The following is a 108,143-nucleotide window of genomic DNA, read 5'->3' on the forward strand; positions in this document are numbered from 1 at the left end:
TGGTTAACCCCCCCCCCCCCCCCCCGGCGCCGCCTTCCTTCACCTCTCCCATAGGGAGAGGGAGGGGCCCGCGGCGCTCGCGAAGCGAGGGGCGTGGGAAGGTGAGGGGTTACGGCCCCCGCCTCAGAACACCTCCGACCGGATCTCGCCGTCGGCGGTGAGGGTCGCGCGCTTCATGCCCTGGGTGTTGTACGGGGTGACGAGGGTCCCGTCGGCCGCGACGGCGATCAGGCCGCCATCGCCGCCCAGCGCCTTGAGGTCGTCGAGCGTCGCCTGCGCCGCGCTCGCCAGGTCCTGGCCGGCCAGCCGCATGCGGAACGACACCTGCGCGGCCGCCGCCGAGCGGATGAAATATTCGCCGACCCCGGTGCAGGACACCGCCACCGTCTCGTCCGCCCAGGTTCCGGCGCCGGGGATCGGGGTGTCGCCCACCCGGCCGTGCAGCTTGTTGAACACCCCGCCGGTGGAGGTGGCCGCGGCCAGCCGGCCCTCGGCGTCGCGCACCACGCAGCCGACGGTGCCGTGGCTGAGCGGCGCGGGGTTTTCCCGCGGCCGGCGGCCGGCGCGGGTGAACCAGGCGTCGGGATCGTCGATGGTCTCCAGCCCGGCCTGCCGCGCCAGATCGGCGGCGCCTTCGCCGGCCAGCATCACGTGCGGGGTTCGCTCCATCACCGCCCGGGCGGCGGCGATCGGCGAGCGGAAGCCCTGCAGCGCGGCCACCGCGCCGGCCCGGCGGCTGGGCCCGTCCATCAGGCTGGCGTCCAGCTCGTAGCGCCCGGCGGAATTGGGCGAGGCGCCGCGGCCGGCGACGTAGAGGCCCGACGCCTCCAGCGCCGCGACGGTCTCGACGGCCACGTCCAGGGCGGCGGCGCCGGCCTTCAGCCGGTCGCGCGCGGCCTCGATCAGGCCGCGCATGTGCGGGATCTCGGCGTCGTAGGTCCGATCCCGCGTGGCGCCGGCGCCGCCGTGCAGAGCCACGGTCAAACATTTGTTCGTCACGCGCCGTCCTCGCCCTTCCGTCCCCCGCCGCCTTCCGATAGCGTCCCGCGCGCTAAAAGGACACGCCTGCGGGAGGACATCATGAAGGCTTTGCTCAGCAAGAGCGTCGGCGGCCCCGAGACCCTGGTGCTGGAAGAGGTCGAGAGCCCCAAGGCCAAGCCCGGTTCCGCGGTGGTCTCGGTCAAGGCGATCGGCGTCAACTATCCGGACGTGCTGATCATCGAGGACAAGTACCAGTTCAAGCCGGCCCGTCCGTTCGCCCCCGGCGGCGAGATCGCCGGCGTGGTCAAGGAGGTCGGCGAGGGCGTCACCCACGTCAAGCCGGGCGACCGGGTGCTGGGCAACACCGGCTGGGGCGGCATGGCCGAGGAGCTGGCCCTGGAGGCCGGCCGGCTGATCCCGATCCCGGACAGCATGCCGTTCGACGAAGCGGCGGCTTTCATCATGACCTACGGCACCAGCTATCACGCGCTGAAGGACCGCGGGCACATCAAGCCGGGCGAGACCCTGCTGGTGCTGGGCGCGGCCGGCGGCGTCGGCCTGGCGGCGGTGGAGCTGGGCAAGGCGATGGGCGCGCGGGTGATCGCGGCGGCCTCGTCGCAGGAGAAGGTCGATCTGGCGATCAGCCGCGGGGCCGAGAGCGGGGTGGTCTATCCCACCGGCCCGTTCGACCGCGACGGCCAGAAGGCGCTGGCGGAGCTGTTCAAGGGCGCCTGCGGGCCGAACGGCGCGGACCTGGTCTATGACGGGGTCGGCGGCGACTACGCCGAGGCGGCGCTGCGCGCGATGGCCTGGGAAGGCCGCTTCCTGGTGGTCGGCTTCCCGGCCGGCATTCCGCGCATCCCGCTGAACCTGGCCCTGCTGAAGGGCTGCGACATCGTCGGCGTGTTCTGGGGCACCGCCGTGGCCCGCGACCCGGTCGGCCACCAGCGCAACGTCAAGGAACTGCTGGACCTCTACGCCGCCGGCAAGATCAAGCCACACGTCTCCGAACACTACCCCCTGGCCCGCGCCGGCGAAGCCATCGCCCACCTGGCCAGCCGCAAGGCGATGGGCAAGGTCGTGGTGACGGTGGACTGAGGACGGAGAGGGCGGAACCCCTCACCTTCCCATTGCTGCGCAATGGGCCCCTTCCTCTCCCTCTGGGAGAGGTGAGGGATCGTCCGGCGACGATCGCGGAGGGCGTCGAACACCGTTCGGGACTTGGCCCCGAAACACCTCTCCCATAGGGAGAGGGAGGGGCCCGCGCGCCTTGCGAACGCAAGGGGCGTGGGAGGGTGAGGGGCTACGGCGCCTCTGTTCCTTCCCAACAACGACAACACGCAGGAGCACATCATGGCGGGACGGCTGGGCGGCAAGGTGGCCGTGATCACGGGCGGGGCCTCGGGGATCGGGCTGGGGACGGTGGAGCTGTTCGTCGCCGAGGGGGCCCAGGTGGTCGCCGCCGACCTGCAGGACGAGAAGGGCGCGATGCTGGAGAAGCGCTTCCCCGGCAAGGTGCGCTACGCCCACTGCGACGTCACCGCGGAGGCCGACATCGTCGCCGCCCTGGCCCTGGCCAAGTCCGAGTTCGGCGGCCTGGACATCCTGTTCAACAACGCCGGCGCCGGCGGCATGCCGGGCTCGGTGGAGGCGATGACCGCCGAGGGCTGGGACAGGACCTTCGCCCTGCTGGTGCGCGGCCCGGCGCTGGGCATGCACCATGCCCTGCCGCTGATGCGCGAGCGCGGCGGCGGCTCGATCATCAACACCGCCTCCATCGCCGGGCTGCAGGCCGGCTGGGGGCCGCTGGCCTATTCCACCGCCAAGTGCGCGGTGATCCACATGAGCCGCTGCGCCGCCGCCGAGCTGTCGCCGCAGAAGATCCGGGTCAACGCCATCTGCCCGGGCCTGATCGCCACCTCGATCTTCGGCGACGCCCTGGGCCTGCCCCGCGCCGTGGCCGACCAGATGGCCGCCCGGGTGGCCGAGAACGCCGCCGCCGCGCAGCCGATCCCCAAGCCCGGCCTGCCCGAGGACATCGCCCGCGCGGCTCTCTACCTGGCCAGCGACGACAGCGCCTTCGTCACCGGCACGCACATCGTCGTCGACGGCGGCATCACCATCGGCGGCCGCCACGCCTGGGACGCCGCCGCCGGCTCGCCGTTCGCGGCGATCATGGGCATCACGCCGGAAGACGTGGCGCGCATGGCCGCCGGCCCGCAGGCGGGATGATGCGTCAGCGGGCGGCCTTTGAAGGGGCGTTCAGGGGGGAGATCGTCACGGCAATGTTGACTCCTCGGGCCGTCTCCCGTATGTCCGCCCGCTCATTCGCCCGGGCCATGGCCTTGGGCGCGAACGTCTTTTGTCTTGGAGCCACCCCGTGAAGCGGACTTTCCAGCCGTCGCGTCTCGTTCGCAAGCGCCGTCACGGCTGGCGCTCCCGCATGGCCACCAAGAACGGCCAGAAGGTCATCGCCCGCCGCCGCGCCCGCGGCCGCAAGCGCCTGACCGCCTAGGAGCCCCTCGGGGTCCCAGCCTGAGGGTTTCGGCTTGACCGGACCCGATCCCAGCCTCGAACACCCGTCACGCGATCGGCCGGCCGTGCAAGGCCCGCCCATCGAGCGACTGAAGGTGCGGCCCGACTTCCTGGCGGCCGCCAAGGGCCTGGCCTGCGGCCGCGGCGCCGTGATGGCCCAGGTCCGCGATCGCCGCGACGGCGACCCGCGCATCCGCATCGGCTTCACCGCCACCAAACGCATCGGCGGGGCGGTGGAGCGCAACCGCGCCAAGCGACGGCTGCGCGAGGCCGCGCGCCTGATCGCGCCCGATCACGCCAGGGCCGGATGCGACTATGTGTTCATCGCCCGCGGCGGCACGGGCGCGCGCGCCTGGGACCGTCTCCTTGACGATATGAAAAGCGCGCTGATAAGGCTCGCGGCCGACCTCGCGGCCAGTTCCACCGAAGCCCAGTCCGGGGCCCGACCGGGCGCACCCCCTCCGACAGACCCCGTCCCGGGCCCGCCCGCCCGCAAGCACAGGCGCCATGCAGAACGAAACCCGTAACCTGATCTCCTTCGTGGCGGTGGCGCTGATCCTGCTGGTCGCCTACCAGACCTTCATCCTGGGTCCCCGCCAGAAGCAGATCCAGGCGCAGCAGGCGGCCGCCTCGGCCGCCGCCGCCACCCAGGCGCCGTCGGCCCTGACGCCGACCCACCTGACCCGCGCCCAGGGCCTGGCGCAGGGGCCGCGGGTGATCATCGACACCCCGACGCTCGAGGGCTCGATCGCCCTGACCGGCGCCCATTTCGACGACCTGTTCCTGAAGCAGTACAAGACCTCGGCCGGCAAGGACGGCATCCCGGTGGAGGTGCTGCGCCCGGCGGGCACGGAGTTCGCCTATTTCGCCAGCCTGGGCTGGATCGGCGCCAACCTGCCGGGCCTGCCCACCGACGCCAGCGTCTGGACGGTGAGCTCGGGCCGGGTGCTGACCCCGACCACGCCGGTCACCCTGACCTATGCCGCCTCGCCCGGCCTGAGCTTCACGCGCACCATCGCCGTGGACGACAAGTACATGTTCACCGTCACCGACCAGGTGACCAACAACGGCGCCGCCCCGGTCTCGCTGACCCCCTACGGCAGCGTGCAGCGCCAGGACGTGCCGCCGTGGCTCGGCAAGAACAACATCGTCCACGAAGGCGCCGTCGGGGTGATCAACGGCGGGCTGAAGGAAGAGAAGTACGGCAAGTGGAAGAAGGACGGGTACAAGGACCTTGATACCGGCACGGGCTGGTTCGGCGTCACCGACAAGTACTGGATGACCGTGCTGATCCCGCCGAACGGCGAGGCGATCAAGCCGAACACCCAGGTCAAGGCGAACGGCGGCGTCGACATCTATTCCGCCTCGTACACCGCCGCCCAGCCGCTGACGGTCGCCCCCGGCAAGAGCGTGTCCCAGGTCACGCACGTGTTCGCCGGCGCCAAGACCGTGCCGATGCTCAACGCCTACAAGAAGAGCCTGGGCGTCAGCCACTTCGACGACGCGGTGGACTGGGGCTTCATGATGCCTGTCACCAAGCCGATGTTCTTCGCCCTGCAGTTCTTCTACCACCAGGTGGGCAACGTCGGCATCGCCATCCTGCTGCTGACCCTGCTGATCCGGGTGATCACCTTCCCGCTGGCCCTGCCGGGCTACGAGATGGGCGTGAAGATGCGCAAGATCCAGCCGGCGCTGAAGGAGGCGCAGGCCAAGTACAAGGACGACCCGCAGGCGCTGCAGAAGGAAACCATGGCGCTGTACGCCCGGGAGAAGATCAACCCGATCACCGGCTGCCTGCCCTCGCTGCTGCCGATCCCGATCTTCTATTCGCTGACCAAGCTGTTCACGGTCACCATCCTGATCTGGCACGCGCCGTTCTTCGGCTGGATCCATGACCTGTCGGCGCGCGATCCGACCAGCGTCGTCAATCTGTTCGGCCTGTTGCCCTTCACCCCGGCGAACGTGCCCGTCATCGGCTCGGTGCTGGACGGTCCGCTGCACATCGGCGCCTGGCCCCTGGCCTATGGCCTCGTCACCTGGATGAGCATGTCGATGACCCCCACCACCGGGATGGACCAGACCCAGGCCCAGGTGATGAAGCTGATGCCGGTGTTCTTCACCTTCATCCTGGCGCAGTACACCGTCGGCCTGCTGATCTACTGGACCTTCAGCGGCATCTTCACGATCGTGCAGCAGTACGTGCTGATGCGCCGCTACAAGTCGCCCAACCCGATCGACAACTTCATCGCCCGGCTGCAGGGCAAGGCTCCGGCGGCGGGCTGATGGCGGACACGACGGAGGTCTTCACCGCGGACGAACTGGAGGCGGCGCGGGTGCTGTTCGCGCACCAGGCCGAGTTCGTCATGGGGGCGACCACCATCCCCGGCCTGCCGCCGCCGGACCTGCCGGAGGTGGCCTTCGCCGGCCGCTCCAACGTCGGCAAGTCGTCGCTGATCAACGGCCTGGTGGGCCGCAAGGGCCTGGCCCGCGCCTCCACCGAGCCCGGCCGCACGCGGGAGGTGAACTTCTTCCTGCTGGACGGCCGGCTGCGGCTGGTCGACCTGCCCGGCTACGGCTGGGCCCGGGTCTCGCGCACCACCGCCAAGAAGTTCCAGAACCTCGGCCGCGACTATCTGCGAGGCCGGCCGAACCTGAAGCGGGTGTACCTGCTGATCGACGCCCGGCACGGCCTGAAGGCCCCGGACGCCGAGGCCCTGGACGCCCTCGACACCGCGGCGGTCTCCTACCAGATCGTCCTGACCAAGGCCGACAAGATCAAGCCGGCGGAGGCCGCCGCGACCGTCGCCCGCACCGCCGCCGCCATCGCCAAGCGCCCCGCCGCCTTCCCCCGCGTGCTGGCCACCTCGGCCGAAAAGGGAACCGGCCTGCCGGAACTGCGCGCCGAGATCGCCGCGGCGGCCTGGGCCTGAGGGTTCTCGGAAGCGCCCGAGCCCCTCACCCTCCCAATCGCTGGCCGCGATTGGGCCCCTCCCTCTCCCTCCGGGAGAGGTGAAGTAAGACGCCGCCAGAACAGTGAAAAATTACCTCTCCCATGGGGAGAGGGAGGGGCCCGCGTCGCTTGCGACGGCAAGCGGCGTGGGAAGGTGAGGGGTTCCGGCGCCGCCCGCGGGATGACAAGCCCACCCCCCTTCGCTAAGGGAGGCGCCCGAAGCGGGAGGCCTCACGTGTCCGACATCAACGAAGAACAGGGCTGGGCCACGGCCAGGACCCTCGCCGAGGCGCTGCCGTTCATCCAGATCTACGACCGCGAGACCGTGGTCATCAAATACGGCGGCCACGCCATGGGCGAAGAGGCCCTGGCCAAGCTGTTCGCCGCTGACGCCGTGCTGCTGAAGCTGCTGGGGCTGCACCCGGTCGTGGTGCACGGCGGCGGGCCACAGATCTCGCGCATGCTGGAAAAGGCCGGGGTCAAGTCGACCTTCATCGACGGGCTGCGGGTCACCGACGCCCCGACCATGGAGGTGGCCGAGATGGTCCTGTCCGGCGCGATCAACAAGGAGATCGCCTCCTGGATCAGCCAGGCGGGCGCGGAGGCGGACGTGCGCGGCATCGGCCTTTCGGGCAAGGACGCGCGCATGATCACCGTGGAGAAGGCCACCCGCACCCGCCGCGACCCGGATTCCAAGATCGAGGAAGTGGTCGACCTGGGCTTCGTCGGCGAGCCCACCCGGGTGGACCCCAAGCTGATCGAAGAGCTGATGAACTCGCCGGAGGACTACATCCCGGTGATCGCCCCGATCGGCGTGTCGGTGGAGGGCGAGACCTACAACATCAACGCCGACACCGTGGCCGGGGCCCTGGCCGGGGCGCTGAAGGCCAAGCGCATGCTGCTGCTGACCGACGTCGCCGGGGTGCTGGACGCCAAGGGCGAGCTGATCCGCCAGCTCAGCGTCGCCGAGGCCCGGGCGGCGATCTCCGAGGGCGTCGCCACCGGCGGCATGATCCCCAAGCTGGAGACCGCCATCGCCGCGGTGGAGTCCGGCGTCGAGGCCGTGGTGATCCTGGACGGCCGCCGCCCGCACGCCATGCTGGTGGAGCTGTTCACCGAACACGGCGCCGGCACCCTGGTGAGCGCCTAGGTGGACCTGGGCCAGCGCTCCGCTGGAGCCCCCATCCCCGGCTTCGCCGGTACTTCCCCCAATGGGGGAAGAGAACCGTTCTCCTCCCCCCCTGGGGGAGGGGGACCCCCGAAGGGGGTGGAGGGGGCTCCCGCTTGATGCAGACGCCGGCCGACCTCACCCACGTCGACACCTGGCTGTTCGACCTGGACAACACCCTCTATCCGCTCGACTCCGGCCTGGCGCTGGAGATCGACCGGCGGATCCGCGACTACGTCATCCAGGTCACGGGCCTGGAGCCGGAGGAGGCCTATCGGCTGCAGAAGCGCTATCTGGCCGAGCACGGCCTGTCGCTGACGGGGCTGATCCGCGACCACAGCGTCGATCCCGCCGAATTCCACGCCATCTTCGAGGACCTGCCGCTGGACCTGCTGGCGCACGACCCCGAGCTGATCGCGGCGCTGCGGCGGCTGCCGGGCCGCCGGCTGATCTTCACCAACGCCGACGGCGGCCATGCGCAGCGGGTGGCCGAGCGCCTGGGGCTGTCGGGGCTGTTCGACGACATCTTCCACATCGGCTCGGCGGACTTCGAGCCGAAGCCGTCGCCGGGGGCGTTCGCCAAGATCATCGCCGCCCACGCCATCGAGCCGAAGACCACCGCCTTCTTCGAGGACGCCGAGCGCAACCTCAAGCCCGCCGCCGCGCTGGGCATGACCACCGTGCTGGTGGGCGCCCATGCGGCCGACAGCACCGCCGACTTCGTCCACCACCGCACCGCGCGCCTGGCCCCGTTCCTGGCCGCCATCCGGGTCAAGGAACACCGATGACCGACGTGACCCTCTCCGACCTGCAGACCGAGATCGAGGCCGCGTGGGCGGCTCGCGACGGGGTGAACACCGAGACCCGCGGGCCCGTTCGCACGGCGGTGGAGGAGACCTTGCGCCTGCTGGACGCCGGCCAGCTGCGCGTGGCCGAGAAGGTCGACGGCGCCTGGACCACCCACCAGTGGGCCAAGCAGGCGATCCTGCTGAGCTTTCGCCTGAACCCCAACAGCATCATGCGCTCCGGCGCCCTGGGCGGCGGGGCGGGGCCGTGGTGGGACAAGGTCCCCAACAAGTTCGACGGCTGGGAAGACAAGGACTTCGAGGCCGGCGGCTTTCGCGCCGTGCCCGGGTCCATCGTCCGCCACGGCGCGTTCGTGGCCAGGAACGTGGTGCTGATGCCTTCGTTCGTGAACATCGGCGCCTATGTGGACGAGAGCACCATGGTCGACACCTGGACCACGGTTGGCTCCTGCGCCCAGATCGGCAAGCGGGTGCACCTGTCGGGCGGCGTCGGCATCGGCGGGGTGCTGGAGCCGCTGCAGGCCAACCCGACGATCATCGAGGACGACTGCTTCATCGGCGCCCGCTCGGAAGTGGCCGAAGGCGTCGTCGTCGGCGAGGGCGCGGTGCTGTCGATGGGCGTCTACCTGAACGGCTCGACCCCGATCATCGACCGCAAGACCGGCGAGACCCACCGGGGCTACGTGCCGCCCTATTCCGTGGTGGTCTCCGGTTCGCGCCCCGATCCGCACGGCGGGCCCAGCCTGTACTGCGCCGTGATCGTCAAAACGGTGGACGCCCAGACCCGCTCGAAGACCTCGATCAACGAGCTGCTGCGGGACTGATCGGCGAGGCCCCTGGCCCCCTCCACCACCCGGCTACGCCGGGCGGTCCCCCTCCCCCGCTCCGCGTGGGAGGAGCAGAAGCGTCGAGGCCGTCTCTCCTCCCATGCGCAGCGAAGCGGAGCGGGGGAGGGGGACCATTCGGCCGAAGGGCGAATGGTGGAGGGGGCCTGCGAACGCGCCGCGCGCCTACGCCGCCAGGCTCTCGCCGCGCAGCAGGCGGGGCAGGTCGCCGACGGCGCCGCCGGCTTCCTGCATGAAGAACCGGCGGGCGGGGCCGATGCGGTTGACCAGGGCCATGCCCGCGGCGCGGCCGAGGCGCAGCACCGGGTTGTCGTTGGAGAAGATGCGCACGAAGGCGTCGAACGCCAGGGCGTTGCTGATCGTGTCGGCGCGCCGCCAGCGGGCGTAGCGCTCCAGCACCGACAGCGCGCCGATGTCCTCGCCCAGCCGCAGCGCCTCGCTCAGCACCTGCGCCAGGGCGGCGGCGTCCTTCAGCCCCAGGTTCAGGCCCTGGCCCGCAATCGGATGCACGCCGTGCGCGGCGTCGCCCGCCAGCGCCAGGCGCGGGGCGCAGAACCGCTCGGCCAGCTGCAGCGACAGCGGATAGACGAACCGCGGTCCCTGCACCTCGACCCGGCCCAGGAAGTCGCCGAACCGTCGCATCAGATGGCCGTGGAACGCCGCGTCCGAGGCGTGGCGCAGGGCCTCGCCGCGGGCGGTGCTTTCGGTCCACACCAGGCTGGCGCGGTCGCCGGTCAGCGGCAGGATGGCGAACGGGCCGGACGGCAGGAAATGTTCGTAGGCGACGCCGCCGTGCGGCCGCTCCAGCCCGACGGTGGCCACCACGCCGCTCTGGCCGTAGCCCCAGCCGATGGCGCCGATGCCGGCGGCGCGGCGCACCACCGAGCCGCGACCCTCGCAGCCCACCACCAGGGGCGCGCTGAGCGTGCGGCCGTCGGACAGGCTGACCATGGCCGAGCCCACCCCGGCCTCGACGCCCGTCACCTTCACCGGCGCCAGCACTTCGATGCCGCGCGCCAGGGCGGTCTGAGCCAGGGCGGCGCGGATGCGGCGGTTCTCGATCAGATAGCCCAGCGGCTCGCCTTCGCAGCGGTCGGCGATCTCGGCGGCGTCGAAGCGCAGGTAGGCGGGCAGGGGCGCGGCGGCGGCGGCGCCCGGGCGGTGGGCGTCGGTGACCAGGATCTGCTCGATGCGCTGGGCGTGCGGCTCCAGCAGCGGCGCGGCGCCCAGGGCCCGCCACTGGCGGAAGGCCGAGAACGAGATCGCCGAGGCGCGGCCGTCGAAGGTGGGGGCCAGCTGGTCGTCGAACGGCAGGGGGTCGACCAGCAGCGGCTTCAGCCCGCCGTCGGCCAGGGCCAGGGCCAGGGTGACGCCGGCCATGCCGGCGCCGGCGATGATCACGTCCGGGGCGTCCGCTGCGCTCATGCCCTTCCTATGAGCCCGGGAGCCTTGCGGGTCCAGCCTTGCAAGGGGCCGGAGGTGCGCGCTTCCGCCACGTCACCGGTTGCAATTTCGCGCGTTACGCTTCCATCCTCCGCCTTGCGGAACCGGCGCGGCGCGCGCCGGATCCTGGGGCCCTCCGGAGACGCCATGCCGCGCATCGCCGGCCAGATCGACCTGGCCAAGACCGAAGCCATTCTCGAGGCGACGTCCGACGCGATCTACGAGCGCGGCCTCTCGGTGTCGATGGACGAGATCGCGCGGCGCGCCGGCGTTTCCAAGCAGACGGTCTACAACCACTACGGCTCGAAGTCGGAACTGGTGCGGGCGCTGATCGCCCGGCGGACGGACTCGATCACCGCCGCGCTGGAGGTGCCCGGCGCCACCGAGCGGCCGCACGACGCCCTGGCCGACTATGCCCGCGCCCTGCTGGAAACCCTGCAGATGCCGCGCGGGGTGATCCTGATCCGGCTGATCATCTCCAGCGTCGCCGGCGAGCCGGATCTGGCCCAGGCGGTGTTCAAGGGCGGCCTGCGCGCGTCGCGGGCCAGGCTGGCGGCATTCCTGGCGCGCGAGACGGCCGCGGGACGGCTGGCCATCGACGACGTCGACGAGGCGGCCGACTTCTTCGCCGGCATGGTGGTCAGCCACCGCCAGCTGAGCCTGCTGATGGGCCTGCCCTCCGACCTCACCCCCGCCCGCATCGAACGCATCGCCACCGAAGCCGCCCGCCGGTTCCTGAAGGCGTACCGGCCCTAGGGGGCCTCGGGCGACACCGCCCACCCCTCGTCACCCCGGACAAGCGCGTAGCGCGCAGATCCGGGGCCGGCCGATCCGCGACCGAAACGAAGTCCAGCCTGGAGCGGCGCCTGCAGCGGCTGGTCGCCGTCTTCTCAGAGACCGCGCCGCTGGCCCCGGGTCTGCGCTGCGCTTCGCCCGGGGTGACGGGTGGAGGAGATCAAGCTTCCTCGTCGTCCGGCAGGCCCATCATGTGGAAGCCGGCGTCGACGTGCACCACCTCACCGGCCACCGAGCGGCCGAGGTCGGAGAGCAGCCACAGGGCGCAGCCGGCGACCCCTTCCATGGTGGTGTCCTCCTTCAGCGCCGACAGGCTGCGGCCCTTGGCCAGCATGCCGCGCCCGCCGGAGATGCCGGCCAGCGACAGGGTGCGCATGGCCCCCGGCGAGACGGCGTTCACGCGAATCCCCTGCGGCCCGAGATCGCGCGCCGCGTAGCGCACGCAGGCCTCCAGCGCCGCCTTGGCCACGCCCATGGTGTTGTAGTTGGGGATCGCCCGTTCGGAGCCGAGGTAGGTCATGGTGATGATCGAGCCGCCGTTCGGCATCAGCGCCGCAGCCCGTCGCGCGGCGTCGACGAAGGAATAGGCCGAGATGCTCATCGCCTGCAGGAAGCCCTCGCGGGTGGCGTTCTCGACGAACGAGCCCTTGATCTGGCTGCGGTCGGCGTAGGCGATGGCGTGCACCAGGAAGTCGATGGTTCCGAAGCCGGCCTCGACCTTGGCGAACATCGCCTCCATCGAGGCGTCGTCGGTGGCGTCGTAGGTGGCGTAGAGCTTGGCGCCGATGCTCTCGCCCAGCGGCTTCACCCGCTTCTCGTTGGACTCCATGTAGCCCAGCGCCAGTTCCGCGCCCTGCGCCGCCAGCTGCCGGCAGACGCCCCAGGCGATGGAGTCGCGGTTGGCGACCCCCATCACCAGCCCCTTCTTGCCCCGCATCAGCTCGCCGGCGGGCATGTTCCAGTCGTCGGCCATGGGGTTCGCTCCAGCTTGGTTGTTCTGGGTGTTTGTGGACGGGCCTGGGTCACCCGGCAAGCCAGCCACCTGACGCTGGCTCCGGTCTTCCTTCTCCCCTTGCGGGAGAAGGTGGCCGCCGCAGGCGGGCGGATGAGGGGTCTGTGGAACCCTCGGGGACTAGTGGGGTCAGGCCGGCGCCGGGCTCGCCGGAAAGGGTTGTCGACCCTCATCCGTCAGCTTCGCTGACACCTTCTCCCGCAAGGGGAGAAGGACGCGATCAAGGGATTCGAGCCCCGGTCAGACCCGGCTCATCACCAGGCAGCCGTTGGTGCCGCCGAAGCCGAAGCTGTTGGACATCACCGTCTCCAGCGGGCCGTCGTGGCGCCGGCGCAGGATCGGCAGGTCGGCGAAGGCGGGGTCGAGGGTGTCGATGTGGGCGCTCTCGGCGGCGAAGCCGTTCTGCAGCATCAGCAGGCAGTAGATCGCCTCCTGCGCCCCGGCCGCGCCCAGGCTGTGGCCGGTGAGCGACTTGGTGGAGGAGATCATCGGAGCCTTGTCGCCGAAGGTCTCGCGCACGGCCTCCATCTCCTTGACGTCGCCGATGGGGGTGCCGGTGCCGTGCGGGTTCAGGTAGTCGATCCGGCGGCCGCCGGCCTCGGCCATGGCCAGGCGCATGGCGCGCACGGCGCCCTCGCCGGAGGGCTGCACCATGTCGTAGCCGTCGGAGGTGGCGGCGTAGCCGACGATCTCGCCGTAGATCTTCGCGCCGCGGGCCTTGGCGTGCTCCAGTTCCTCGAGCACCACCAGCCCGGCGCCGCCGGCGATCACGAAGCCGTCGCGGTCGGCGTCATAGGCGCGGCTGGCGACGGCCGGGCGGTCGTTGTACTTCGAGGACATCGCGCCCATGGCGTCGAACAGGGCCGACAGGGTCCAGTCCAGCTCCTCGCAGCCGCCGGCGAAGATGATGTCCTGCTTGCCCAGCTGGATCTGCTCGGCGCCCGCGCCGATGCAGTGGGCCGAGGTCGCGCAGGCCGACGAGATCGAATAGTTGACGCCGCGGATCTTGAACCAGGTGGAGAGCACGGCCGAGGGGCCCGAGCACATCGCCTTGGGCACCGCGAACGGGCCGATGCGCTTGACGCCCTTGGTCTTCGCCGTCTCGGCCGCCTCGACGATGGTGCGGGTGGAGGGGCCGCCCTCGCCGACGATCAGGCCGGTGCGGTCGTTGGAGATGTCGGCCTCTTCCAGGCCGGAGTCGGCGATCGCCTGTTCCATGGCGATGTGGGCGTAGGCCGTGCCCGGGGCCAGGAACCGCACGGCGCGCCGGTCGATCATCGATTCCCAGTCGATGTGCGGCGCGGCCTCGACCTGGCAGCGAAAGCCGAGCTCGGCGTATTCCGGCGCGGCTGCCACGCCGGAGCGGGCCTCGCGCAGCGACGCCAGCACCTCGTTGGCGTTGTTGCCGATCGACGAGACGATGCCCAGACCGGTGACCACGACGCGGCGCATGCCTGTTTCCTTTCCACACCCGCCTTTGCCGGCGGCTTATAACGCTTGGACCGGTTACTTGGCTTCCGGCCGATAGAGCCCGACCCGCAGGTCGGTGGCTTCATAGATGGGGACGCCGTCGGCTTCCAGAACGCCGTCCGCCACGCCCATCACCAGCCGGCGAAGGATCACGCGCTTCAGGTCGATGCGGTAGACCACCTTCTTGACGGCCGGGGTCACCTCACCGGCGAACTTCACCTCGCCGACGCCCAGGGCGCGACCCTTTCCGGGCCCGCCGGACCACGCCAGGAAGAAGCCCACCAGCTGCCACATGGCGTCCAGGCCGAGGCACCCGGGCATCACCGGGTCGTTGATGAAGTGGCAGTCGAAGAACCACTGCCCGCGGTTGATATCCAGCTCGGCGACGATCTGGCCCTTGCCGTGCGCCCCGCCGCTGGAGCCGATCTGGGTGATGCGATCGAACATCAGCATCGGCGGATAGGGCAGCTGGGCGTTGCCGGGGCCGAACAGCTCGCCGCGGGCGCAGGCGAGGAGGTCTTCGCGTTCGAAGGAAGAGCGGGTGATGGCGTCCATGCGAAGCGGGTTAGCACGGTCGCCGGGGCGCCGCCAAATCGTGCAGCGCCGGCGTCAGGTCGCGGTCAGGGCGTGGTGACCTTGCATTGCACCGGCTCGGCCGCGCCCCAGACGTCGGTCTTGGCCACCCAGCCGCTGACGCCGCCGACGCTGACCTTGCACCAGTCGCCCTTGCAGTGCTCGAGGCTGGCCAGCGCCTTGACGTTGAGGAATCCCGCCGGGGCGGAGTCGGCCTTGGGCGCATGGCGGATCGGCGCGGGCTGGGCGCTGGTGGCGATCACCGTGCGCCGGCCATCCACCATCTGGCGGTGCACCCACACCACCTGACCGTCCGAATCACAGATCCGCCGCCAGTCGGTGGTCTCCTGCACGATCTGCACCGGCAGGCCCTTGGCGTGGTAGACGAACAGGGTGTCGTAGTCCTTGCCCGGCCCCTTGCGGGCATAGACGTCGTCGCGCTTGAGGCTGACATAGCGCGGCACGCAGAAGCCGGACGGCGTCCTGGCCTTCTCCGCCGCGGGACAGTCCTTGCCCTCGCCGCCATGGTCGCCGCACCCGGCAAGGGCCACGCCGACCGCCCCCAGGATGGGCGCCAGACCGCAGATCGCTGTTCGTCGCATCCCGCTCGCTTGGCCCGGACAAACCCGGCTGCTACAGGTCAGATCAAATCACCCGACCGGAAACGCCTTATTCCATCCCGCCCATGGCCGTCCGCAAGCCGAAAGTCATCGTCACCCGTAAACTCCCCGATCCGGTGGAGACGCGGATGCGTGAGCTGTTCGACGCCGAGCTGAACCTCGACGACACCCCCATGGGGCCGCCGGAGCTCACCGCGGCCGTGCAGCGCGCCGAGGTGCTGGCGTGCACGATCACCGACCGGGTCACCGCCGACATCATCAATGCGGCCGGTCCGCAGCTGAAGCTGATCGCCAACTTCGGCGTCGGCTTCGACCACATCGACGTGGCCGCGGCCAACGCCCGCGGCATCACCGTCACCAACACCCCCGGCGTGCTGACCGAGGACACCGCCGACCTGACCATGGGCCTGATCATGGCGGCCTCGCGCCGGATGATCGAGGGCTCCACCGTCACCCACGCCGGCGGCTTCCACGGCTGGACCCCGACCTGGATGCTGGGCCGGCGGCTGTCGGGCAAGCGGCTGGGCATCGTCGGCATGGGCCGCATCGGCCAGGCCCTGGCCAAGCGCGCCGCCGCCTTCGGCCTGTCGATCCACTATCACAACCGCAAGCCGGTCAGCCCGCGCATCGCCGAGGACCTCCAGGCCACCTACTGGGAAAGCCTGGACCAGATGCTGGCGCGGATGGACATCGTCTCGGTGAACTGCCCGCACACGCCGGGCACCTACCACCTGCTGTCCGCCCGCCGCCTGAAGCTGCTGCAGCCGCACGCCATCCTGGTGAACACCGCCCGCGGCGAGATCATCGACGAGGCGGCGCTGTCGGGCATGCTCGAGCGCGGCGAACTGGCCGCCGTCGGCCTGGACGTCTACGAGCACGAGCCGGTGATCAACCCCAAGCTCCTGAAGCTGCCCAATGCGGTGCTGCTGCCGCACATGTCGTCGGCCACCATCGAGAGCCGCATCGACATGGGCGAGAAGGTGATCATCAACATCCGCACCTGGATGGACGGCCACAAGCCGCCCGACCGGGTGATCCCGGGGATGCTCTGACCTCTCTCTGTCATCACCCCTCTCTCTCTGTCATCCCGGAATGGGCGTCAGCCCTATCCGGGACCGCCGGAAACGCAGACCTCAGCTGGCCGTAGCGGGCGACGGCGCCTGCCGCGGTCCCGGATATCCGCGTGCGCGGATTCCGGGATGACAGGGGTGAGGGCGCTCACGCCGCCTGATAGAGCTGCAGCTCCTCCTGCGCCGCGCGCGCCACTGAGGGCCGGGCGTTCAGGCGGGCGAAGTAGCCCGCCACCGACGGCCAGGGCGTCAAATCCACCGCCGTGAAGCGGGTCCAGTTCAGCACCGCCGCCAGGTAGGCGTCGGCCACCGAGAAGCGCTCCAGCAGCCAGTCGCGCCCGGCCAGGTGCGCCTCCAGCCGGTCCAGCCGCTCGTTCAGCAGGCCGCGGGCGTAGGCCTTGGCCTCGGCCGGGGCCTTGGCGCTGAGCAGAGGGTTGAAGACGGCCTTGTGCAGCTCCGTGCCGGTGAAGCTCAGCCACTGCTGCAGGCGATAGCGCTCCGGCGAGCCGGCCGGCGGCGCGAGGTCCGCCTGCGGCCAGGCGTCCGCCAGCACCTGCAGCACCACCGCGTTCTCGGTGACGATCTCGCCGTCGTCGGTCTTCAGCGCCGGCACCTGGCCCAGGGGATTGATCGTCCGGTAGTCGGTCCCGTCCGCGAGGCGGCCGGCCCGGGTGTCGACCCGCACGAAGTCCAGCGCGCCACCGGCCTCGTAGGCGACGATGCGCGAGGCCATCGAACAGGCGAGGGGGGAATAGTAGAGCTGCATGACCGGTCTCCGGTTGAATTGGATGCGAACCGTTACAAAATAGGCCCGCCCCCCGGATTGCGGTCAAGGATTGTTTGCGAAATGGTACAGAAAACGCCCGACACTGCTGACACGTCCGGGCGTCGCGGCCGCGGACGACCGCGCGGCTTCGACACGGGCCAGGCGCTGAATGCGGCCCAGGCCAGCTTCTGGCGGGCGGGCTACGCCGCCACCTCGCTGGACACCCTGGCCGAGGCGACGGGCCTCAACCGCCCCAGCCTGTATGGCGCGTTCGGCGACAAGCGCGCCCTGTACCTGGCGGCGCTGGCGAAGTCGGCCGACGAGTCGGTCGCCTCGCTGGCCGCGGCCCTGGCGGCCCGGCCGACGGTGCGCGAGGCCCTGGCGCTGGTCTACGACAGCGCCATCCGCATCTACCTGGCCGGCGAGCGCGGCCCGCAGGGCTGCTTCATTATCGGCACGGCGGTGGTCGAGGCGCTGGGCGACGCCGCGGTGCGCGAGGCCCTGGCCGGCGCGCTGACCCGCATGGACGGCGCCTTCGAAGCCCGGTTCGCCGCCGCCCGCAGCGCCGGCGAGCTGCCGGCCGAGGCCGACCCCCGGGGACTGGCTCTGATCGCCTCGGCGGTGCTCAACAACCTGGCGATCCGCGCCCGGGCCGGGCTGGACCGCGCCACGCTGCAGGCCGTCGCCCGCGCCGGCGTCGACGCCCTGTGCGGCCCGGCGTGACTCCTCGGCCGAACCTCAGCAGGTATTGGCGTCCACCGGCGCCTGGTTCTTCTCCAGGGTGAACACCCGGCCCTGGTCCTGCGGCAGCAGCCCCGTGCAGTAGCCGCCGCCGGCGCCGTAGCGCATGTCGGGCGAGGCCAGGTTCTCCACCTTGGTGGTCCCGTCCAGCGGCAGCTCGTAGACCGCGTTGGCCAGCAGCGGCATGGCGAAGCGCTGCGGCCCCTCGATGCGCCAGATGGTCTTCGGCCGCGAGGCGCAGACGTAGAACCGGTCGGGGAAGGCCTTGCTGGTCTCGCGCAGCAGGTCCTCGCAGATCGAGGTCTCCACCGGCGCGGCGGCATAGGCGGGCGCCTCCGGCCGGGTCGCCGACCACCAGGCCCAGCCGCCGACGCCGGCCAGCAGCAGCACGGGCACGGCGAACAGCGCCGGATGTATCCAGGGCCTGGGCCGGGTTCCGGTGAGGATGTTGCGCAGGTTGGCGCCCGGATCCGGCCCGGCTTCGTCCGTCGACATCGTTTTCCCCCACGGCGGCCCCTCCGACGCCTTGACGGCGCGCCGCTGACGCTTGAAGTCTAACCACAGGTTGCGGGCGGGGGCTCCATGATTTCCAGGCGTAGCGTGATGGCGGCGGGCGCGGCGGCGCCGCTGGCCGGCGGACTGTGGGCGTTGGGGGGCCGCGCCTGGGCGGCCGACGCACCGCCGCAGCCGCCGAGCATCGAGGAGCTCCTGCGGCGGCCGGTGACCTACGGGGCGACCCTGTCGCCGGACGGTCGTCAGATCGCGGTGCTCCACGAGAAGCTGGAGGACGGCAAGCGCCTGGCCTTCATCACCCTGACCGACGCCGCCAACCCCGACGCCAAGATCGCGCCGATCATCGTCGGACGCTACGCCGTCGAGACGATCCGGTGGGCCAACAACGACCGCCTGCTGATCGGTGTGCGGATCGACGCCGCCCAGGCGGACACCAGCGGCGGCAGCTACATTCATCGGCGATTCGACTACACCGTGCGCAGGCTGGTCTCGGTCGATCGGGCGGGCAACGCCGTGCTGCTGCTGAACGATGCGCCCGAATACGCCGACACCAACACCGACCTCAGCACGGTCGTCGACTACCTGCCGGACGACCCGAGCCACATCATCATGATGCTGTGGGACCCGCGGGTGCAGCTGCCGACGCTGCACACGGTGGATGTGGAAACCGGGGAGTCCAAGCTGCTGGAATCCGGCGTGGACAACACCCTGGGCTTCATGACGGTCAAGGGCGTGCCCGTGTTGCGCTGGGATTTCCTGACCGCCAAGACCGAGGCGATCTATGCCCGCCCCATCGGCGAGACGCACTGGAAGCTGGTGCGCAAGGTCAAGTACGACGACATCGACCGTCCAGACTTCCAGATCATGGGCCCCGCGGGAGGCGATGACCCGAACATCTGGCTCGTCCTCAACAGCGCGCCCGAAGACGCCGGGGTTGCGCTGCACCAGTTCGACCTGAAGACGCTCGCGCTGGGCGCCGTGGTGGCGTCCCGCGACGGCGCCGACATCGAGGACGCCCTGTTCGACGAGCACTCGCGCTATTTCGCGGCGCAGGTGAGCGGCGACCGGACCGAGTACGACTTCGCCGACAAGAGCCTGGTCGGGCACTTCAAGGCGATGAACAAGTTCTTCGACAACCAGTGCAACGTCGAGATCGTCGACTGGAATCCGGAGAAGACCCGGTTCGTGGTCCGCGCAAGCGGTCCCCAGGAAGCCGGGGTCTACTATTTCTACGACCGGGAGGCGCGGCGCTTCGATCCGCTGAGCGAAGCCCGCCCATGGCTGCGCGACCGCCTCGCGCCCACCGAGATGCTCGACATCAAGACCCGGGACGGCGTGGCGATGCGCGCCTACCTGACCGTGCCGCTCGCGGTTGCCGGAACCGGCCCGCGGCCGCTGGTGGTGATGCCGCACGGCGGGCCGGAGGTCCGCGACAAGCTGGACTACGACTTCACCGCCCAGGCCTTCGCGGCCAGGGGCTGGATGGTGTTGCAGCCGAACTTCCGGGGGTCCGCGGGCTATGGCAAGGCCTTCGCCCTGGCGGGCCATCGCCACTGGGGCGACCGCATGCAGGAAGACGTCGAGGACGCCGTCGCCTACGTCCTGGCCACCGGCCGGGCCGACCCCAAGCGCGTGGCGATCTGGGGCGCCAGCTATGGTGGCTACGCCGCCCTGATCGGCGCCGTTCGCAAGCCCGGCCTCTATCGCTGCGCCGTATCCCTGGCGGGGGTCTCCGACCTGCCGGAGATCCTGGCCTGGGAGAAGCGCACCGACCACGAGGATTCCCCGGTCTACCAGACCTGGGTGGACCGGATCGGCGATCCGGTCGCCGACCGGGACGCCCTGATCGCCGCATCGCCGGCGCGAAACGCCGAGGCCATCGCCGCGCCGGTCCTGCTGATGCACGGCAACAAGGACGGAATCGTCGACCCGAGCCAGTCAAAGCTGATGGCCGACGCCCTGAAGAAGGCCGGCAAGGTCTGCGACTACGTGGTGCTGGACGGCGAGGGGCATCCCTACGGCGGCTGGAGGGACAAGAACACCACCCTGGTGATCACCCGCAGCTGCGACTTCATCGCCAAGGCGTTCGCCTGAGGCGGTAGCTCACCCGGTCATCACCATCTTCAGCGCCCCGGCCTGGCGGGCGTCGAACAGGCGGTAGGCCTCGGCGCCCTCGCTGAGCGGCATGACGTGGGTGATGTAGCGCTCCGGCCGCAGGCGGCCGCCCTGGATCAGGGGGATCAGCTCGGGCCAGTGCTCGGGCACGCTGCAGGTGCCGATGCGGAAGGTCAGGCCCTTGATGAAGGCCACCGCCATGTCGAGCTCGAACTTGCGGGTCTGGTTGACCCCGATCACCGAGACGGTCCCGGCGCGGCCCACCGTCTTGAGCGCCAGGTTGATGGTGGCGTCGGCGCCCACCGCCTCCACCGCGCAGTCGGCCATGCGGCCGGCGGTGGCGGCCATGATCTCCTCGACCGCGGTGGCCGGGTCCAGCGCGACGGCGCCCAGGCTGGCGGCGATCGCCCGCCGCTCGGGCACCAGGTCGATGGCGAACACTCGGCTGGCCCCCAGCACGAACGCGCCTTCGACGGCCATCAGGCCGATCGGCCCCAGGCCGACCACCGCCACCGTCTGGCCGGCGCTGACCCCGGCGTTCTTCAGCCCGAACCAGGCCGTGGGCAGGTTGTCGGTCAGCATCAGCGCCTGGTCGGCGGTCAGGCCCTCCGGGATCGGCGCACAGTTGAAGTCGGCCGCCGGCGCGCGGATGTACTCGGCCTGGCAGCCTTCCAGCCGGTGGGACAGGCCGTAGCACTGCATGGCGTTGTTGCGGCAGTGGTTGACGTCGCCCGCCAGGCAGGGGGCGCAGGCGCCGCAGCCGACCGCGGCGGACAGCATCACCTTCTGGCCGACCTTCAGCTGGCGGACGGCCTTGCCGATCTCCACCACCTCGCCCACCGCCTCGTGGCCGACGCAGAAGCCGAGGTCCGGCGAGAACCCCTGGCCATGATAGATGTGCAGGTCGCTGCCGCAGATGCCGCAGCGATCCATCTTCACGATCACGTCGCGGTCGTCGGCGATGGCCGGGTCGGCCATGCCGTCGTACCGGATGTCGCGTGCGCCGTGGTAGCAGAGCGCCTTCATCGTCTGGTCCTCCCGTTTGCGCCGATCAGGCGGCGCTTACCGGGCGGCAGTCAACGATATCGAGCGCCCGCCAGGGCTCAGCAGGACGACCGGTCCACGGGCACGCCGTTCAGCAGCACCGGCTTGCCGTCGGCCTGGTTCAGGCGCTCGCACGAGGTCCCGCCGTAGCCGTAGCGCATGTTCGGGCCGGTCAGGCCCTCGATCCGCGTACGCCCGTCGATCGGCAGGTTGTAGACCGTGTTGGCGGCCAGGCTCATCGGCTGACGCCCGGTGGGCGACTGGCGATAGATCGTCTGGGCGCTGGCCGAGCAGACCAGGAAGTTGCCGGGCGAGGCCGAGCTGGCCACCAGCAGCAGCCGCTCGCACGTGGAGACGTCCGCCAGGACCGGCTGGGGCTTCATCGCCTCCTGCCGCACCCACCAGGCGCCGCCCACGATCGCGATGGCCAGCACCGGCACGATGAACACCGCGGGATGCGGCCCCCGTTTCGGTCTGGTCCCGGTCAGGACATCATGAAGTTCGGTATTAGGGTCATGTACCGTCATCGCCGCCTCCCTGCGGTTCAATGCCGTACCATGGTCACTATCCGCCTTCGGACGGACACAATCAACTGGACTTTGTCAGCAGCGATACATGGCCGCCCAAGTCTTCGGGAATCCCAAGCCCCGTAACGACTTCAGGCGCAGGAAGAACTTCCCGTCCCGGCGTGCTGCGATGCACAATCGCACCCCGGCGCGGCGATGGGGCGGCCGTCAGTGCTCCCCGCCGCAGACCGGGCACTGCGGATCGGCCCCGATCCGCACCGTGCGCGATTCCCCGGCCAGGGCGTCGTAGACCAGCAGGCGACCGCTCAGCGGCTGGCCGGCGCCGACGATCAGCTTCACCGCTTCCAGCGCCATCATCGAGCCGATCACCCCGCCCAGCGCCCCGACCACGCCCACGGCGACGCAGGTCTCCGCGTCGGGCGGGATCTCCGGCACCAGGCACTGGTAGCAGGGGCGCCCGGCGAACACCCCGACCTGGCCGGTCCAGCGGCCGATGGCGCCGGAGACCAGGGTCTTGCCCTCGGCCACGCACGCGGCGTTGACGGCCAGGCGCGTGGCGAAGTCGTCGGTGCCGTCCAGCACCCAGTCGAAGTCGCGCACCAGCGCCTGCGCGTTGTCCGCGGTCACGGCCTCGTCGATCGGCTCGACATGCACATGCGGGTTCAGCTCCGCCAGCCGGTCGGCGGCCCGCTCCACCTTCGGCGCGCCGTCGTCGCCGGTGCGATACAGCACCTGGCGCTGCAGGTTGGAGAGGCTGACGGTGTCGGGGTCGACGATGCCCAGCGCACCGACGCCGGCCGCCGCCAGGTACAGCGCCGCGGGCGCGCCGAGGCCGCCGGCGCCGACGATCAGCACCCGGGCCGCCTTCAGCCGCTGCTGGCCCGGCCCACCCACTTCGCGCAGCACCAGATGGCGGGCGTAGCGCTCGACCTCTTCGTCCGAGAATGTCATCCAGCTTGACCCGGGCCCTTCCCGCCGCCACATGCGCGGCCATGCAGGATAGCAACTTTCCCAACTGGCACGGGACCACCATCCTGGCCGTACGCAAGGCCGGGACCACGGTGATCGCCGGCGACGGCCAGGTCTCCATGGGCCAGACGGTGGTCAAGGGCAACGCCCGCAAGGTGCGCCGCCTGGCCGGCGGGCGCGTGGTGGCCGGCTTCGCCGGGGCCACGGCCGACGCCTTCACCCTGCTGGAGCGGCTGGAAGCCAAGCTGGAACAGTATCCGGAGCAGCTGGCCCGGGCCTGCGTCGACCTGGCCAAGGACTGGCGCACCGACCGCTATCTGCGGCGCCTGGAGGCGATGCTGATCTGCGCCGACAAGAGCACCATCCTGACGGTCACCGGCACCGGCGACGTGCTGGAGCCGGAGTTCGGCGTCACCGCAATCGGCTCGGGCGGGCAATACGCCTTCGCCGCCGCCCGGGCGCTGATCGACATGGACATCGACGCCGAGGCGATCGCCCGCAAGGCAATGGGCATCGCCGCCGACATCTGCGTCTACACCAACCGCGAGCTGACGGTGGAGGTGGTCTGAGCATGACCGAGTTCTCCCCCCGCGAGATCGTCTCCGAGCTGGATCGCTTCGTGGTCGGCCATGCCGAGGCCAAGCGCGCCGTGGCCGTGGCCCTGCGCAACCGCTGGCGCCGCCGGCGCGTGCCGGAGGACCTGCGCGACGAGGTCACGCCGAAGAACATCCTGATGATCGGCCCCACCGGGGTCGGCAAGACCGAGATCGCCCGGCGCCTGGCCAAGCTGGCGCAGGCCCCGTTCCTCAAGGTCGAGGCCACCAAGTTCACCGAGGTCGGCTACGTCGGCCGCGACGTCGACCAGATCGTCCGCGACCTGGTCGAGCAGGCCATCGCCATGGTCCGCGACAAGCGCCGCGCCGGGGTCAAGGCCCGGGCCGAGGCCGCCGCCGAGGACCGGCTGGTGGAGGCCCTGGTCGGCCAGGGCGCCGGTCCGGCCACCCGCGACTCGTTCCGCCGGAAGCTGCGCGCCGGCGAGCTGGACGACAAGGAGGTGGAGCTGAACCTGGCCGACAACGCCTCGCCGTTCCAGGGCTTCGAGATGCCGGGCCAGCCGGGCGCCTCGATGGGGGTGCTGAACCTGTCGGACATCATGGGCAAGGCGTTCGGCGGCCGCACCAAGGCGCACAAGACCACCGTCGCCGCCGCCTGGGGGCCGCTGATCGCCGAGGAGAGCGACAAGCTGCTGGACCAGGACGCCCTGACCAAGGAGGCGCTGGAGCTGGCCGAGAACACCGGCATCGTGTTCATCGACGAGATCGACAAGGTCGCCTCGCGCTCGGACCGCGCCGGGGCCGACGTCTCCCGCGAGGGGGTGCAGCGCGACCTGCTGCCGCTGATCGAGGGCACCACCGTCACCACCAAGCACGGACCGGTGAAGACCGACCACATCCTGTTCATCGCCTCGGGCGCGTTCCACGTGGCCAAGCCCTCGGACCTGCTGCCGGAGCTGCAGGGGCGCCTGCCGATCCGCGTGGAGTTGAAGGCCCTGACCCGCGACGACATGCGCCGCATCCTCACCGAGCCGGAGGCCAACCTGGTGCGCCAGCATCAGGCGCTGCTGGCTACCGAGGGGGTGACCCTGACCTTCACCGACGACGCCATCGACGCCCTGGCCGACGCCGCCGTGGCGGTCAACGGCGCGGTGGAGAACATCGGCGCCCGCCGCCTGCAGACGGTGCTGGAGAAGGTGGTGGAGGAGATCAGCTTCTCGGCCGCCGATCGCTCCGGCGAGAGCCTGACCATCGACGCGGCCTACGTCACCAGCCGCATCGGCGAACTGGCCAGCAACGCCGACCTCAGCCGCTTCATCCTGTAACTTCGCCCTCCCCCTTGTGGGGAGGGACAGATCGCGCAGCGATCAGGGTGGGGGAGTCCGCGGCCTCCACTGAAGCCCGCAGATGATCGTTGTCCCGGCGGGCGTTCCCCACCCTGGCGGCTTCGCCGCCTTTCCCTCCCCATGAAGGGGGAGGGCGGGCCGCCTTTCCCTCCCCATGAAGGGGAGGGTTGAATGAACGGCGTTTTTGACCGTTCATGCGCCCATGAACGTCGAGATCGCCGAAGAACGCATCCTGGTCCTGGCGGACAAGTACACCATGGAGCACGCCGAGGGCCGCGCCTGGAGCCGGCGGGTCGAGGCGTTCGGCACCATGGCCAAGATGGCCGGCTTCCTGGCCAAGCCGAAGGACGATGAGTTCGAATGCGTTTACCGCGAGCGGCGGCTGCAACCGTTCTGGCGCATCGCCACCGCCGCGACCTTCGCCTACGAGCGCCGGCGCGACTACCAGGTGGCGGTGCCGCCGGAGGTGCGCGCGGTGACCATCGCCGGCGAGGAGCGGCCGGTGGTGGACCGCAAGTTCGCCCTCTCCGGCCTGGAAACCTGCCGTGAGGACATCCGGCGGGACCTGTTCATCGACGGCCTGACCGGCCAGCAGGATCCGAAGCTCGCGGTCTACATGGACTACGCCGCCACCGAAGCCGACGCCGGCAGTCTGGCCGCCACCGCCGAGGACAACACGGTGGTGGTGCCGCCCCAGGCCCGCGCCTCGGTGCTGGTGCGCGACGCCGTGGCCGCGGCGATCATCAAGTTCGACGCGGACAAGGTGCTGGAGGAGCACGTGCGGCTGGAGCACGTCGACCTCTACTACCGGCCGGTCTACGCCTTCCGCTACCGCCGCCAGGGCAAGGAGGCGGTGGTGGAGTTCGACGCCCTGACCGGCGAGGTGAAGACCGCCGGGACCACCTTCGAACAGCACCTCGGCAAGATCATGGAGCCCAAGTTCCTGCTCGACCTCGGGGCCGAGGCCGCCAACATCTTCATCCCCGGCGCCACGGTCGCCAAGATCGTGCTGGTCAAGGGCATGGAGATGGCCGAGCGCCGGGCGGCGGCGAAGACGCCATAGCCTCTCTTTCCCCGCTGGCGGGGCTCACGCCGCCCGGGCCGCCTCAACCGCTTCCATCCCCAGCATCGCCGCCTTGCGGCCGAGGCCCCAGTGGTAGCCGTGCAGGCGACCGTCCTTGGCGATCGCGCGGTGGCAGGGGATCAGGAAACCCAGCGGATTGGCGCCGATCGCCGCGCCGGTGGCGCGGAAGGCGCCGGGCTTGCCGGCCCAGGCGGCGACGTCGGCATAGCTGGCGGTCTCGCCCCGGGGGATGCGCAGCAGCGCCTTCCACACCTGCACGTGGAACGGCGGCCCGATCAGCACCAGCGGCGTGGGCGCGCCGGTGAAGGCGCCAAGCGCGGCCTCGGCGGCGACCGTGTCGTCGCGCACCCAGCGGGCCGCCGGGAAGCGGGCGTGCGCCTCGGCGAACGCGGTCTCCTCCTGGCCCTCGTCGGCGAAGGACAGGCCCGCCAGGCCGCGCGGGGCGAGCACGAACAGGCCCTTGCCGAACGGCGTGGGCGCCCAGCCGAAGGTCAGCTCCAGCCCCTCGCCACGGCGGCGGGCGTCGCCCGGGGTGACCCCTTCCTGGGCGATGAACAGGTCGTGCAGCCGCGAGGGGCCGGACAGGCCGGTGTCCAGCGCGGCGTCCAGCACGCTGGCGTCCTCCTCGATCAGCAGCCGGCGCGCCTCGTCGTGCGCCAGGGCGGCCATGAAGGTCTTGGGGCTGACCCCGGCCCAGCGGGTGAACACCCGCTGGAAGTGGAACGGCGACAGCCCCACCGCCTCGGCCGCCTCGTCCAGCGACGGCCGCTCGCGCCAGCGCTCGGCGAGCCAGGCCAGCGCCTTCTCCATGCGCTGGTAGTCGGCCGACTGCGCCTGCAGGCCGGCCAGGGTGGGAACGGGTTTCAGGATCGTGCTCATGGCGAAGAATCTACCGCCGCCCGAAACGCAAATCCGCCCGCTTCTTGCGGCGGGGAGCGCCTGCTTCCCTTCCTTCTGTCATCCCGGAATCGGCGTCAGCCGATATCCGGGACCGCCGGAAACGCGGGCGGTTACCGGCGGTAGCGGGCTTGGGAGCTCGCCGCGGTCCCGGATATCGGCTGACGCCGATTCCGGGATGACAGTGTGGGAGGGGCGGCAGCGAACTTGACGGGCCTCGCCGCCCCTCAGGCGTAGCGTTCCTGGCGGGCGGCGGTGATCGCCTTGCGCAGGGCGGCGGCGAGGTTCAGGCGCTCCACGCGGCCCAGGGCGCGGCCCACCGGCAGTTCGCGGCCCGACAGCGCCAGGCGAAGGTCCGGCAGGTCCTCGGTCTCGCCGACCAGGTTGACCCGGGTGAAGGCGGTGGGCGAGGCCCAGATCAGCTGCTCGCCCTGCGGCGTCTCCAGCACGACCCGCACCTCGGCGGCGCTGACCTGCACCCGTTCCTTGCGGCGGGTGGCGCGGTTGCTGACGGCGAAGGCGATCACCACCGCCACCAGGTCGAGGCCGAGGAAGGCCGGGATCGGCGCCGCGCCGAGGCTGACGAACAGGATCGCCGTGGCGCAGTTGATGGCGGTCATGATGGCGATCAGGATGATGAACCCCCGCTCCGACAGCGAGCGGTGGGGCGTGATCAGCTCGTCCATGTACAGCGGTCCGTCCACAGCCCTTCATACGCCCGCGCGGGCGCCCTTGGCGAGGCCGTCTTGGCTTGGCTGGCGAAGCTGTTCATGGTCGCCCCATGGCTCCCAGGTCCATGAAGCGAAAGCCCCGCCCCCCGGCGCCGAAGGAGCGCGAGCGCATCAAGGCGCTGTTCGACCGCTTCGCCGCCCATCTCGGCGATCCGAAGACCGAGCTGGACTATTCTTCGCCCTTCACCCTGCTGGTGGCGGTGGTGCTGTCGGCCCAGGCCACCGACAAGTCGGTGAACAAGGCCACCGAGAGGCTCTACGCCGTGGCCGACACGCCGCAGCAGATCCTGGACCTGGGCGAGGCCGGGCTGACCCCGTACATCGCCTCGATCGGCCTGTTCCGCACCAAGGCGAAGAACGTCATCGCGCTCAGCCGCATCCTGATCGAGCGGTACGGCGGCGAGGTTCCGCTTCAGCGCGAGGCGCTGATGGCGCTGCCGGGCGTCGGCCGCAAGACCGCCAGCGTGGTGCTCAACGAGCTGGACGTCGAGCCGGCGATCGCCGTCGACACCCACGTCTATCGCGTCGCTCACCGGCTGAAGCTGTCGGCCGGCAAGACCCCCGACCAGGTCGAGGCCGACCTGATGCGCATCGTGCCGCCCGAACGCCTGACCCGCGCCCACCACTGGCTGATCCTGCACGGCCGCTATGTGTGCGTGGCGCGGAAGCCGAAGTGCGGCGAGTGCATCGTCGCCGACCTGTGCCCGTCGCGGGAGCTGTTCCTGGGGGGCTGAGCCGGTTCTTCGCTGGAGCCCCCTCCACCGCCTTCGGCGGTCCCCCTCCCCCAACGGGGGAGGAGAAGGGGGTCCGCGGCACGGATCTCTTCCCCCTCTGGGGGAAGTACCGGCGAAGCCGGGGATGGGGGCTCCAGCGGAGAACCGGCTAACACTTCACCTTTGCACGACTTTCCTATACCTCGCCGCTTCCAGCCGCCGCCGAGACCCACCCCCGCATGACCGCCCAATACGACGTCGCCGCCATCGGCAACGCCATCGTCGACGTGATCGCCCAGGCGCAGGATGCGTTCCTGGACGCCGAGGCCCTGAGCAAGGGCTCGATGATGCTGATCGACGAGGCGCGGGCGCACCAGCTGTACGGCCGCATGGGGCCGGGGCTGGAGACCTCCGGCGGCTCGGCGGGCAACACCGTGGCCGGGGTGGCGAGCCTCGGCGGGCGCGCGGCCTATGTGGGCAAGGTGGCCGGCGACACCCTGGGCGAGGTGTTCGCCCACGACATGCGCGCCATCGGCGTGCACTTCGACACCGCCCCCCTGGCCGGCGGCCCGGCCACGGCCCGCTCGCTGATCAACGTCACCCCGGACGGCCAGCGCACCATGTGCACCTTCCTGGGCGCCTCCACCGAGCTGACCGCGGCCGACGTTGATCCGGCGGTGATCGAGGCCTCGGCGATCCTCTACCTGGAGGGCTACCTGTTCGACCCGGAGGAGGCGCGCAAGGCGTTCGCCAAGGCCTCGGCGATCGCGCGCACCTGCGAGCGGCGGATCTCGCTGACCCTGTCCGACGCCTTCGTCGTCGAGCGCCACCGCGACGCCCTGCTGGGCTTCATGGAAAGCCAGGTGGACATCGTGTTCGGCAACGAGGTCGAGCTGGCCTCGCTGTTCCAGACCGACGACTTCGACGCCGCCGCCAAGGCGATGGGTCAGAAGGTGGCCATCGCCGCCATCACCCGCGGCGAAGCCGGCTCGGTGGTGCTCGCCGGCGGGCAGGCGATCGCGGTTCCCGCCTTCCCGGTGTCGAAAGTGGTGGACACGACCGGCGCGGGCGACCAATACGCGGCGGGATTTCTCTTCGGCCTCGCCCAGGGCCGGCCGCTGGACGTCTGCGCGCGTCTCGGCGCCCTGGCGGCGGCGGAGGTGATCTCGCACTACGGCCCCCGCCCGCAGACTTCCCTGCGCGACCTGGCGGCGGCCCAAGGACTGTAGTTCGATGGCCGAAGGTCAGGGCAAGCTGGCGAGGATCGCCGAGGTCAGCCGCTCCACCAAGGAGACGCAGATCCGCGTCGCCCTGGACCTGGATGGCGTGGGTAATTCCACGGTCTCCACCGGGATCGGCTTCTTCGACCACATGCTGGAGAGCTTCGCCCGGCACGGCGGTTTCGACATGCGGATCGAGACCAAGGGCGACCTGCACATCGACATGCACCACACGGTGGAGGACACCGGCATCGTCATCGGCCAGGCGTTCGCCAAGGCGCTGGACGGCTTCAAGGGGGTGCGCCGCTTCGGCCATGCGTACATCCCGATGGACGAGACCCTGACCCGCTGCGCCATCGACCTGTCCAACCGCCCGTACCTGATCTGGCGGGTGAACTTCCAGCGCCCGAAGGTGGGCGACATGGACACCGAGCTGTTCAAGGAGTTCCACCACGCCTTCGCCATGAATGCGGGCGCGTGCGTGCACCTGGAGACGCTGTACGGCGAGAACAGCCACCACATCGCCGAGAGCGGCTTCAAGGCCCTGGCCCGCGCCCTGCGCACCGCCGTCGAACTCGATCCCAAGACCCACGGCCACGCCCCCTCCACCAAGGGCGTGCTCTAAGGAATCTTTCCCATGCAGAGCGTCGCCCTGATCGACTACGGGTCGGGCAATCTCCGCTCGGCCGAAAAAGCCTTGCAGAAGGCCGCGGCCGAGCACGCGCCCGGCACGACGGTGCTGACCACCAGCGACCCGGCGGCGGTGCTGGCGGCCGACCGCATCGTGCTGCCCGGCGTCGGCGCCTTCGCGGCCTGCATCAACGCCCTGCGCGCCCGGCCGGGGCTGGCCGAGGCGGTCACCGAGGCGGTGCGCGGCAAGGGCGCGCCGTTCCTGGGGGTCTGCGTCGGCATGCAGCTGCTGGCGGGCCACTCGACGGAATTCGGCCAGACCCCGGGCCTCGGCTGGATCGCCGGCGAGGTTCGCCGGCTGGAGCCGGCCGGCCACCAGTTCAAGGTGCCGCACATGGGCTGGAACGGCCTGGACGGCGGCGAGGCCGGCGCCGGCGCGCTGCAGGGCCCGCTGTTCGCCGGCCTGCCCGCCGGCACGCACATGTATTTCACCCACTCCTTCGCCTTCTTCCCGGAGGACGAGGCCGACATCGCCGCCTGGACCGATCACGGCGGGCGGTTCACGGCGGCGGTCGTCCGGGACAACATGGCGGGGGTTCAGTTCCACCCGGAGAAGTCGCAGGCCGCAGGCCAGCGGCTCCTGGCCAACTTCCTGGAATGGCGTCCATGATCCTCTATCCGGCCATCGACCTGAAGGATGGCGAGTGCGTGCGGGTGGTGCACGGCGACTTCGCCACGGCCACGGTGTTCAACAAGGACCCCGCCGACCAGGCCCGCGCCTGGGCCCGGGCGGGCTTCGAGTGGGTGCACGTGGTCGACCTGAACGGCTCCGTCGAGGGCCGGGCGATCAACGACGCCGCGGTCAAGGCGATCCTCGAGGCGGTGTCGATCCCGGTGCAGCTGGGCGGCGGCATCCGCAGCCTGGAGAACGTCGAGGGCTGGATCGAGGCCGGCGTCTCGCGCGTGATCCTGGGCACCGCCGCGGTGCGCGACCCCGAGCTGGTGAAGACCGCGGCGCGCGAATGGCCCGAGCAGATCGCCGTGTCGGTCGACGTGCGGCAGGGCAAGGTGGCGGTGCAGGGCTGGCTGGAGGATTCCGGCCTGGACGCCCTGACCGTGGCCCGCCAGTTCGAGGACGCCGGGGTGTCCGCCCTGATCGTCACCGACATCGACCGCGACGGGGCGCTGATGGGCTTCAACGTCGAGACCTTCGGCGCCATCGCCGACGCGGTGTCGATCCCGGTGATCGCCGCCGGGGGGCTGGCGACGGTCGAGGACATCATCAAGGTGCGGGCCCGCAAGGGCGCGCCGATCGCCGGCGCCGTTCTGGGCCGGGCCCTCTACGCCGGCACCATCCAGCCGGCCGAAGCGCTGCGGGCGGCCGCCTGATGCTGAAGGCCCGCGTGATCCCCTGCCTGGACGTCAAGGACGGCCGCGTGGTCAAGGGCGTGCAGTTCCTGCAGCTGCGCGACGCCGGCGATCCGGTGGAACAGGCCCGGGCCTACGACGCCGCCGGCGCCGACGAGCTGATGTTCCTCGACATCACCGCCAGCCACGAGGGCCGCGGCGCGATCCTCGACGTCGTCGCGCGCACGGCCGACGTCTGTTTCATGCCGGTGGGCGTCGGCGGCGGCATCCGCCAGGTCGAGGACGCCCGGCGCCTGCTGCTGGCCGGCGCCGACAAGGTGTCGATCAACACCGCCGCCGTGGAGAACCGCGACCTGATCAGCGCCTGCGCCGACGCCTTCGGCTCGCAGGCGGTGGTGGTGGCCATCGACGCCAAGCAGAAGGGCGATCGCTGGGGGGTGTTCACCTACGGCGGGCGCAAGGACGTCGAGCTGGATGCTGTGGAGTACGCCATCGAGGCCGTGGCGCGCGGCGCCGGCGAGATCCTGTTGACCTCGATGGACCGCGACGGGGCCAGGACCGGCTACGACCTGCCGCTGCTGGCGGCGGTGACGGCGGCGGTGAGCGTGCCGGTGATCGCCTCCGGCGGCGCCGGAAACACCCGCCACCTGGTCGAGGCGGTGACGCAGGGGGGCGCCGACGCGGTGCTGGCCGCCTCGATCTTCCACTTCGGCGAGGTTTCCATCGCCGAGGCCAAGCGCGACATGGCCGCCGCCGGCATCCCGATCCGGCCCAGCTTCGCCGGCGACCTGAAGGTGGGCGCATGAGCGAGTTCGGCAAGACCCTGGCGCGGCTGACCGCCACCATCGACGCCCGCCGCGGCGCCGATCCCAAGGCCTCCTGGTCGGCGCGGCTGCTGTCCGACCGGCCGCTGGCGGCCAAGAAGCTGGCCGAGGAGGCGCTGGAGGCGGCCCTCGCCTCGATCCAGGACGACCGCGACGCCGTGATCGCCGAGAGCGCCGACCTGGTCTACCACTGGCTGGTGGTGCTGGCCGCCGCCGGCGTCACCCTCGACGAGGTCGCCGCCAAGCTCGACGAACGCGACGGTGTTTCGGGGATCGCCGAGAAGGCGTCGCGGAAGAAATAGCCGCCGGCGCACGGCGGCCCCTCCACCCCCTTCGGGGGTCCCCCTCCCCCAAGGGGGGAGGAGAAGGGAACGTTCGGCATCGGCTCTCTTCCCCCGCTGGGGGAAGTACCGCCGAAGGCCGGGATGGGGGCTCCAGCGGAGCGACGCCCCTACCGCTTCAACGCCACGTACAGCGCCCCGGCGCCGCCATGCCGGCGGTGGGCTTCCGACAAGCCCGCGACCGCCTCGCGCAGCGGCGGCTCGCCCAGCCAGTCGGGCACGCGGCGGCGCAGGACGCCGTCACCCAGGGTCCCCTTGCCGGTGATCACCAGCACGGCGCGCTCACCCTGCGCGCGGGCGTGCAGCAGGAAGCGGGTCAGGGCGGCGCGGGCGACGTCCTGGGTCATGTTGTGCAGGTCGATGGTGGCCACGATCGGATCGCGCTCGCGCACGATGCGGCGCTTGCGGCCGGGCTCGATGGTCTCCGGCGCCTGGATCGGGACCGGGCGGCGCGTGGCTTTGATCGGCGCGGCCAGCGCCGTGGGCGTCGTGGGCGCCGGTGGCGGCGGGGTTGCGGGCGTGGGCGCAGGTTGCGCGGGCGCCGTGGCCGCGGGGCGGCGCGCGCGGGCGGCGGCCGAGGGCGGCTTGGGGTGGCTGCGGCCGGGCAGCGGGCGGACGGTGGAGGCGACCACGGCCCAGAGGCGCAGGTCCTCGTGCGGGCCGGGCTTCTTCATCGTCGTCGGCAGCTCGCCTCGCTCACGACCGTCGCTCAGCCCGCGGGGTCGACGGGGACGAGTCGGTACAGGCGCAAGGTATGGCGCACGCGGCCGGCCGCAAGCCCCGCCTCGGGGCCACGGCCCAGATAGAGGTCGGCGCGGGCGTCGCCCTTGATCGCGCCGCCGGTGTCGAGGGCCACGGTCAGCCGCCGGTAGGTGGGAAACGCCCCCGCCAGGGCTGGGGCCGAGGCGTCGATCCAGACCAGTTCGCCCAGGGCGTGGCGGCTGGTGTCGACCGCCACGGCGCGGCCGGGGATCAGCGGCATGCCCGCGGCGCCCGCGGGATCCTGGCCGTCGTCGGGGCCGATCTTGAAGAACACGTAGCGCGGGTTGAGGTCCATCACCGCGTTGGCCTCGGCGCCCACGTGCGCCGCCAGCCAGCTGCGGATGCTTTCGCCGGAGGTGTCGCTGATCAGCCCCTGGTCGCGCATCGGCGTGGCGATACCGCGGAACCGGGCGCCGTTGACGCCGTCGAACAGCGCCTTGACCCGCACGCCGTTCGGATAGACCAGCACGCCGGAGCCCTGGATCTGCAGGAAGAACAGGTCCTGGGGCCGCATCCAGGCCAGGGCGTCGGGCGCCGGGCGGGCCTCGATCTCGGCGCGTTCGGCATAGGGCGCGCCGGCGCCGGAGGTCCAGTCGGCGACCGGCAGGTCGTCGGGCCGCGGCCGCACCGGGGCGGTGAACTCACCTTCCGGCATATTCCGGGCCTCGTAGACCGGGGCGAAGTACGCGGTCAGCAAGCCTTCCTCCGGCGAAGCCTCGGGACGGAAATGCGTTTCCAGGAAGCGGCGGGCCTGGCGCTCGTCGGCGTGGCCCAGGGCCACGGCGCGGCGGCAGACGTCTCTTAGCGCCGGATCCTGGGCGGCGGCGCAGCTCTGCTGGAAGGCGGCCAGGGCGGCGGCATGGTCATCCTCGGCCCAGCCCTGCAGGCCGGCGAACCCCGGATCGACCGACATATGGCCGGAGTCCGCCGACGGTGCGGCGGCGGACGGCCGAGCGTAGGGCGGCGGTGCGTAGGGTGGCGGCGGGGCGCGCCAGGTCGTGCCGGAGACCGTGCCCGACGCGACGGTCGAAGCGGGGGGCGCCCCGGTCGTCGCGCAGGCGGCAAGCGCCAGGGCGCCACTCAACGCGGCGAGACCCGGCAGGAACTGAAAACGCATTACGCCTCCGCGGCGTCGACGTGGATCAGCGTCCAGTTTGGGTCGCGGCTCTTAAGATTGCGTTCGAAGGTCCAGATCTCGGCGGTGCGCAGGTCGTCGACCGCCTCGCCCTCAGGACCCTTGGAGCGCTTGCGGTATTCCGCCAGGAAGCGGACGGCGGCCTTGGCCACGTCGCCCACCACGTCCACGCCCTCGAAGTCGGCGCGGGGCGGGGTCAGGAAGTCCACGCTCTCGCTGCGGCCCTCGGCCTCGCGCTGGGCGATGGCCGCCTCGAACGGCCCCATCACCTCGCCCGACAGCAGCGGCTTCAAGGCCGCGCGGTCGCCGGCGGCAAAGGCCTTGACGATCATCTGGTAGGCCGAGCGCGCGCCGTTCAGAAACTGGGCGATGTCGAAGCCCGGGTCGCGCGCCTTGAGGGCGGCCAGGCCGGTGAGCGGACCGCTCTCCTCCAGCGACGCCGGGGCGGGCTTGGCCAGGTCCGGCGCGCCGGCCACCGCCTGGGCATGCGGCAGGTCGTCAGGCCCCCGGCCCACGCGCCGGCCGAGCACCGCGTAGAGCTGAAAGAGCACGACCCCCGCCAGGGCCGCCAGGATGATGAGTTCGAGCGCAGTCACGGAAGTGCCAGGATGCTCCGGGAGGGTGAACATATCATATAGTACTTCCTGCCGCCTGACGTCAGCCTGAACAAGCCGACGGCGGGTAATCGCCAAACGCGCGGGCGGGCGGCGGCGTTGCGCGCGCGGCGCCCCCATGTTAGCGAGCCCGCTCCCGGAACGCCGGCCCAGCCCTTCGCGGCCACTTCAGCGTTCGCCTAATCTGACGGACTTCCCCTTCATGAGCGACATCGGCGTCCCGGCCCAGGACGACAGCGGCCCCGGCATCCGCATTCTCGCCCAGTACATCCGCGACCTGTCGTTCGAGAGCCCGCGTGCGCCCGAGAGCCTGCGCGCCGGCGGCGTGCAGCCGCAGATCGACCTGGGCGTGGAGCTGAACGCCCGTGGCCGCGACGACGGCTTCTTCGAGGTCGAGCTGAAGCTCACCGCCCGCGCCCTGCGCGAGGCCGACACCGTGTTTCACGTGGAACTGGTCTACGCCGGCCTGTTCCAGATCCTGGGCGTCACCGAGGGCGACCTGGAGCCGGTGCTGATGGTAGAATGCCCGCGCTACCTGTTCCCGTTCGCGCGGCGGATCATCTCCGACCTGACGGCGGAAGGCGGCTTCCCGCCGTTCATGCTCGAGCCGCTCGACTTCGCCGGCATCTACGCCCAGCGCAAGGCCGCGGCCGACGGCGCCCCGATCGGCAACGCCTGATTTCTATAACGTCTGTCATCCCGGAATGGGCGTAAACCCATATCCGGGACCGCCGGATACGCGATCGGAGGACGCTGCGGGAGGCGCCCGTGCTTGCCGCGGTCCCGGATATCCGCTGCGCGGATTCCGGGATGACAGAGGAAAATGGGCGGGGCCCGGCTCAGGCCTCGGCCGCGATCTCCAGCACCACCTCGTAGCGCAGCCACACCGCCTTTTCCTTCAGCTCGGCGGCGAGGAAGGCCAGGTGCGCCTCGCGTTCGGCGTCGGTGATCCGGCTGAGCAGGGGGCGGGGGCGGGCGCCGTAGGCGACCCGTTCGGCGGTGCGCGCGGGGCCGGTCGACGACGACTGCGACAGATCCAGCGAACGCTCGCGGCCGCCCTGCAGCTCCAGGTACACCGAGGCCAGCAGGGAGGCGTCGATCAGCGCCCCGTGCTTGTCGCGGGCGGCGAGCGAGATCTTGTAGCGCTTACAGAGCGCATCCAGGGAGTTGTACATCCCCGGGAACTTCTTCTGCGCCATGGCCAGGGTGTCGACCCAGCGGCCCTCGTGCAGCGGCGCGCGGCCGCAGCGCTCCAGCTCGGCGTTGATGAAGCCGCGGTCGAAGGCGGCGTTGTGCGCCACCAGGGTGGCGTCGCCGACGAACTCCAGGAACTGGTCGACGATCTCCGGATGCTCGAAGCGCGGCTTGCCGGTCAGGAAGGCGTTGGAGATGCCGTGCACCTTCTCGGCCTCGGGGTCGATCATCCGGTCGGGGTCGATATAGACGTGGAAGTGCCGCCCCGTGGGCATGGCCTCATCCACCTCGACGCAGGCGATCTCGATGATCCGGTGGCCGTCCTTGGCCGAGAGGCCGGTGGTTTCGGTATCGAGGACGATTTCGCGCGACATGCGCCCTTCAATGAGCCTGTTCGGCGCGCTCGCGCAAGCGGGCCAGGATGTCGCGCACCTGCTGGCGGGCGCTCTCCAGGCCCTGGCCGGTATCGACGATGAAATGGGCGCGGGCGCGCTTGTCCACGTCGGCCATCTGCCGCGCCAGGATGCCGTCCAGCTTGGCCTCGTCCATGCCCTCGCGCGCCAGCACCCGGGCCCGCTGCACGTCCGCCGGGGCGCTGACCACCACCACGGCGTCGACGTTCTTCTCGCCGCCGGTCTCGAACAGCAGCGGGATGTCCAGCACCACGACCGGCGCCTTGTCGGCCCTGGCCTTCTCGAAGAAGGCGGCGCGGCCGGCCCCCAGAAGTGGATGCACGATCCGGTTCAGCCGGTTCATCGCCTCGTCCTTGCCGACCACCTGGGCGCTGAGCGCGGCGCGGTCCACCGAGCCGTCCGGGCGCATCACGCCCGGAAACTCGGCCTCCAGCTTAGGGCCGGCCGGGCCGCCGGGACCGTAGATGCGGTGCACCTCGGCGTCGGCGTCGTAGACCGGCACGCCCTCGGCGGCGAACATCGCCACGGTGGTGGACTTGCCCATGCCGATGGACCCGGTCAGGCCGACGACGATCATCCGTTTGCTCCCCTCGCCTTGCCCCAGGCTCGCTTCAGACCTGCCTCAGGCCTGTCCCAGCGTCTTCAGCACCAGGCTGCGCGCATCGATAGCCGGCGTCGGCGCGCCGTAGAAGGCCTCGAAGCTGGGCCGCGCCTGGCCGATCAGCATCTCCAGCCCGTCCACGGTCCTCAGGCCGGCCGCGGCGGCGTGCTGCAGGAACGCGGTCTCCAGGGGCTTGTAGACCATGTCCATCACCACGCAGCCCGCGCCTGCCGCAGCGAAGTCGACCTCAGGTCCCGCGCCGCCGTTCAGCCCCAGGGTGGTGGCGTTGATCACCGCCCCGGCGTCCGGCAGGGCGCCGCGGGTGTCCGGCATCACCCGCACCCGCGGGCCCAGCGCCTGCGCCACCGCTTCGGCCCGTTCGACGGTGCGGTTGACCAGCCGGATCTCCGGCGCGCCGGCCATAAGGAAGGCCGCCGCCGCGCCACGCGCCGCCCCGCCCGCCCCCAGGATCACCACCGGCGCCGCGGCCGGGTCGAACCCGGGCGCCTGGGCGGCGAAGGCGGACAGCAGGCCGACGCCGTCGGTGTTGTCGGCGAGGATGGCGCCGTCCGCCTCGAACAGCAGCAGGTTGGCGGCGCCGGCGGCGGCGGCCCGGTCGCTGACCTGGTCGGCCAGCGCCAGGGCGTCCTCCTTGAACGGCACCGTGACGTTGAGCCCGCGGATCGTCCCGCCGCGCAGGCCGCGGGCGAAGGCGGAAAAGCCGGCGGCCGGCGGGCCGAACGCCACATAGACCCCGTCGATCCCCGCCGCCGCCAGCCAGGCGTTGTGCAGCAGCGGGCTCAGCGAGTGCTTCACCGGCTGGCCGGCGACCCCGGCGACGACGGTGGCGGCAGTGATGCTCATAGCTCCAGGACTCCATACCGCCGCAGCAGGTCCAGCAGGCCCAGCAGCGGCAGGCCGAGGATGGCGAAATAGTCGCCGTCGATGCGCTCGAACAGCTGCGCCCCCTCCCCTTCCAGCCAATAGCCGCCGACGCTGGACAGGGCCGCGTCCGCGTTGCGCGCCAGGTAGCCGTCCAGGAAGGCGTCGGTGAACGGCCGCATGGTCAGGGCCGGGCTCTCCAGCGTGCGCCAGATCGGCGCCCCGTCCAGGGCCACGACCACCGCGGCGTGCAGCCTGTGGCGCCGGCCGCGGAAGGTCTGCAGCCGGGCGCGCGCCTCGGCCAGGCTGTCGGCCTTGTCGTAGAGCGCCCCGTCCAGGTCCAGGGTCTGGTCCGCGCCGATCACCAGCGCGCCTGGCCGGGCCATGGACACCTTCACCGCCTTCAGCTCGGCCAGGGCGTCGGCGATGTCGCGCGGGCTGGCGCCCTCGCCCAGCAGCCCGGCCTTCACCGCCGCCTCGTCGACGCCCGAAGAGGCCTTGTCGAAGGCGACGCCGGCCCCGGCCAGCAGCGCGGCGCGCGACGAACTTTGCGAGGCCAGCACCACCGTGACGTCCGAACTCACCCGAGCAGCTCCACCTGGCCGCGGCCGCCGGAGAGGAAGTTGATCACCGCCGCGGCGGTCTCCTCCACCGAGCGGCGGGTCACGTCGATCACCGGCCAGCCCTGGCGCTCGAACAGCCGCCGGGCGTCGACGATCTCCTGGCGCACCGAATCCACGTCCACATAGGCGCTGTCTCGCTCCTCGCGCAGGGTGCGCAGCCGGTTGCGGCGGATCTGCACCAGCCGGTCGGGCGAAACGATCAGGCCCACCACGGGCACGGTCGAGTTCATCAGCGCCGCCGGCAGCTTCGCGCCCGGCACCAGCGGCACGTTCGCCGCCCGTACGCCGCGATGCGCCAGATAGATCGAGGTCGGGGTCTTGGACGTGCGTGACACGCCCACCAGCACCACGTCGGCCCGCTCCAGGTCCTGGCCGCCCTGGCCGTCGTCGTGGCCCAGGGCGTAGGACAGGGCGTCCATGCGATTGAAATAGTCGGAGTCCAGCTTCAGGTGCGCGCCGGTGCGGGTGGACAGCGGCGCACCGAGATAGCGCGACAGCGACGAGGTCAGCGGGTCCAACGCGGCGATGCACGGCATGTCCAGGTTCTGGCAGCCGGCCTCCAGCGCCGAGCGCAGATTGGCGTCGACGATGGTGTGCAGCACCACGCCGGGCGCGTTGGCGATCTCCTCCAGGGCGCGCTCCAGCTGCCGCTGCGAGCGCACCAGGGCGTAGATGTGTTCGATGGGCAGGACGTTCGTGAACCGGGCGCACACCGCGCGGGCCATGGCGTTCAGCGTCTCGCCGGTGGAATCCGACACCAGGTGGACGTGGAAATAGGTGGCGAGGCGGGGCGCGGGAGTCATCGACGAGGCTGCTTTCGGGGACCGTCCAGGCGGGGGGATTCCTGTGGATGCATCGTTAACCTCTGCTTAACCAATCGGGGCGCCGAACGCCCCCCTCGGTGCATGGAATCCCGCCTGCGACAGGCCGCCGCAGAGACCGGGGGATAGACCCCGGTTTTGGCCCAGTTGGGTCCCCCGATCCAGTCCCCGGTGGACGCGGCGCTCAGCCCATCCCCACCGTGTGACATCCTCCCCCGGCCGGTCACGGGGGTGTGGAGGGTGAGAGGCGATTTTCATCGCCGGCTCAGCGACTTGCCGGCTATCCACAGCATCCACATGTGGGCGTCGGCGCGCCGGGCCTGGGGACAGGCCTGTTGATGGGTGGCGCATGGGCGCTGGATGACGCCGAGTCATCCCCGATATCCACCGCCTTAATACCTTCTTTACCTCTCCTAAGACTTTCTTAATTAAGAAGAGGAGGTAAGGGCCCACACCGGGGCTTGAGACCATGCCGCCGAGGCGGTTTAAGACCCTCATGGCCCTTTCCGATCCGCCCCCCGCCACCACCGACGTTACGCCCCGCTTCCTGCGGGCCCTCGCGCACGAGACGCTGGACCGCCCGCCGATCTGGTTCATGCGCCAGGCCGGCCGCTCGCTGCCGGAATATCGCGAGCTGCGGACCCGGGCGCAGGACTTCATCTCGTTCTGCCACGATCCGGAGATGGCGGCCGAGGCGACGCTGCAGCCCATGCGGCGCTTCCCGTTCGATGCGGCGATCGTGTTCGCTGACATCCTGCTGATCCCGGGGGCCCTGGGCCAGCGTGTCTGGTTCGAGACCGGCGAGGGACCGCGGCTGGGCGAACTGCCGTCGATCGAGAGCATGGCCGACCAGGTGGAGGCATCCACCGAGCGGCTGTCGGCGATCGGCGAGACCCTGAAGCGGGTGCGCGCGGCGCTGGAGCCCGAGCGCGCCCTGATCGGCTTCGCCGGCGCGCCGTGGACGGTGGCGACCTACATGATCGAGGGCCGCGGCTCCGACCGGGTCCGCGCCCGCTCGCTGGCCTTCACCGATCCGGAGATGCTGGACCGGCTGATCGCAGTGCTGGTCGACGCCACCATCCGCTACCTGGTGATGCAGGTGCGCGCCGGCGCCCAGGCGCTGCAGCTGTTTGAGAGTTGGGCGGAGCTGCTGCCGGAGGACGTGTTCGAACGGGTGGTGACCCGCCCGCACGCCGCCATCGTCCAGGGCCTGCGGGACCAGGGGATCGACGTGCCGGTGATCGGTTTTCCGCGCGGCGCCGGCGCCCTGGTGGAGAACTACGCGGCGGCGGCCGGGGTGCAGGGGGTCGGCCTGGACGTGCAGGCCCCGGCCGCGCTCGGCCAAAGGTTGCAGAAGACCGTCACCATCCAGGGCGCGCTGGACCCGTTGCTGCTGCGCGCCGGCGGCGAAGCGCTGGACCGGCGGGTGGACCAGCTGCTGCAGCAGTGGGGCGGCGGGCCATACATCTTCAACCTGGGCCACGGGGTGATGCCCGACACGCCGGTGGACCACATCGGCCGGGTCGTGCATCGCGTGACCGGACTCTAGCCGCGTGGCCGCCCCGCGCCGGATCGCCGTCGTCCTGTTCAACCTCGGCGGGCCGGATGGGCCCGCGGATGTGCGCCCGTTCCTGCAGAACCTGTTCTCGGACCCGGCGATCATCGGCGCGCCGGCGGCGGTGCGCCTGCCGCTGGCCTGGTTCATCGCCAAGCGGCGCGAGACCACGGCCCAGGCCAACTATGCGTACATGGGCGGCGGCTCGCCGCTGCTGAAGCAGACCGAGGCGCAGGCGGAGGCGCTGGCGGGCGCCCTGGCCCGACGGCTGCCCGGCGACGAGGTGAAGAGCTTCATCGCCATGCGCTACTGGAAGCCGGACACGGCGCAGACCGCGCAGGACGTGGCCGCCTTCGCCCCAGACCGTATCGTGCTGGTCCCGCTCTATCCGCAGTATTCCACCGCCACCACCGCGTCGTCGCTGAGGGCTTGGCGAGAGACCTATCGTGGTCCTGGCGAGGCGCTGACCCTGTGCTGCTGGTACGCCAATGAGGGGCTGGTGGAGGCGCATGCGCGGGCGATCCTGGAGACCTGGACCCAGGCCGGCCACCCTCCGGTGCGGCTGCTGTTCTCGGCCCATGGCGTGCCCCAGGCGGTTATCTCACGTGGCGATCCCTACCAGTGGCAGATCGAGGCCACCTGCGCGGCAGTGGCCGAGCGGGTGAAGGAAACCTGGGGTCCGGGCCTGGACTGGGCGCTGTGCTACCAGAGCCGAGTCGGTCCCCTGAAGTGGCTGGGCCCGTCCACGCCGGAGGCGATCACGACCGCCGCCGAGGAAGGCCTGGGCGTGCTGATCGATCCGATCGCCTTTGTCTCCGAGCACGTCGAGACCCTGGTGGAGCTCGACATCGAGTATGCCCACCTGGCGGCCGAGCTGGGCATGCAGACCTACCTGCGGGCCCCGGCGGTGGGGACCGGGGCGGTGTTCATCGAAGGGCTGGCGGCCGCGACGGAGAAGGCCCTGAATGGTCTGTCCATGACCTCGGACAACGCCCGCTGCCCCGCCCCCTTCGGCCTCTGCGGCCAGCGCGCCTTCCTCGGAGCCCCCGCCTGATGCACGCCTCGACCCACGACGTCCTGATGGGGTTCCACATCGTCGCGGTGATGGCCTGGATGGCCGGCCAGCTCTATCTGCCGCGGCTTTATGTCTACCATTCCAAGGCGGCGGTCGGTTCGGAGATGGACCAGACCTTCCAGGTGATGGAGCAGAAGCTGCTGCGCATCATCATGAACCCGGCGATGATCCTGGCCTGGATCCTGGGCCTGAGCCTGATCTGGTACGACGGCCGCTACCTGTTCGGCTGGGGGTTCCTGGCGACGCCGTGGATGCTGACCAAGCTGGCCGGGGTGGTGTTCATGTCCGGCTGGCACGGCTTCCTGTCGGCCGCGCGCCGCCGGTTCGCCGCCGGGCAGCGGCCTTACTCCGAGAAGTTCTGGCGCATGACCAACGAACTGCCGTTCCTGGTGCTGATCGTCATGGTCCTGGCCATCACCACCAAGTTCACGTTCGGCTGAACTAGATCGCAGCGTCAGTCTCTTCCCCCTCTGGGGGAAGTCCCCGCTGGCCAGCGCGCGATAACCCCCTTCCCGGCCTTCGGCCGTACTTCCCCCAGAGGGGGAAGAGAGGTGGTGCGAGCTGCAGAAGAGGACCCTTGCGCCGGTCCGGAGGCTTCACCATCTGCGGCGTGGCGATGCGCTTCCTTGACGAGGCGCCCCGTTCTGTGGTTCCGCTGGTCGCGAGTTGCGGCGAAACCGCCTGCGGCTCCCCCGCCTTCCCTCCGGACCGGCCCGCCCTCGATGGCGGAGCACCCCGTCCGAACCCGAAATCCATCCGCCTCGTCCGCCCTCTTTCAGCGCGGTTCAGGGGCTTAAAGAACACTCAGGGTCTGTCCAGGCCCGGAGTCCATCCTCCGAAGAGTATACCCATGTCCGATACCGACACCCCCGAGACCGAGGCCGCCGGCGCCGCCGAAGAGGCCGCCCTGGAAGCTGCCACCACCGCGTTTCCGCCGCCGGAAGCCGCCGGCGAGGACGCCGTCGAGGGGATCAGCGCCGAGGACGACGGCGAAGACGCCGACGACAGCAACGAACCGTCCGCCGCCAGCAAGGCCATCGCCGCCCTCGGCCTCACCCGCATGACCCTGCAGGAGCTGAAGGAGAAGTCGCCGGCCGACCTGGTCGCCTTCGCCGAGCAGCTCGACATCGAGAACGCCAACTCGATGCGCAAGCAGGACATCATGTTCGCCATCCTCAAGACCCTCGCCGAAGAGGGCATCGAGATCGGCGGCTCCGGCACCCTGGAAGTGGTGCAGGACGGCTTCGGCTTCCTGCGCAGCCCGGAAGCCAACTACCTGCCCGGCCCCGACGACATCTATGTCTCCCCCTCGCAGATCCGGAAGTTCGGCCTGCGCACCGGCGACACCGTCGACGGCGGCGTGCGCGCGCCCCGCGAGGGCGAGCGCTATTTCGCCCTGACCAGCGTGCAGCTGATCAACTTCGAGAACCCCGACAACGTCCGCCACAAGGTGCTGTTCGACAACCTGACCCCGCTCTATCCGGAAGAGCGGCTGAAGATGGAGATCGAGGACCCGACGCTGAAGGACCGCACCGGCCGGCTGATCGACATCACCGCGCCGCTCGGCAAGGGCCAGCGCTGCCTGATCACCGCCCCGCCGCGGGTTGGCAAGACGGTGATGCTGCAGAACATCGCCAAGTCGATCGCCGCCAACCACCCCGAGTGCTACCTGATCGTGCTCCTCATCGACGAACGTCCCGAGGAAGTCACCGACATGCAGCGCACCGTGAAGGGCGAGGTGGTCTCCTCCACCTTCGACGAGCCGGCGACCCGCCACGTGGCGGTGGCCGAAATGGTGATCGAGAAGGCCAAGCGCCTGGTCGAGCACAAGCGCGACGTGGTGATCCTGCTGGACTCCGTGACCCGCCTGGGCCGCGCCTACAACACCGTGGTGCCGTCCTCGGGCAAGGTGCTGACCGGCGGTGTCGACGCCAACGCCCTGCAGCGGCCGAAGCGCTTCTTCGGCGCCGCGCGGAACATCGAGGAAGGCGGCTCGCTGACCATCATCGCCACCGCCCTGATCGACACCGGCAGCCGGATGGACGAGGTGATCTTCGAAGAGTTCAAGGGCACCGGCAACTCGGAAATCATCCTCGACCGCAAGGTCGCCGACAAGCGGATCTACCCGGCCATCGACGTGATCAAGTCCGGCACCCGCAAGGAAGACCTGATCACCCCGAAGGACCAGCTGCAGAAGGTCTACATCCTGCACCGGATCCTCAACCCGATGGGGGCGCAGGACGCCATCGAGTTCCTGCTCGACAAGCTGCGCCAGTCGAAGAACAACGCCGAGTTCTTCCAGTCGATGAACACCTGAGGCGGCGAGGTTCGCTTAACCGAATCGGCCCAGAGCCGGACGCGATCGGGCGGTGTTTCACGTGAAACACCGCCCGTTTTCGTTGGGCGCGGCTTCGCTTGAACTTCCAGGTCTGTCATCCCGGAATGGGCGCCAGCCCATATCCGGGACCGCCGGAAACGCTGACGTTCGCCGGCCCTAGCGGGCGCCGGCGCTTGCCGCGGTCCCGGATATCCGCTGCGCGGATTCCGGGATGACAGATGAAAGTTGGCGCGCGTTGCCGCCGCCGCTACGGCAGCAGCACCGTGGCCCCGACGGTCTCGCGGGCCTGCAGCGCCTCGTGCGCGGCGCGGGTGTCCTTCAGGGCGAAGCGCTGGCCGATCTCGACCTTCACCTGGCCGGAGAGGATCACCTGGAACAGGGCCGCGGCGCTCTCGTCCAGCTCCTCGGTGGTGGCCTGGTAGTCGCCCATGGTCGGCCGGGTCATGAACAGCGAGCCGCCCTGCATCAGCCGCAGCGGGGGGACCGGCGGGACCGGGCCGGAGGCGTTGCCGAAGGTGACGTAGGTTCCGCGCCGGGCGAGACTGGCCAGGCTCATCTCGAAGGTGGCGGCGCCGACGGAATCGTAGACCACCGGCACGCCCTGGCCGCCGGTGATCTCCTTGACCCGCGCCGGCACGTCCTCGGTGCGGTAGAGGATCACGTGATCGGCCCCATGCGCCCGGGCCAGGGCGGCCTTCTCCTCGGACCCGACCGTGCCGATCACCGTGGCGCCCAGCGCCTTGGCCCACTGCACCAGGATGGTGCCGACCCCGCCGGCCGCGGCGTGGGTGAGGATGGTCTGGCCGGACTTCACCGGGTAGCAGCGCCGCAGCAGGAACTCGGCGGTCATGCCCTTCAGCAGGGCGGCGGCGGCGACCTCGGCGGAGATGCCGTCCGGCAGCTTCACGGCGCGGGCGGCGTTCACCGCCTGGGCCTCGGCGTAGGCGCCCGTCGTGCCGGCATAGGCGATGCGGTCGCCCGCCTTGAAGCGGGTCACCCCCTCGCCCACCGCGCTGACCACGCCGGCGGCCTCCTGGCCCAGCACCAGCGGGAACTTCACCGGGTAGAGGCCGGAGCGCTGGTAGGTGTCGATGAAGTTCAGGCCCACCGCCTCATGGCGCACGACGACCTGGCCGGGCTTCGGCTCAGGCTCGGGGATGTCGACGACGTCGAGGACCTCGGGTCCGCCCGCTTCCCGGGCTTGTACGGCCAGCATGCTCAAAGCGCCTTCTTGAAGAATTCCAGGGTGCGGTTGCCCGCCACGGCGGCGTCGGCGGCGTCGTAGTGCTCGCCGCCCTCGCGGGCGAAGGCGTGGTCGCGGCCGGGGTAGGTGTGGATGGTGATGTGCGGATGGTTCTTCAGCGCCGCCAGGATCATCTCCTGCGCCGGCTTGGGCACGAACTGGTCCTCCTCGGCGATGTGCAGCATCAGCGGCGCGGCCAGCTTGTCGGCCTCCGCCAGCCGGTTCTCGATGCCGACTCCGTAATAGGACACGCTGGCGTCGGCGTCGGTGCGGGTGGCGGTGAGGAAGGCGAGCAGACCGCCCAGGCAGAAGCCCACCGCGCCGACCTTGCCGCTGACCCCGGGCATGGCCCTGGCCTGGGCGATCACCGCGGCGATGTCCTTGACCCCGGCGTCGACGTCGAAGGCGTTGAACAGCTCGAACGCCCGCTTCCACTCGGCCTCGCTCTTGTCGGTGATGTCGATGCCCGGCTCGATGCGCCAGAACAGGTCCGGGCAGATGGCGACGAAGCCCTTGGCGGCCAAGTCGTCGGTGATGTCGCGCATCACCTGGTTCACGCCGAAGATCTCCTGGATCACCACGATGGCGGGGGCGCTGTCGGCCTGAGGCCGCGCCAGATAGGCGGTGAAGTCGCCGTCAGGCGTCTTGATGGCGATGGTTTCGCCCATGGTGGTCATCCTCCGTCCCTGGAATTGAAAGGCGTACTAGAGCATGTCAGGCGAAAGTGGTTCCGGTTTCGCCGCCTGGACATGCTCTGACCGTTCGAGTTGGAGCCCTTCAGCGGGTCAGATGAAATCATCTGACCCTGAAGGGCTCTAGCGCGTGGCCCCCGGCTTGGCCCATAACAAACGCGTGGGCTTGAACAAGGCCCCGATCGCCTTCGGAGAGCCGGACATGAAAGTCAGCGTGGAAGTCGACTGCACCCCCGAAGAGGCGCGCACCTTCCTGGGCCTGCCGGACGTGCGGGCGCTCAACGAACACATGGTCGCCGAGATGAAGAAGCGCATGGACGCCAACATCGCCATGGCCGCGCCCGAAGAGCTGATGAAGACCTGGATGGCCTTCGGCGGCCAGGCCCAGGAACAGTTCATGAAGCTGATGACCGCGGCCACCGGCGCCAGCCTGCGGGGTAAGACCGGGGGATGACGGACACCATCTTCGCCCCCGCCACGGCGCCTGGCCGGGCGGCGGTGGCGGTGGTGCGAATCTCCGGCCCGGCGACCGCCGCGGCGCTGGCGGCGCTGGGCCTGCGTCGGCCGCCCGGCCCGCGGCGGGCGGCGCTGCGAACCCTCCGCTCGCCCCAGGGCGCCGTGATCGACAGGGGCCTGGTGCTCTGGTTCCCGGGGCCGTCCAGCTACACCGGCGAGGACAGCGCCGAACTGCATCTGCACGGCGGCCTGGCGGTCGTCGCCGCGGCCACCCAGGCCCTGCTGGACAGCGGCCTGCGGCTGGCCGAGCCGGGCGAGTTCACCCGCCGCGCCTTCGAGAACGGCCGCCTGGACCTCGACCAGGCCGAGGCCGTGGCCGACCTGGTGGACGCGGAAACCGACGCCCAGGCCCGCCAGGCGCTGGGCCAGCTCGAGGGCGCCCTTGGCGAACGCTACGACCACTGGCGCCGCCAGCTGATCGAGGCGCTGGCGCAGCTGGAGGCGGCGGTCGACTTCCCCGACGAGGACGTGCCGGCCGACGTCGCGGCCCGCGCCCGCGAGCCCATCGAGGCGTTGCTGACGGCCCTGGAAGCGGCGCTGGCCGACGAGGCGCGGGGCCGGCGCATCCGCGACGGCTACCGCATCGCCATCATCGGCGCGCCGAACGCCGGCAAGTCCAGCCTGTTCAACGCCCTGCTGGGCCGTGACGCCGCGATCGTCACCCCGATCCCCGGGGCCACCCGCGACGTGATCGAGGCCCCCCTGGTGCTGTCCGGCTACAAGGTGCTGCTGGCCGACATGGCCGGTCTGCGGGACACGGTCGATCCCGTCGAGGTGGAGGGGGTGCGGCGAGCCCGGGCCTGGGCCGCGGAGGCCGACCTGCGCCTGTGGCTGGTCGACGGCTCGGCCAGCGACGGCGCCTGGCGGCTCGCCGCCGACCTGCTGCAGCCGCGGGACATGGTGCTGCTCAACAAGGCGGACCTGGCCGAGGGCGCAGATGCCGCCGCCGTGCGGGCCGCGGCGCCCCAGGCGCAGGCCCTGTCGGTGTCGGCCGGCGGCGTGGCCGGGTTGCTCGCGGGACTGTCGGATCGCGTGACGGCGGACCTCTCGGGGGCGGAGTTCCCGGCGGTCACCCGGGCGCGCCACCGCGGCCTGCTGGAAGCCGCCCGCGATCACCTGCGCCGGGCCCTGGGCAGCCTGGAGGAACCCGAGCTGGCCGCCGAGGACGTGCGCCTGGCCGCCCGCGCCCTGGGCCGCGTGGCCGGCCGGATCGGGGCGGAAGACGTCCTGGACCTGGTGTTCGCGAGCTTCTGCATCGGCAAGTGAGAGCCGTTGTTTCACGTGAAACAGGGGGCTACCCCTCACCCAACCCTCTCCCCGCTCGCGGGGAGAGGGCTCTGAACCAGAGGCCGCGCGTTAGCCCTCTCCCGCTTGCGGGAGAGGGCCGGGTGAGGGTGTTTCACGTGAAACACAGCCCCTGGGGATAACCCCGGCCACCCTGTGAGCGACAACGTGTTTCACGTGAAACACCGGCCGCGCGCCTCGACCCTATAGGGGGCTTCCTATATGTAACGGGGGCGCCGGGACGCCGGCTAACCGAGTCTGGAGATGTCGTGACCCACGCGTGGGATGTGATCGTGATCGGCGGCGGGCATGCCGGATGCGAGGCGGCCGCCGCGGCCGCCCGCTTCGGCGCGCGCACCCTGCTGCTCACGCACAAGCTCGAGACGCTGGGCGAGATGTCCTGCAACCCGGCGATCGGCGGCCTGGGCAAGGGCCATCTGGTGCGCGAGATCGACGCCCTGGACGGGCTGATGGGCCGCATGGCCGACCAGGCCGGCATCCAGTTCCGGCTGCTCAATCGGTCGAAGGGCCCAGCCGTGCGCGGCCCCCGGGCGCAGATCGACCGGCGGCTCTACCGCGAGGCGATGCGGGCGGCGCTCGAGGCGCAGGCCAACCTGAGCCTGAAGGCCGAGGCGGTCGAGGACCTGATCGTCGAGGACGGCCGGGTCACCGGCGTGGTGGGCGCCACCGGCGAGACCTACCGCGCGGCCAGCGTCGTGCTGACCACCGGCACCTTCCTGAAGGGGGTGATCCACCGCGGCGACGAGCGCATTCCGGCCGGCCGTGTCGGCGACGCCCCGGCGATCGGCCTGTCCGACCGGCTGTACGCCAGCGGCCTGAAGATGGGCCGGCTGAAGACCGGCACCCCGGCCCGCCTGGATGGCCGGACGATCGATTGGGCCGGGCTGGAAATGCAGGCCGCCGACGCCGAGCCGGTCCCCTTCTCGTTCCTGACCGAGACCATCACCACGCCCCAGGTGGCGTGCGGGGTGACCTACACCACGGAAGCAACCCACCGGATCATCGCCGAGCGGCTCGGCGAGTCGGCGGTCTATGGCGGCAAGGTCACCGGCGTCGGGCCGCGCTACTGCCCGTCGATCGAGGACAAGGTGGTGCGGTTCGCCGACCGCTCCAGCCACCAGATCTTCCTCGAGCCCGAGGGGCTGGACGATCCGACGGTCTATCCCAACGGCATCTCGACCTCGGTCTCGGAAGAAACCCAGGACCTGTTCCTGCGCACCATCCCGGGCCTGGCCCAGGTGCAGGTGTTCCGCTACGGCTACGCCATCGAGTACGACTACGTCGACCCGCGCGAGCTGGACGTCGGCCTGCAGGTCAAGCGCCTGCCCGGCCTCTACCTGGCGGGCCAGATCAACGGCACCACGGGCTATGAGGAGGCGGGCGCCCAGGGCCTGGTCGCCGGGCTGAACGCGGCCCGCGCCGCCGCCGGCCAGGACGCCGCCAGCTTCGCCCGCGACGAGGCCTACATCGGGGTGATGATCGACGACCTGGTCACCCGCGGCGTGACCGAGCCTTACCGCATGTTCACCAGCCGCGCGGAGTTCCGACTGCAGCTGCGCGCCGACAACGCCGACCAGCGGCTGACAGCCAAGGGCGTCGCGCTCGGGGTCGTTCAATCAGCGCGCGCGAAAGTGTTCGAGGACAAGTCTCGCGTGCTTTTCGAGGTTCGCGAGCGCGCGCGAAAATTGGCTCTGTCGCCCACGGAGGCCGGCAAATTCGGGCTACGGGTCGGTCAGAACGGACAGCGGCGCAACATCTTCGAGCTTCTGGCCTTTCCGACGATCGATTTCCCAAGTCTTTCAAAGGTTTGGCCGGAGCTTGAGGCCTGGCCGCAATTTGCCCGGGAACAGGTCGAAATCGACGCCGCCTACCACGGCTACCTCGACCGGCAGGCCGCCGACGTCGAGCTGTTCCGCCGCGACGAGAATCTGACCCTGCCGGCCGACCTGGACTATGCCGCCCTCGGCGGCCTCTCCAACGAGGTGAAGGAAAAGCTGGCCGCCGTCCGGCCCGCCACCCTCGGCCAGGCCGCCCGCATCGAAGGCGTCACCCCCGGCGCGCTCACCGCCCTGCTCGCCCATGTCCGCCGCACGCGCGCTGCCTGACCCGATTACCGCGGACCCGGGATCCGTCGACCCGGCGGCGCTGGACGCCGCGGGGTTCGCCTCGCTTGCCGGGGCCACGCCAGAACAGCTGGCCGACCTGGCGCGGTTCGAGACCCTGCTCGGCGACTGGAACGGGCGGATGAACCTGGTCGGGCCGGCGACCCTGCCGCAGTTCTGGTCGCGCCATGCCTGGGACAGCGCGCAGCTGCTGCCGCTGGCCCCGGACGCCCGGACCTGGGCCGACCTCGGCGCCGGCGCGGGCTTTCCGGGCCTCGTGCTGGCGATCCTGCTGAACGGCCGGGCGGACCCGGGCGGCCAGGGTCCGCGGGTGCATCTGGTGGAGAGCATGGCCAAGCGCTGCCGCTTCCTGGCCGAGGTGGTGACCGAGCTCGCCCTCCCCGCCCAGGTGATCAATGCCCGGGCCGAGGACGTGAAGCTGAAGGTCGACGTGGTCACCGCCCGGGCCGTCGCCCCCCTCACCCGCCTGCTGTCCTACGCGCAGCCGTTCATGGCCCGCGGCGCCCGCGCCCTGTTCCTCAAGGGCCAGGACGCCGAGGCCGAGATCGCCGAGGCCCGCGCGGCGTGGCGGTTCGACGTCGACATCCTGCCCAGCCAGAGCGACCCCCGCGGCCGCATCCTCTCGATCGAAAGGCTTTCCCGTGCCTGAGGCGAAGACGAAACCCCTGCGCGTGCTCGCCGTCGCCAACCAGAAGGGGGGCGTGGGCAAGACCACCACGGCGATCAACATCTGCGCCGCCCTGGCCGCGGTCGGCGAGAAGGTGCTGCTGATCGACGCCGATCCGCAGGGCAACGCCTCCACCGGCCTGGGCGTGCCGCGGCACATGCGCGCCAAGACCCTGTACGACGTGCTGATGGACGGGGTGTCGATCGCCGACGCCGCGGTGCAGACCGAGCTGCCGGGCCTGAAGCTGCTGCCGTCGGAACCGGACCTCTCCGGCGTGGAGCTGGAGCTGGGGCAGACCCCGCGCCGCTCGTTCAAGCTGAAGGACGCCCTGGCCGCCGTGCGGGCCGAGGAGAGCTACAGCTACGCCCTGATCGACTGCCCGCCGTCGCTGAACCTCCTGACCATCAATGCGATGACGGCGGCCGACGCGGTGCTGGTGCCGCTGCAGTGCGAGTTCTTCGCCCTCGAGGGCCTGACCCAGCTGATGCGCACCGTCGAACTGGTGAAGGGCAGCCTCAACCCGGCCTTGCAGATCCAGGGCGTGGTGCTGACCATGTACGATCGGCGCAACAGCCTGTCGGCGCAGGTGGCGCGCGACGTGCGCGAACACTTCGGCGACAAGGTCTACGAGACCATCATCCCGCGCAACGTGCGGGTGTCGGAGGCGCCGTCGTTCGGCAAGCCGGCGCTGATCTATGACCTGAAGTGCTCGGGCAGCCAGGCCTATCTGAAGCTGGCGCGCGAGCTGGTGACCCGCGAGCGCGTCGAGCGCGCCAGCGCCGTCTGAACACGAATTCCGGAGAGACACGCATGGCCGAGAGCCGACGGGGACTGGGACGCGGATTGTCGGCCCTGCTGGACGAGGTGGGGGCCCAGGAGCTTCCGGCCACGCCCGAGGCGCGCGCCGCGGCGCCCGTCGCCGCGCCTGCGGCCGGCGGCGCGCTGGATGTGCCGATCGAGCTGATCCGGCGCAATCCGGAGCAGCCGCGCCGCAGCTTCGCCCAGGCCGAGCTGGACGAGCTGGCCGCCTCGGTGAAGGAAAAGGGCGTGATCCAGCCGATCCTGGTGCGCCCGGTCGAGGGCGTCGCCGGGGAGTACCAGATCGTCGCCGGCGAGCGCCGCTGGCGCGCCGCGCAGCTGGCCGGGCTGCACACGGTGCCGGTGCTGGTGCGCGAGCTGAGCGACGCCGAGGTGATGGAAATCGCCCTGATCGAGAACGTGCAGCGCGCCGACCTGAACCCGATCGAAGAGGCCCAGGCCTACCAGGCCATGGCGCTGCGCTTCGCCCACACCCAGGAGGCGCTGGCCAGGATCGTCGGCAAGAGCCGCAGCCACGTGGCCAACACCATGCGCCTGCTGCGCCTGCCGGCGCCGGTGATCGAGCACCTGGAGGCCGGCCGCCTCAGCGCCGGCCACGCCCGCGCCCTGCTGGACGTCGCCGGCGCTGAAACCCTGGCCCAGCGCATCGTCGACCAGGGCCTGAACGTGCGCCAGACCGAGATCCTGGCCCGCCAGGCCGGCGAGGCGGCTGCGCCCGGCAAGCCGGCCGCGGCGCGCAAGCCGAAGGCCGGCAAGGACGCCGACACCCGCGCCCTGGAGGCCGACCTCGCCGAGGTGCTGGGCCTGGACGTGGAAATCCGCGACGCCGGCGGCGCCGGCGAGCTGCGCATCCAGTACGCCACCCTCGAACAGCTCGACGACCTCTGCCGCCGCCTGACGCGGGCCGCGCCGCCGGTGGGGCAGGGCTAGGGGGCGAGGGCGTAACCCCTCACCCTCCCACGCCCCTTGCTCGCGCAAGGCGCGCGGGCCCCTCCCTCTCCCTGTGGGAGAGGTGAATTAAGTTGCGCTAATCATTGGGAAAAACACCTCTCCCATAGGGAGAGGGAGGGGCCCATGGCGCAGCCATGGGAAGGTGAGGGGTTACGCCCCTAAAGCCCCAGCCGCCGGGCCCGGCCGGCGATCATCAGCGCCAGGCGTTCCGAGATCAGGCGGTCGGGGCTGCCGGATTGCTTGCAGGCGAGGTCGGCGGCCAGGATGTCGGCCTGAACCCCGTCGAGGTCCTTCAGCGACCAGCTGCGGGCCTGGCGCAGGAACTCCCGTTCGGCCTTCCAGAACACGCCCGAGGCCTTGGCGGCCTCCTGCAGGCCGGCGCCGGCCTGGTGCAAGGTCAGGGTGCGGCGCAGCTTCGCCAGGTGCATGCCCATGGCCCGGACCGCGGCGGGACCCCCCTCCCCTTCCTGGGCCGCGCGGCGCAGCCCGGCGTGCGCCGCGCCGAGACGGCCGCCGAAGGCGTCCTGCGCGGCGTCCAGCAGCGAGGCCTCGGGCTCCACGCCCAGGAAGTCCTCCAGGTCGGCGGCCCGCGCCACCCGGCCCGAACCCGGCCCCAGGAACAGCGCCAGGCGCTCGATCTCGCTGCGCGCCACCCCGCGTTCGCGCGGCAGCCGGCTGACGAACAGGTCCAGGGCATCGGTCTCGATGCCCACCTTGTCGGCGGCCAGGGCCTCGCGGGTCAGCCGCGCCAGGTCGCCCGGCTCGTCCTCGTAGCAGGGGATCACCACCACCCCCTGGATCTTCTCGCCGACCTTGCGCACCTGCGAGTCCCGGCCCAGGGCCCCGCCCTCGATCAGGAAGAAGGCGTCGGGGTTGAAATCGCCCGCGGCGTGGGCCGCCAGGGCTTCGGAGGCCGCCCGGTCGACGGCCGCCTTCTCGCCCAGGCGCAGGCGCACCAGCCGGCGGCCGCCCATCATCGAGATCGCCTGCAGCTCACCCTCCAGCTTGCCCACCTCGCCGTCGATGTCGGCCTCGGTCAGCAGGGCGCAGTCGAACGGATCGTCCGGCCGGTCGGTGACCGCCGCGGCCAGCGCCTGGGCGCGCTCGCGCACCACGCCGACGTCGCGGCCATAGATCACCGCCACGCGGATCGCCGGGTCCGGGGTCTTCAGGAAGCGCTCGATGTCGGGCCGGCGCGAGAGGATCATGCGCGAAGGGCCTCAGCCGCCCCCGGCGTTGCGCTTGGCCAGCCATACCGACAGCGCCAGGCGGATGCGCCGCGCGGCGTCCGAGGCGGCCCGGCGCTGGGTGTCCTCGCGTGCGGCGATGCCGGCGTAAGGCTGGTCGGCGGCGTCATAGCTGACCTGGCTGGTGACCTGGCCGGCGGTCGCCACCTTGCCGGTGGCCGCATCGGTCAGGGTGTACTTCACCGTCACCTGCACCTCGTAGCGCTCGGCGGTGTTGTCCTCGCGCAGGCCGCGCGGGTCGCGGGTCTGGCCGACGTCGAGGTTCAGCCGCCAGGCGGCCGGCGTCGCCTTGTCGCGCGCCAGCTCGTCGTCCAGGTCCTGGCGCAGCAGGTAGCCGACCCGGCCCTCCGGCGCGATCACCTGGATCGACGACAGCCCGGGAGAGACCCCGTTCTCGGCGTAGAGCGGCGTGAACCCGCAGCCGGCCAGGGGCGCGGCGGCGGCGACGAGGCCCAGGGCGACAAGGGCGCCACGCGCCTTCTCCCCTTGCGGGAGAAGGTGTCGGCGAAGCCGACGGATGAGGGGTCGGGCAGCCATCGTGATTGTCCTAACTCCCACCTTTACGTGCGCCGCGAAGACGCCAGACCCGAACCGCCATCGACCCCTCATCCGACCCGCTGTGCGGGCCACCTTCTCCCGCAAGGGGAGAAGGGCGAGGGACAGCCGCTGAAGCTACCCCGCCACCAGATTGACGATGCGGTCCTTGACCACGATCACCTTGCGGATCGTAAGCCCTTCGAGCCGCTGCGCAATCTCCGGATCGGCCAGGACCAGCTTCTCGACCTCAGCCTCGCTGGCGCCGGCGGGGGCGCGGACCTCGCCGCGGCGCTTGCCGTTGATCTGCACCGGCAGCACCTTCTCGTCGTCCTCGGTCAGGGCCGGATCGAACACCGGCCAGTCGGCGGTGGCGACCATCCCTGCCTCGCCCAGCCGCGCCCAGCATTCCTCGGCCAGGTGCGGGGCATAGGGGGCGATCAGCCGGGCCAGGGCCGACAGCGCCTCGCGCCGCGCGGCCAGGCCCTCGGCGGAGGCTCCTGACGTGGGCAAGCCCTTGAAGGCGTTGACGAATTCGTACAGCCGGGCGACCGCGCTGTTGAACCGGAAGCCGTCGATCGCCTCGGTCACCGCCTTCACCGTGCGGTGGGTGGCCTTGCGCAGGGCCAGGGCCGCCGCGGCGTCGTCGACCGCCGGCTCGGCCACGGCCTCCGCCTGGGCGTCGAACTCGTTCCAGATGCGGTTGATCAGCCGCCAGGCGCCCTCGATGCCGCCCGTGGTCCATTGCACGTCGCGGTCGGGCGGCGAGTCGGACAGCACGAACAGGCGCGCGGCGTCCACGCCGTAGGCGTCGGCGATGTCGGCCGGGGCGACGACGTTGCGCTTGGACTTGGACATCTTCTCGATGTCGCCGATCACCAGCGCCTCGCCAGTCTCGGCGATGGTGGCGCGGCGGGTCTGGCCCTCGCTGACCACCTCGACGGCGCCGGCGTCGACCCACTCGCCGTTCTGCCGGCGATAGGTCTCGTGCGTGACCATGCCTTGCGTGAACAGGCCGGCGAACGGCTCGCTGACGCTCAGCAGCCCCTCGTCGCGCAGGGCGCGGGTGATGAAGCGCGCGTACAGCAGGTGCAGCACGGCGTGCTCGATGCCGCCGATGTACTGGTCCACCGGCATCCAGTAGTCGGCCGCCGCCTTGTCCACCGGCGCCTTGGCGTGCGGGTTGGCGTAGCGGGCGAAGTACCAGGACGAGTCCACGAAGGTGTCCAGGGTGTCGGTGTCGCGCTCGGCCGGGCCGCCGCAGTCGGGGCAGGTCGTAGCCTTGAAGGTCGGGTGCCGCGCCAGGGCGTTGCCGGGCTTGGAGAAGTCCATGCCGGTGGGCAGGCGCACGGGCAGCTGGTCCTCCGGCACGGCGACCACGCCGCACCTGGCGCAGTGCACCACCGGGATCGGGCAGCCCCAGCCGCGCTGGCGCGCCACGCCCCAGTCGCGCAGGCGATAGACCGTGGCCCCTTCGCCCTGGCCCTGGGCCTCGATGCGGGCGATGGCGGCGGCCTTGGCTTCCTCGATGCTGAGGCCATCCAGGAAGCCGGAATTGATGATCACATCCGTCGAGCCGCCAATATAGGCTTGGCCAGAAGCAATCTCGGCGGCGATTTGATCCCGCAGGCCCTCCGAGCCGTGTGTTACTACCTGGGTCACTGGCAGCGAATATTTCCGAGCGAAGTCCAGGTCGCGCTGGTCGTGCGCCGGACAGCCGAAGATCGCCCCCGTGCCGTAGTCCATCAGGATGAAGTTGGCGATCCACACCGGCAGTTCCCAGGCCGGATCGAACGGATGGGCGACCTTCAGGCCGGTGTCGTAGCCCAGCTTCTCGGCCGACTCGATCTCGGCCTCCGAGGTGCCGCCCTTGCGGCATTCGGCGATGAAGTCGGCGACCTTGGGGTCGGCCGCCGCCAGCTGCTCGGCCAGCGGGTGGTCCGGCGAGACGGCCACGAAGCTGGCGCCGAACAGGGTGTCGGGCCGGGTGGTGTAGATCGGCAGGCCGTCCGCGTAGCCCTGCGGCGCCGCGCCCGACCACAGGAACCGCATCTTCAGGCCCCTGGACCGTCCGATCCAGTTCTCCTGCATGATGCGGACCTTCTCGGGCCAGCGGTCCAGGGTCTTCAGGCCCTCCAGCAGCTCGTCGGCGTACTGGGTGATGCGCATGAACCACTGGTTCAGCTTCTTGCGCTCCACCGGCGCGCCCGAGCGCCAGCCCTTGCCGTCGATCACCTGTTCGTTGGCCAGCACGGTCATGTCGACCGGGTCCCAGTTGACCAGGCCTTCCTTGCGATAGACCAGGCCGCTCTTCCACAGGCGCAGGAACAGGGCCTGCTGCTGGCCGTAGTATTCCGGGTCGCAGGTGGCGAACTCGCGCGACCAGTCGATCGACACGCCCAGCCGCTTCAGCTCGTCGCGCATCACCGCGATGTTGTCATAGGTCCAGGCGGCGGGGTCGACGCCCCGCTCGGCGGCGGCGTTCTCCGCCGGCAGGCCGAAGGCGTCCCAGCCCATCGGGTGCAGCACGTTGTAGCCGCGGGCGCGCTTGAAGCGGGCCACCACGTCGCCCATCGCATAGTTACGCGCGTGGCCGACATGCAGACGCCCCGACGGATAGGGGAACATCTCCATGACGAAGTACTTCGGCTTGTCCGACGCCTCGCTGGCGCGGAACACGTCGGCGTCGGCCCAGGCGTTGCGCCACTTGGGTTCGACTTCTTTGGGATTGTATCGGGCCATGTCGTGACGGCTCTTAAGGGTGGATTGGTCGAAGGGAAATGGCTTCGAACGCGCCCAAAAGGACTTTCAGGCGCGTTCCGGTCCGAAGCGCGCCTTTACGTCAGTCGAACGAAGGCGGCCTCAGCCGTGGAGGTTGGAGAGCCTAAGCTGGCGGGCCTTGGTCAGGATCGCGTTCTCGATGTCCGTCGCCGTCTGGCTGGCGGTCGGCGAGGCGGTCCAGCCGCCGGCGCCGTTGGACACTTCCTTGAACACCGTGACGTTCAGCCCGTCCGCGCGCAGGCGCGAATCCAGGATGTACACCGTGCACTTGAAGCGCTCGTCCGGCTTTTCCGGGTTCACGTACCAGTCGGTGATCACCACGCCGCCGAATGGGTCGGCCGACTGCAGCGGCATGAAGGCCAGGGTGTCGAGCGTGGCGCGCCACAGATAGCCGTTGACGCCGATCGTCGCCGGCGGCGGACCGCCGCGGGAATTGCCCGCATGCAGGGGATTGGCCGCCCGACCGCCGCACGCCGCGAGGCCGACGACGCTCAGGGCCATGACCCCGATCATCGCGCCGCGCCTGAAGGTCCCGCGCTCAAACGGCATGCCTTGTCGCTCCAATATAGTTTCTGGCCGTGGCACTATGCACGACCCCGCTCGCCCCCGGAAGGACGCGTCTATAGCATCAAGCTTCGGCCGCCAAACAGGAATCGCGTTGCGGAGTCGCCACAGGGCGCGGCTCATTGCGGCGCCTGGGCCAAGAGTCGACCTCGGCGCCTTGACGTTGTCAGTCACGCGCCCTTAATCGAAATGAGCTTAGAACGATGTCACCCCCATTTTGGGGGCGATCGTTGGGGCTTGAGGGGCAGTTGGGTGGCGATGGCGCCGGTGAAGTCTAGCGTAGCGGCCTGCGTGGCGCTCGCCCTCGTGGCGATCGCGACCGGCGCGCATGCGCAGCAGGCGCCGCGCCAGGCGGGCCAGGCCGACGCGTTCGCCGCGCAGCCCCCGACCACCACCAACCCCACCGCGCCGCATCGCAGCCTGCAATGGGACGCCAAGACCGGCCGCTGGGGCCTGTCGCTGGACATGACCCAGCACACCGACCGCGACATGCAGTGGAAGGACGTGGCGCCGGGGGTCTACTACCGCGCCACCCCGCGCCTGCGCGTGGGCGCCGGGGTCTCGCTGAGCAATGATTCGGTGGACACCACGGCCACCAAGATCCAGCCCCAGCCCACCGCCCCGCGGGTCCGCCTGGAAACCACCTTCAAGTTCTGATCCGCTTCCCCGGTCACCCCGGGCGGAGCGCAGCACAGACCTTCATCCCATCTGTCATCCCGGAATGGGCGACAGCCCATATCCGGGACCGCCGGAAGCGCTGGCGCTTGCCGGCCGTAGCGGGCGCCGACGCCTGCCGCGGTCCCGGATATCCGCTGCGCGGACTCCGGGATGACAGAAGATGGGTGACGTCGCCCGCGCCGCTCACTCCATCACCGCCTCCACGGCCGCCACGCCGATCACCCCGCTCATCGCCAGCCGCCGCGCCGTGCGCCCGTTGACGCCGCCCAGGGCATAGGCCGGCAGGCCGGCGGCGCGCGCCAGGGCCGCCAGCCGGGTTGGGCCCAGCGGCTTGCCGGCCGACGGGCTGCGGCTGGGAAAGGCCGGGGAGATCACGGCGGCGTCGACCCCCCCGCGACGGGCCCGCAGCAGCGCCGGCAGGTCGTGCGCCGCGGCGGTGATCCGCCATCCCGGCCGTCCGCGCCTCAGGCGCTGCGCGGTGTGGGCCAGCCGCTCGGGCAGGTGCACGCCGTCCGCCCGCAGCGCGCGGGCCAGCCGCGCATCGGCCCCGACCAGGAACACCAGGCCGCGGTTTCGCGCGATCGCCCGAAGCCGGCGGCCCTGCGCCAGGGCGTCCGGCGCGCCGAAGGCGCGGAACACCACCCCGGCGCCGCGCGGCAGGCGGCGCAGCACCGCTTCGGGGTCGGGGGTGCGCGCCGGATCGGTGAAGAAAAGCAGCGGCGGCGGTTGCTTTCGCCCGCCCCGGCGACGATCTAGCCTCAGCGCCGCCCGCCAGAGGTCCGAAAGGCCCGATCCGCTCAATGCCCGACCCCTCCGAGCCCGTCCCGCAGCCCGCCGCCGATACGCCCCTGGCGCGCATCGCCGCCGCGGCGCGGGCCGCCGGCCGCGACCCGGCCTCGGTGAGCCTGACGGCGGTGTCCAAGCAGCAGCCCTGGGAGGCCGTGGCCCCGGTGGTCGCCGCCGGACAGCGGGTCTTCGGCGAGAACCGCGTGCAGGAGGCGGCAGAGCGCTGGGCGGGGCGGCGCGAGGGCCTGCAGCTGCGGCTGATCGGCCCGCTGCAGACCAACAAGGCGCGCGAGGCCCTGGCCCTGTTCGACGTGATCGAGACGGTGGACCGCGAGCGGCTGGCCCGGGTGCTGGCCGACGAGATCCAGCGCGCCGGCAAGGCTCCGCGGCTGCTGGTGCAGGTAAACACCGGCGAGGAGCCGCAGAAGGCCGGCGTGTCGCCGACCGAGGCCGACGCCTTCATCGCCCTGTGCCGCGGCCCGCTCGGCCTGACGATCGAGGGCCTGATGTGCATCCCGCCGGAAGCCGAGCCGCCGGGGCCGCACTTCGCCCTGCTGGCGAAGATCGCCGCCCGCAACGGCCTGGCGGCGCTGTCGATGGGGATGAGCGCCGACTTCGAGACGGCGATCGCCTTCGGCTCCACCGAGGTGCGGGTCGGCTCGGCCCTGTTCGGCGCGCGGGCGAAGCACGTCAGCCCGCCGGCGCCGGCCGGATCCTGAGCACGTCGCCGGGCGCGGCGCGGGCCAGCACCGCCTCCAGGTCAGGCCTGGCCAGGGCGACGCAGCCGGCGGTCGGCGCATAGTCGGGCCGCGCCAGGTGCAGGAAGATCGCCGACCCCATCCCCGACACGGGCGGGTCATCGTTGTGCCCCAGCACCACGATCAGGTCGTAGACATGATCCTCGAGCCACAGAGATTCGGCGCTGGCCGGGTAGGGCAGGCGGACCGGCCGGTTGTAGGCCGGGTCGCCCGGCGCATCGCACCAGCCGTCGTGCGGGCCGATCGGCTGGCAGGGCAGGGCGGTGGCCGGCGGACCGCCGCGGTCGGCCCGGTAGAGCAGCCGCCGCATGGGCCACGATCCCAGGGGACTGGCCCCGTCGCCCTCGCGCTTTTCGGCCGCCGGCAAGGTCCCGCCGCGGCCCAGGGCGCAGCGGAAACGCCGGGCGCCGGTTCCGTCGTGGAAGGCGAAGGTTCCATCAGCGAAGGCGTCGAAGATCATGCTATGGCTTTGGGCTATGGCTTCTGGCGCGGGCTTGGCGGCCCCCCCTTGAACGGTGCATGGTCATAGCATGGCGCAACGCAAGACGATCCTGATCATCGACGATGATACAGACCTGCGCGGCCTGCTCGTCGAGCAGCTGGAGCTGCACGAGGAGTTCGAGGCGAGCGGCGCGGCGTCGGCGACCGAGGGAATCCGCCAGGCCAAGGACGGGCGGCCCGACCTGGTGCTGCTGGACGTCGACCTGCCGGACATGGACGGCCGCGAGGCCTGCCGGCTGATGCGCAACGGCGGAGTCACCGCGCCGATCATCATGCTGACCGCGGCCTCCAGCGATTCCGACACCATCCTGGGCCTGGATTCCGGCGCCAGCGACTACGTCACCAAGCCGTTCCGCTTCAACGTGCTGCTGGCCCGCATCCGCGCCCAGCTGCGCAGCCACGAACAGTCCGAGGATGCGGTGTTCCGCATCGGCCCCTACGAGTTCCGGCCGGCGCAGAAGCTGCTGCTGGACGCCAAGGGCAAGAAGATCCGCCTGACGGACAAGGAAACCAACATCCTGAAGTACCTCTATCGCTCCGGCGGCAAGCCGGTGTCGCGCGAGGAGCTGCTGACCGAGGTGTGGGGCTACAACGCCGGCGTCACCACCCACACGCTGGAGACCCACGTCTATCGCCTGCGCCAGAAGATCGAACCCGAACCGGCGCACGCCCGCCTGCTGCTGACCGAGGCCGGCGGCTACCGGCTGGCGCCGTAGGGCCTTCGCCCTCCCCCTTGTGGGGAGGGACAGGCGGCGAAGCCGCCAGGGTGGGGAACGCCTGCCGCTGTACAGGCCAATCGCGTCAGCCGGCGCTCGACATCTCACTTCCCCACCCTGATCGCTGCGCGATCTTTCCCTCCCCATGAAGGGGAGGGCGGAACTGCGGCCTTAAAGCCCCAAATCCGCCGTCACCGGGGCGTGGTCGCTGGGGCGGTCCCAGGCGCGGACGTCCTCGTGGATCTGGCACACCGGGGCGCCGGCGCGCCAGGCGGCCTCGCGCAGGCCGGGGGTGACCCAGATGTGGTCCAGGCGCAGGCCGCGGGCGGACTTGCGGAAGTCCTGCGCGCGATAGCTCCACCACGACGCCAGCTTCTGCGGCTCCGGCGTGACCTCGCGCGCCAGGTCGATGAAGCCCAGGCTGTCCTGCAGGGCGCGCATGGCGGCGACCTCGACCGGGGTGTGGCTGACGATCTTCGACATGTACCGGTGGTTCCAGACGTCGTTCTCGCCCGGCGCCACGTTGAGGTCGCCGGTGATGACGATCGCCTCCTTGGGGTCGCGCGCGGCCATCTTCGCGGTCAGCCGCTCGTAGAAATCCAGCTTGTGGTCGAACTTGGGGTTCTCGGCGCGGTCGGCCAGGTCGCCGCCGGCCGGGATGTAGAAGTTGTGCACCTCGACCCCGGCCACCCTGACCCCGACCTCGCGGGCATGGCCCTCGCGGCAGACGTCCAGGCCCGGCGCGGCGTCGAACGGCAGGCGCGAGGCGATGGCGACGCCGTGCCAGCCCTTCTGGCCGGCGATCCTCACGTGCGGCAGGCCGGCCTCGATGAAGGCGTTCAGCGGGAACTCTCCCTCGCGGCACTTGATCTCCTGCAGGCACAGCACGTCCGGCTGCCGCTCGGCGACGAAGCGCTGGACCTGCTCGGCGCGCAGGCGCACGGAATTGATGTTCCAGCTGGCGATCCTAAGGCGCATTAACCTCTCCCAGAGCCCGGGGCGCACAATAAATCGCCGTCCCGGCCGGGAATGCGCGAAATTGTGCCCAGAAAAAACGCCCGGACGCACTGGGCGCCCGGGCGATGAAAGTCGTCTCTCATGCCGCCGCCGGGAGGGGATAGGTTCCGGCACGGATACGAGTGAAGCAGGTCGGATGCCTCACCGCGATGAGTGTCATATTTGCCACTCGATAGCGGAATGTCAAGCGCAGAGTTCAAAAAGCTTGCTTGTGACAAAATCGCTACAATCAGCGGACGGCCGGCTTTGAATCCGGCTTGGCGTAAGGGTTTGCGGGGCGGAAGAAGCCCTGGTCCATCGGCGCGGTCTGCGAGAAATCGGCCAGCGTTACACGCGTGGATAGTCCCTGGGCGTCGGTGACGGTCCAGCCCTGCAGCCGCATCGGGCTGTCGGAGAAGCTGAGCGCGATCTGACCCTCGGACTGATGGCGGGTGTCGCGCGCGACGATGGTGAAGCCGTCGGCCTTGTGCTGCACCTGCACCACCTTGATGCCGCGATCGAGCCGGATCTCCTTGGCCAGGAAGATGCCCAGCGGCGTGGCGCTCAGCGGGTAGCTCTGGAAGGTCTTCAGCCGCAGGTTCCAGATCGATACCACGACGCCGTCCGAGGCCATGATCACCTTGGCCGGCGGATCGTAGTCGAACCGCGCGCGGCCCGGCCGCTGCAGGAAGAAGGTCCCCGGCGCGACATTGCCCCGCGAGTCGGTCTGCACGAAGCGGCCGCGCGCCGACTTCACCCCGTCGAGATAGCTCAGCGCGCGGGTGACCAGCGCCTGGTCGTCGGCGCTCAGCGGCGCGGGCGGCGGCGCGGGCGGTCGGGCGAGGGCGGAGGGGGCGGCGGCGAGAAGGGCCAGGGCAAGGGCGCCGGTGGCGAAACGTCGATTGATCATCCGCCCTAGATAGCACGCGCGCCGGGCGCGAATACGGCGCGGTTTGGGCAGAGGTCGGCGCGGCCCCTCACCTTCCCAAGCTCGGCGCGGCCGCGCCGATCTCGGGCCCCTTCCTCTCCCTCAAGGGAGAGGAAATGTCCTGGAGCCAGCGCCGCACCTGGAGTCCTCTCCCTGCAGGGAGAGGAAGGGGCCCATTGCGCAGCAATGGGAAGGTGAGGGGCCGCGCTGGCGCGGCGGTGTCACCCTGGCGGCGGCGGGCCGGCGAGGATCTCGCGCTTGCCGGCGTGGTTGGCGGGGCCGACCACCCCTTCGCGCTCCATGCGCTCCATCAGCGAGGCGGCGCGGTTGTAGCCGATCTGCAGGCGGCGCTGGATGTAGCTGGTGGAGGCCTTGCGGTCGCGGGTGACCACCGCCACGGCGTGGTCGTAGAGATCGGCGCTCTCGCCGCCGCCGCCCCCGCCGCCGCCGTCGAAGCCGCCGTCGCCGTCCTCGTCGTCGGCCGAGGTGACGTCCTCGAGGTACTGCGGCTCGCCCTGCAGGCGCAGGTACTTGGCCACCGCCTCGACCTCGCCGTCGGAGACGAACGGGCCGTGCAGGCGGGTGATGCGGCCGCCGCCGGCCATGTACAGCATGTCGCCCTGGCCCAGCAGCTGCTCGGCGCCCTGTTCGCCCAGGATGGTGCGCGCGTCGATCTTGGAGGTCACCTGGAAGCTGATCCGGGTGGGGAAGTTGGCCTTGATGGTGCCGGTGATCACGTCCACCGACGGGCGCTGGGTGGCCATGATCAGGTGGATGCCGGCGGCGCGGGCCATCTGCGCCAGGCGCTGCACAGCGCCCTCGATGTCCTTGCCGGCCACCAGCATCAGGTCGGCGACCTCGTCGATCACCACCACCAGGTAGGGCATGGGCTCGGGGCGGAGCTTCTCCTCCTCGTAGATCGGCCGGCCGGCCTCGTCGAAGCCGGTCTGCACGGTGCGCACGAAGTGCTCGCCCTTGGCGGCGGCCTCCACGGCCTTCTCGTTGTAGCCGGCGACGTTGCGCACGCCGATCTTGGACATCCGCCGATAGCGGTCCTCCATCTCGCGCACCGTCCACTTCAGCGCGACGATGGCCTTCTTCGGGTCGGTGACCACCGGCGCCAGCAGGTGCGGGATGCCGTCATAGACGCTGAGCTCCAGCATCTTCGGGTCGATCATGATGAAGCGGCACTGGTCGGGCCTCAGGCGGTAGAGGATCGACAGGATCATGGCGTTGACGCCCACCGACTTGCCCGAGCCGGTGGTGCCGGCGATCAGCAGGTGGGGCATCTTGGCCAGGTCGGCGATATAGGGCTCGCCGCCGATGTTCTCGCCCAGCGCCAGGGGCAGGGCCTGGGTGTGCTTCTCGAACTCGGCGCTGGCCAGCAGGTCGCGCAGATAGACGGTCTCGCGCCGGGCGTTGGGCAGCTCGATGCCGATGGCGTTGCGGCCCGGCACCACGGCGACGCGGCAGGCGGCCACGCTCATCGAGCGGGCGATGTCGTCGGACAGGGCCACCACCCGGGCCGACTTCACGCCCGCCGCCGGCACCAGCTCGTACAGGGTGACCACCGGGCCTGGGCGGATCTGGTCGATCTGGCCGCGCACGCCGAACTCGGCCAGCACGCTTTCCAGCAGGCGGGCGTTCTGGCGCAGGGCGCCCTCGTCGAAGGCCGAGGCGCGCGGCTTGGGCTTGGCCAGCATGGCCAGCTCCGGCAGCTGGAAGCCGCCGTCCTCGGCGAAGTCGAAGCTCTTCTGGGTCTCGCGCGCCTCGCGGCCCGAGGGCCTGGGCGCGGCCTTCGGCTGGCGGATCGACAGCGGCGCGGCCAGCTCTTCGGCCAGGGACGGCTCGGCGGTCTCGTAGGCCTCGTCCGCCGGGGGCGCGACGCGCGGCGCCTTGGGGGCGCGGACCTTGGCCTGCGCCGGCGCCTCGCCGGCCGGCGGGGCGACCGCGCGGGCCTCGCGCTCCTGCCGGGCGGCGCGGGCGTCGCGCGCCTGCAGGCGTTCGGCGTTGCGCTCGGCGATCCAGCGGGCGGTGGCGGCCGCGTCGCTGCGGCGAAGGCCGAGGGAATAGGCGAAGGCGGCGACGCCGCCGGCCGCCAGAATCAGGGCGGCGAAGAACCGGGCGCCGGGAAGGCGGACGAAGTGGAACAGGCCGGCGAGCGCGCTCAGCACCCCGTCGCCCACCAGGCCGCCCAGCCCCTTGGCCAGCGGCCAGGCCGCGGGCGGCGCGGGCGCCGCGAGCACGCCGGCCAGGGCCAGCACGCCCAGGGCGCCGATGACGGCGCGCAGGCGCAGCTTGCCGCGGGTGGCGGCGGGGGCGCGGTCGGCGGCGCGCGCCAGGCCCATGGTCACCAGGATCACGGCCACCACCCAGGCGGCGAGGCCGAACAGCTGCATGGCCAGGTCGGCCAGGTTGGCGCCGGCGCCGCCCAGCAGGTTGTGCGCCGCCTCGCCGGAGGCGGCGTCGAAGCTGGGATCGGCCGCGTGATAGCTGGCCAGCGCCAGCACCAGGCCGAAGCCGACCACCGCGGTCACCCCACCGCGGAAGCGGGCGACGGTGTCGTGGCTCCAGGCCAGGTGCGCGACGTCCCACATCAGCTGTGTTCCGCTGCGCTGCGCCGCCTTCGCCATGCCTTGCCTGCCCCTGTCTGGACCCCCGTTCTGGGCCAAGAGGGTTAAGGGGCGTTTACTTCGACCCTCTCGCCGGGGCGGCAGGGCGTCGCGGCGAGCCCTTGCGGGCGGCGAAGGCGATCCTATCTAAGCTTCATCGCGCCGCCGGTTCCCCCCCAACCGGAGCGGCCTGCGAGGCCCGACAGCGCTCCCCCGCGGTCGGGCCTTTTCGCTTTTTCGGGCCACCATCCGCACATTCGCGACCCCCTGTGCGGAACGGCGCCGAGAGCGGCCGGAAATACCGGTGTTCGCCCAGTTGACCCCCTCGTGCGGTTAGGCTTGTCTCTGGCCCGCTGACAGCGCTGCGCCGTCCGCGCAGAGCCTGCCATGGGGATGAAACTATGAACCGCAGTCTGGTGGTCGCGGCCATCGCGGCGCTGGTGGTGGGCTTTGGCGGCGGCTTCCTGGTCGCCAAGGGGGTGGACGGCGCCTTCCGGCACGCCGGCGCCCCGGCGACGCCCGGCGCCAGCCTGTGGAGCCTGTTCGGCCACCCGCGCGACGCCAGCGCGCCGCGCCGCGGCATCCCCAAGCCGGAGGGTTTCGCCTACTGGAAGCAGCGCATCGACACCGCCGGCGCCCAGCCGATGGCCTGCATCGAGATGTCCAAGCCGCTGGAGTCCAACAAGTCCTACGGCGACTTCGTGCTGGTCTCGCCGGACCTCGGCCACGCCCCGGCGGTGACCGCCCGCAACGACGAGCTGTGCATCGCCGGCCTGGGCTTCGCCGACCGAAAGATCACCCTGCTCAAGGGCCTGCCCGGCGCCAACGGCGAGACCCTGGCCGACAACGTCGACGTGGACTTCACCTTCGGCGAGCGGCCGCCCTATGTCGGCTTCGCCGGCAGCGGGGTGATCCTGCCGCGCGAGGAATCCGACGGCGTCGGCATCGAGACCATCAACGTGTCCAAGCTGGCGGTGGAGGTCTGGCGCGTGCCGGCCCGCAACCTGCCGCGCAAGTCGATCTCCGCCCCGCAGCCCACCGGCGAGGGCGACTATGCCGACGACTACGGCGAGGACAGCCCCGACGACGAGGGGACGGTGGTCTGGAAGGGCACGGTCGACGTCAAGGGCGACCCGGCGCAGAAGGTCACCACGGTGTTCCCCCTGGGCGCGGTGCTCAAGGAGATGAAGCCCGGCGGCTATGTGATCAAGGCGCGTGACGCCTCCGGCGGCCGCGACCCGGACAACAAGAGCGGCGAAGGGACCCAGCCGGCCCAGGCGCGCCGCTGGGTGGTGTTCACCGACATGGCGCTGTCGGCCTACACCGGCCAGAACGCCCTCGACGTGGTGGCCCGCTCGTTGAAGACCGCCAAGGTGCTGCCCGGCCTGCAGGTGGCGCTGGTGGCGCAGAACGGCGAGGACCTGGCGGTCACCCGGACCGACGCCTCCGGCCGCGCGACCTTCGCCCACAGCCTGCTGGAAGGCACGGGCGCGGCCACCGCGAAGATGGTGATGGCCTATGGCCCGGCCGGCGACCTGGCGGTGCTGGACCTGGCCCGTTCGCCGGTGGACCTGTCGAAACAGGCCGCCGGCGGCCGCCAGCCCAGCGGCGACGCGCCGTCGGTGACCTCCGGCCGCAGCCCGGCCACCGCGGTGGACGGCTTCCTCTATGCCGATCGCGGCATCTACCGGCCCGGCGAGACCGTGCGCCTGGTGGCCCTGGTGCGCGACCTGGAGGCCAAGGCGGTGAAGGACCGCAAGGGCTATATCGTGGTCAAGCGGCCCTCCGGCGTCGAGTTCAGGCGCTATCCCTTCGCCAAGGCCGACGGCGGGGCGGTGACCGACGACGTGGCCCTGCCGAAGAGCGCGCCGCGCGGCCACTGGACCGCCGAGCTGCACGTCGACGGCCTGGACGCCGCCTCCGGCGCCCTGTCGTTCTCGGTGGAGGACTTCGCGCCGCAGCGGCTGGCGGTGACCACCGACGGCCAGGCGGCCCGGCCGGTCACGGGCGCCGAGGCGCGGCCGATCGCCGTGTCGGCCCGGTTCCTGTACGGCGCCATCGGCTCGGGGCTGCAGACCCAGGGCGAGGCGCGCCTGCGCGTCGACCCCAACCCGTTCCCACAGTTCCAGGGCTATGCCTGGGGCGACGAGAAGAACCCGTTCGCCGAGAAGATGGTCGAGCTGGGCACGACGGTCACCGACGGGGCCGGTCACGCCAACCTGACCTTCAACGGCTCGGAAGCCGGCGACGCGGCCGATCCGCTGGTGGCCCAGGTCACCGCCTCGGTGTTCGAGCCGGGCGGCCGGCCGGTGCGCGAGGGGCTGTCGCTGAAGGTCCGCACCCGGCCGATGTACCTCGGGGTCAAGGTCGACGAGGGCCAGGCCCAGGGCCAGAACGCCCCGCCGGTGACGATCAACGTCATCGCCGTCAATCCGCAGGGCCAGTCGATCGCGGCGGCCAACATCGGCTACAGCCTGATCACCGAGAACTGGAACTACGACTGGTTCCAGCAGGACGGCAAATGGCAGTGGCGGCGCACCAGCCGCGACGTGGTGGTGGCCAAGGGCGTGCTCAACATCGCCGCCGGCCAGGGCGCGCGGCTGAACCGCAAGCTGGGCTGGGGCGACTACCGCCTGGAGCTGACCGGGCCGGACGGGACGACCATGGTGCGGCGGTTCTCCGCCGGCTGGGGCTCCACGGCCGAGGACGCCGACGCCCCGGACATGGTGCGGGTCAGCGCCGGAAGCGGGACCCACGCCCAGGGCGACACCGTCGAGATCGCCATCAAGCCGCCCTACGCCGGCGAGGTGCAGGCCGCGGTCGCCACCGACCACCTGATCGACCTGAAGACCATGAGCGTGGGCGAGAAGGGCGGGGTGCTGCGCCTGAAGACCTCGGCCGCCTGGGGCGGCGGGGCCTATGTGCTGGTCAGCGTGATCCAGCCGCGCGACCCGGTGGCCACGCCCAAGCCGCGGCGGGCGCTGGGGCTGATCTACGTGCCGCTGGACCCCAAGGGCCGCAAGCTGACGGTGGACATCGGCACGCCGGGCAAGATCGATTCCAACGCGCCGGTGGAGGTGCCGGTGCATGTGCGCGGCCTGTCGTTCGGCCAGACGGCGCACGTCACCGTGGCGGCGGTGGACCAGGGCATCCTGGCGCTGACCAAGTTCGCCAGCCCCGATCCGGCCGACTGGTATTTCGGCAAGCGGGCGATGACCGTCGACTATCGCGACGACTACGGCCGGCTGCTGGACGCCAACCTGGGCGCCCCGGCCAACGTCAACTTCGGCGGCGACGAGCTGGGCGGCGAGGGGCTGACGGTGACCCCGATCAGGACCGTGGCCCTGTGGTCCGGCGTGGTGGAGACCGGCATGGACGGCCGCGCCACCGTCAAGCTGCCGGCCGCCGCCTTCAACGGCGAGGTGCGGATCATGGCGGTCGCCTGGACCGACAGCGCCGTGGGCTCCGGCTCGACGCCGATGACCGTGCGCGAGCCGGTGGTGGCCGACCTCGACCTGCCGCGCTTCCTGTCGCCCGGGGACAAGGCCTTCGCCACCCTGGAGCTGCACAACATCGAGGGAAAGCCGGGGCTCTATGCGGTGGAAACCTGGGCCACCAACGGCATCGTCGGCGCGTTCAGGAAGGCCTACCAGCTGGTGGTCGGCATGCGCATCGCCGAGCACATCCCGTTCCTGGCGCCGTCCCATACCGGCGTCTCGAAGGTGGGCTTCAAGGTGGCCGGGCCCGGCTTCAACACTGCGAAGGACTATGACATCCAGACCCGGCTGGGCTGGGGGCCGACCACCCGCACCACCACCGAGCTGCAGCGCCCGGGCGAGACCTATACCCCGCCAGTCAGCCTGCTGTCGGGGATGATGGCCGGCGACGTGACGATGCAGGTCAGCTACTCGCCGTTCAAGGGCTTCGACCCGGCGCCGATCGCCCTGGACCTGTCGCGCTATCCCTACGGCTGCACCGAGCAGCTGGTGTCGACCGCCTATCCGCTGCTGTACGCGGCCGAGATCTCGCCGAACGACGGGCGCATCACCGCCGGGTTCAACGACGCGGTCGGCAAGCTGCTGGACCGGCAGTCGCTGGACGGCGCCTTCGGCCTGTGGCGGGTCGGCGACGGCGAGGCCGATGCCTGGCTGGGCGCCTACGCCACCGACTTCCTGCTGGAGGCGAGGGCGCACGGGGCGGCGGTGCCGGACGAGGCGGTGGACAAGGCGCTGTCGGCGATGCGCCAGCTCAGCCGGCCGGACGGCTTCGCCTCGGTCGCCTACCGCCTGGAGTATCCGGAGTGGTGGGGCGGCAACAAGGACGCCGCCAAGAAGGCCACCGACCGCATGCGCGCCCGCGCCTCGGCCTACGCCCTGTACGACCTGGCCAAGGCCGGCCGCGGCGACCTGGCCCGGCTGCGCTGGTGGCACGACGTGCAGATGAAGGACGAACCCTCGCCGCTGTCCATCGCCCAGGTGGGCGCGGGCCTGGCGATGATGGGCGACAAGGCGCGGGCGCACGACGCCATGCTCGAGGCGGCGCGCAAGCTGGGCTACCAGCGCTCGCCGCTGCAGCTCGGCCCGCTGTTCTTCGTTGAGGACACCGACTACTACCAGAGCCCGCTGCGCGACCTCGGCGCGGTGATCGCCCTGGCCTACGAGGCCGGCGAGACCGACCTCGCCCGGGCCCTGCAGGCCCGCCTCGACGGGGCGGTGAAGGATCCCGGCCAGCTGAACACCCAGGAGGCCGCCGCCCTGCTGCGCGCCGCCCACTTCATGCTGAAGGCCGCCGGGACGCCGAACATCGCCGCCAGCGGCGTCGCCGCCCTGCCCACCTCGGGGGGCACGCCCCGCTGGAGCGTCGGCATCCTGCAGCAGGCCCGCTTCACCAACAACGGCGGGCCGATCTGGCGGACGGTGACGGTGCGCGGCACGCCGATCGCCCCGCCGCCGGCGGAGGCGTCCGGGCTGTCGGTGAGCAAGACCTTCTACAGCTTCTCCGGCGGGCCGGTGAACCTGGCGGGGCTGAAGCAGGGCGACCGGGTGATCGTGCTGGTCAAGGGCCATTCCTCGCGCGGCCAGACCACCGCCATGGCGGTGGACGACGCCCTGCCGGCCGGCTTCGAGATCGAGACCACGCTCAGCCCCGACGACGCCGAGACCGGGCCGTTCAAGTTCCTCGGCAAGCTGACCACGGCCAGCGTGCAGGAGGCCCGCGACGACCGCTACATGGCCGCCATGAGCCTGCCCGGCAACGGCGACTTCGCCTTCGCCTACGTGGCGCGGGCCGTGACTCCCGGCGACTTCTACCTGCCCGGCGCCCAGGCGCTGGACATGTACCACGCCGGCGTGTTCGGCCACTCCGCCGGCGGCCGGATGCAGGTGGCGGCGGGGCCGTAGAACCTTTCTCCTCCCCCTCTGGGGGAGGGGGACCCCCGAAGGGGGTGGAGGGGGCTCCAGCTGGACGCGAACCGACGGTTCTTCGCTGGAGCCCCCATCCCCGGCTTCGCCGGGACTTCCCCCAAGGGGGGAAGAGAACGGAGCGTAGGCGTTTCTTCCGTGTCCCGACCGAACCCCATGCGCCTCGTCGTCTTCGGCCTGATCGCCTTGCTGGCGGCGCAGTGCCTGCTGCTGGGCCTCGACGCGGCGTTTCCGCCGGACCTGTCGCGCGCCGAGCGGTCGTCGCCGGTGGCGCTGGACCGGCGCGGGGCGTGGCTGCGGGCGCTGCCGGTGGAGCGGGGGCGCTGGCGGATCCGCGCCGACCTGGACCGGACCGACCCCACCTTCCTGGCCCGGGTAGTGCGCATCGAGGACGCCCGGTTCTACCAGCATCCTGGCGTCGACCCGCTGGCGGTGCTGCGCGCCAGCGCCTCGGCCCTGGTGCGGGGCCGGATCAGCTCCGGCGCCTCGACCCTGACCATGCAGACCGCCCGGCTGCTGGCGCCGCACCCGCGGAGCCTGCCGTACAAGCTGCTGGAGATGGCGCGCGCCGTGCAGCTGGAGGCGCGGTTCTCCAAGCGCCAGATCCTGGCGATGTACCTGACCCTGGCCCCCTATGGCGGCAACCTGGAGGGCGCGCGGGCCGCCAGCCTGGCCTATTTCGGCCACGAGCCGCAGACCCTGACCGACGGCGAACAGGCGCTGCTGATCGCCCTGCCGCAGGCGCCCGAGGCGCGCCGGCCGGACCGCCGGCCCAAGGCCGCCCAGGCCGCCCGGCGCCGCGTGCTGGAGAAGATGCTGGCGGCGCGCCTGATCTCCGCCGCCCGGGCGCAGGAGGCCGACGCCGACCGTATCCCCGGGCGCCAGCCGTTTCCGGCGCTGGCCTGGCACGTCGGCGGCGAGCTGGCCCGCGCCGCGCCGCTGTCGCAGGCCTCGGTGGTCTCCACCCTGGACGCCGACCTGCAGCGCCGCCTGGAGCCGCTGGTGGCGCGCACGGCCAAGGCGCAGGGCGAGACCGGCACGGCGGCGGTGCTGGTGGTGGAGACGAAGGGCCGGGCGGTGCGCGCGGCGGTGGGCTCTGCCGGGCTGGACCGCCCCGGCGGCTGGATCGACCTGACCCGCGCCCTGCGCTCGCCGGGCTCGGCGCTGAAGCCGTTCATCTACGCCATCGCCTTCGAGCAGGGCGTCGCCGCCCCGGACACCGAGGTGGACGACACCCCGCGCCGCTTCACCGACTACCAGCCGGAGGACTTCGACCGGGTGTTCCACGGCCGCGTCACCGCGCGCGAGGCGCTGACCCACTCGCTGAACGTGCCGGCGGTCAGCCTGCTGGAGCGGGTCGGGCCGCAGGCGTTCGAGGCCCGGCTGCAGGGCGCCGGCGCGCGGCTGGTGCGGCCCAAGGCCGGCTATCGCGACGCCGGCCTGGCGCTGGCGCTGGGCGGCGAGGGGATCACCCTGCGCGACATGGCCATGCTCTATGCGGCGCTGGGCGACGGCGGGATCGCCAAGCCCCTGGCGTTCACCGAGGCGGACGCCGCACGGGCGGCGCACGGGCGCGGGACCCGGCTGGTCAGCGCCACCGCGGCGCGACAGGTGCTGGACATCCTGCGCGAGGCGCCGACGCCCAAGGGCCGCGCGCCCTCGGCCCTGACCCGTGGCGGCCCGGCGATGGCGTTCAAGACCGGCACCTCGTACGGCTTTCGCGACGCGGTCGCCGCGGCGGTGGCCGGCGACTACGTGATCGTGGTCTGGACCGGCCGGGCCGACGGCGGCGCCCGCGCCGGCTTCACCGGGCGCGAGGCGGCCCTGCCGCTGCTGTTCGACGTCGCCGACCAGATCGCCCCTCAGGTCTCGGCCCCGCCGCCGATCGCCCCGAAGGCCGCGCCGCCGGCTCTGCGCCAGCTCGACCGGCCCGACGCCGGCCCGCGGCTGATCTTCCCGCCCGACGGCGCGGCGGTGCAGGCGGACGGCTTCGGCCCGGCCTCGCGCGGCCTGGCCCTGGCCGCGGCCGGGACCGGCCTGTCCTGGTACGTCGACGGCGCGCCGGTGGCGGTCGACCCGGTCAGCGGCCACGCCATCTGGCGCCCGCCCGGCCCCGGCTTCTACCGCGTCAGCGTGGTCGACGGCGCCGGCCGCAAGGTCGAGGCGCGGGTGCGGGTGCGGGGGCCGGGTGGGTGAAGAGGGGCTGGCGCCGCCCCTCACCTTCCCAATCGCTGCGCGATCGGGCCCCTCCCTCTCCCTGCAGGGAGAGGTCAACTGAGTTGATGCCGGGCGTCCGAAAAGACTCCTCTCCCTCTAGGGAGAGGAAGGGGCCCGAGGTCGGTGCGCTAGCGCCGAGCTTGGGAAGGTGAGGGGCCGCGCAGCCCTTCCGGCGTCGCGCTCACCCCGCCGGCTTGTCCGGCTGGCGGTCCGGATGCGCGGCCTGGAAGGCGGGGTGTGTCGCGGCGTGGGCGGCGACGGCGCTCAGCGCCGGAAAGGCCGACAGGTCGACGGCGAAGCGGCTGGAGGACCACAGCTGCGGGACCAGGGCGCAGTCGGCCAGGGTCGGCGTGTCGCCGAAGGCGAAGCCGGCGCCGTACTGGGCCACCATCGGCTCCAGCGCCGCGAAACCGTCCTCGATCCAGCGCCGGCCCCAGGCCTGCTGGTCCTCGCCGCCGCTGGCGTGGCCCAGCTCAGCCAGGGCCTTGAGCACCCGCAGATTGTTCAGCGGATGGATGTCGCAGGCGACGATCTCGGCCATGGCGCGGATCGTCGCCCGGTCGGCGGGCGAGCCCGGCAGCAGCGGCGGCTGCGGATGGGTCTCGTCCAGCCACTCCAGGATGGCCAGGGACTGGGTGAAGGTGCGTCCGCCTGCGGTCAGCGACGGCACCAGGGCCTGGCGATTGTAATGGTCGCGATAGGGCGGCGCGCCCTGTTCGTTGTTCAGCAGGTTGATCGGGGCGTAGTCGAACGCCAGCCCCTTGATCGCCAGCCCGATGCGCACCCGGTAGGGCGCCGTGGCGCGCCAGTACGAGTGCAGCAGCAGGTCGGCCACGCCTAGATGACCCGGAAGCTCAGCGCGCCGACGCCCTCGATCTCGCCGGTGACCGTGTCGCCGCGCACCAGCGGGCCGACGCCCTCCGGCGTGCCGGTGTAGATCAGGTCGCCGGGGGCCAGGGCCCACAGCTTCGACGCCTCGGCGACGATCTCGGGCACGGACCAGATCATGTCGGCGACCACGGCGTCCTGCTTCACCTGGCCGTTCACCGACAGGGTGATGCGCCCCTGCGGCGGGGCGGCGACGCCGGTGCGGATGGCGGAGATCGGCGCCGACTGGTCGAAGCCCTTGCTGGCGTCCCAGGGCTGGCCCTTGTCCTTGGCCGCGTTCTGGATGTCGCGGCGGGTCATGTCGACGCCGGCGGCGTAGCCGAAGATGTGGTCCAGCGCCTGGGCCACCGGAATGTTCGCCCCGCCTTTGCCGATCGCCACCACCAGCTCCATCTCGTGGTGCAGGTTGGCGGTCACGCTCGGATAGGCCACGTCGCCGCCGGGCGGGACCACCGCATCGGCCGGCTTGGCGAAGAAGAACGGCGGGTCGCGGTCGTCGCCGCCCATCTCGCGCCGGTGGGCGGCGTAGTTGCGGCCCACGCACAGGATGCGGCGCACGGGGAAGGCGGCGTCGGACCCTTCGACGGGAACCGTGGGGACGGGCGGGGCGGGGACGGCGTAGGCGCTCATGACCTTGCCCCTAAACCCGCGCCGGCCGCTTGGCCAGGGCCTGGGCGCCCGGTCCGCGGGCAAGAAAGCCTAACCGTTCTTTCACTTGCCGGGGCCGGATGCGGCGTGCATTGCGGTTGAGGGGCATTTTCCGCCGCCGGGCCGCTAGCCGACGCCATGCTGATCATCGAGAACCTCACCCACATCTATCCGGGCGGCGTCAAGGCGCTGGACGAGGTCAGCCTCACCGTGCCGCGCGGCATGTTCGGCCTGCTGGGTCCCAACGGGGCGGGCAAGTCGACGCTGATGCGCACCGTGGCCACCCTGCAGGCGCCGACCTCGGGCTTCATCCGCTTCAACGACATCGACGTGCTGAAGGACCCGCAGGCCCTGCGCCGCACGCTCGGCTACCTGCCGCAGGACTTCGGCGTGTATCCGCGGGTCTCGGCCCAGGACATGCTGGACCACATGGCCGTGCTGAAGGGCTTCGGCCACGCCGCCGAGCGGCGCGAGATGGTCGAGGCGCTGCTGGAGCAGGTGAACCTGTGGCAGCACCGCAAGAAGGCGATCTCGGGCTTCTCCGGCGGCATGCGCCAGCGTTTCGGCATCGCCCAGGCGCTGATCGGCGCCCCGGCCCTGATCATCGTCGACGAGCCCACCGCCGGCCTCGACCCCGAGGAGCGCCAGCGGTTCCTCAACCTGCTGTCGGAGATCGGCGAGAACGTGGTGGTGGTGCTCTCCACCCACATCGTCGCCGACGTGGCCGACCTGTGCCCGCGCATGGCGATCATCGCCGGCGGCCGGATCGTCGGCGAGGGCGCGCCCCAGGCGCTGATGGCCCAGCTGAACGGCCGGGTGTGGGTCAAGACCGTCGACAAGGCCGAGCTGGCGGCGCTGGCCCAGCGCCACGAGGTGATCTCCACCCGGCTGTTCGCCGGCCGCACCCTGGTGCACGTCCTGGCCGACAGCGATCCGGGCGACGACTTCGCGCCGATCGCCGGCAGCCTGGAGGACGTCTATTTCTCGACCCTCTCGGCCCAGGGCGCGAACGCCCGCGCCGCGGCGGCCTAGCGTCCGATGCTGCTCCAGGTCGCCGGCTTCGAGGTCCGCTACCAGCTTCGCCAGCCGCTGTTCTGGATCGTCACCGCGATCCTGGCGGTGCTGGCCCTGATCATCACCGGGGTCGGCTCGCTGAGCCTGGGCTCGGCCAGCGGGGTGCATCGCAACAGCCCCGACCTGGTCAACGTGCTGCACCTGGTGTTCTCGATCTTCTTCATGTTCGGCGGCACCGCGTTCGTCGCCGGCTCGGTGCTGAAGGACGACGACACCGGCTTCGCCCCGATCCTGCGCACCACACAGCTGAGCAAGTTCGACTATCTGTACGGCCGCTTCGCCGGCGCCTTCGCGGTGATCTGCCTGTGCTTCCTGGGCGTGACCGTCGCCAGCCTGCTGGGCGGCATGGCGCCGTGGCTGGACCCCGACCTGAAGGGCGCCTTCCTGCCCGGCGCCTACGCCTATGCCTACCTGGTGCTGGCGCTGCCGAACGTGTTCTTCACCTCGGCCGCCTTCTTCGCCCTGTCGACGGTGACCCGCTCGATGGGCTGGACCTTCGTCGGGGTGATCGGCTTCCTGGTGATCTACGTGATCACCAACTTGGCCCTGTCGCGGCCGGACCTGGCGCCCGTGGTGGCGCACTGGGAGCCGTTCGGCAGCGCGGCCTACGAATACACCACCCGCTACTGGACGGTGGCCGAGCGCAACAGCCTGGACCCGCCGGTCGGCGGCATCCTGCTGTTCAACCGCCTGTTCGTGCTGCTGCTGGGCGCGGTGTTCCTGGCCGCGGCCTATCCGCTGAGCCGGCTGCAGACCCAGGGGATCAAGGCCACCGCCCGCCGTCGTCCCGCGGCGGCGGCGCTGGAAGCCCCCTCGCGGCGCGGCGCGATCCGCCCCCGGACCGCGCCCGCCGGCGGCGCCGGGTGGGCGCAGATGGCCGCCCGCACCCGCTTCGACATGGCCCACGTGTTCAAGTCGGCCGCCTTCTGGGCGATCCTGGCGCTGGGCACCGGCAACGCCCTGGCGATCCTGTGGCAGATCACCTCCGACGACCGCTACGGCGGCGCCCTGTGGCCGGTGACCCGGATCCTGATCCCCGGGCTGGAGGGCGGCTTCACCATCTTCCCGATGATCATCGCCGGCTATTTCGCTGGCGACCTGATCTGGCGCGACCGCGAGCGCCGGATGCACGAGATCATCGACGCCACCCCGGCGCCGGACTGGACGTTCGTGCTGCCCAAGGTCGCGGCGGTGGCCCTGGTGCTGTGGGCGACCCTGGCGGTCAGCGTGCTGGCGGCGATCGGCATCCAGCTGAGCAAGGGCTACACCGACCTCGAACCCGGCAAGTACCTGCTGTGGTACCTGGCCCCGCAGGCGGTGAACTTCGCCGCCCTGGCGGTGCTGGCGGTGTTCTTCCAGGTGCTCAGCCCCAACAAGTTCGTCGGCTGGGGCCTGATGCTGGTGTGGTTCGTCGGCGTGCTGACCCTGCCGCGGGTCGGCTGGGAGCATGGCCTGCTGTTCTTCGGCAGTCCGTTCCAGAGCCGCCTGCCGCTGTCGGACATGAACGGCCTGGGCCACTTCTGGATCGGCCCGGCGTGGTTCGGGCTCTATGACCTGGGGCTGGGCGCGCTGCTGGTGGCGCTCTGCTACGGCCTGTGGCGGCGCGGCGCGGAGACCCGCTATCGCCCGCGCTTCGCCCGCTTCCCGGGACGCCTGCGCGGCCCGGCGGGGATCGTGGCCGGCGCCGGGGCGGTGGTGGCGGTGGGGGCCGGGGCCTTCATCCTGGTCAACACCAATGTCTGGAACGAGTACCGCACCCGCGAGAGCAACCAGGCCTGGCAGGCCGACTACGAGCGCGCCCTGCTGCGCTACGAGCGCGTCCCCCAGCCCAGCGTCACCGCGGTCACCCTGTCGGTCAGCCTGCACCCGCACCAGCCGATGATGGAGGCCAAGGGCGTCTACGTGCTGCAGAACCTGACCAGCCAGCCGCTGCGCGAGGTGCATGTGCGCTTCGACCGCGAGGTCACGGTCTGCGCCCTGAACATCGCCGGCGCCTGGGCCAAGACCGCGGCCGACCCGCGGTTCAACTACCGCATCTTCACCTTCGACAGCCCGATGCTGCCGGGCGAGAAGCGCACCCTGTCGTTCACCACCGAGCTGACCCAGCACGGCTTTCGCAACCGCGACAACCTCACCAGCGTGGTCGACAACGGCACGTTCGTAAACTCGGCCCAGATCGCGCCGGTGATCGGCATGAGCCGCGACGAGCTGCTGCGCGACCACGCCGCGCGCTGGCGCCACGGGCTGAAGTACGACCTGCACCCGCCGCCGCTCAGCGCCGACCCGGCCGCCCGGCAGTACAGCTACGTCGGCCACGCCTCCTGGACCACGGCGGACATCACCGTCACCACCGACGCCGACCAGACGCCGATCGCGCCCGGCTACAAGGTCTCGGACGTCACCGCGGGCGGGCGGCGCACCGCGCGGTTCGTCACCGAGGCGCCGATCCTGCAGTTCTTCTCGATCCAGTCGGCCCGCTACCTGTCGCACGTCGAGCGCTACAAGGGCGTCGACCTGACGGTATTCTACGACCCGCACCACCCCTACAACGTGGCGCGCATGGAGACGGCGCTGAAGGCGTCGCTGGACTACTACCAGGCCAATTTCAGCCCCTACCAGTTCCGCCAGGCGCGGATCACCGAGTTCCCCGACTACGCCGAATTCGCCCAGTCGTTCGCCGGCACCTTCCCCTGGTCAGAGGGCCTGGGCTTCATCGCCGACTACCGCGACCCGGAGAAGATCGACCTGGTGACCTATGTCGCCGCGCACGAGTTCGCCCACCAGTGGTGGGCGCACCAGATCGTCGGCGCGGACATGCAAGGGGCCACCAGCCTGTCGGAGACCCTGGCGCAGTATTCGGCGCTGCGGGTGATGCGCGACCTCTACGGCCCCGACCACATCCGCAAGTTCCTGAAGTTCGAGCTGGATTCCTATCTGCGGGCGCGCGGCTCGGCGACGGTGGACGAGCAGGACCTGGAGCACGTGGAATCCGACCAGGGCTACATCCACTATCGCAAGGGCTCTCTGGTGATGTACCGGCTGGCCGACGAGATCGGCGAGGACAAGGTCAACGCCGCCCTGCGCTCGCTGCTGCAGAAATACGCCTTCAAGGGCGCGCCCTATCCGACCTCGCTGGACCTGGTGGCCGCCCTGCGCGCCCAGGCGCCCGCGGACAAGCAGCAGCTGATCACCGACCTGTTCGAGAAGATCACCCTGTACGACGTCAAGACCACCGCCGCGAAGACCGCGCGCCTGCCGGACGGCCGCTGGCGGGTGACCCTGACGGTGACGGCCCGCAAGCTCTACGCCGACGGCAAGGGCAAGGAGACGCCGGCGCCGATGAACGAGGCGCTCTGGGTGGGCCTGTTCGACGCCAAGCCCGGGGCCGGCGCGTTCGGCGCGCGCAACGTGATCGCCCTGGAGCGGCGGCCGATCCACGACGGGACCCAGACGATCAGCTTTGACGTCAGCCGGCCGCCGACCTGGGCCGGCGCCGATCCCTACAACGAGCTGATCGACCGCGATTCCGACGACAACCTGATCGCCGTGAAATAGCGGCCTGCAGCCGCGGGCTTTGGCGGCCAGCGTGTTCGCAGGCCCCCACCACCCTCGGGCTTCGCCCGACGGTCCCCCTCCCCCGCTCCGCTTCGCTGCGCGGGGGAGGAGAGACGGCCTCAACGCTTCGCTCCGCCCCGTGAAACGGGGGAGGGGGACCATTCGGCCGCAGGGCGAATGGCGGAGGGGGCCAACGAACGGCGGCGCCCCCGCCGCCTATTTCTTCAGGGCGTCCTTGATGCCCTTGGCCTTGGTCAGGTGGTCCTGAACGTGCGGCGCGGTGTCGGCGGCGAAGGCCTTGATCTGGGCCACGTCGCCGTCCTTGGCGTAGCGCTGCATCAGGTCCAGCGTCGCCTGGTGGGCGTCCACCTGCTGGTCGATATAGGTCTTGTCGAAGCTGGCGGCGTCGGCCTTGTTGAGGTCGTCGAGCTTGCCCTGCAGGTCGCTGGGCAGGGCGGCGGGCGGGGCCAGGTCGGTGCGGCCGGCGTCCTTGATCGCGGCCTTCAGCGCCTTGGTGGTGGCCGTGTGCGCCGTTTCCATCATACGGGCGAAGGCCTTGACGTCGGGGTTGGTCGACCTGGCGAGCGCGATCTTGGCGGCGGCGATCTCGAACATGTCGCTGGCGGCGGCCTTGGCCACGAAGTCGGGCGCCGCGGCCTCGTTGGCGGGGGTGGGGATGGTGGCGGCCGGATGGGCGTCCGGGGTCTCGGCCTTTTCCTGCGGCGTCACCGCGCTGGGCGGGTTGCTGGCGCCGTCGGCGGGCTTGTTGCAGGCGGCCAGGCTGAGCGCGGCGAGGGCGGCGCTCGCCAGGGTCAGGGTGCGGGTCATGGGATCTCCTCCAAGCGGTCTTTGCATCGGGCTCGCCGTTGACAGACGCGGGGGCAGGCGGCTCCAACGGCGGCGGTGAGTGGAGAAGTCACGGACCTGTGAAGGGTTCCGAGCGTCACCACACGCCGCCACTTCCGACGCCACTTCCGGGGAGACCGCCGTGGGACCGCTATCCGACCTGACCGTGATCGAGATGGGCACGCTGATCGCCGGGCCGTTCTGCGGCCAGATCCTGGGCGACTTCGGGGCCAATGTGATCAAGATCGAGGACCCGGGCGCCGGCGATCCCATGCGCCAGTGGGGCCGCAGCCTGCCCAAGGGCCATTCCCCGTGGTGGCCGGTGATTGGCCGCAACAAGAAGTCGGTGACGCTGAACCTGCGCTCGCCCGAGGGCCAGGCCATCGCCCGCACCCTGATCGGCAAGGCCGACGTGCTGATCGAGAACTTCCGGCCCGGCTCGATGGAGAAGTGGGGCCTGACCTACGAGAGCCTCGCGGCCGCCAACCCCGGCCTGGTGATGGCCCGGGTCTCCGGCTTCGGCCAGACCGGACCCTACGCCAAGCGCGCCGGCTACGGGCTGATCGGCGAGGCGATGGGCGGCCTGCGCCACATCACCGGCGAGCCGGACCGGCCGCCGGCCCGCGCCGGCATCTCGATCGGCGACAGCCTGGCGGCGACCCACGCGGTGATGGGGATCATGATGGCGCTGCACGCGCGCCAGCGCACCGGCCGCGGCCAGGTGGTCGACGCGGCGATCTACGAGAGCGTGCTGGCGATGATGGAAAACCTGATCACCGAGTACGACATCACCGGCTATGTGCGCGAGCGCTCCGGCTCGATCCTGCCGGGCATCGCCCCGTCCAACGTCTATCCGGCGGCGAACGACGAGATGATCCTGATCGGCGGCAACGGCGACACCGTGTTCCGCCGGCTGGCCGAGACCATGGGCCGCCCCGACCTGGCCGCCGACGCCCGCTTCGTCGACCACGCCGCCCGCGGGCGAAACCAGGCCGAGCTGGACGAGATCATCGCCGACTGGACCCGGCCCCAGGCGCTGGACGCCCTGCTGGCGCTGCTGGAGGACAACGGCGTGCCCTGCGGTCGGGTGTACCGCGCGCCGGACATGCTGACCGACCCCCAGTTCATCGCCCGCCAGGCGATCGTCGAGACCGAGCACCCGGTGTTCGGCAAGATCCGCATGCAGAACGCCTTCCCCAAGCTCTCCGAAACCCCCGGCGAGGTCCGCTGGCCGGGGCCGGCGCTGGGCGAGCACACCGAGGCGGTGCTGGCCGAGATGGCCGGCCTGGATGAGGCCAAGGTCGCCGCGCTGAAGGCCCGCGGGGTGGTGTGAGCGGGGGGCGCCAAGCTTTCCTCTTCCCTCGCACGCCCTCCCTTCTGTCATCCCGGAAAGGCGCGCCAGCGCCTTATCCGGGACCGCCGGAAGCGCTCTCGATTCCAGGGCGTGGCGGGCGCCGACGTCTGCCGCGGTCCCGGATATCCGCTGCGCGCATTCCGGGATGACAGAAGGAAGAGAGGGGCCGCTCCCTACCCCGCCGCCCGCGCCTGACCCATCGCCTGCAGCAGGGCGGCGGCGATCTGGTGGACGTTGTAGGGCTTGCGCACCACGGGGGCGTCGAAGGCCTCGGTGGTGATGTCGGCGTCGCGATAGCCGGTGGCGAAGATGAACGGCTGGCCCCGGGCGGCCAGGGCCGCGGCGACGGGCGTCACCGACTCGCCGTTGAGGTTGGCGTCCAGCACGGCCACGTCGAACTGCAGCGCCAGCATCGCCTGGGCCTCGTCCAGGGTGGCGGCGACGCCGACCACCTCCGCGCCGGCCTCCGTGAGGCCGGACTCCAGCTCGATGGCCAGCAGCACGGCGTCCTCGACCACCAGCACCTTGACCCCGCGGATGTCGTCCGGGCCGCCGCCGCCGGTGGAGGCCTGGCGTGGCTCCGCCGGCCGCTCCGCCTCGATCGCGGCGGGCGCCGCCGTGGCGGGAAGCTTGGGCGTGGCGGCCAGGGCCGAGGCGTCGGCGCGCAGCAGCGCCCGCACCCCGGCGGGCCGGAATTCCAGCACCGCGGAGCCACCCAGCTCGCGCCCGGTCACCCGCTCCAGCAGGGTGCAGCCGAAGCCGCGCTTCTGCGGCACGATCACCGGCGGCCCGCCGCGCTCCTGCCAGATCAGCTCGAAACCGCCATCCGACATCGCCCGCCAGGTGACGTCGACGCGGCCGGTCTCCACCGACAAGGCGCCGTATTTCACGGCGTTGGTGGCCAGCTCGTGCAGGGCCAGGGTCAGGGCGTTGGTGGCCCGCGGATTGAGCACGATCTCCGGGCCCCGCCAGTGCGCCTGGCCCGGCGCCAGGCCGCCCAGTTCGGCGGCCGCGATGTTGACGATCTCGGCGCCCCGCCAGCGCGTGGCGGTGAGCAGGGTGTGGGCCGAGGCCATCGCCTCCAGCCGGCCGGCGAAGGTCTTCAGGAAGGCGTCGAGCGAGGTGGTCTTGCGCGCCGACTGCAGGGCCATCGACTGCACCGAGGCCAGCACGTTCTTCACCCGATGGTCCAGCTCGGCCACCATGGTGGCGCGCAGCTCGTCGTCCACCCGCCGCTCGCTGAGGTCCTGCACCACGCCGATCAGGGTCGCCTCCGGGTCGTCGGGCGGATCGAAGGCGGCGGCGCTGTACATCCACAGCACCCGGCCATTGTCCGGGCGGACCATGCGGTAGCGCACCTCGTAGCGGCCGTCCTGCGCCAGGCCGGCGGCGATCTGCTCGCGAACCCGCTCGCGGTCGTCGGCGTGGATCAGGCTGAAGATCAGGTCGCGGCCGTCCTCGGTGACGCCCTCGGCCAGGCCGGTGATGGCGGCCATTCGCGAGCTGATGGTGACGTGCCCGGTTCGTCGGTCGTATTCGAACTCGCCCATGTTGGCCGCCGCGAGGGCGCGGGCGGCGCGGCTTCGGGTGTCCTGCGACGCGCCCTGCGAGGGGGCGTCTCCGGCGGCGGGGTGGTCGGCAGCTTCCTTCGCCATGGACTCCACTATAGGACGAGACGACGGGAAAGCGCCAATAGGCCGTCGATCATGAATGGCGATTCGAAAACGCGTCGGCCTTAAGCCTATATTGGCGATCAACCGTCATGAAGGGGCGGAACCCTCAAGGTCTCGCTTGCGTTGTCGGGGCGGCCTTGTGGGGATTGGTCCCGAAGGTGACGTCCCAAGTCCGGAGAACCGCGATGTCGTCCGACAGCATCACCAACGCCGCCGACGAGGCGAAGGCCGCCAAGAAGGCCGCCAACAGCGCCGTCGATCATGGCGAGCGCAGCTTCACCGAGGCGATGACCGCCGCGGAAAAGACCCTGGCGGAGGCCACCCGCTCGGCGGAGAAGGTGTTCCGCGAAGGCCTCGAGGCGCTGCGTTCGCAGACCCGCGTCTATACCGACAATGCCGGCGAGCGGGTCGACGAGGCGCAGAAGTACATCGTCGAACGGGTCAAGGAGCGCCCGGTGACGGCCGCCCTCACCGGCCTCGGCGTCGGCCTGCTGCTGGGCCTGCTGCTCTCCAGCCGGGATCGCTAAGCTGATCCAGGCCATCCTCAGGCGACTGGCGATGGGCGCCGTCGCGACCTCGGCCCTGGCCGCCTGCGCGGCGGTGGCGGTGGTCGCGCTGGCGTTCGCCGAATACGCCCTCATCGAGACCTGGCTCGGAAGGGCCGGCGCCGCAGCCTGCGTCGCCGGCACCGCCGCCCTGCTGATCGGCCTGGCCGCGGTGATCGTCAGCGCCGGCGGCGCGGCGAAGAAGCCGCCGCCGGCGCCGGCGCGGTCGGACGCCTTCCTCGAGCGGGCGTTCGATTTCGTGAAGGAAAAGCCGGTGGTGGCGGTGGCGGCGGCCCTGGCCGCCGGCTTCCTGGCGGTGCGCAACCCGGGCTACCTGGGCGCGGCCGTCCGCTCGTTCCTCGAGGGTGAGCCGCCCACGACCCGGCGCTAGGCGACTCCGAGGTTCTGGATAGCGGGGCGGCCGATGGCCGCCCCTTCTGGCGCTACTGGTTGTCGGCCTGCTGCTGGCCCTGGTCCGTCGCACCGGCCTTCTGCTTCAGGTTCTGGCCCGCGTTCTCCAGCGCATCGCCGGCCTTGTCGGCCGCCCCGCGCAGCGGCGCCTTGGCCTTGTCGGCGGCGGTGGTCAGCTGGTGGTCCACCACCTCGCCGCCGGCCGTGAACGATCCTTCGCGCGCGGCCAGGAAGATCGCCCCGCCGCCGATCACGGCGGCCATCAGCACCACGGCCGAGACCAGGGAGAAGCCCGGCTTGCGGGCGCGTTCGTCGCGCCGGCCGCGGTCGTAGGCGTCGCGCCAGCCGCCGCCGGCGACCCGGCGCGAGGCCGCCTCGCGCTCGGCGATGTCTCGCTCGGCCTTGGCGCGCGCCGCGTCGCGCTCGGCGGGGGTCAGGTCGTCCCGGGTCAGGTCGTCGGGGGTCACCGGATCCGGCGCGCGGCGGCGCCAGTTGAACAGGGATCGCATGGGAAGCTCCCGTGGATGGGCAAAGGGCTGCAACCCCAACGGAACAGGCGTGGCAGAGTTCCACCTGAGGAGTCGCCCGCTCCCCCACCGCTTCCGCAACGCCGGGTTTTGCTGTTCTATGCCGGGGGCCGGTTCGGCGGTCTGGGAGGTGCGGTGATGGACGTGAACCTGGGCGCAGTGCGCCGCGCCGCCGCATCGGCGACGGTGCTGGCGGCGATCCTGGCCACGGCGGCGCTCGGCGGCTGCGCGTCCGCGCCAAAGATGCACATGCCGGCGATGTTCGCGCCGCCGGTGTGCGACGACTTCTCGGTCTCGATCTATTTCGAGGCGGAGTCGGCCGCCCTGTCCCCAGAGGCCCAGGCGCTGATCCGCAGCGCGGCGGGCCACGCGCGGCGCTGCGACGTCAAGGGGATCGACGTGGTCGGCCTGGCCGACGCCCAGGGCGCGCCGGACGCCAACCTGAAGCTGTCGCAGGACCGGGCGGCGGCGGTGACCGCGGCCCTGGCCGCCCGGGGGCTGGACCACGTGCCCATCAGCACCACCGGCGTCGGCGACGAGGGCGCGCAGACCGCCGGCGGCCTCGTCCGGCCGATGCGCCGCCGCGCCAACGTCACCTTCCACCTGGCGCGACGCCCCAGGACCTGAAGGACCGGTCCGAACCGCAAAAGGAAGGGCGGTCCAGAGATCCGGACCGCCCAGTCTGTGCATCATCGAGAAGGGGTGCGGAGGCGGCTGACCAGCTTTCGCTGGTCACAAGTCGGGGGGGCGTCGCCGCCTCCGCAAAGGGAAAACGTGATCCCTGTCGGCTTGTTCCGCGGTCCCTGCAATTTTTTCGATTCTTTCTCGGGCAGTCGCCAGCGCCGCGCGCGCCGCGCACGGCAAGCGGAACAGCGGTCCCCGGCTGCACGTTGAATCGGCGCGGAACACCCCGCGCCGGAGGATATTCCGATGACCGAGCTACGCGCGTCCGACCCTTCGCCGAATCTCACGCCTGGGGACGGCGTCCCACACGGGGACCAGACCGACGTCACCCACGTGCGCCAGGCGCGGCGCGGGCGGCACGCCTTCGCCGTGCTGACCGCCTCCACCATCCTGGCCCTGGCCGCGGTGTTCGGCGTGCTGGCCATCCGGGCCGGCGACCTGCACCGCAGCGACAACCAGCCGGCCAGCCGGATCAGCAACCAGGCCAATACCGCCCCGCCGTCCCGCTCGCTGCCGGCCGGCAACCCGCAATAGCGCCGACGCCGTCGACAGCGCAGGCAAAGAAAAAGGCCGCTCCTCGGAGCGGCCTCTTTTGTTTCGCTTGCCTCCGTCCCTAGACGACGGACTGTCCGCGGATGGCGCGGGCCAGGAAGCTGACCACCAGCAGCACCAGGAACACGAAGAACAGGATCTTCGCCACCATGGCCGCGGCGGCCGCGAGGACGAAGAAACCCAGGAAGCCGGCCACGATGGCCAGCAGGGCGAAGATCAGGGCCCAACCGAGCATGGCGTTGTCTCCTTTGCCGGGACCCGCGGGAACCCCGCGGATCGGTGCAGAGACAACGCCGCTTCGGCGCCGCCGTTCCGGCAGGGCCGGGCCGCGCCGGGTCGGGGCCTAGGCGGCCTGTTTCGTGCGGCGCGGGTGGAAGAACAGGGCCTGGCCGATCGCCGCCTTCACTGTTTCCGGCTGGAAGGGCTTGGTGATCAGGAAGGTCGGCTCCGGCCGCTCGCCGGTCAGCAGGCGCTCGGGGAAGGCGGTGATGAAGATCACCGGCACGTCATGCCGCTGCAGGATGTCCTTGACCGCATCGATGCCCGACGAGCCGTCGGCCAGCTGGATGTCGGCCAGCACCAGGCCCGGCGTCTGCCGCTGCACGGCGGCCACCGCCTCGCCGCGGGTGGCGGCGATGTCGGTGACATGGTGGCCCAGTTCCTTGACCAGGGCTTCGATGTCGGCGGCGATCACCGGCTCGTCCTCGATGATCAGGATGTCGGTCGCCAGTTCGGCGTCGATCTCGCTCTGGGCGGAGGCGATCAGCCCCTCGACCTCGTCGAAGTCGCAGCCGAGGATGGTGGCGGCCTCGCTGGGGGTGAACCCTTCCAGCGCGGTGAGCAGGAACGCCTGCCGCGACCGCGGGGCCATGCGCATCAGCCGGCCGGCGGCGTCGCCGGAGACCGGAGCGTCCTCGGTCGGGACCTCCAGATTGGCGCCGGTGCCGCACCATATGGCGTGGAAAACGCGATAGAGCGCCACCCGCGGGGAAACCCCCTCGTCCAGCGAGCGTTCTCCGGTGGCGATGGCTTCCAGGGCCACCCGGACATAGTTGTCGCCCGTGGTCTGGGAGCCGGTGAGGGCCCGCGCGTAGCGACGGATGTAGGGCAGATGCGGCGCCAGCTTGGCCAGAAGACTCATAGTCCCTCCCGAATCGAGGCCTGTACGCATCGAGACGATGCACAGAGGGCCGTGGCCCGGGCGGGCCACCAGACGCCCCAGCAGCCGTTAACGCACCCGACCGCCACAGGTTCCGGTCAATCCTAGTCCTGGCGCCGCCGCGAGGGAACCGCCGGCGCCTTCTGGCGTTAGGGCTGTCGATGTAAACCGATTGGGGGGCGCATGGCCTTGCCGGCCACGCCTTTGGCATGATCAATATCAAGGCCATGAAAGAACCGCCCAAGCGCTCGATGGCGTTCGACGAAGCCCGGCTCCGCCAGCAGGCGATCGGGGCGAAGCTGCGCCAGATGTTCGACGAGGTGGTCAATGAGCCCGTCCCGGACGAGTTTCTGGACATCCTGCGCAAGGCTGACGACAAGACCTCGGAGACTGGCTGATGGCCGCCGGGCGCGACAGACGCGCAGGTGAGGCCGGCGCCGGCGATGCCGGGCCGCCAGGACCGGACGAGGACGCCCGCCGCGACGCGATCTTCAAGCGCGAGCTCACCGCCCTGATCCCGCAGCTGCGGGCCTTCGCCCGCACCCTGGCGGGCGACGCCACCCAGGCCGACGACCTGGCCCAGGATGCGATGATGAAGGCCTGGAGCGCGCGCAACAGCTTCGAGCTTGGCACCAACATGAAGGCCTGGACCTTCATGATCCTGCGCAACCAGTTCTATTCCGAGAAGCGCCGATCCTGGCGCCAGAGCCAGCTGGACCAGGAGGCCGCCGAGCGCACGCTGGTGGCCCCCGACGATCCGATGGCCCCGGTGGCGCTCGACGAACTGCGCCAGGGCCTGTCCATGCTGCCGCCGGAACAGCGCGAGGCGCTGATCCTGGTGGGCGCCGGCGGGTTCGCCTACGAGGAGGCCGCGGCGATCTGCGGCTGCGCCGTGGGGACGGTGAAGAGTCGTGTCTCGCGCGCCCGGCGCGCCCTCGAGGCGGTGCTGGAGACGGGCGGCTATACCCGGGACGGCGCCCCGGCCAGCGACGCCATGAAGACCATCATGGCCGACGCGGAGCGCCTGAGCGCCCAGAATTGAAGGCCGCGGACGCCGTCGCGCCGGTGGCGGATCATGACGCTGGCCGCAGCCCCCCCGCTGCGGCGGCGCCGCCCGCCGCCCCGGCCGTCTCCCACCCCGCACGCCGATGGCTGGCGGTCAGCATCCGCTGGCGGCTGGGGCTCGCCCTGGCGCTGGCGCTGCTGCCCGTGCTGCTGCTCTCGGGCTTCCAGTCCTGGCTGGATTTCGACCGCGAGTCCCATGCCCAGCGCGACATGCTGGCCGCCGCGGCCGAGCGCAGCGCCGCCACCGCCCGCGCGCGGATCGAGGCCGCCGACGTGCTGCTGGAGACCCTGGCCCCCGGCTCTGTGGGCTTCCAGTGCGCCCAGCGGCTGGCCGAGGTGCGCGGCCGGATACCCGGCTACGCCAACCTGATCCGCTTCGATTCCATCGGCCGCGTGGCCTGCGCCGCCGCCACCGCGCCCGCCGATCCCACCCGGCGCGATCGCCCCTGGTTCCACAGCCTGGCGGGCGGACAGCCGGTGGTGGTCGCCAGCGATCCGGGCGTCGGCTATGCGGACGAGCCCTCGGTGCTGGCCGCCGTGCGGGCCGAGAACGCCTCCGGCGGCTTCGACGGCGCCCTGGTCGCCGTGATCACCCTGGCCAGCCTGCGCCCGGAGACCGCCGACCGATCCTTGCCGGAGGGTTCGGAGGTCGCCCTCACCGACAGCCAGGGGCGCTATCTCAGCGCCACCACCCCGGCCGCCTTTCCGCCGGGCCTCGGGACCGGCCATCTGACCGGCGCCGGCCACGCCAGCCTGTGGTTTGGCCATGATCGCCAGGGGTCTGACCGGGTGTTCTCCGCCGCGCCGCTGGTGGGCAACGACGTCTATGTGATCCTCTCGGCGCCGTCGCAGGGGCTGGTGACCTGGGCCTGGATCAATCCGCTGACGTCGCTCGCCCTGCCGCTGATCGCCTTCACCCTGTCGCTGGGCGCGGTCTGGATCGTCGCCGAGCGGCAGATCATCCGCTGGATCGCCTACCTGCAGCGCATCGCCGCCATCTACGGCCGCGGCCGCTTCAGCATCCACCCGCTGAAGGCGGAGGCGGCGCCGCCGGAAATCCGCGACCTGGCCCAGACCCTGGACGAGATGGCCCAGGCGATCTCGGTGCGCGACGCGGCCCTGCGCGACAACCTCGCGCAGAAGGACGACCTGATGCGCGAGATCCACCACCGGGTGAAGAACAATCTGCAGGTCATCTCCTCGCTGCTGAACATGCAGCAGCGCTCGCTCACCGACCCGGCCGCGCGGGTGGCGATGTCCGACACCCGCATGCGCATCGCCGCCCTGGCGCTGATCTATCGCTCGCTCTACCAGGGCGCCGACCTGAAGCGGGTGGACCTGCGCGAGTTCCTCGACGAGCTGTTGGCCCAGGTGCTGGCCGGCGACACCGTGCCGGCGTCGCCGATCCGCACCGAACTGTCCATCGACCCGCTGGTGATCGACCCGGACCGGCTGGCGCCCCTGGCGCTGTTCGCCGTCGAGGCGATCAGCAATGCGCGTAAGCATGGCGTCGGCCAGCACGGCGGCGAGCTCAGCGTGGTGTTCCGGGTGCGCGGCGAACAGGCCGAGCTGGCCATCAGCGACACCGGCGCCGGCGTGCAGCAGCCCGCCGCGCCCGTGATCGGCCAGGGCGTCGGCCGCACCCTGATGACCGCCTTCGCCCGCCAGCTGCGCGGCGAGGTCGACTTCACGCCCAACGACCGGGGCGGCCTGACCACCCGGCTGCTGTTTCCGACGCCCTCGCTGGAGCCGGCCTGAGAAGCGGCCGGCTGACCCGGCGCACTGGACGACCGCCGGCGGGCGGCGTAGCGGAGCCGGCATGCACCCGGCCCCCACCTTCGCCCTGCGCGACCCGCAACCGCTGCTCGACTTCGTCGCCCACCGCGGCTTCGCCGTCCTGGCCGCCCAGGGGCCGGAGGGTCCGGTCACGGCGCACGCGGCGGTGATCGTCACGAGCGGCGTGCTGCGCTTCCACCTGTCGGCCGCCAACCGCATGGTCGCCGCCCTGGCCGAGCGGCCGCGACTGCTGGCGGTGGTCACCGGCCCCGACGCCTACGTCAGCCCCGACTGGTACGCCGCCGAGGACCAGGTCCCGACCTGGAACTACGTCGCCGTCGAGATCGAGGGCGAGGCCCGGGCGCTGGACCGTGCGGGCGCCCGGACCCTGCTGGACGACCTCTCCGCCCACTTCGAGGCGAAGCTGGCCCCAAAGCCGCCCTGGACCACGGCCAAGATGACCCCGGCGAAGCTGGAAGCCCTGCTGGGCGGTATCGTCGCCTACGAAGCGCCGATCGCGCGGCTGGAGGGGACCTGGAAGCTGTCGCAGAACAAGCCGGGCGAGGTGTCCCGCGTGGCGGCGGCGCTGGAGGTCTTGCCGGATGCGGGGGCGCAGGGCGTGGCGCGATTGATGCGGGGGATCTAGGGGGCGGATAGACCCCTCACCCAACCCTCTCCCCGCAAGCGGGGCGAGGGCTTCTTACGCGCGAGCCCGTCAACATCGTAGCCCTCGCCCCCTTGGGGGAGAGGGTTGGGTGAGGGGGGGGACGCGCCGGCGTGGCCGCCTTAAGCCGCGGCGGCCGCCGCTGTGAACGCGGGATTGCGCCGGTAGAGGCCCGGGCGGCCGAGCACCGGGCTGAAGGCCTCGCCAGCGAGCTCGGCGGTCTCCTTGGCGCCCAGCACCAGGTAGCCGTCGTCGGGCAGCACCAGGGTCAGTTCCTCCAGCACCTTCTTCTGGTAGGCCGGCTCCAGCTGCGAGAGCACGTTGCGGCAGAACACCACGTCGAAGCGGCCCAGCGCCGCCAGGCCGGCGATCAGGTTGACCCGCCGCCAGCGCACCATGCGGCGGATGTCGGCCGACAGGCGCCACTGGTCGTCGACCTTCTCGAAGTGCTTGATCAGCAGCCGGATCGGCAGGCCGCGCTGCACCTCGAACTGGCTGTAGACGCCGCTCTGCGCCTTCTCCAGGGCGCGGGCGGACAGGTCCGACGCGGCCAGCTGCAGCTTCACCGACGGGTCCTCGGCCTGCATCTGCTGCGCCAGCATGGCCAGGGAATAGACCTCCTGACCCGCGGCGCAGGCGGCGCTCCACACCTTCACCGGCTCGCCGCCGCGGGCGCGCGCCAGGGTGGGGTAGAGGTCCTTGGCGAAGATCTCGAACGGCGTGCGGTCGCGGAAAAAGGCGCTCTCGCCCTGGGTCATGGCCTCGACCACGCCCCAGATCAGCGGCTCCTCGCGCCGCGCGCGCACCGCGGCCAGCAGGTCGGAGATCGACTCGAAGTTCTCGCGCCGCGCCACCGGGGCCAGGCGGCTCTCGATCAGGTAGGTCTTCTCGGTCGACACCTTCAGGCCGGCGCGGGCGCGGCACAGGGAGACGACCAGGCTGATGTCGTCCGGCCTCACAGCCCGACCTCCGCGAACTTGCTCTCGATGATGTCGCCGTCGAACGGCTTCATGATGTATTCGTCGGCGCCGGCCTCCAGCGCCTCCTCGATATGCGCCACGTCGTTCTCGACCGTGCAGAACACCACCACCGGCGCATCGCCGCCGGGCTCGGCGCGCAGCTTGCGCAGGAATTCCAGCCCGCCCATCACCGGCATGTTCCAGTCGAGCAGGATGGCGTCGGGCATGGCCGCGCGGCACCAGGCCAGGGCCTCCATGCCATCGGCGGCCTCGGCGATCTCGAAGCCCAGGTCCTCCAGGATGCGGCGCGCAACCTTGCGGATCACCCGGCTGTCATCGACGACGAGGCAGGTCTTCACGGACAAGGGGCTCCCGTCAGGCATACCCCGTAGTCTTGCGGCGGCTTTGGTTAAGGAGCCGTGTGGCCGCGGGCCCGCCGGCAGGATTTTTACGCCGGCAGCACGGCCTGGAAGCTGATCTTCTCCTCGCCGGGGATGGCGCTGACCACGCCGCCCGCGGCGCTGACCAGGGCGTTCAGGTAGTAGGCCTGCACCCAGCGGCCCGCGAGACCCTCGCTGAGCGGCTGGCCGGCCAGGCCGGCGGCGACGTCGGGGTGCATGCGCACCCGGGCGTGCTGGGCTTCCACCAGCACCGTGTACCGGCCATCGACCTGGGTGGCCGTGGCGCGGGCGACGCCGCCGGTGGCCAGGGCGCCGGCCGCGATCTGCAGCAGGTTCAGGAGGGCGCGGGCGGCCGACTTGGGCAGCTGCGGCTCGGCGACCTGCCAGTCCAGCTCCGGCCGCACATGGGCGAACACCCCCTTGGCCAGGCCTTCCAGCTCGCGGGCGTCGAACACCTCGGCGCTGGCGTAGGAGCCGAACGCCACCCGCGAGAAGGTCAGCAGGTCGACCAGCTTGCGCGCCGAGCTCTCGATGAGGTTCATCGCCTCGTCGCGCATGTCCTTGGCGCTGGGATCCTCCAGCAGGTCCAGGCCCGAGACGATGCCGCTCGCGGGGCTCATGAAGTCGTGGCACAGCCGCGCCGCCAGCTTGGCGGCCAGGTCCTCGGCGGAGACGGTGGGGGCGGACACCGCGCCGGCGGCGCCGGCGGGCGCATCGACCGGGGTGACGTCGTCGGGCGTGTGGGCAGCGTCGGTCATCGCGCGCGACCTTCCCCTGATTTGGCTCTTTGGCAAACGCCAGGCGCCCCTTAAAGGAAGCGCCGATGCATTCCTTCTTAGAGCCGGGCGTGATCGTGCGCCATCCCGACCAGGCGGACTGGGGCGACGGCCAGGTGCAGTCGGTGGCAGGCCGCAAGGTCACCGTCAATTTCGAGAATGCCGGCAAGCATGTGATCGACAGCGACATCGTCCACCTGACGGTGGTCGGCGCCGATCCGCGGCCGGATGCCTGAGGCCTGGGCGCGCCTGGGCCGGACAATCTGGGGGACGCATGAGCGAGACGATGGGGAATGGCGCGGTGGCGGACCAGGCGATGGGTGAGATCCTGGCGGACATCGTCGAGGAAGCCGCCCGGCTGATCCTGCCGCTGTGGCGCTCCGGCCTGGAGGTGCATTCCAAGGCCGACGAGAGCCCGGTGACGGAGGCCGACCGGCGCGGCGAGACGCTGATCCTGCAGCGGCTGGCCGAACGCTTTCCCGACATCCCGGTGATCTCGGAAGAGGACGCCAGCGAGTTCGGCACGCCCGACACCATCGGCGCGCGGTTCTTCCTGGTCGACCCGCTGGACGGCACCAAGGCCTTCGTCCGCGGCGACCCGCACTTCACGGTCAACATCGGCCTGGTGGAGCATGGACGGGCGACCTGCGGCGCGGTCTGCGCCCCGCCCTCCGGCGAGACCTGGTTCACCCGGGGCGGACGGGCCTTCAAGCGGATGATGGGCGAGGACGCCCCGGCCCAGCCGGTGACGGTGCGGCCCTGGCCCGCGGACGCGGCCATCGCCCTGGTCAGTCACACCATGAAGGAAGAGACGGCGCAGAAGCTGATGGCCGAGTACGGCTTCCACCTGCGCGAGCCGATGGATTCCTCGATCAAGCTGTGCCGCATCGCCGAGGGCGCCGCCGACATCTATCCCCGGCACGGGCCGACCATGGAATGGGACGTGGCGGCCGGGCATGCGGTGCTGGAGGCGGCCGGCGGCAGCTTCCTGACGCCGGAAGGCGAGGTGTTCCGCTACGGCAAGGCGCAGGACGGCTTCCGCAACGGCTGGTTCGTGGCCCGCGGCGGCCCGGCGACCTGAGTCAGCTCAGTTCAGGGGATTGAGCGCGAAATAGCCCCAGAACCCGGTGGCGAAGAACACCGCCCAGATCAGGGCGAAGGGGCGAAGGACATCCAGCGGGTGGTCGAAGCGCGCCTGCCGCATGGCGGGGCTCCTTGTGCCAGGGACTGCCGACAGAACGTCCCGGAGACGGGTCGTATCCCGGCGTTCCGACAATGCCCCCATGCCGCCACGATTCGCGCCTTGCGCGAAGCGCGCCACCTGCGCGCTTAGGAAGCGGCGCGGCGGCCCTTGCGGACCGCCGCGCCTGACGTACGTCCTCAGCAGCCCGAGCGGGCGCCGACGGCGTGGCCGGCCAGGGCGCCGAGGCCTGAGCCCAGGGCCACCGCCGGCAGGGCGTTGCCGTGCGACAGGGCGCCGCCCACCACGCCGCCGCCCACGGCGCCGATGATCGTGCCGTTGGTCATGTGCCGCTGGTGGCAGCGATTGGAGCTGTAGTGCCGGTAGCCGCTGTAGTGCCGGTAGTGGTGATAGTGCCGGTAGGTGTGGGCGAAGCCGTCGCTGGCCGGAACCAGGGCGGCGGCCGCAGCTGCGGCGGCGCAGGCGGTGCGCAGGATGGTCTTCATCGGTGTTATCTCCCAAGCAAGGCGCGCCGGCGCTCCCGCCCCGTCGTGACGCCAACGAAAACATTGGCCGGCAATCTGGGCAGGTCGACGTCCGAACCAGGGCCGGGGCGAGGCGGCGCGGGAACGTTTCCCGGCATGCGCCCCTGCCCGGCCTGGGCGAGGATCGACGGCCCGACCAGCGGTCCAACGGCGTCTAAACGTGAGCGTCGCCGCAAAGTTCCGATGTGGGGCGACCTTCATCAAACCCGGCCGGGCCCCGCCCCGCCCCCAGGGTTCAGACCGGGTTCCGGGCGATCAGCTGGCGGGCGATGATGATCCGCTGCATCTCGTTGGTGCCCTCGCCGATCATCAGCAGGGGCGCGTCGCGGTACAGGCGCTCGATCGGGTATTCCTTGGAATAGCCGTAGGCGCCGTGGATGCGCATCGACTCGGTGGCCACCTCGAAGGCGGTCTCGGTGGCGAACCACTTGGCCATGCCGGCCTCCAGGTCGACCCGCCCGCCCCGGTCGTAGGCCTTGGCGGCGTCCTCCACCAAGAGCTCCGAGGCGCGGGTCTTGGCCGCCATCTCGCCCAGCTTCAGCTGGATCGCCTGGTGCTGGGCGATCGGCTTGCCCATGGTGGTGCGGATCTGGGCGTAGGCCACCGCCTCCTTCAGCGCGCGGCGGGCGATGCCGACGCCGCGGGCGGCGACGTTCACCCGGCCGATCTCCAGCCCGCCGGTGGCCATCAGGAAGCCCTTGCCCTCCTCGCCGCCGACCAGGGCCATGTCCGCGTCCACCCGGTAGTCCTCGAAGGTGATCGGGCCGGTGTCGATGCCGCGGTAACCCAGCTTCGGCAGCTTCTGGCCGCGCACCACGCCCGGCAGCTCGGCGCGGGTCTCCAGGTCGCGGGTCGGGCAGATCAGCATGGTCATGCCGCGGTGGCGCGGCTCGGCCGTGGGATCGGTCTTCACCAGCACCGCCAGGATATCGCCCTCCAGGGCGTTGGTGATCCACAGCTTGGCGCCGTTGACCACGTACTGGTCCCCCTCGCGCCGGGCGACCGTGCGGATGCCCTGCAGGTCGGTGCCGGCGTCGGGCTCGGTCAGGGCCAGGCCGCCGCGGATCTCGCCGGTGGCGAAGCGCGGCAGCCAGTGGTCCTTCTGCGCGCGCGTGCCGAACTTCTGCACGATCAGCGCCATCATCAGGTGCGAGTTGAAGAAGCCGGTCAGGCTCATCCACTCTTCCGAGATGCGCGCGACGATCTTGGAATAGGTCACCGCGCCCAGGCCCAGGCCGCCCCATTCCGGCTCGATCAGGGCGCCGAACAGGCCCATCTCGCACATGTCCGCCACCAGCTCGTGCGGATACTCGTCGGCCTGCTCGAACTTCGAGGCGACCGGGGCGACCTTCTTCTCCAGCCAGCGGTCGATGGAATCCAGCAGGGCGCGTTCGTCGGCTTCGCTGATGCGGGGCTCCCCAATCTTCGTTTCGGGCGTCGCGGTCTCAGTCATGGTCACCAGTAGTCCTTCATGATCTCGGCGGCCCAGGCGGGCTCGCGGATGTCGCCGCGCGGCTCGAAACCGCGCATCACCGGCTTGATGTCGATCACCGGCGTGCCGTCGATGGCGTCCAGACCCTCGACCTCCAGCGCCGTCCCGTCCACCGCCACGATGCGGCAGACGCACAGCCCCAGGCGATTGGGCCGGTTCTTGCCGCGCTGGGCGAAGATGCCCACCAGCGGCCAGTCCTCACGCCCGCGCGGCCGGCGCGCGCCGTACTCGATCTTGTCGTCGCTCACGCGGTCGAACAGGAAGATCACCTCGGCGTGCGAGAAATCGCCCAGGCCGGCCAGCGCCTCGGGGCCGAAGCGGGCCGCATCCAGCTCGATCCGCGCCCGGCTCGCGCCCCAGTCGTCGTCGATCGGCTGGTCGCGGCCGCCGCGGACGTGGCCGACCGGCCGGATCTCGAAGCTGTCCATCGACGGCGCCCTTCCTCGTCTAGAGCGGCGCGCCGATATGGCCGGAGCTGCCGGGCGCCAGCAGGCCCTGGCCGGGCACGTAGTTGATCTCCAGGCGCACCCCGTCGGGGTCCTCGAACAGCACCGAGTAATAGCCGGGCGCCCAGTCGTCGTCCTTCGGCGGATGCACCACCGTCGCGCCGATCGAGACCAGGAAGGCATGGGCCTCGTCGACCTCCTCGCGCTCGCGCACCCGGAAGCAGACGTGGTGCAGCCCGACCCGGTTCTGCACGAACCGCTCGCCCTCGTGCTCGGGCGTCGGCGCGCGCACGGCGAAGCCGGTCCGGCCGCCGACGCAGTAATAGGTGTTGCCGGCGTCCAGCACCGGCTTCAGGCCCAGGAACGGCAGCAGCTGTCGATAGAAGGCGCGTGAGGCCTCGAAGTCGCCGGCGGTGATGAAGATGTGCGCGACGCCGTTGATCTCCATGGGGGTCAGCTCCTCTGGGCGCCGCTGTTAGGAGCCGTCACCCGGCGGCAGCCAACCGGGCGCGCTCGTCGCCGCCCTTGCGCCGGGCGGGGTCCGCCGCGCTATGCTCGCGCAAAACAAGCCCGGGGCCAGCCCGGCGACCAACGCGGGAGACGACGCCTTGCCCTATACAGCGGTCCTCTACGAAAAGCGCGACCATGTCGCGATCCTGACCCTCAACCGGCCCGAACGGCTGAACGCGATCAACGCGGCCCTGCGCGAGGACGTCCACGCGGCGGTCGGCGAGGCCTGGGCGGACGACGGCGTGCGCGCCCTGGTGCTGACCGGCGCCGGCCGCGGCTTCTGCGCCGGCGCGGACCTGTCGGCGGCCCGCGGGCCCGACGGCCTGCCGGTGGTTCCCCGCGCCCAGGGCCAGAACGCGCTGCTGGACGAACACAGCTGGGTGGGGCGCTGGGCCAGGCTGTTCGCCGACTTCGACAAGCCGCTGATCGGGGCGATCAACGGCGTGGCGGCCGGGGCCGGCATGAGCATGGCGCTGGCCTGCGACGTGCGCATCGGCGCCGACGCGGCGCGCTTCAAGACCGTGTTCGTCGAGCGCAACCTGTCGCCCGACAGCGGCATGAGCTTCTTCCTGCCGCGCATCGTCGGCTACGCCCGCGCCGCCGACCTGATTCTGACCAGCCGCGCGGTCGATGCCGAGGAGGCGCTGGCGATGGGCCTGCTGAACCGCGTCGTGCCGGACGAGCGCCTGCTGGACGAGGCCGTCGCCTACGCCGGGCAGATGGCGCAGTGGCCGCCCCTGGCGATCCGCTCGGCCAAGCGCGTGCTGCAGCACAACGCCGAGGCCGGCCTCGACGAGGCCCTGCGCTACGAACTGGCCGGCCTCGGCCACGCCCGCAAGGCGGTCAACGACCAGAAGGAGTCGTTCCTGGCCTTCACCGAGAAGCGCAAGGGCGTGTTCACCGGGACCTGACTGGAATCTCCTCCCCCCTTGGGGGAGGGGGACCCCGAAGGGGTGGAGGGGGCTCCAGCCCGGCGCTGTCTTTCGTGGTTCCCTGGAGCCCCCATCCCGGCCTTCGGCCGTACTTCCCCCAGAGGGGGAAGAGAACGCGCCGTTCCCTGCCCTTTCCGTCCGGCCCGGGACGCGCCATAAGGCGCGCCTGACCCAAGGAGACCCTGCCATGGCCCTCGACAGCGGCGAGCCCACCAAGACCTTCGACTGGGAAGACCCGCTCGACCTGGCCTCTCGGCTGTCGGAAGAGGAGCGGATGGTCAGCGCGGCGGCGCGGGCCTATGCGCGCGAGAAGCTGCTGCCGCGGGTGGTCAGCGCCTTCGCCGAGGAACGCTTCGACCGCGAGATCATGACCGAGATGGGCGCCCTGGGCTTCCTCGGCCCGACGCTGCCGGAAGAGTACGGCTGCGCGGGGGTCAACCACGTGGCCTATGGCCTGATCGCCCGCGAGATCGAGGCGATCGACTCGGGCTACCGCTCGGCGATGAGCGTGCAGTCGTCGCTGGTGATGTACCCGATCTACGCCTTCGGCTCGGAGGAACAGCGCCGCAAGTGGCTGCCGAAGATGGCCACCGGCGAGGCGGTGGGCTGCTTCGGCCTGACCGAGGCCGACGGCGGCTCCGACCCGGCGTCGATGCGCACGGTGGCGAAAAAGGTCGACGGCGGCTTCGTGCTGAACGGCGCCAAGATGTGGATCACCAACGCGCCGATCGCCGACGTGGCCCTGGTGTGGGCCAAGTGGGATGGCGTGATCCACGGCTTCCTGGTGGAGCGCGGGTCCAAGGGCTTCGAGACGCCGAAGATCAACAACAAGCTGTCGCTGCGCTCGTCGGTCACCGGCGAGATCGCACTGTCGGACGTGTTCGTGCCGGACGAGGCGCTGCTGCCCGACGTGCGCGGCCTGCGCGGCCCGTTCTCGTGCCTGAACAAGGCGCGCTACGGCATCGCCTGGGGCGCCATGGGGGCGGCGGAGTTCTGCCTGCACGCCAGCCGCGACTACACCAAGACCCGCAGCGTGTTCGGCAAGCCCCTGGCCGCGCGCCAGCTGATCCAGAAGAAGCTGGCCGACATGCAGACCGAGATCGCCCTGGGCTACGAGGGCGCGCTGGCGCTGGGCCGGCTGATCGACCAGGGCGCCTGGGTGCCGGAAGCCATCAGCCTGATGAAGCGCAACAACTGCGGCAAGGCGCTGGCCATCGCCCGCGAGGCGCGCGACATCCACGGCGGCAACGGCATCTCGGGCGAGTACCATGTGATGCGCCACGCGGCGAACCTGGAGACGGTCAACACCTACGAGGGCGCCCACGACGTGCACGCCCTGATCCTGGGCCGCGCCATCACCGGCGAGAACGCGTTCTAGGCGGCGCGGAAGCCTGAACGGCGTAACCCCTCACCCTCCCGATCGCTGATCGCGATCGGGCCCCTCCCTCTCCCTCCGGGAGAGGTGGGATAAGTGGCTGATCCTGCGCCGAAAACCACCTCTCCCGGAGGGAGAGGGAGGGGCCCGCGGCCCTTGCGACCGCAAGGGACGTGGGAAGGTGAGGGGTTCCGCCCCCGCCGCGCGGCGGTCACCGCCGCTTCCGTAGTTCCGTCGGCCGATGCTAAGGCGTCTGCAGTCGGGAGGATTTCATGGTTGATGTGACGGCGGACGTTCCGGCCACCGAGACGAAGCGCACCTCGATGCGGACGGTGGTCGCGGCCTCGGCCGCCGGCACCGCGTTCGAGTGGTACGACTTCTTCGTGTTCGGCTCGCTGACCTCGGTGATCAGCAAGAACTTCTTCGCCGGACTGGACGCCACCGCCGGTCTGCTGGCGGCCCTGGCGCTGTTCGGCGCCGGCTTCTTCTTCCGGCCGGTCGGGGCGCTGATCTTCGGCGGCCTGGGCGACCGCATCGGCCGCAAGGCGGCCTTCCTGGTCACCGTCAGCCTGATGGGCGGCGCCACCTTCGCCATCGGCCTGCTGCCCACCTACCAGCAGGCGGGGGTGATCTCGCCGCTGCTGCTGATCCTGCTGCGCATCGTCCAGGGCACGGCGCTGGGCGGGGAGTACGGCGGGGCGGCGATCTATGTGGCCGAGCACTCGCCGCGCAACCGCCGCGGGCGCAACACCGGCTGGGTGCAGGCCTCGGCCGCGTTCGGCCTGGTGGGCGCCCTGGCGGCGATCCTGGCGACCCAGACGCTGATGGGCGACACCGCGTTTACCGCCGCAACCTGGACCGGCGGCTGGCGCGTGCCCTTCCTGCTGTCGGCGGGCCTGCTGGCGATCTCGATCTGGATGCGGCTGAAGCTGACCGAGAGCCCGGCCTTCAAGGCCCTGAAGGCGGCCGGCGAGGAGACCAAGGCCCCCTATTCCGAGGCCTTCGGCCGCTGGCCGAACCTGAAGCTGGTGCTGATCGTGCTGGTGGCGTTCATGAGCGCCCAGGGCGCGGCCTGGTACACCCTGTTCTTCTATGCCGAGCAGGTGTTCCTCGAGCAGTTCATGAAGCTGGACTCGGCCACCGGCCGGATGCTGCTGGTGTCGATCACCATCATCAGCGCGCCGCTGTACGTGCTGTTCGCCGCCCTGTCGGACCGGGTGGGGCGCAAGTGGGTGATGTGGGCCGGCATGACCCTGTTCGTGCTGTTCCTCTACCCCGGCTTCCGCATGCTCGAGAGCCTGTCGAACCCGGCCCTGGCCGAGGCCCAGGCGCGCACGCCGGTGACGGTGGTGGCCGATCCCGCCACCTGTTCGCTGCAGTTCGACATCACCGGCAAGGCCAGCTTCTCCAGCGCCTGCGACATCGCCAAGAGCGCGCTCGCCAACGCGGGGATCTCCTATCGCAACGAGGCCGCCCCGGCCGGCGCCCTGGCGCAGGTGCGCATCGGCCAGACCCTCGTCCCCTCGGTGGACGCCAAGGGCCAGGACCCGGCCCACCTCAAGGCGGCCAAGGCGGCGGTGGCGGCGAAACTCAAGGCGGCGCTGGTCGCCGCGGGCTATCCGGCCAAGGCCGATCCCGCGCGGGTCAACTTCCTGGGGCTGCTGGGCGTGCTGACGGTGTTCACCATCGCCTGCACGGCGCTGTTCGGGCCGATGGCCGCCTGCCTGGTGGAGACCTTCCCCACCCGGGTGCGCTACACGGCGATGTCGTTGCCGTACCACGTCGGCACCGGCTGGGTGGGCGGCTTCGTGCCGTTCAGCGCCTTCGCCATCGTCACCGCCACCGGCAACATCTACGCGGGCCTCTGGTACCCGGCGATCTTCACCGTCCTGTCGGTGCTGACCCTGCCGCTGCTGCTGAAGGAGACCAGCGGCAAGGTGCTGGACTAGCGTCGGTCCTCCGCTGGAGCCCCCATCCCCCGCTTCGCGGGGACTTCCCCCAATGGGGGAAGAGAACGGAAGTTGCGACACTGGCTCTCTTCCCCCTCAGGGGGAACGGCCGAAGGCCGGGATGGGGGCTCCAGCCGGACTCTAACCCCGCCGCCGGGCGATGCGGCGGCTGACGATCTCGGACACCAGCACCGCCGCCACCGCCAGGGTCGCCGACACGGCGCAGAGGACGATGGCGTGGCCTTCCTCGCCGGGCGACTGGGTGGCCTGGTAGATCGCCGCCGGGACGGTCAGGGTCTCGCCCGGAATGGCGGCGACGAAGGTGATGGTGGCGCCGAACTCGCCCAGGGCCTTGGCGAAGCCCATCACCGCGCCGGCGGCCACCCCCGGCGCGGCCAGCGGCAGGGTCAGGCGCAGGAAGCGGGTGACCGGACCGGCCCCCAGGGTGCGGCCGGCCTCGTCCACCTCGCGCTCGATGGCCTCGATGGAGAGCCGGATCGGCCGCACCATCAGCGGAAAGGCCATCACCGCCGCCGCCAGCGCCGCCCCGGTCCAGCGGAAGGCGAACACCACCCCCAGCGGCTCCAGCCAGCGGCCGATCCAGCCCTGGTGGCCCAGCAGCAGCAGCAGGCCGTAGCCGGTGGCCACGGGCGGCAGCACCAGCGGCAGGTGGGTGGCGGCGTCCAGCAGGCTGCGCCCCCAGAAGCGGCCGCGGGCCAGGGCCAGGGCGGTGAGGATGGCGACGGGCAGGCCGGCCGCCGTCGCCGTGACGGCCACCCGCAGGGACAGCGCCAGGGCCTGCAGATCGTCGGCGCTCAGCCTCATGCGTCGCCCGGCGCCGGCTGCAGGACCGCGAGCCCCAGGCCGGCGCGGGCCAGGACCTCCGTCAGCGCGGGATCGGTCGCCTCCAGCGCCAGGGCCACGGCCTGGCCTTCGGCGGCGCGCGCGGCGATGGCGGCGTGATCGGCAGGATCGACGCGGCCGGCGTCGCGGCGGGCATGGCGCGCCAGCAGCGCCTCGTCGCCGCCCACCACGTCGGCCTCGGCCAGCACGCGCGCGGCGCGCAGCGAGATCAGCTCGGGCGTCCGTGCGCCCAGCACGACGCTGACCCCGCCAAGGCCCGCGGCGCCCTCGGCGATGGCGCCGTCGAGCCGCGCCTCGGCCTCGGCCATGTCGCCGCGCAGGGCGGCCTCGGCGGCGGGGCCGGCGATCGCGCGCCGCAGGAAGGCCCGCCGCTGGACAAGATCGGGGAAGGCCTCGCGCACGGCGTCCTGGCGCCGCTGCAGCAGGGCGGCCAGCCGCCCGGCGCCGGCGGGCACCCGCGCCTCGACGTCGGCGCGGATCAGCGAGGCCAGCAGCGGCGCCGCGCCGCCGGTGCCGATGGCGGCGACCACCTGGCCCCGGTCGATCACCGCCGGGGTGTGGAAGTCGCAGAGCTCGGGATGATCGACCACGTTCAGCGGCACGTGCGCGGCGCGGGCGGCGGCGGCGGCGGCCCGGCGGGGCGCATCCTCGGCGATCGCCACGAACGCCAGGGCGGCGCCGGCGTAGGCGGCGGGATCGGCGGCGGCCTCGCCCTCCAGGCGCACGATCTGCGCCGGCGAGCCCTCGAACAGCCGCAGCTTGGCCTCGGCCGCCTCGCCGGCGCCGGCGATCACCACCCGGCGGCCGGCCAGGGGGAAGAAGGCGGGAAAGGCCTCCACGTCAGGACGCTCGGCGATCGGGCAGGCTGTGCATGCAGGGTTTCTAGCCTGATGCGGCCAGTGTGGCGACGGGCGGGCTGTACGGCCCGGCGAATGCGTCTTAACATCGTTCAGTTACTGCGTCGGGAGGGACAGCATGGCGACCACGCTCAACATCAACGGCCACGCGGTGAGCGTGACCGCCGCGCCGGACACCCCGCTGCTGTGGGTGCTGCGCGACGAGCTGCAGATGACCGGCACCAAGTACGGCTGCGGCATCGCCCAGTGCGGGGCGTGCACCGTGCATCTGGACGGCCAGGCGATCCGCGCGTGCCAGACGCCGATCGCCGCGGTGGGCGCCGGCAAGATCACCACCATCGAGGGCCTGGGCGGGACGCACCCGCTGCAGGCGGCGTGGGTCAAGCACGACGTGCCGCAGTGCGGCTACTGCCAGTCCGGCCAGATCATGTCCGCCGCGGCGCTGCTGGCGCAGAAGCCGCATCCCAGCGACGCCGACATCGACGAGGCGATGAGCGGCAACATCTGCCGCTGCGGCACCTACCAGCGCATCCGCGCGGCGATCAAGGACGCGGCCACGGGCGGCGCGGCGCAGCCCGCCGCGGCCACCGCGGCCTAAGGAAAGACCGGCTCATGAACGCTCCCGCCAAGGGTTTCGTCCCCTCGCGCCGCGAGGTGCTCGTGGTCACGGCCGCCACCGCCGGCGGCGCCCTGCTGGTCGGCTGCTCGCCGGCCGGCCTGCTGTCGATCGGCGCCAAGACCGACTTCGGCGCCTTCGGCCCCTTCATCAAGATCGCCCAGGACGGAACCGTCACGGTGATCTCCAAGCATATCGAGTTCGGCCAGGGCAACCACGCGGGCCTGTCGGCCATGGTCGCCGAGGAACTGGACGCCGACTGGGACAAGGTGAAGGTCGAACAGGCCGCCGCCAACGCCAAGGTCTATCAGAACCTCGGCATGGGGGTGCAGGGCACAGGCGGCTCGTCGGCCATCTCCAATAGCTGGCTGCAGCTGCGCCAGGCCGGGGCCGCGGCGCGGGCGATGTTCGTCCAGGCGGCGGCCGGCCGCTGGTCCGTGCCCGCCGGCGAGGTGACGGTGAAGGACGGCGTGGTCGGCCACCCCTCCGGCAAGTCGGCGTCGTTCGCCGAGCTGCTGGCCGATGCAGCCAAGGTCAAGCCGCCGGAAAAGCCGGTGCTGAAGGACCCCAGCCGTTTCACCCTGATCGGCACCGACCGGGTGCGGCGCAAGGACTCCCACGCCAAGTCCACCGGGACCGCGCGCTTCACCCAGGACGTCCACCTGCCCAACATGCTGACGGCGATGGTGGCGCACAGTCCGCGCTTCGGCGGCAAGGTGAAGAGCGTCGACGACAAGGCCGCGCGCGCGACGCCCGGCGTGGTGGACGTGTTCCAGATCCCGTCGGGCGTGGCGGTGGTCGCCAGCTCCACCTGGGCCGCGCGCCAGGGCCGCGACGCCCTGAAGGTGACCTGGGACGACGACAAGGCCGAAAAGCGCTCCAGCGACCAGATCCTGGCCGGCTACCACGCCATCGCCGCGGGGACGCAGGCGGTGGACGGCGAGGCCAAGTGGCAGCCGTTCAAGGCCGCGGGCGACGCCAACGCGGCGATGGGCGGGACGGTGGTCGAGGCGCTGTACGACTTCCCGTACCTGGCGCACGCCACCATGGAGCCGATGAACTGCGTCGCCGAGATCGGCGGCGGCAAGCACCGGCTGACCTTCGGCTCGCAGATCCCCACCGTGGACCAGCTCAACACCGGCAAGATCGTCGGCGCCCTGCCGGGGTCGGTGGAGATCGAGACCCTGTTCGCCGGCGGCTCGTTCGGCCGGCGGGCCAACTTCCAGTCCGACTACGTGTCCGAGTGCGTGCATATCGCCAAGCATGTGGGCGACGGCCGGCCGGTGAAGCTGGTGTGGACCCGCGAGGACGACATGACGGCCGGCTACTACCGGCCGATGACCCATCACGCGCTGAAGGTGGCCCTGGGCGCCGACGGTTTCCCGGCCCACTGGCGCCATCGCATCGTCACCCAGTCGATCATGAAGGGCTCGCCGATCCCGGCCGGCAAGGGGCCGGACCAGACGGCGGTCGAGGGGGCGGCGGAGTCGCCCTACCTGAAGGCGACGCCGATCGTCGACGGCCAGGTCTCGCTGCCGCCGGCCGGGGTGCCGGTGCTGTGGTGGCGCTCGGTGGGGGCGACGCACACCGCCTTCGTCATGGAACACACCATCGACCAGCTGGCCCGCAAGGCCGGCCAGGATCCGGTGGCCTACCGGCGCGCGCTCTACGTCAAGGCCGGCGCCAACCGGCACCTGGCGGCGCTGAACCTGGCGGTGGAGAAGGCCGGCAAGCCGACCGACGGCTGGACCCAGGGGGTGGCGGTGCACGAGAGCTTCGGCTCGGTGGTGGCGCAGGTGGCCGAGGTGAAGCTGGACGGCGGAACGCCGAAGGTCGGCCGGGTGGTCTGCGCGGTGGACTGCGGCGTGGCGATCTCGCCGGACCAGATCGCGGCGCAGATGGAGGGCGGGGTCTGCTACGGCCTGTCGGCGGCGCTCTTCGGCCAGATCACCCTGAAGGACGGGGTGGTGGAGCAGAAGAACTTCGACGCCTACAGGGTGCTGCGGATGAACGAGGCGCCGACCGTGGAGACGCATATCGTCCCTTCGGCCAACAAGCCTACCGGCATCGGCGAGCCCGGCACCCCGGTGATCGCCCCCGCGGTCGCCAACGCCCTGTTGGCCCTCACCGGCAAGCCGACCACCAGCCTGCCGTTCGTGAAGAGCTAGGAGACAGGCGCAAGCCTTCCCGTCTTCTCTATGCTGTCATCCCGGAATCCGCGCAGCGGATATCCGGGACCGCGGCAGGCGCCGACGCGCGGCAACGGCTTCATTCACCAGCGCTTCCGGCGGTCCCGGACAAGGCGCTGGCGCGCCTCTCCGGGATGACAGAAGGAAGGGGGAGCGGCGACCGGAGGTCAGCCGCCCGCCAGCTGCCCCGGGGTGTCGACGTCGAACAGTACGCCGTCGTCGGGGGCCTCGACCAGGGCGAGGGCTGGGCCCAGGGCGCGCAGGACGGTGCGGGCGCCCTCGTCGCCGGTGAGCGCCAGAAGGCCGGGGAACAGGGCGGCGGCGAACAGCACCGGATGTCCCCGCTGGCCGGCCCAGGTCGGGGCGGCGGCCGGGGCGCCGGCGGTCACGGCGGCGGCCAGCGCCGGCAGCACGGCCGCGGGGATGCGCGGCATGTCGCCCAGGAAGACGAAGGCCCCCGCCGCATCGGCCGGCAGGGCGGCGATGCCGGCGCGCAGGGTCGCGGCCATGCCCTCGGCGTGGTCCGCGGCGTGGACCAGACGCAGCCGCCGGGCCTCGCCCCGGGCCGCCGCGACGGCGCGGGCCGCGTCGGCGACCGCCGGATCGGCGCCCGTGACCACGGTGACGGCGCGCGCCGGCGCGGCGAAGGCCGCCGCCAGGGCCCCGTCGATCAGCGCGCCGCCGCGCCAGGCCGCGCTCAGCTTGCCGCCGCCGAAGCGCGCGCCGAAGCCGCCGGCCAGCACCACCGCCTCCAGCCGACCGGCCGGATCGCCCCCACCTTCGCCCCCGCCTTCGGCCCCAGCTTTAGTGTCGCCCCCTGTCGCCATCGCCCTTTCGCCCCTATGTTGCGCGGGCATGACGCCCTATGACCTCGCCCCGCCGCAAGCACGACGGGCCCGGCCCGCAGACGGCCAGGGCCTGATCGACGGCTTCGGCCGCCACGTCACCTATCTGCGCGTGTCGGTCACCGACCGCTGCGACCTGCGCTGCGTCTATTGCATGTCCGAGCATATGCGCTTCCTGCCCAAGGCGCAGGTGCTGACGCTGGAGGAGCTGGACCGCATCGCCTCCGCCTTCGTCGGCCTGGGCGTGCGCAAGCTGCGGCTGACCGGCGGCGAGCCGCTGGTGCGCAAGGGGCTGATGAACCTGGTCGAGGCGCTGTCGCGGCACCTGAAGTCGGGCGCCCTGGACGAGCTGACCCTGACCACCAACGGCACGCGGCTGGCCGAGTTCGCCGCGCAGCTGGCGGCGCACGGCGTCAGGCGGATCAACGTCTCCCTCGACACCCTCGATCCGGACCGCTTCGCCCGCCTGACCCGCGGCGGCGACCTGGCCCAGGTGCTGGCCGGCATCGACGCGGCCCAGGCGGCAGGCCTGGCGGTGAAGATCAACGCCGTGGCCCTGTCGCACGACAACGCCGCCGAGCTGCCGGCGCTGATCCAGTGGGCGCACGGCCGGGGCCTGGACATGACCCTGATCGAGACCATGCCGATGGGCGAGATCGACGAGGACCGCACCGACCAGTTCCTGTCGCTGGAGGCGGTGCGCGCCGAGCTGGCCAGTTTCTGGACCCTCACCGACCTGCCGCTGAACACCGGCGGTCCGGCGCGCTATGTGCGGGTGGCCGAGACCGGCGGCCGGCTGGGCTTCATCACCCCGCTGACGCACAATTTCTGCGAGGCCTGCAATCGCGTGCGGCTGACCTGCACCGGCACCCTGCACACCTGCCTGGGGCGCGAGGACGCCAGCGACCTGCGCGCGGTGCTGCGCAGCGGCGCCAGCGACGCCGAGCTGGTGGCGGCGATCCGCCTGGCGGTGGACGCCAAGCCCCAGGGCCACGACTTCCACATCGATCGCGGCGCCGCCCCGTCGGTGACGCGGCACATGTCGACGACCGGGGGCTGAGCGGTGGC

108 protein-coding genes (1 of these 108 only partly in view) are annotated in these 108,143 nt (G+C 71.4%); 59 read left to right on the forward strand and 49 right to left on the reverse strand.

Annotated features, from left to right (window positions below; genetic code table 11):
• Nucleotides 1-123 precede the first annotated feature (123 nt).
• Entirely contained in the window at nucleotides 124-999 is an 876-nt protein-coding gene (locus ACO2Q3_RS23110) for an isoaspartyl peptidase/L-asparaginase family protein (RefSeq protein WP_423310958.1), read from the reverse strand.
• Between the two features lie 81 nt (nucleotides 1,000-1,080).
• On the opposite strand from ACO2Q3_RS23110, the gene ACO2Q3_RS23115 reads away from it, so the two are divergent.
• From ACO2Q3_RS23115 to dapD, 9 genes are all read left to right on the forward strand, one after another.
• Nucleotides 1,081-2,079: an NADPH:quinone oxidoreductase family protein gene (locus ACO2Q3_RS23115; protein ID WP_423310960.1), complete on the forward strand. Its 999-nt coding sequence runs from the start codon at nucleotides 1,081-1,083 to the stop codon at nucleotides 2,077-2,079.
• A gap of 255 nt (nucleotides 2,080-2,334) precedes the next feature.
• Nucleotides 2,335-3,213 carry an SDR family NAD(P)-dependent oxidoreductase gene (locus ACO2Q3_RS23120; RefSeq protein WP_423310962.1) on the forward strand — a complete coding sequence of 293 codons (879 nt, stop codon included), beginning with the start codon at nucleotides 2,335-2,337 and terminating at the stop codon, nucleotides 3,211-3,213.
• A 148-nt stretch (nucleotides 3,214-3,361) separates the two neighbouring features.
• Nucleotides 3,362-3,496: a 50S ribosomal protein L34 gene (gene rpmH / locus ACO2Q3_RS23125; protein WP_423310964.1), complete on the forward strand. Its 135-nt coding sequence runs from the start codon at nucleotides 3,362-3,364 to the stop codon at nucleotides 3,494-3,496.
• 85 nt (nucleotides 3,497-3,581) lie between these two features.
• Complete coding sequence (gene rnpA / locus ACO2Q3_RS23130; protein WP_423311185.1) at nucleotides 3,582-4,043, forward strand: ribonuclease P protein component; 462 nt, start codon at nucleotides 3,582-3,584, stop codon at nucleotides 4,041-4,043.
• Nucleotides 4,024-5,799: a membrane protein insertase YidC gene (gene yidC / locus ACO2Q3_RS23135; RefSeq protein ID WP_423310966.1), complete on the forward strand. Its 1,776-nt coding sequence runs from the start codon at nucleotides 4,024-4,026 to the stop codon at nucleotides 5,797-5,799. Before rnpA ends, yidC begins: the two co-directional genes overlap by 20 nt.
• Nucleotides 5,799-6,446, forward strand: a complete 648-nt coding sequence (gene yihA / locus ACO2Q3_RS23140; RefSeq protein ID WP_423310968.1) for a ribosome biogenesis GTP-binding protein YihA/YsxC — start codon at nucleotides 5,799-5,801, stop codon at nucleotides 6,444-6,446. The genes yidC and yihA overlap by 1 nt, the downstream gene beginning before the upstream one ends.
• A 255-nt stretch (nucleotides 6,447-6,701) precedes the next feature.
• The gene (gene argB, locus ACO2Q3_RS23145) at nucleotides 6,702-7,616 is read left to right on the forward strand and encodes an acetylglutamate kinase (protein ID WP_423310970.1); all 915 of its coding nucleotides are present in this window, start codon (nucleotides 6,702-6,704) and stop codon (nucleotides 7,614-7,616) included.
• A 137-nt stretch (nucleotides 7,617-7,753) separates the two neighbouring features.
• Entirely contained in the window at nucleotides 7,754-8,422 is a 669-nt protein-coding gene (locus ACO2Q3_RS23150; RefSeq protein WP_423311187.1) for a pyrimidine 5'-nucleotidase, read from the forward strand.
• Nucleotides 8,419-9,264 (forward strand): 2,3,4,5-tetrahydropyridine-2,6-dicarboxylate N-succinyltransferase, encoded by an 846-nt coding sequence (gene dapD, locus ACO2Q3_RS23155; protein WP_423310972.1) that lies wholly within the window; start codon nucleotides 8,419-8,421, stop codon nucleotides 9,262-9,264. The genes ACO2Q3_RS23150 and dapD overlap by 4 nt, the downstream gene beginning before the upstream one ends.
• Nucleotides 9,265-9,450: 186 nt before the next feature.
• Here the strand turns inward: dapD and ACO2Q3_RS23160 are convergent, their stop codons facing one another.
• On the reverse strand, nucleotides 9,451-10,710 hold the full coding sequence (locus ACO2Q3_RS23160; RefSeq protein WP_423310974.1) for a UbiH/UbiF/VisC/COQ6 family ubiquinone biosynthesis hydroxylase: 1,260 nt from the start codon (nucleotides 10,708-10,710) through the stop codon (nucleotides 9,451-9,453).
• Between the two features lie 165 nt (nucleotides 10,711-10,875).
• Between ACO2Q3_RS23160 and ACO2Q3_RS23165 the strand changes: the two genes are divergently transcribed.
• Nucleotides 10,876-11,484 carry a TetR/AcrR family transcriptional regulator gene (locus tag ACO2Q3_RS23165; RefSeq protein ID WP_423310976.1) on the forward strand — a complete coding sequence of 203 codons (609 nt, stop codon included), beginning with the start codon at nucleotides 10,876-10,878 and terminating at the stop codon, nucleotides 11,482-11,484.
• Nucleotides 11,485-11,683: 199 nt separating this feature from the next.
• Here ACO2Q3_RS23165 and ACO2Q3_RS23170 read toward each other — a convergent pair whose 3' ends face one another.
• From ACO2Q3_RS23170 to ACO2Q3_RS23185, 4 genes are all read right to left on the reverse strand, one after another.
• Nucleotides 11,684-12,496 carry an enoyl-ACP reductase FabI gene (locus ACO2Q3_RS23170; RefSeq protein WP_423310978.1) on the reverse strand — a complete coding sequence of 271 codons (813 nt, stop codon included), beginning with the start codon at nucleotides 12,494-12,496 and terminating at the stop codon, nucleotides 11,684-11,686.
• Between the two features lie 279 nt (nucleotides 12,497-12,775).
• A complete protein-coding gene (gene fabB, locus ACO2Q3_RS23175) occupies nucleotides 12,776-13,987 on the reverse strand; it encodes a beta-ketoacyl-ACP synthase I (RefSeq protein ID WP_423310980.1) in 1,212 nt (403 codons plus the stop codon).
• Between the two features lie 54 nt (nucleotides 13,988-14,041).
• Complete coding sequence (fabA, locus tag ACO2Q3_RS23180; RefSeq protein ID WP_423310982.1) at nucleotides 14,042-14,560, reverse strand: 3-hydroxyacyl-[acyl-carrier-protein] dehydratase FabA; 519 nt, start codon at nucleotides 14,558-14,560, stop codon at nucleotides 14,042-14,044.
• 65 nt (nucleotides 14,561-14,625) lie between these two features.
• Nucleotides 14,626-15,180, reverse strand: a complete 555-nt coding sequence (locus tag ACO2Q3_RS23185; protein WP_423310984.1) for an SH3 domain-containing protein — start codon at nucleotides 15,178-15,180, stop codon at nucleotides 14,626-14,628.
• A gap of 83 nt (nucleotides 15,181-15,263) precedes the next feature.
• Here ACO2Q3_RS23185 and ACO2Q3_RS23190 point away from each other — a divergent pair, with 83 nt between their 5' ends.
• Complete coding sequence (locus tag ACO2Q3_RS23190) at nucleotides 15,264-16,250, forward strand: 2-hydroxyacid dehydrogenase (RefSeq protein WP_423310986.1); 987 nt, start codon at nucleotides 15,264-15,266, stop codon at nucleotides 16,248-16,250.
• Between the two features lie 166 nt (nucleotides 16,251-16,416).
• Here the strand turns inward: ACO2Q3_RS23190 and ACO2Q3_RS23195 are convergent, their stop codons facing one another.
• The gene (locus ACO2Q3_RS23195; RefSeq protein ID WP_423310988.1) at nucleotides 16,417-17,034 is read right to left on the reverse strand and encodes a glutathione binding-like protein; all 618 of its coding nucleotides are present in this window, start codon (nucleotides 17,032-17,034) and stop codon (nucleotides 16,417-16,419) included.
• 81 nt (nucleotides 17,035-17,115) lie between these two features.
• Between ACO2Q3_RS23195 and ACO2Q3_RS23200 the strand changes: the two genes are divergently transcribed.
• Complete coding sequence (locus tag ACO2Q3_RS23200; protein WP_423310990.1) at nucleotides 17,116-17,757, forward strand: TetR/AcrR family transcriptional regulator; 642 nt, start codon at nucleotides 17,116-17,118, stop codon at nucleotides 17,755-17,757.
• Nucleotides 17,758-17,772: 15 nt separating this feature from the next.
• Here ACO2Q3_RS23200 and ACO2Q3_RS23205 read toward each other — a convergent pair whose 3' ends face one another.
• Complete coding sequence (locus ACO2Q3_RS23205) at nucleotides 17,773-18,270, reverse strand: hypothetical protein (protein ID WP_423310992.1); 498 nt, start codon at nucleotides 18,268-18,270, stop codon at nucleotides 17,773-17,775.
• 87 nt (nucleotides 18,271-18,357) lie between these two features.
• Between ACO2Q3_RS23205 and ACO2Q3_RS23210 the strand changes: the two genes are divergently transcribed.
• The gene (locus tag ACO2Q3_RS23210) at nucleotides 18,358-20,382 is read left to right on the forward strand and encodes an alpha/beta hydrolase family protein (RefSeq protein WP_423310994.1); all 2,025 of its coding nucleotides are present in this window, start codon (nucleotides 18,358-18,360) and stop codon (nucleotides 20,380-20,382) included.
• A 9-nt stretch (nucleotides 20,383-20,391) separates the two neighbouring features.
• On the opposite strand, the gene ACO2Q3_RS23215 is transcribed toward ACO2Q3_RS23210, so the two are convergent.
• The 3 genes from ACO2Q3_RS23215 to ACO2Q3_RS23225 form a co-directional block, all read right to left on the reverse strand.
• Nucleotides 20,392-21,429: an alcohol dehydrogenase family protein gene (locus ACO2Q3_RS23215; protein WP_423310996.1), complete on the reverse strand. Its 1,038-nt coding sequence runs from the start codon at nucleotides 21,427-21,429 to the stop codon at nucleotides 20,392-20,394.
• 77 nt (nucleotides 21,430-21,506) lie between these two features.
• Nucleotides 21,507-21,974 (reverse strand): hypothetical protein, encoded by a 468-nt coding sequence (locus ACO2Q3_RS23220; protein WP_423310998.1) that lies wholly within the window; start codon nucleotides 21,972-21,974, stop codon nucleotides 21,507-21,509.
• A 207-nt stretch (nucleotides 21,975-22,181) separates the two neighbouring features.
• A complete protein-coding gene (locus ACO2Q3_RS23225; protein WP_423311000.1) occupies nucleotides 22,182-22,925 on the reverse strand; it encodes a HesA/MoeB/ThiF family protein in 744 nt (247 codons plus the stop codon).
• On the opposite strand from ACO2Q3_RS23225, the gene hslV reads away from it, so the two are divergent.
• The 3 genes from hslV (at nucleotide 22,919) to ACO2Q3_RS23240 (ending at nucleotide 25,906) form a co-directional block, all read left to right on the forward strand.
• Nucleotides 22,919-23,512 carry an ATP-dependent protease subunit HslV gene (gene hslV, locus ACO2Q3_RS23230; RefSeq protein WP_423311002.1) on the forward strand — a complete coding sequence of 198 codons (594 nt, stop codon included), beginning with the start codon at nucleotides 22,919-22,921 and terminating at the stop codon, nucleotides 23,510-23,512. The genes ACO2Q3_RS23225 and hslV overlap by 7 nt on opposite strands.
• A 2-nt stretch (nucleotides 23,513-23,514) precedes the next feature.
• Nucleotides 23,515-24,822 (forward strand): ATP-dependent protease ATPase subunit HslU, encoded by a 1,308-nt coding sequence (hslU, locus tag ACO2Q3_RS23235; RefSeq protein WP_423311004.1) that lies wholly within the window; start codon nucleotides 23,515-23,517, stop codon nucleotides 24,820-24,822.
• A 223-nt stretch (nucleotides 24,823-25,045) separates the two neighbouring features.
• The gene (locus tag ACO2Q3_RS23240) at nucleotides 25,046-25,906 is read left to right on the forward strand and encodes a hypothetical protein (RefSeq protein WP_423311006.1); all 861 of its coding nucleotides are present in this window, start codon (nucleotides 25,046-25,048) and stop codon (nucleotides 25,904-25,906) included.
• A 24-nt stretch (nucleotides 25,907-25,930) separates the two neighbouring features.
• Here ACO2Q3_RS23240 and ACO2Q3_RS23245 read toward each other — a convergent pair whose 3' ends face one another.
• Both ACO2Q3_RS23245 and ACO2Q3_RS23250 read right to left on the reverse strand, forming a co-directional pair.
• Entirely contained in the window at nucleotides 25,931-26,806 is an 876-nt protein-coding gene (locus tag ACO2Q3_RS23245; RefSeq protein ID WP_423311008.1) for a methylated-DNA--[protein]-cysteine S-methyltransferase, read from the reverse strand.
• Nucleotides 26,807-27,051: 245 nt separating this feature from the next.
• Entirely contained in the window at nucleotides 27,052-27,510 is a 459-nt protein-coding gene (locus tag ACO2Q3_RS23250) for a DUF2244 domain-containing protein (protein WP_423311010.1), read from the reverse strand.
• A 110-nt stretch (nucleotides 27,511-27,620) separates the two neighbouring features.
• Between ACO2Q3_RS23250 and nth the strand changes: the two genes are divergently transcribed.
• The 7 genes from nth to ACO2Q3_RS23285 all read left to right on the forward strand — a co-directional run bounded on the left by nth (nucleotide 27,621) and on the right by ACO2Q3_RS23285 (nucleotide 32,612).
• Entirely contained in the window at nucleotides 27,621-28,289 is a 669-nt protein-coding gene (gene nth, locus ACO2Q3_RS23255; protein WP_423311012.1) for an endonuclease III, read from the forward strand.
• A 218-nt stretch (nucleotides 28,290-28,507) separates the two neighbouring features.
• Nucleotides 28,508-29,497: an adenosine kinase gene (locus ACO2Q3_RS23260; RefSeq protein WP_423311014.1), complete on the forward strand. Its 990-nt coding sequence runs from the start codon at nucleotides 28,508-28,510 to the stop codon at nucleotides 29,495-29,497.
• A gap of 25 nt (nucleotides 29,498-29,522) precedes the next feature.
• The gene (hisB, locus tag ACO2Q3_RS23265) at nucleotides 29,523-30,113 is read left to right on the forward strand and encodes an imidazoleglycerol-phosphate dehydratase HisB (RefSeq protein WP_423311189.1); all 591 of its coding nucleotides are present in this window, start codon (nucleotides 29,523-29,525) and stop codon (nucleotides 30,111-30,113) included.
• Between the two features lie 12 nt (nucleotides 30,114-30,125).
• Nucleotides 30,126-30,788 carry an imidazole glycerol phosphate synthase subunit HisH gene (gene hisH, locus ACO2Q3_RS23270; RefSeq protein WP_423311016.1) on the forward strand — a complete coding sequence of 221 codons (663 nt, stop codon included), beginning with the start codon at nucleotides 30,126-30,128 and terminating at the stop codon, nucleotides 30,786-30,788.
• Nucleotides 30,785-31,507, forward strand: coding sequence for a 1-(5-phosphoribosyl)-5-[(5-phosphoribosylamino)methylideneamino]imidazole-4-carboxamide isomerase (gene hisA / locus ACO2Q3_RS23275; protein WP_423311018.1), 723 nt, complete (start codon nucleotides 30,785-30,787; stop codon nucleotides 31,505-31,507). The genes hisH and hisA overlap by 4 nt, the downstream gene beginning before the upstream one ends.
• Entirely contained in the window at nucleotides 31,507-32,292 is a 786-nt protein-coding gene (gene hisF, locus ACO2Q3_RS23280) for an imidazole glycerol phosphate synthase subunit HisF (protein ID WP_423311020.1), read from the forward strand. Before hisA ends, hisF begins: the two co-directional genes overlap by 1 nt.
• Nucleotides 32,289-32,612: a phosphoribosyl-ATP diphosphatase gene (locus tag ACO2Q3_RS23285; protein WP_423311022.1), complete on the forward strand. Its 324-nt coding sequence runs from the start codon at nucleotides 32,289-32,291 to the stop codon at nucleotides 32,610-32,612. Before hisF ends, ACO2Q3_RS23285 begins: the two co-directional genes overlap by 4 nt.
• 149 nt (nucleotides 32,613-32,761) lie before the next feature.
• On the opposite strand, the gene ACO2Q3_RS23290 is transcribed toward ACO2Q3_RS23285, so the two are convergent.
• Genes ACO2Q3_RS23290 through timA form a run of 3 tightly spaced genes read right to left on the reverse strand, consistent with a single transcriptional unit; the run spans nucleotide 32,762 to nucleotide 35,177 of the window.
• A complete protein-coding gene (locus ACO2Q3_RS23290; protein WP_423311024.1) occupies nucleotides 32,762-33,325 on the reverse strand; it encodes a Smr/MutS family protein in 564 nt (187 codons plus the stop codon).
• Between the two features lie 35 nt (nucleotides 33,326-33,360).
• On the reverse strand, nucleotides 33,361-34,530 hold the full coding sequence (locus ACO2Q3_RS23295) for an MltA domain-containing protein (protein WP_423311026.1): 1,170 nt from the start codon (nucleotides 34,528-34,530) through the stop codon (nucleotides 33,361-33,363).
• The gene (timA, locus tag ACO2Q3_RS23300) at nucleotides 34,530-35,177 is read right to left on the reverse strand and encodes a TIM44-related membrane protein TimA (protein ID WP_423311028.1); all 648 of its coding nucleotides are present in this window, start codon (nucleotides 35,175-35,177) and stop codon (nucleotides 34,530-34,532) included. The genes ACO2Q3_RS23295 and timA overlap by 1 nt, the downstream gene beginning before the upstream one ends.
• A 187-nt stretch (nucleotides 35,178-35,364) precedes the next feature.
• On the opposite strand from timA, the gene secB reads away from it, so the two are divergent.
• Nucleotides 35,365-35,841 (forward strand): protein-export chaperone SecB, encoded by a 477-nt coding sequence (secB, locus tag ACO2Q3_RS23305; RefSeq protein ID WP_423311030.1) that lies wholly within the window; start codon nucleotides 35,365-35,367, stop codon nucleotides 35,839-35,841.
• 160 nt (nucleotides 35,842-36,001) lie between these two features.
• Here secB and dnaQ read toward each other — a convergent pair whose 3' ends face one another.
• The 5 genes from dnaQ to ACO2Q3_RS23330 are packed head-to-tail and all read right to left on the reverse strand — an operon-like array spanning nucleotide 36,002 to nucleotide 39,678.
• Nucleotides 36,002-36,730: a DNA polymerase III subunit epsilon gene (dnaQ, locus tag ACO2Q3_RS23310; protein ID WP_423311032.1), complete on the reverse strand. Its 729-nt coding sequence runs from the start codon at nucleotides 36,728-36,730 to the stop codon at nucleotides 36,002-36,004.
• Between the two features lie 7 nt (nucleotides 36,731-36,737).
• Nucleotides 36,738-37,346, reverse strand: coding sequence for a dephospho-CoA kinase (gene coaE, locus ACO2Q3_RS23315; protein ID WP_423311034.1), 609 nt, complete (start codon nucleotides 37,344-37,346; stop codon nucleotides 36,738-36,740).
• A gap of 45 nt (nucleotides 37,347-37,391) precedes the next feature.
• Nucleotides 37,392-38,234 carry a shikimate dehydrogenase gene (gene aroE, locus ACO2Q3_RS23320; RefSeq protein WP_423311036.1) on the reverse strand — a complete coding sequence of 281 codons (843 nt, stop codon included), beginning with the start codon at nucleotides 38,232-38,234 and terminating at the stop codon, nucleotides 37,392-37,394.
• The gene (locus ACO2Q3_RS23325; RefSeq protein ID WP_423311038.1) at nucleotides 38,231-38,836 is read right to left on the reverse strand and encodes a Maf family protein; all 606 of its coding nucleotides are present in this window, start codon (nucleotides 38,834-38,836) and stop codon (nucleotides 38,231-38,233) included. The genes aroE and ACO2Q3_RS23325 overlap by 4 nt, the downstream gene beginning before the upstream one ends.
• Nucleotides 38,833-39,678 (reverse strand): pyruvate, water dikinase regulatory protein, encoded by an 846-nt coding sequence (locus ACO2Q3_RS23330; RefSeq protein WP_423311040.1) that lies wholly within the window; start codon nucleotides 39,676-39,678, stop codon nucleotides 38,833-38,835. The genes ACO2Q3_RS23325 and ACO2Q3_RS23330 overlap by 4 nt, the downstream gene beginning before the upstream one ends.
• Nucleotides 39,679-40,192: 514 nt before the next feature.
• Here ACO2Q3_RS23330 and hemE point away from each other — a divergent pair.
• The 4 genes from hemE (at nucleotide 40,193) to rho (ending at nucleotide 44,643) form a co-directional block, all read left to right on the forward strand.
• A complete protein-coding gene (gene hemE / locus ACO2Q3_RS23335; protein WP_423311042.1) occupies nucleotides 40,193-41,245 on the forward strand; it encodes a uroporphyrinogen decarboxylase in 1,053 nt (350 codons plus the stop codon).
• A 4-nt stretch (nucleotides 41,246-41,249) separates the two neighbouring features.
• A complete protein-coding gene (gene hemH / locus ACO2Q3_RS23340) occupies nucleotides 41,250-42,305 on the forward strand; it encodes a ferrochelatase (RefSeq protein ID WP_423311044.1) in 1,056 nt (351 codons plus the stop codon).
• Complete coding sequence (locus ACO2Q3_RS23345) at nucleotides 42,305-42,766, forward strand: CopD family protein (RefSeq protein ID WP_423311046.1); 462 nt, start codon at nucleotides 42,305-42,307, stop codon at nucleotides 42,764-42,766. The genes hemH and ACO2Q3_RS23345 overlap by 1 nt, the downstream gene beginning before the upstream one ends.
• 410 nt (nucleotides 42,767-43,176) lie before the next feature.
• Nucleotides 43,177-44,643: a transcription termination factor Rho gene (gene rho / locus ACO2Q3_RS23350; RefSeq protein ID WP_423311048.1), complete on the forward strand. Its 1,467-nt coding sequence runs from the start codon at nucleotides 43,177-43,179 to the stop codon at nucleotides 44,641-44,643.
• 268 nt (nucleotides 44,644-44,911) lie between these two features.
• Here the strand turns inward: rho and ACO2Q3_RS23355 are convergent, their stop codons facing one another.
• Both ACO2Q3_RS23355 and ACO2Q3_RS23360 read right to left on the reverse strand, forming a co-directional pair.
• Nucleotides 44,912-45,880 carry a quinone oxidoreductase family protein gene (locus ACO2Q3_RS23355; RefSeq protein ID WP_423311050.1) on the reverse strand — a complete coding sequence of 323 codons (969 nt, stop codon included), beginning with the start codon at nucleotides 45,878-45,880 and terminating at the stop codon, nucleotides 44,912-44,914.
• A gap of 2 nt (nucleotides 45,881-45,882) precedes the next feature.
• Complete coding sequence (locus ACO2Q3_RS23360) at nucleotides 45,883-46,575, reverse strand: dienelactone hydrolase family protein (RefSeq protein ID WP_423311052.1); 693 nt, start codon at nucleotides 46,573-46,575, stop codon at nucleotides 45,883-45,885.
• Between the two features lie 226 nt (nucleotides 46,576-46,801).
• Here ACO2Q3_RS23360 and ACO2Q3_RS23365 point away from each other — a divergent pair, with 226 nt between their 5' ends.
• The 6 genes from ACO2Q3_RS23365 (at nucleotide 46,802) to ACO2Q3_RS23390 (ending at nucleotide 52,959) form a co-directional block, all read left to right on the forward strand.
• Nucleotides 46,802-47,053: a DUF6489 family protein gene (locus ACO2Q3_RS23365; RefSeq protein ID WP_423311054.1), complete on the forward strand. Its 252-nt coding sequence runs from the start codon at nucleotides 46,802-46,804 to the stop codon at nucleotides 47,051-47,053.
• On the forward strand, nucleotides 47,050-48,381 hold the full coding sequence (gene mnmE / locus ACO2Q3_RS23370; RefSeq protein WP_423311056.1) for a tRNA uridine-5-carboxymethylaminomethyl(34) synthesis GTPase MnmE: 1,332 nt from the start codon (nucleotides 47,050-47,052) through the stop codon (nucleotides 48,379-48,381). The genes ACO2Q3_RS23365 and mnmE overlap by 4 nt, the downstream gene beginning before the upstream one ends.
• Before the next feature lie 287 nt (nucleotides 48,382-48,668).
• Nucleotides 48,669-50,525 (forward strand): tRNA uridine-5-carboxymethylaminomethyl(34) synthesis enzyme MnmG, encoded by a 1,857-nt coding sequence (gene mnmG / locus ACO2Q3_RS23375; protein WP_423311058.1) that lies wholly within the window; start codon nucleotides 48,669-48,671, stop codon nucleotides 50,523-50,525.
• Nucleotides 50,500-51,192, forward strand: coding sequence for a 16S rRNA (guanine(527)-N(7))-methyltransferase RsmG (rsmG, locus tag ACO2Q3_RS23380; protein ID WP_423311060.1), 693 nt, complete (start codon nucleotides 50,500-50,502; stop codon nucleotides 51,190-51,192). Before mnmG ends, rsmG begins: the two co-directional genes overlap by 26 nt.
• The gene (locus tag ACO2Q3_RS23385) at nucleotides 51,185-51,997 is read left to right on the forward strand and encodes a ParA family protein (protein ID WP_423311062.1); all 813 of its coding nucleotides are present in this window, start codon (nucleotides 51,185-51,187) and stop codon (nucleotides 51,995-51,997) included. The genes rsmG and ACO2Q3_RS23385 overlap by 8 nt, the downstream gene beginning before the upstream one ends.
• A gap of 23 nt (nucleotides 51,998-52,020) precedes the next feature.
• Nucleotides 52,021-52,959 (forward strand): ParB/RepB/Spo0J family partition protein, encoded by a 939-nt coding sequence (locus ACO2Q3_RS23390; protein ID WP_423311064.1) that lies wholly within the window; start codon nucleotides 52,021-52,023, stop codon nucleotides 52,957-52,959.
• Nucleotides 52,960-53,138: 179 nt separating this feature from the next.
• Here the strand turns inward: ACO2Q3_RS23390 and holA are convergent, their stop codons facing one another.
• The 4 genes from holA to ACO2Q3_RS23410 form a co-directional block, all read right to left on the reverse strand.
• On the reverse strand, nucleotides 53,139-54,188 hold the full coding sequence (gene holA, locus ACO2Q3_RS23395) for a DNA polymerase III subunit delta (protein WP_423311066.1): 1,050 nt from the start codon (nucleotides 54,186-54,188) through the stop codon (nucleotides 53,139-53,141).
• A 12-nt stretch (nucleotides 54,189-54,200) separates the two neighbouring features.
• On the reverse strand, nucleotides 54,201-54,764 hold the full coding sequence (gene lptE / locus ACO2Q3_RS23400; RefSeq protein WP_423311068.1) for an LPS assembly lipoprotein LptE: 564 nt from the start codon (nucleotides 54,762-54,764) through the stop codon (nucleotides 54,201-54,203).
• 135 nt (nucleotides 54,765-54,899) lie between these two features.
• Nucleotides 54,900-57,503 (reverse strand): leucine--tRNA ligase, encoded by a 2,604-nt coding sequence (gene leuS, locus ACO2Q3_RS23405; RefSeq protein WP_423311070.1) that lies wholly within the window; start codon nucleotides 57,501-57,503, stop codon nucleotides 54,900-54,902.
• Nucleotides 57,504-57,623: 120 nt separating this feature from the next.
• The gene (locus tag ACO2Q3_RS23410; RefSeq protein WP_423311072.1) at nucleotides 57,624-58,091 is read right to left on the reverse strand and encodes a DUF3576 domain-containing protein; all 468 of its coding nucleotides are present in this window, start codon (nucleotides 58,089-58,091) and stop codon (nucleotides 57,624-57,626) included.
• Between the two features lie 306 nt (nucleotides 58,092-58,397).
• Here ACO2Q3_RS23410 and ACO2Q3_RS23415 point away from each other — a divergent pair, with 306 nt between their 5' ends.
• Complete coding sequence (locus ACO2Q3_RS23415) at nucleotides 58,398-58,763, forward strand: NtrZ family periplasmic regulatory protein (protein ID WP_423311074.1); 366 nt, start codon at nucleotides 58,398-58,400, stop codon at nucleotides 58,761-58,763.
• 204 nt (nucleotides 58,764-58,967) lie between these two features.
• Here the strand turns inward: ACO2Q3_RS23415 and ACO2Q3_RS23420 are convergent, their stop codons facing one another.
• Nucleotides 58,968-59,585: a thiamine phosphate synthase gene (locus ACO2Q3_RS23420; RefSeq protein WP_423311076.1), complete on the reverse strand. Its 618-nt coding sequence runs from the start codon at nucleotides 59,583-59,585 to the stop codon at nucleotides 58,968-58,970.
• On the opposite strand from ACO2Q3_RS23420, the gene ACO2Q3_RS23425 reads away from it, so the two are divergent.
• Nucleotides 59,585-60,289 (forward strand): YggS family pyridoxal phosphate-dependent enzyme, encoded by a 705-nt coding sequence (locus tag ACO2Q3_RS23425; RefSeq protein ID WP_423311078.1) that lies wholly within the window; start codon nucleotides 59,585-59,587, stop codon nucleotides 60,287-60,289. The two genes, ACO2Q3_RS23420 and ACO2Q3_RS23425, sit on opposite strands and share 1 nt — an antisense overlap.
• On the opposite strand, the gene ACO2Q3_RS23430 is transcribed toward ACO2Q3_RS23425, so the two are convergent.
• Nucleotides 60,261-60,788 (reverse strand): L,D-transpeptidase family protein, encoded by a 528-nt coding sequence (locus ACO2Q3_RS23430; protein ID WP_423311080.1) that lies wholly within the window; start codon nucleotides 60,786-60,788, stop codon nucleotides 60,261-60,263. The genes ACO2Q3_RS23425 and ACO2Q3_RS23430 overlap by 29 nt on opposite strands.
• A gap of 70 nt (nucleotides 60,789-60,858) precedes the next feature.
• Here ACO2Q3_RS23430 and ACO2Q3_RS23435 point away from each other — a divergent pair, with 70 nt between their 5' ends.
• Nucleotides 60,859-61,545: a response regulator transcription factor gene (locus ACO2Q3_RS23435; RefSeq protein WP_423311082.1), complete on the forward strand. Its 687-nt coding sequence runs from the start codon at nucleotides 60,859-60,861 to the stop codon at nucleotides 61,543-61,545.
• Nucleotides 61,546-61,716: 171 nt separating this feature from the next.
• Here the strand turns inward: ACO2Q3_RS23435 and xth are convergent, their stop codons facing one another.
• The 3 genes from xth to ACO2Q3_RS23450 form a co-directional block, all read right to left on the reverse strand.
• A complete protein-coding gene (gene xth, locus ACO2Q3_RS23440) occupies nucleotides 61,717-62,523 on the reverse strand; it encodes an exodeoxyribonuclease III (protein WP_423311084.1) in 807 nt (268 codons plus the stop codon).
• Nucleotides 62,524-62,791: 268 nt separating this feature from the next.
• The gene (locus ACO2Q3_RS23445) at nucleotides 62,792-63,451 is read right to left on the reverse strand and encodes a LolA family protein (RefSeq protein WP_423311086.1); all 660 of its coding nucleotides are present in this window, start codon (nucleotides 63,449-63,451) and stop codon (nucleotides 62,792-62,794) included.
• 239 nt (nucleotides 63,452-63,690) lie between these two features.
• On the reverse strand, nucleotides 63,691-66,102 hold the full coding sequence (locus ACO2Q3_RS23450) for a DNA translocase FtsK 4TM domain-containing protein (protein ID WP_423311088.1): 2,412 nt from the start codon (nucleotides 66,100-66,102) through the stop codon (nucleotides 63,691-63,693).
• 380 nt (nucleotides 66,103-66,482) lie between these two features.
• Between ACO2Q3_RS23450 and ACO2Q3_RS23455 the strand changes: the two genes are divergently transcribed.
• A complete protein-coding gene (locus tag ACO2Q3_RS23455) occupies nucleotides 66,483-71,480 on the forward strand; it encodes an alpha-2-macroglobulin family protein (protein WP_423311090.1) in 4,998 nt (1,665 codons plus the stop codon).
• Nucleotides 71,481-71,657: 177 nt separating this feature from the next.
• A complete protein-coding gene (pbpC, locus tag ACO2Q3_RS23460) occupies nucleotides 71,658-73,697 on the forward strand; it encodes a penicillin-binding protein 1C (protein ID WP_423311092.1) in 2,040 nt (679 codons plus the stop codon).
• Nucleotides 73,698-73,899: 202 nt separating this feature from the next.
• On the opposite strand, the gene maiA is transcribed toward pbpC, so the two are convergent.
• Together maiA and ACO2Q3_RS23470 are read right to left on the reverse strand one after the other, a co-directional pair.
• Nucleotides 73,900-74,544 carry a maleylacetoacetate isomerase gene (gene maiA, locus ACO2Q3_RS23465; RefSeq protein ID WP_423311191.1) on the reverse strand — a complete coding sequence of 215 codons (645 nt, stop codon included), beginning with the start codon at nucleotides 74,542-74,544 and terminating at the stop codon, nucleotides 73,900-73,902.
• A gap of 11 nt (nucleotides 74,545-74,555) precedes the next feature.
• Nucleotides 74,556-75,236, reverse strand: coding sequence for a fumarylacetoacetate hydrolase family protein (locus ACO2Q3_RS23470; RefSeq protein WP_423311094.1), 681 nt, complete (start codon nucleotides 75,234-75,236; stop codon nucleotides 74,556-74,558).
• A gap of 156 nt (nucleotides 75,237-75,392) precedes the next feature.
• Between ACO2Q3_RS23470 and ACO2Q3_RS23475 the strand changes: the two genes are divergently transcribed.
• Both ACO2Q3_RS23475 and ACO2Q3_RS23480 read left to right on the forward strand, forming a co-directional pair.
• Nucleotides 75,393-76,286 carry an ABC transporter ATP-binding protein gene (locus ACO2Q3_RS23475; RefSeq protein ID WP_423311096.1) on the forward strand — a complete coding sequence of 298 codons (894 nt, stop codon included), beginning with the start codon at nucleotides 75,393-75,395 and terminating at the stop codon, nucleotides 76,284-76,286.
• A gap of 6 nt (nucleotides 76,287-76,292) precedes the next feature.
• Nucleotides 76,293-79,883, forward strand: a complete 3,591-nt coding sequence (locus ACO2Q3_RS23480) for an ABC transporter permease/M1 family aminopeptidase (RefSeq protein WP_423311098.1) — start codon at nucleotides 76,293-76,295, stop codon at nucleotides 79,881-79,883.
• 216 nt (nucleotides 79,884-80,099) lie between these two features.
• On the opposite strand, the gene ACO2Q3_RS23485 is transcribed toward ACO2Q3_RS23480, so the two are convergent.
• Complete coding sequence (locus ACO2Q3_RS23485; protein ID WP_423311100.1) at nucleotides 80,100-80,711, reverse strand: DUF4142 domain-containing protein; 612 nt, start codon at nucleotides 80,709-80,711, stop codon at nucleotides 80,100-80,102.
• Between the two features lie 160 nt (nucleotides 80,712-80,871).
• Between ACO2Q3_RS23485 and ACO2Q3_RS23490 the strand changes: the two genes are divergently transcribed.
• Nucleotides 80,872-82,062 (forward strand): CaiB/BaiF CoA transferase family protein, encoded by a 1,191-nt coding sequence (locus ACO2Q3_RS23490; RefSeq protein WP_423311102.1) that lies wholly within the window; start codon nucleotides 80,872-80,874, stop codon nucleotides 82,060-82,062.
• A gap of 194 nt (nucleotides 82,063-82,256) precedes the next feature.
• Here the strand turns inward: ACO2Q3_RS23490 and ACO2Q3_RS23495 are convergent, their stop codons facing one another.
• Entirely contained in the window at nucleotides 82,257-83,738 is a 1,482-nt protein-coding gene (locus ACO2Q3_RS23495) for an HWE histidine kinase domain-containing protein (RefSeq protein WP_423311104.1), read from the reverse strand.
• Between the two features lie 203 nt (nucleotides 83,739-83,941).
• Between ACO2Q3_RS23495 and ACO2Q3_RS23500 the strand changes: the two genes are divergently transcribed.
• Nucleotides 83,942-84,283 carry a hypothetical protein gene (locus ACO2Q3_RS23500; RefSeq protein ID WP_423311106.1) on the forward strand — a complete coding sequence of 114 codons (342 nt, stop codon included), beginning with the start codon at nucleotides 83,942-83,944 and terminating at the stop codon, nucleotides 84,281-84,283.
• A gap of 31 nt (nucleotides 84,284-84,314) precedes the next feature.
• Nucleotides 84,315-84,692, forward strand: a complete 378-nt coding sequence (locus ACO2Q3_RS23505) for a hypothetical protein (RefSeq protein WP_423311107.1) — start codon at nucleotides 84,315-84,317, stop codon at nucleotides 84,690-84,692.
• 52 nt (nucleotides 84,693-84,744) lie between these two features.
• Here ACO2Q3_RS23505 and ACO2Q3_RS23510 read toward each other — a convergent pair whose 3' ends face one another.
• The gene (locus tag ACO2Q3_RS23510; protein WP_423311109.1) at nucleotides 84,745-85,221 is read right to left on the reverse strand and encodes a hypothetical protein; all 477 of its coding nucleotides are present in this window, start codon (nucleotides 85,219-85,221) and stop codon (nucleotides 84,745-84,747) included.
• A 156-nt stretch (nucleotides 85,222-85,377) separates the two neighbouring features.
• Between ACO2Q3_RS23510 and ACO2Q3_RS23515 the strand changes: the two genes are divergently transcribed.
• Together ACO2Q3_RS23515 and ACO2Q3_RS23520 are read left to right on the forward strand one after the other, a co-directional pair.
• Nucleotides 85,378-85,866: an OmpA family protein gene (locus ACO2Q3_RS23515; RefSeq protein ID WP_423311110.1), complete on the forward strand. Its 489-nt coding sequence runs from the start codon at nucleotides 85,378-85,380 to the stop codon at nucleotides 85,864-85,866.
• 303 nt (nucleotides 85,867-86,169) lie between these two features.
• Entirely contained in the window at nucleotides 86,170-86,457 is a 288-nt protein-coding gene (locus tag ACO2Q3_RS23520; protein WP_423311112.1) for a hypothetical protein, read from the forward strand.
• 79 nt (nucleotides 86,458-86,536) lie between these two features.
• Here ACO2Q3_RS23520 and ACO2Q3_RS23525 read toward each other — a convergent pair whose 3' ends face one another.
• Both ACO2Q3_RS23525 and ACO2Q3_RS23530 read right to left on the reverse strand, forming a co-directional pair.
• Nucleotides 86,537-86,710, reverse strand: a complete 174-nt coding sequence (locus tag ACO2Q3_RS23525; protein WP_423311114.1) for a DUF1328 family protein — start codon at nucleotides 86,708-86,710, stop codon at nucleotides 86,537-86,539.
• Between the two features lie 108 nt (nucleotides 86,711-86,818).
• Nucleotides 86,819-87,616: a response regulator gene (locus ACO2Q3_RS23530; RefSeq protein WP_423311115.1), complete on the reverse strand. Its 798-nt coding sequence runs from the start codon at nucleotides 87,614-87,616 to the stop codon at nucleotides 86,819-86,821.
• Between the two features lie 227 nt (nucleotides 87,617-87,843).
• Between ACO2Q3_RS23530 and ACO2Q3_RS23535 the strand changes: the two genes are divergently transcribed.
• The 4 genes from ACO2Q3_RS23535 to ACO2Q3_RS23550 all read left to right on the forward strand — a co-directional run bounded on the left by ACO2Q3_RS23535 (nucleotide 87,844) and on the right by ACO2Q3_RS23550 (nucleotide 91,121).
• Nucleotides 87,844-88,032, forward strand: a complete 189-nt coding sequence (locus ACO2Q3_RS23535) for a NepR family anti-sigma factor (RefSeq protein WP_423311116.1) — start codon at nucleotides 87,844-87,846, stop codon at nucleotides 88,030-88,032.
• Nucleotides 88,032-88,676: a sigma-70 family RNA polymerase sigma factor gene (locus ACO2Q3_RS23540; protein WP_423311118.1), complete on the forward strand. Its 645-nt coding sequence runs from the start codon at nucleotides 88,032-88,034 to the stop codon at nucleotides 88,674-88,676. The genes ACO2Q3_RS23535 and ACO2Q3_RS23540 overlap by 1 nt, the downstream gene beginning before the upstream one ends.
• A complete protein-coding gene (locus ACO2Q3_RS23545) occupies nucleotides 88,673-90,457 on the forward strand; it encodes a sensor histidine kinase (RefSeq protein WP_423311119.1) in 1,785 nt (594 codons plus the stop codon). The genes ACO2Q3_RS23540 and ACO2Q3_RS23545 overlap by 4 nt, the downstream gene beginning before the upstream one ends.
• 61 nt (nucleotides 90,458-90,518) lie before the next feature.
• Nucleotides 90,519-91,121: an FMN-binding negative transcriptional regulator gene (locus ACO2Q3_RS23550; protein WP_423311121.1), complete on the forward strand. Its 603-nt coding sequence runs from the start codon at nucleotides 90,519-90,521 to the stop codon at nucleotides 91,119-91,121.
• A gap of 140 nt (nucleotides 91,122-91,261) precedes the next feature.
• On the opposite strand, the gene ACO2Q3_RS23555 is transcribed toward ACO2Q3_RS23550, so the two are convergent.
• The 3 genes from ACO2Q3_RS23555 to chpT form a co-directional block, all read right to left on the reverse strand.
• The gene (locus ACO2Q3_RS23555; protein WP_423311123.1) at nucleotides 91,262-92,098 is read right to left on the reverse strand and encodes a CheR family methyltransferase; all 837 of its coding nucleotides are present in this window, start codon (nucleotides 92,096-92,098) and stop codon (nucleotides 91,262-91,264) included.
• Nucleotides 92,095-92,481, reverse strand: coding sequence for a response regulator (locus ACO2Q3_RS23560; RefSeq protein WP_423311125.1), 387 nt, complete (start codon nucleotides 92,479-92,481; stop codon nucleotides 92,095-92,097). The genes ACO2Q3_RS23555 and ACO2Q3_RS23560 overlap by 4 nt, the downstream gene beginning before the upstream one ends.
• A gap of 65 nt (nucleotides 92,482-92,546) precedes the next feature.
• A complete protein-coding gene (gene chpT / locus ACO2Q3_RS23565; RefSeq protein WP_423311127.1) occupies nucleotides 92,547-93,257 on the reverse strand; it encodes a histidine phosphotransferase ChpT in 711 nt (236 codons plus the stop codon).
• A 65-nt stretch (nucleotides 93,258-93,322) separates the two neighbouring features.
• Between chpT and ACO2Q3_RS23570 the strand changes: the two genes are divergently transcribed.
• Complete coding sequence (locus ACO2Q3_RS23570) at nucleotides 93,323-93,511, forward strand: DUF3553 domain-containing protein (protein WP_423311129.1); 189 nt, start codon at nucleotides 93,323-93,325, stop codon at nucleotides 93,509-93,511.
• Between the two features lie 38 nt (nucleotides 93,512-93,549).
• A complete protein-coding gene (gene cysQ, locus ACO2Q3_RS23575) occupies nucleotides 93,550-94,356 on the forward strand; it encodes a 3'(2'),5'-bisphosphate nucleotidase CysQ (RefSeq protein WP_423311131.1) in 807 nt (268 codons plus the stop codon).
• A 299-nt stretch (nucleotides 94,357-94,655) separates the two neighbouring features.
• Here the strand turns inward: cysQ and ACO2Q3_RS23580 are convergent, their stop codons facing one another.
• The 4 genes from ACO2Q3_RS23580 to ACO2Q3_RS23595 form a co-directional block, all read right to left on the reverse strand.
• On the reverse strand, nucleotides 94,656-94,961 hold the full coding sequence (locus ACO2Q3_RS23580) for a hypothetical protein (protein ID WP_423311133.1): 306 nt from the start codon (nucleotides 94,959-94,961) through the stop codon (nucleotides 94,656-94,658).
• Nucleotides 94,962-95,235: 274 nt separating this feature from the next.
• Nucleotides 95,236-96,453, reverse strand: coding sequence for an acyl-CoA dehydrogenase family protein (locus ACO2Q3_RS23585; protein ID WP_423311135.1), 1,218 nt, complete (start codon nucleotides 96,451-96,453; stop codon nucleotides 95,236-95,238).
• 2 nt (nucleotides 96,454-96,455) lie between these two features.
• Nucleotides 96,456-96,920, reverse strand: a complete 465-nt coding sequence (locus tag ACO2Q3_RS23590) for an SAM-dependent methyltransferase (RefSeq protein WP_423311137.1) — start codon at nucleotides 96,918-96,920, stop codon at nucleotides 96,456-96,458.
• 19 nt (nucleotides 96,921-96,939) lie between these two features.
• Nucleotides 96,940-97,386, reverse strand: coding sequence for a VOC family protein (locus tag ACO2Q3_RS23595; protein ID WP_423311139.1), 447 nt, complete (start codon nucleotides 97,384-97,386; stop codon nucleotides 96,940-96,942).
• A 160-nt stretch (nucleotides 97,387-97,546) separates the two neighbouring features.
• Between ACO2Q3_RS23595 and ACO2Q3_RS23600 the strand changes: the two genes are divergently transcribed.
• The 3 genes from ACO2Q3_RS23600 to ACO2Q3_RS23610 all read left to right on the forward strand — a co-directional run bounded on the left by ACO2Q3_RS23600 (nucleotide 97,547) and on the right by ACO2Q3_RS23610 (nucleotide 101,704).
• Nucleotides 97,547-98,359, forward strand: a complete 813-nt coding sequence (locus ACO2Q3_RS23600; RefSeq protein ID WP_423311141.1) for an enoyl-CoA hydratase/isomerase family protein — start codon at nucleotides 97,547-97,549, stop codon at nucleotides 98,357-98,359.
• Between the two features lie 208 nt (nucleotides 98,360-98,567).
• Nucleotides 98,568-99,758, forward strand: coding sequence for an acyl-CoA dehydrogenase (locus ACO2Q3_RS23605; protein WP_423311143.1), 1,191 nt, complete (start codon nucleotides 98,568-98,570; stop codon nucleotides 99,756-99,758).
• 269 nt (nucleotides 99,759-100,027) lie between these two features.
• Complete coding sequence (locus tag ACO2Q3_RS23610; protein ID WP_423311145.1) at nucleotides 100,028-101,704, forward strand: MFS transporter; 1,677 nt, start codon at nucleotides 100,028-100,030, stop codon at nucleotides 101,702-101,704.
• A gap of 141 nt (nucleotides 101,705-101,845) precedes the next feature.
• Here ACO2Q3_RS23610 and modB read toward each other — a convergent pair whose 3' ends face one another.
• On the reverse strand, nucleotides 101,846-102,529 hold the full coding sequence (gene modB, locus ACO2Q3_RS23615; RefSeq protein ID WP_423311147.1) for a molybdate ABC transporter permease subunit: 684 nt from the start codon (nucleotides 102,527-102,529) through the stop codon (nucleotides 101,846-101,848).
• Complete coding sequence (locus ACO2Q3_RS23620) at nucleotides 102,526-103,407, reverse strand: NAD(P)-dependent oxidoreductase (RefSeq protein WP_423311149.1); 882 nt, start codon at nucleotides 103,405-103,407, stop codon at nucleotides 102,526-102,528. The genes modB and ACO2Q3_RS23620 overlap by 4 nt, the downstream gene beginning before the upstream one ends.
• A gap of 136 nt (nucleotides 103,408-103,543) precedes the next feature.
• Between ACO2Q3_RS23620 and ACO2Q3_RS23625 the strand changes: the two genes are divergently transcribed.
• Complete coding sequence (locus ACO2Q3_RS23625) at nucleotides 103,544-104,023, forward strand: (2Fe-2S)-binding protein (protein ID WP_423311151.1); 480 nt, start codon at nucleotides 103,544-103,546, stop codon at nucleotides 104,021-104,023.
• Between the two features lie 14 nt (nucleotides 104,024-104,037).
• Nucleotides 104,038-106,209, forward strand: coding sequence for a molybdopterin cofactor-binding domain-containing protein (locus ACO2Q3_RS23630; protein WP_423311153.1), 2,172 nt, complete (start codon nucleotides 104,038-104,040; stop codon nucleotides 106,207-106,209).
• A 188-nt stretch (nucleotides 106,210-106,397) separates the two neighbouring features.
• On the opposite strand, the gene ACO2Q3_RS23635 is transcribed toward ACO2Q3_RS23630, so the two are convergent.
• A complete protein-coding gene (locus ACO2Q3_RS23635; protein ID WP_423311155.1) occupies nucleotides 106,398-107,057 on the reverse strand; it encodes a nucleotidyltransferase family protein in 660 nt (219 codons plus the stop codon).
• Nucleotides 107,058-107,085: 28 nt separating this feature from the next.
• Here ACO2Q3_RS23635 and moaA point away from each other — a divergent pair, with 28 nt between their 5' ends.
• Together moaA and ACO2Q3_RS23645 are read left to right on the forward strand one after the other, a co-directional pair.
• Entirely contained in the window at nucleotides 107,086-108,135 is a 1,050-nt protein-coding gene (moaA, locus tag ACO2Q3_RS23640) for a GTP 3',8-cyclase MoaA (protein ID WP_423311157.1), read from the forward strand.
• 3 nt (nucleotides 108,136-108,138) lie between these two features.
• Nucleotides 108,139-108,143: the beginning of a MoaD/ThiS family protein gene (locus tag ACO2Q3_RS23645; RefSeq protein ID WP_423311159.1), read on the forward strand. Its footprint extends 241 nt past the window's final position; 5 of the gene's 246 nt are visible here — the first part of the coding sequence; its start codon is at nucleotides 108,139-108,141; its stop codon lies beyond the right edge, outside the window.

This window comes from Caulobacter sp. KR2-114, from assembly GCF_049446115.1.
GTDB lineage: Bacteria > Pseudomonadota > Alphaproteobacteria > Caulobacterales > Caulobacteraceae > Acaudatibacter.

What these genes read in the sequence shown, in the direction of transcription:
- ACO2Q3_RS23115 (WP_423310960.1), top strand. Translation starts at nt 1,081, where the DNA reads ATGAAGGCTTTGCTCAGCAAGAGCGTCGGCGGCCCCGAGACCCTGGTG.
- ACO2Q3_RS23120 (WP_423310962.1), top strand. Translation starts at nt 2,335, where the DNA reads ATGGCGGGACGGCTGGGCGGCAAGGTGGCCGTGATCACGGGCGGGGCC.
- yidC (WP_423310966.1), top strand. Translation starts at nt 4,024, where the DNA reads ATGCAGAACGAAACCCGTAACCTGATCTCCTTCGTGGCGGTGGCGCTG.
- yihA (WP_423310968.1), top strand. Translation starts at nt 5,799, where the DNA reads ATGGCGGACACGACGGAGGTCTTCACCGCGGACGAACTGGAGGCGGCG.
- ACO2Q3_RS23150 (WP_423311187.1), top strand. Translation starts at nt 7,754, where the DNA reads ATGCAGACGCCGGCCGACCTCACCCACGTCGACACCTGGCTGTTCGAC.
- dapD (WP_423310972.1), top strand. Translation starts at nt 8,419, where the DNA reads ATGACCGACGTGACCCTCTCCGACCTGCAGACCGAGATCGAGGCCGCG.
- ACO2Q3_RS23160 (WP_423310974.1), bottom strand. Translation starts at nt 10,710, where the DNA reads ATGAGCGCAGCGGACGCCCCGGACGTGATCATCGCCGGCGCCGGCATG.
- ACO2Q3_RS23165 (WP_423310976.1), top strand. Translation starts at nt 10,876, where the DNA reads ATGCCGCGCATCGCCGGCCAGATCGACCTGGCCAAGACCGAAGCCATT.
- ACO2Q3_RS23170 (WP_423310978.1), bottom strand. Translation starts at nt 12,496, where the DNA reads ATGGCCGACGACTGGAACATGCCCGCCGGCGAGCTGATGCGGGGCAAG.
- fabB (WP_423310980.1), bottom strand. Translation starts at nt 13,987, where the DNA reads ATGCGCCGCGTCGTGGTCACCGGTCTGGGCATCGTCTCGTCGATCGGC.
- fabA (WP_423310982.1), bottom strand. Translation starts at nt 14,560, where the DNA reads ATGGACGCCATCACCCGCTCTTCCTTCGAACGCGAAGACCTCCTCGCC.
- ACO2Q3_RS23185 (WP_423310984.1), bottom strand. Translation starts at nt 15,180, where the DNA reads ATGCGACGAACAGCGATCTGCGGTCTGGCGCCCATCCTGGGGGCGGTC.
- ACO2Q3_RS23190 (WP_423310986.1), top strand. Translation starts at nt 15,264, where the DNA reads ATGGCCGTCCGCAAGCCGAAAGTCATCGTCACCCGTAAACTCCCCGAT.
- ACO2Q3_RS23195 (WP_423310988.1), bottom strand. Translation starts at nt 17,034, where the DNA reads ATGCAGCTCTACTATTCCCCCCTCGCCTGTTCGATGGCCTCGCGCATC.
- ACO2Q3_RS23200 (WP_423310990.1), top strand. Translation starts at nt 17,116, where the DNA reads ATGGTACAGAAAACGCCCGACACTGCTGACACGTCCGGGCGTCGCGGC.
- ACO2Q3_RS23205 (WP_423310992.1), bottom strand. Translation starts at nt 18,270, where the DNA reads ATGTCGACGGACGAAGCCGGGCCGGATCCGGGCGCCAACCTGCGCAAC.
- ACO2Q3_RS23210 (WP_423310994.1), top strand. Translation starts at nt 18,358, where the DNA reads ATGATTTCCAGGCGTAGCGTGATGGCGGCGGGCGCGGCGGCGCCGCTG.
- ACO2Q3_RS23215 (WP_423310996.1), bottom strand. Translation starts at nt 21,429, where the DNA reads ATGAAGGCGCTCTGCTACCACGGCGCACGCGACATCCGGTACGACGGC.
- ACO2Q3_RS23220 (WP_423310998.1), bottom strand. Translation starts at nt 21,974, where the DNA reads ATGACGGTACATGACCCTAATACCGAACTTCATGATGTCCTGACCGGG.
- hslV (WP_423311002.1), top strand. Translation starts at nt 22,919, where the DNA reads ATGTCATCCAGCTTGACCCGGGCCCTTCCCGCCGCCACATGCGCGGCC.
- ACO2Q3_RS23225 (WP_423311000.1), bottom strand. Translation starts at nt 22,925, where the DNA reads ATGACATTCTCGGACGAAGAGGTCGAGCGCTACGCCCGCCATCTGGTG.
- hslU (WP_423311004.1), top strand. Translation starts at nt 23,515, where the DNA reads ATGACCGAGTTCTCCCCCCGCGAGATCGTCTCCGAGCTGGATCGCTTC.
- ACO2Q3_RS23240 (WP_423311006.1), top strand. Translation starts at nt 25,046, where the DNA reads ATGAACGTCGAGATCGCCGAAGAACGCATCCTGGTCCTGGCGGACAAG.
- ACO2Q3_RS23245 (WP_423311008.1), bottom strand. Translation starts at nt 26,806, where the DNA reads ATGAGCACGATCCTGAAACCCGTTCCCACCCTGGCCGGCCTGCAGGCG.
- ACO2Q3_RS23250 (WP_423311010.1), bottom strand. Translation starts at nt 27,510, where the DNA reads ATGGACGAGCTGATCACGCCCCACCGCTCGCTGTCGGAGCGGGGGTTC.
- nth (WP_423311012.1), top strand. Translation starts at nt 27,621, where the DNA reads ATGAAGCGAAAGCCCCGCCCCCCGGCGCCGAAGGAGCGCGAGCGCATC.
- ACO2Q3_RS23260 (WP_423311014.1), top strand. Translation starts at nt 28,508, where the DNA reads ATGACCGCCCAATACGACGTCGCCGCCATCGGCAACGCCATCGTCGAC.
- hisH (WP_423311016.1), top strand. Translation starts at nt 30,126, where the DNA reads ATGCAGAGCGTCGCCCTGATCGACTACGGGTCGGGCAATCTCCGCTCG.
- hisA (WP_423311018.1), top strand. Translation starts at nt 30,785, where the DNA reads ATGATCCTCTATCCGGCCATCGACCTGAAGGATGGCGAGTGCGTGCGG.
- hisF (WP_423311020.1), top strand. Translation starts at nt 31,507, where the DNA reads ATGCTGAAGGCCCGCGTGATCCCCTGCCTGGACGTCAAGGACGGCCGC.
- ACO2Q3_RS23285 (WP_423311022.1), top strand. Translation starts at nt 32,289, where the DNA reads ATGAGCGAGTTCGGCAAGACCCTGGCGCGGCTGACCGCCACCATCGAC.
- ACO2Q3_RS23290 (WP_423311024.1), bottom strand. Translation starts at nt 33,325, where the DNA reads ATGAAGAAGCCCGGCCCGCACGAGGACCTGCGCCTCTGGGCCGTGGTC.
- ACO2Q3_RS23295 (WP_423311026.1), bottom strand. Translation starts at nt 34,530, where the DNA reads ATGCGTTTTCAGTTCCTGCCGGGTCTCGCCGCGTTGAGTGGCGCCCTG.
- timA (WP_423311028.1), bottom strand. Translation starts at nt 35,177, where the DNA reads ATGTTCACCCTCCCGGAGCATCCTGGCACTTCCGTGACTGCGCTCGAA.
- secB (WP_423311030.1), top strand. Translation starts at nt 35,365, where the DNA reads ATGAGCGACATCGGCGTCCCGGCCCAGGACGACAGCGGCCCCGGCATC.
- dnaQ (WP_423311032.1), bottom strand. Translation starts at nt 36,730, where the DNA reads ATGTCGCGCGAAATCGTCCTCGATACCGAAACCACCGGCCTCTCGGCC.
- coaE (WP_423311034.1), bottom strand. Translation starts at nt 37,346, where the DNA reads ATGATCGTCGTCGGCCTGACCGGGTCCATCGGCATGGGCAAGTCCACC.
- aroE (WP_423311036.1), bottom strand. Translation starts at nt 38,234, where the DNA reads ATGAGCATCACTGCCGCCACCGTCGTCGCCGGGGTCGCCGGCCAGCCG.
- ACO2Q3_RS23330 (WP_423311040.1), bottom strand. Translation starts at nt 39,678, where the DNA reads ATGACTCCCGCGCCCCGCCTCGCCACCTATTTCCACGTCCACCTGGTG.
- hemE (WP_423311042.1), top strand. Translation starts at nt 40,193, where the DNA reads ATGGCCCTTTCCGATCCGCCCCCCGCCACCACCGACGTTACGCCCCGC.
- ACO2Q3_RS23345 (WP_423311046.1), top strand. Translation starts at nt 42,305, where the DNA reads ATGCACGCCTCGACCCACGACGTCCTGATGGGGTTCCACATCGTCGCG.
- rho (WP_423311048.1), top strand. Translation starts at nt 43,177, where the DNA reads ATGTCCGATACCGACACCCCCGAGACCGAGGCCGCCGGCGCCGCCGAA.
- ACO2Q3_RS23355 (WP_423311050.1), bottom strand. Translation starts at nt 45,880, where the DNA reads ATGCTGGCCGTACAAGCCCGGGAAGCGGGCGGACCCGAGGTCCTCGAC.
- ACO2Q3_RS23360 (WP_423311052.1), bottom strand. Translation starts at nt 46,575, where the DNA reads ATGGGCGAAACCATCGCCATCAAGACGCCTGACGGCGACTTCACCGCC.
- ACO2Q3_RS23365 (WP_423311054.1), top strand. Translation starts at nt 46,802, where the DNA reads ATGAAAGTCAGCGTGGAAGTCGACTGCACCCCCGAAGAGGCGCGCACC.
- mnmE (WP_423311056.1), top strand. Translation starts at nt 47,050, where the DNA reads ATGACGGACACCATCTTCGCCCCCGCCACGGCGCCTGGCCGGGCGGCG.
- rsmG (WP_423311060.1), top strand. Translation starts at nt 50,500, where the DNA reads ATGTCCGCCGCACGCGCGCTGCCTGACCCGATTACCGCGGACCCGGGA.
- ACO2Q3_RS23390 (WP_423311064.1), top strand. Translation starts at nt 52,021, where the DNA reads ATGGCCGAGAGCCGACGGGGACTGGGACGCGGATTGTCGGCCCTGCTG.
- holA (WP_423311066.1), bottom strand. Translation starts at nt 54,188, where the DNA reads ATGATCCTCTCGCGCCGGCCCGACATCGAGCGCTTCCTGAAGACCCCG.
- lptE (WP_423311068.1), bottom strand. Translation starts at nt 54,764, where the DNA reads ATGGCTGCCCGACCCCTCATCCGTCGGCTTCGCCGACACCTTCTCCCG.
- leuS (WP_423311070.1), bottom strand. Translation starts at nt 57,503, where the DNA reads ATGGCCCGATACAATCCCAAAGAAGTCGAACCCAAGTGGCGCAACGCC.
- ACO2Q3_RS23410 (WP_423311072.1), bottom strand. Translation starts at nt 58,091, where the DNA reads ATGCCGTTTGAGCGCGGGACCTTCAGGCGCGGCGCGATGATCGGGGTC.
- ACO2Q3_RS23425 (WP_423311078.1), top strand. Translation starts at nt 59,585, where the DNA reads ATGCCCGACCCCTCCGAGCCCGTCCCGCAGCCCGCCGCCGATACGCCC.
- ACO2Q3_RS23430 (WP_423311080.1), bottom strand. Translation starts at nt 60,788, where the DNA reads ATGATCTTCGACGCCTTCGCTGATGGAACCTTCGCCTTCCACGACGGA.
- ACO2Q3_RS23435 (WP_423311082.1), top strand. Translation starts at nt 60,859, where the DNA reads ATGGCGCAACGCAAGACGATCCTGATCATCGACGATGATACAGACCTG.
- xth (WP_423311084.1), bottom strand. Translation starts at nt 62,523, where the DNA reads ATGCGCCTTAGGATCGCCAGCTGGAACATCAATTCCGTGCGCCTGCGC.
- ACO2Q3_RS23445 (WP_423311086.1), bottom strand. Translation starts at nt 63,451, where the DNA reads ATGATCAATCGACGTTTCGCCACCGGCGCCCTTGCCCTGGCCCTTCTC.
- ACO2Q3_RS23450 (WP_423311088.1), bottom strand. Translation starts at nt 66,102, where the DNA reads ATGGCGAAGGCGGCGCAGCGCAGCGGAACACAGCTGATGTGGGACGTC.
- ACO2Q3_RS23455 (WP_423311090.1), top strand. Translation starts at nt 66,483, where the DNA reads ATGAACCGCAGTCTGGTGGTCGCGGCCATCGCGGCGCTGGTGGTGGGC.
- pbpC (WP_423311092.1), top strand. Translation starts at nt 71,658, where the DNA reads ATGCGCCTCGTCGTCTTCGGCCTGATCGCCTTGCTGGCGGCGCAGTGC.
- ACO2Q3_RS23470 (WP_423311094.1), bottom strand. Translation starts at nt 75,236, where the DNA reads ATGAGCGCCTACGCCGTCCCCGCCCCGCCCGTCCCCACGGTTCCCGTC.
- ACO2Q3_RS23475 (WP_423311096.1), top strand. Translation starts at nt 75,393, where the DNA reads ATGCTGATCATCGAGAACCTCACCCACATCTATCCGGGCGGCGTCAAG.
- ACO2Q3_RS23480 (WP_423311098.1), top strand. Translation starts at nt 76,293, where the DNA reads ATGCTGCTCCAGGTCGCCGGCTTCGAGGTCCGCTACCAGCTTCGCCAG.
- ACO2Q3_RS23485 (WP_423311100.1), bottom strand. Translation starts at nt 80,711, where the DNA reads ATGACCCGCACCCTGACCCTGGCGAGCGCCGCCCTCGCCGCGCTCAGC.
- ACO2Q3_RS23495 (WP_423311104.1), bottom strand. Translation starts at nt 83,738, where the DNA reads ATGGCGAAGGAAGCTGCCGACCACCCCGCCGCCGGAGACGCCCCCTCG.
- ACO2Q3_RS23500 (WP_423311106.1), top strand. Translation starts at nt 83,942, where the DNA reads ATGTCGTCCGACAGCATCACCAACGCCGCCGACGAGGCGAAGGCCGCC.
- ACO2Q3_RS23505 (WP_423311107.1), top strand. Translation starts at nt 84,315, where the DNA reads ATGGGCGCCGTCGCGACCTCGGCCCTGGCCGCCTGCGCGGCGGTGGCG.
- ACO2Q3_RS23510 (WP_423311109.1), bottom strand. Translation starts at nt 85,221, where the DNA reads ATGCGATCCCTGTTCAACTGGCGCCGCCGCGCGCCGGATCCGGTGACC.
- ACO2Q3_RS23515 (WP_423311110.1), top strand. Translation starts at nt 85,378, where the DNA reads ATGGACGTGAACCTGGGCGCAGTGCGCCGCGCCGCCGCATCGGCGACG.
- ACO2Q3_RS23520 (WP_423311112.1), top strand. Translation starts at nt 86,170, where the DNA reads ATGACCGAGCTACGCGCGTCCGACCCTTCGCCGAATCTCACGCCTGGG.
- ACO2Q3_RS23525 (WP_423311114.1), bottom strand. Translation starts at nt 86,710, where the DNA reads ATGCTCGGTTGGGCCCTGATCTTCGCCCTGCTGGCCATCGTGGCCGGC.
- ACO2Q3_RS23530 (WP_423311115.1), bottom strand. Translation starts at nt 87,616, where the DNA reads ATGAGTCTTCTGGCCAAGCTGGCGCCGCATCTGCCCTACATCCGTCGC.
- ACO2Q3_RS23535 (WP_423311116.1), top strand. Translation starts at nt 87,844, where the DNA reads ATGATCAATATCAAGGCCATGAAAGAACCGCCCAAGCGCTCGATGGCG.
- ACO2Q3_RS23540 (WP_423311118.1), top strand. Translation starts at nt 88,032, where the DNA reads ATGGCCGCCGGGCGCGACAGACGCGCAGGTGAGGCCGGCGCCGGCGAT.
- ACO2Q3_RS23550 (WP_423311121.1), top strand. Translation starts at nt 90,519, where the DNA reads ATGCACCCGGCCCCCACCTTCGCCCTGCGCGACCCGCAACCGCTGCTC.
- ACO2Q3_RS23560 (WP_423311125.1), bottom strand. Translation starts at nt 92,481, where the DNA reads ATGCCTGACGGGAGCCCCTTGTCCGTGAAGACCTGCCTCGTCGTCGAT.
- chpT (WP_423311127.1), bottom strand. Translation starts at nt 93,257, where the DNA reads ATGACCGACGCTGCCCACACGCCCGACGACGTCACCCCGGTCGATGCG.
- ACO2Q3_RS23570 (WP_423311129.1), top strand. Translation starts at nt 93,323, where the DNA reads ATGCATTCCTTCTTAGAGCCGGGCGTGATCGTGCGCCATCCCGACCAG.
- cysQ (WP_423311131.1), top strand. Translation starts at nt 93,550, where the DNA reads ATGAGCGAGACGATGGGGAATGGCGCGGTGGCGGACCAGGCGATGGGT.
- ACO2Q3_RS23580 (WP_423311133.1), bottom strand. Translation starts at nt 94,961, where the DNA reads ATGAAGACCATCCTGCGCACCGCCTGCGCCGCCGCAGCTGCGGCCGCC.
- ACO2Q3_RS23585 (WP_423311135.1), bottom strand. Translation starts at nt 96,453, where the DNA reads ATGACTGAGACCGCGACGCCCGAAACGAAGATTGGGGAGCCCCGCATC.
- ACO2Q3_RS23590 (WP_423311137.1), bottom strand. Translation starts at nt 96,920, where the DNA reads ATGGACAGCTTCGAGATCCGGCCGGTCGGCCACGTCCGCGGCGGCCGC.
- ACO2Q3_RS23595 (WP_423311139.1), bottom strand. Translation starts at nt 97,386, where the DNA reads ATGGAGATCAACGGCGTCGCGCACATCTTCATCACCGCCGGCGACTTC.
- ACO2Q3_RS23605 (WP_423311143.1), top strand. Translation starts at nt 98,568, where the DNA reads ATGGCCCTCGACAGCGGCGAGCCCACCAAGACCTTCGACTGGGAAGAC.
- ACO2Q3_RS23610 (WP_423311145.1), top strand. Translation starts at nt 100,028, where the DNA reads ATGGTTGATGTGACGGCGGACGTTCCGGCCACCGAGACGAAGCGCACC.
- modB (WP_423311147.1), bottom strand. Translation starts at nt 102,529, where the DNA reads ATGAGGCTGAGCGCCGACGATCTGCAGGCCCTGGCGCTGTCCCTGCGG.
- ACO2Q3_RS23625 (WP_423311151.1), top strand. Translation starts at nt 103,544, where the DNA reads ATGGCGACCACGCTCAACATCAACGGCCACGCGGTGAGCGTGACCGCC.
- ACO2Q3_RS23630 (WP_423311153.1), top strand. Translation starts at nt 104,038, where the DNA reads ATGAACGCTCCCGCCAAGGGTTTCGTCCCCTCGCGCCGCGAGGTGCTC.
- ACO2Q3_RS23635 (WP_423311155.1), bottom strand. Translation starts at nt 107,057, where the DNA reads ATGGCGACAGGGGGCGACACTAAAGCTGGGGCCGAAGGCGGGGGCGAA.
- moaA (WP_423311157.1), top strand. Translation starts at nt 107,086, where the DNA reads ATGACGCCCTATGACCTCGCCCCGCCGCAAGCACGACGGGCCCGGCCC.